General features: G+C 63.9%; 111 protein-coding genes (1 of these 111 only partly in view). 44 read left to right on the top strand and 67 right to left on the bottom strand.

The features are described 5' to 3' along the window. Positions 1-10 precede the first annotated feature (10 nt). A complete protein-coding gene (locus tag BV95_RS02420) occupies positions 11-1,192 on the bottom strand; it encodes a tyrosine-type recombinase/integrase (RefSeq protein ID WP_037446902.1) in 1,182 nt (393 codons plus the stop codon). A 224-nt stretch (positions 1,193-1,416) separates the two neighbouring features. Further along, the gene (locus BV95_RS22600; RefSeq protein ID WP_214442603.1) at positions 1,417-2,814 is read right to left on the bottom strand and encodes an AAA family ATPase; all 1,398 of its coding nucleotides are present in this window, start codon (positions 2,812-2,814) and stop codon (positions 1,417-1,419) included. Positions 2,815-3,300: 486 nt separating this feature from the next. On the opposite strand from BV95_RS22600, the gene BV95_RS23380 reads away from it, so the two are divergent. Beyond that, the gene (locus BV95_RS23380) at positions 3,301-3,603 is read left to right on the top strand and encodes a hypothetical protein (protein ID WP_156028529.1); all 303 of its coding nucleotides are present in this window, start codon (positions 3,301-3,303) and stop codon (positions 3,601-3,603) included. A gap of 72 nt (positions 3,604-3,675) precedes the next feature. On the opposite strand, the gene BV95_RS02410 is transcribed toward BV95_RS23380, so the two are convergent. The 5 genes from BV95_RS02410 to BV95_RS02390 form a co-directional block, all read right to left on the bottom strand. After that, entirely contained in the window at positions 3,676-4,128 is a 453-nt protein-coding gene (locus BV95_RS02410) for a hypothetical protein (RefSeq protein ID WP_156483455.1), read from the bottom strand. Beyond that, the gene (locus BV95_RS02405; protein ID WP_037446896.1) at positions 4,121-4,465 is read right to left on the bottom strand and encodes a hypothetical protein; all 345 of its coding nucleotides are present in this window, start codon (positions 4,463-4,465) and stop codon (positions 4,121-4,123) included. The genes BV95_RS02410 and BV95_RS02405 overlap by 8 nt, the downstream gene beginning before the upstream one ends. Positions 4,466-4,543: 78 nt before the next feature. After that, positions 4,544-4,819 carry a hypothetical protein gene (locus BV95_RS02400; protein ID WP_037446893.1) on the bottom strand — a complete coding sequence of 92 codons (276 nt, stop codon included), beginning with the start codon at positions 4,817-4,819 and terminating at the stop codon, positions 4,544-4,546. Next, positions 4,816-5,466, bottom strand: a complete 651-nt coding sequence (locus BV95_RS02395) for a DUF4230 domain-containing protein (RefSeq protein WP_037446890.1) — start codon at positions 5,464-5,466, stop codon at positions 4,816-4,818. Before BV95_RS02395 ends, BV95_RS02400 begins: the two co-directional genes overlap by 4 nt. Beyond that, positions 5,463-6,221: a hypothetical protein gene (locus BV95_RS02390; RefSeq protein WP_037446887.1), complete on the bottom strand. Its 759-nt coding sequence runs from the start codon at positions 6,219-6,221 to the stop codon at positions 5,463-5,465. Before BV95_RS02390 ends, BV95_RS02395 begins: the two co-directional genes overlap by 4 nt. Before the next feature lie 449 nt (positions 6,222-6,670). On the opposite strand from BV95_RS02390, the gene BV95_RS02385 reads away from it, so the two are divergent. Genes BV95_RS02385 through BV95_RS22900 form a run of 5 tightly spaced genes read left to right on the top strand, consistent with a single transcriptional unit; the run spans position 6,671 to position 10,306 of the window. Further along, positions 6,671-7,357 (top strand): hypothetical protein, encoded by a 687-nt coding sequence (locus BV95_RS02385; RefSeq protein WP_051749588.1) that lies wholly within the window; start codon positions 6,671-6,673, stop codon positions 7,355-7,357. Between the two features lie 48 nt (positions 7,358-7,405). Next, positions 7,406-7,882 (top strand): TIR domain-containing protein, encoded by a 477-nt coding sequence (locus tag BV95_RS22910; RefSeq protein WP_081873248.1) that lies wholly within the window; start codon positions 7,406-7,408, stop codon positions 7,880-7,882. Between the two features lie 8 nt (positions 7,883-7,890). Next, positions 7,891-8,517, top strand: a complete 627-nt coding sequence (locus tag BV95_RS22905) for an Nmad2 family putative nucleotide modification protein (RefSeq protein ID WP_081873247.1) — start codon at positions 7,891-7,893, stop codon at positions 8,515-8,517. Continuing rightward, positions 8,510-9,643, top strand: a complete 1,134-nt coding sequence (locus tag BV95_RS02380) for a hypothetical protein (protein ID WP_037447017.1) — start codon at positions 8,510-8,512, stop codon at positions 9,641-9,643. The genes BV95_RS22905 and BV95_RS02380 overlap by 8 nt, the downstream gene beginning before the upstream one ends. Before the next feature lie 12 nt (positions 9,644-9,655). Continuing rightward, positions 9,656-10,306, top strand: a complete 651-nt coding sequence (locus BV95_RS22900) for a uracil-DNA glycosylase (RefSeq protein WP_081873246.1) — start codon at positions 9,656-9,658, stop codon at positions 10,304-10,306. A gap of 228 nt (positions 10,307-10,534) precedes the next feature. Here BV95_RS22900 and queA read toward each other — a convergent pair whose 3' ends face one another. The 5 genes from queA to BV95_RS02355 all read right to left on the bottom strand — a co-directional run bounded on the left by queA (position 10,535) and on the right by BV95_RS02355 (position 14,265). Beyond that, positions 10,535-11,569, bottom strand: coding sequence for a tRNA preQ1(34) S-adenosylmethionine ribosyltransferase-isomerase QueA (queA, locus tag BV95_RS02375; RefSeq protein ID WP_037446884.1), 1,035 nt, complete (start codon positions 11,567-11,569; stop codon positions 10,535-10,537). A 143-nt stretch (positions 11,570-11,712) separates the two neighbouring features. Further along, on the bottom strand, positions 11,713-12,483 hold the full coding sequence (locus BV95_RS02370) for a peptidylprolyl isomerase (protein ID WP_037446881.1): 771 nt from the start codon (positions 12,481-12,483) through the stop codon (positions 11,713-11,715). Between the two features lie 84 nt (positions 12,484-12,567). Then, positions 12,568-13,080 carry a pantetheine-phosphate adenylyltransferase gene (coaD, locus tag BV95_RS02365; RefSeq protein ID WP_013847258.1) on the bottom strand — a complete coding sequence of 171 codons (513 nt, stop codon included), beginning with the start codon at positions 13,078-13,080 and terminating at the stop codon, positions 12,568-12,570. Positions 13,081-13,084: 4 nt separating this feature from the next. Continuing rightward, the gene (locus tag BV95_RS02360) at positions 13,085-13,993 is read right to left on the bottom strand and encodes a polyprenyl synthetase family protein (RefSeq protein ID WP_037446878.1); all 909 of its coding nucleotides are present in this window, start codon (positions 13,991-13,993) and stop codon (positions 13,085-13,087) included. Between the two features lie 11 nt (positions 13,994-14,004). Beyond that, positions 14,005-14,265: an exodeoxyribonuclease VII small subunit gene (locus BV95_RS02355; protein WP_037446875.1), complete on the bottom strand. Its 261-nt coding sequence runs from the start codon at positions 14,263-14,265 to the stop codon at positions 14,005-14,007. Positions 14,266-14,458: 193 nt separating this feature from the next. Between BV95_RS02355 and BV95_RS02350 the strand changes: the two genes are divergently transcribed. The 3 genes from BV95_RS02350 (at position 14,459) to purT (ending at position 18,621) form a co-directional block, all read left to right on the top strand. Then, positions 14,459-14,839 carry a hypothetical protein gene (locus BV95_RS02350; RefSeq protein ID WP_013847261.1) on the top strand — a complete coding sequence of 127 codons (381 nt, stop codon included), beginning with the start codon at positions 14,459-14,461 and terminating at the stop codon, positions 14,837-14,839. A 361-nt stretch (positions 14,840-15,200) separates the two neighbouring features. After that, a complete protein-coding gene (gene purL / locus BV95_RS02345; protein ID WP_037446872.1) occupies positions 15,201-17,378 on the top strand; it encodes a phosphoribosylformylglycinamidine synthase subunit PurL in 2,178 nt (725 codons plus the stop codon). 73 nt (positions 17,379-17,451) lie between these two features. Then, on the top strand, positions 17,452-18,621 hold the full coding sequence (gene purT / locus BV95_RS02340; protein ID WP_037446869.1) for a formate-dependent phosphoribosylglycinamide formyltransferase: 1,170 nt from the start codon (positions 17,452-17,454) through the stop codon (positions 18,619-18,621). Between the two features lie 79 nt (positions 18,622-18,700). Here purT and BV95_RS02335 read toward each other — a convergent pair whose 3' ends face one another. Then, positions 18,701-19,468 (bottom strand): methyltransferase domain-containing protein, encoded by a 768-nt coding sequence (locus tag BV95_RS02335; protein WP_037446865.1) that lies wholly within the window; start codon positions 19,466-19,468, stop codon positions 18,701-18,703. A gap of 62 nt (positions 19,469-19,530) precedes the next feature. Between BV95_RS02335 and BV95_RS02330 the strand changes: the two genes are divergently transcribed. The 3 genes from BV95_RS02330 (at position 19,531) to bfr (ending at position 21,628) form a co-directional block, all read left to right on the top strand. Continuing rightward, complete coding sequence (locus BV95_RS02330; RefSeq protein ID WP_037446862.1) at positions 19,531-20,775, top strand: DUF418 domain-containing protein; 1,245 nt, start codon at positions 19,531-19,533, stop codon at positions 20,773-20,775. Positions 20,776-20,828: 53 nt separating this feature from the next. Further along, a complete protein-coding gene (locus BV95_RS02325; protein WP_037446859.1) occupies positions 20,829-20,999 on the top strand; it encodes a (2Fe-2S)-binding protein in 171 nt (56 codons plus the stop codon). A 149-nt stretch (positions 21,000-21,148) separates the two neighbouring features. Next, positions 21,149-21,628, top strand: a complete 480-nt coding sequence (gene bfr, locus BV95_RS02320) for a bacterioferritin (protein ID WP_037446857.1) — start codon at positions 21,149-21,151, stop codon at positions 21,626-21,628. Positions 21,629-21,676: 48 nt separating this feature from the next. Here bfr and BV95_RS02315 read toward each other — a convergent pair whose 3' ends face one another. Then, on the bottom strand, positions 21,677-22,084 hold the full coding sequence (locus tag BV95_RS02315) for a (deoxy)nucleoside triphosphate pyrophosphohydrolase (RefSeq protein ID WP_037446853.1): 408 nt from the start codon (positions 22,082-22,084) through the stop codon (positions 21,677-21,679). A 78-nt stretch (positions 22,085-22,162) separates the two neighbouring features. On the opposite strand from BV95_RS02315, the gene BV95_RS02310 reads away from it, so the two are divergent. Continuing rightward, on the top strand, positions 22,163-22,342 hold the full coding sequence (locus BV95_RS02310; protein WP_037446851.1) for a Flp family type IVb pilin: 180 nt from the start codon (positions 22,163-22,165) through the stop codon (positions 22,340-22,342). 138 nt (positions 22,343-22,480) lie between these two features. After that, complete coding sequence (locus BV95_RS02305) at positions 22,481-22,645, top strand: Flp family type IVb pilin (protein ID WP_037446848.1); 165 nt, start codon at positions 22,481-22,483, stop codon at positions 22,643-22,645. Positions 22,646-22,708: 63 nt separating this feature from the next. Here BV95_RS02305 and BV95_RS02300 read toward each other — a convergent pair whose 3' ends face one another. The 5 genes from BV95_RS02300 to BV95_RS02280 form a co-directional block, all read right to left on the bottom strand. Continuing rightward, positions 22,709-24,184: a M48 family metalloprotease gene (locus BV95_RS02300; RefSeq protein ID WP_037446845.1), complete on the bottom strand. Its 1,476-nt coding sequence runs from the start codon at positions 24,182-24,184 to the stop codon at positions 22,709-22,711. 79 nt (positions 24,185-24,263) lie between these two features. Then, positions 24,264-25,208 (bottom strand): acetyl-CoA carboxylase carboxyltransferase subunit alpha, encoded by a 945-nt coding sequence (locus BV95_RS02295; RefSeq protein WP_037446842.1) that lies wholly within the window; start codon positions 25,206-25,208, stop codon positions 24,264-24,266. Between the two features lie 11 nt (positions 25,209-25,219). Further along, positions 25,220-26,137 (bottom strand): tyrosine recombinase, encoded by a 918-nt coding sequence (locus BV95_RS02290; RefSeq protein ID WP_037446841.1) that lies wholly within the window; start codon positions 26,135-26,137, stop codon positions 25,220-25,222. Continuing rightward, the gene (locus BV95_RS02285; RefSeq protein WP_037446838.1) at positions 26,137-27,954 is read right to left on the bottom strand and encodes a hypothetical protein; all 1,818 of its coding nucleotides are present in this window, start codon (positions 27,952-27,954) and stop codon (positions 26,137-26,139) included. The genes BV95_RS02290 and BV95_RS02285 overlap by 1 nt, the downstream gene beginning before the upstream one ends. A 5-nt stretch (positions 27,955-27,959) precedes the next feature. Further along, complete coding sequence (locus BV95_RS02280; protein ID WP_037446835.1) at positions 27,960-28,148, bottom strand: hypothetical protein; 189 nt, start codon at positions 28,146-28,148, stop codon at positions 27,960-27,962. Positions 28,149-28,228: 80 nt separating this feature from the next. Between BV95_RS02280 and BV95_RS02275 the strand changes: the two genes are divergently transcribed. Both BV95_RS02275 and aroB read left to right on the top strand, forming a co-directional pair. Then, the gene (locus tag BV95_RS02275) at positions 28,229-28,777 is read left to right on the top strand and encodes a shikimate kinase (protein WP_013847276.1); all 549 of its coding nucleotides are present in this window, start codon (positions 28,229-28,231) and stop codon (positions 28,775-28,777) included. Continuing rightward, on the top strand, positions 28,768-29,877 hold the full coding sequence (aroB, locus tag BV95_RS02270; RefSeq protein ID WP_037446832.1) for a 3-dehydroquinate synthase: 1,110 nt from the start codon (positions 28,768-28,770) through the stop codon (positions 29,875-29,877). Before BV95_RS02275 ends, aroB begins: the two co-directional genes overlap by 10 nt. A gap of 275 nt (positions 29,878-30,152) precedes the next feature. On the opposite strand, the gene rpmE is transcribed toward aroB, so the two are convergent. The 10 genes from rpmE to pyrH all read right to left on the bottom strand — a co-directional run bounded on the left by rpmE (position 30,153) and on the right by pyrH (position 39,534). After that, entirely contained in the window at positions 30,153-30,377 is a 225-nt protein-coding gene (gene rpmE, locus BV95_RS02265; protein ID WP_013847278.1) for a 50S ribosomal protein L31, read from the bottom strand. A gap of 121 nt (positions 30,378-30,498) precedes the next feature. Continuing rightward, entirely contained in the window at positions 30,499-30,981 is a 483-nt protein-coding gene (gene fabZ, locus BV95_RS02260) for a 3-hydroxyacyl-ACP dehydratase FabZ (protein ID WP_013847279.1), read from the bottom strand. A gap of 7 nt (positions 30,982-30,988) precedes the next feature. Continuing rightward, the gene (locus tag BV95_RS02255; protein WP_037446829.1) at positions 30,989-31,645 is read right to left on the bottom strand and encodes an OmpH/Skp family outer membrane protein; all 657 of its coding nucleotides are present in this window, start codon (positions 31,643-31,645) and stop codon (positions 30,989-30,991) included. Further along, the gene (gene bamA / locus BV95_RS02250; protein ID WP_037446827.1) at positions 31,645-34,299 is read right to left on the bottom strand and encodes an outer membrane protein assembly factor BamA; all 2,655 of its coding nucleotides are present in this window, start codon (positions 34,297-34,299) and stop codon (positions 31,645-31,647) included. The genes BV95_RS02255 and bamA overlap by 1 nt, the downstream gene beginning before the upstream one ends. 92 nt (positions 34,300-34,391) lie before the next feature. After that, the gene (rseP, locus tag BV95_RS02245; RefSeq protein ID WP_037446825.1) at positions 34,392-35,525 is read right to left on the bottom strand and encodes an RIP metalloprotease RseP; all 1,134 of its coding nucleotides are present in this window, start codon (positions 35,523-35,525) and stop codon (positions 34,392-34,394) included. Further along, complete coding sequence (locus BV95_RS02240; RefSeq protein ID WP_037446822.1) at positions 35,522-36,679, bottom strand: 1-deoxy-D-xylulose-5-phosphate reductoisomerase; 1,158 nt, start codon at positions 36,677-36,679, stop codon at positions 35,522-35,524. Before BV95_RS02240 ends, rseP begins: the two co-directional genes overlap by 4 nt. Then, a complete protein-coding gene (locus BV95_RS02235) occupies positions 36,679-37,455 on the bottom strand; it encodes a phosphatidate cytidylyltransferase (RefSeq protein ID WP_037446818.1) in 777 nt (258 codons plus the stop codon). The genes BV95_RS02240 and BV95_RS02235 overlap by 1 nt, the downstream gene beginning before the upstream one ends. A 5-nt stretch (positions 37,456-37,460) precedes the next feature. After that, positions 37,461-38,201, bottom strand: a complete 741-nt coding sequence (locus BV95_RS02230) for an isoprenyl transferase (protein ID WP_037446815.1) — start codon at positions 38,199-38,201, stop codon at positions 37,461-37,463. A gap of 43 nt (positions 38,202-38,244) precedes the next feature. Beyond that, entirely contained in the window at positions 38,245-38,802 is a 558-nt protein-coding gene (gene frr, locus BV95_RS02225; protein ID WP_037446812.1) for a ribosome recycling factor, read from the bottom strand. A 6-nt stretch (positions 38,803-38,808) separates the two neighbouring features. Continuing rightward, positions 38,809-39,534, bottom strand: a complete 726-nt coding sequence (gene pyrH, locus BV95_RS02220; RefSeq protein WP_037446809.1) for a UMP kinase — start codon at positions 39,532-39,534, stop codon at positions 38,809-38,811. 175 nt (positions 39,535-39,709) lie between these two features. On the opposite strand from pyrH, the gene BV95_RS02215 reads away from it, so the two are divergent. Then, positions 39,710-40,675 carry an aldo/keto reductase gene (locus tag BV95_RS02215; protein ID WP_037446807.1) on the top strand — a complete coding sequence of 322 codons (966 nt, stop codon included), beginning with the start codon at positions 39,710-39,712 and terminating at the stop codon, positions 40,673-40,675. Positions 40,676-40,737: 62 nt separating this feature from the next. Here the strand turns inward: BV95_RS02215 and tsf are convergent, their stop codons facing one another. Together tsf and rpsB are read right to left on the bottom strand one after the other, a co-directional pair. Then, entirely contained in the window at positions 40,738-41,664 is a 927-nt protein-coding gene (tsf, locus tag BV95_RS02210) for a translation elongation factor Ts (RefSeq protein WP_037446805.1), read from the bottom strand. 188 nt (positions 41,665-41,852) lie between these two features. Further along, positions 41,853-42,611 carry a 30S ribosomal protein S2 gene (gene rpsB, locus BV95_RS02205; RefSeq protein ID WP_013847289.1) on the bottom strand — a complete coding sequence of 253 codons (759 nt, stop codon included), beginning with the start codon at positions 42,609-42,611 and terminating at the stop codon, positions 41,853-41,855. 77 nt (positions 42,612-42,688) lie between these two features. Between rpsB and BV95_RS24485 the strand changes: the two genes are divergently transcribed. Beyond that, complete coding sequence (locus BV95_RS24485; protein ID WP_234703081.1) at positions 42,689-43,087, top strand: hypothetical protein; 399 nt, start codon at positions 42,689-42,691, stop codon at positions 43,085-43,087. Positions 43,088-43,106: 19 nt separating this feature from the next. Here BV95_RS24485 and BV95_RS02195 read toward each other — a convergent pair whose 3' ends face one another. Together BV95_RS02195 and BV95_RS02190 are read right to left on the bottom strand one after the other, a co-directional pair. Beyond that, positions 43,107-43,886: a CDP-alcohol phosphatidyltransferase family protein gene (locus BV95_RS02195; protein WP_037446800.1), complete on the bottom strand. Its 780-nt coding sequence runs from the start codon at positions 43,884-43,886 to the stop codon at positions 43,107-43,109. Then, complete coding sequence (locus tag BV95_RS02190) at positions 43,886-44,620, bottom strand: phosphatidylserine decarboxylase (RefSeq protein ID WP_037447016.1); 735 nt, start codon at positions 44,618-44,620, stop codon at positions 43,886-43,888. Before BV95_RS02190 ends, BV95_RS02195 begins: the two co-directional genes overlap by 1 nt. A gap of 253 nt (positions 44,621-44,873) precedes the next feature. On the opposite strand from BV95_RS02190, the gene BV95_RS02185 reads away from it, so the two are divergent. Together BV95_RS02185 and BV95_RS02180 are read left to right on the top strand one after the other, a co-directional pair. Further along, the gene (locus tag BV95_RS02185; protein WP_037446796.1) at positions 44,874-46,094 is read left to right on the top strand and encodes an NADP-dependent isocitrate dehydrogenase; all 1,221 of its coding nucleotides are present in this window, start codon (positions 44,874-44,876) and stop codon (positions 46,092-46,094) included. 138 nt (positions 46,095-46,232) lie between these two features. Then, the gene (locus BV95_RS02180) at positions 46,233-47,846 is read left to right on the top strand and encodes a bifunctional GNAT family N-acetyltransferase/carbon-nitrogen hydrolase family protein (protein WP_037446792.1); all 1,614 of its coding nucleotides are present in this window, start codon (positions 46,233-46,235) and stop codon (positions 47,844-47,846) included. 203 nt (positions 47,847-48,049) lie between these two features. Here the strand turns inward: BV95_RS02180 and glmS are convergent, their stop codons facing one another. From glmS to glmU, 3 genes are all read right to left on the bottom strand, one after another. After that, positions 48,050-49,873 carry a glutamine--fructose-6-phosphate transaminase (isomerizing) gene (glmS, locus tag BV95_RS02175; RefSeq protein ID WP_037446789.1) on the bottom strand — a complete coding sequence of 608 codons (1,824 nt, stop codon included), beginning with the start codon at positions 49,871-49,873 and terminating at the stop codon, positions 48,050-48,052. Positions 49,874-49,956: 83 nt separating this feature from the next. Further along, positions 49,957-50,814 carry a metallophosphoesterase gene (locus tag BV95_RS02170; RefSeq protein ID WP_037447013.1) on the bottom strand — a complete coding sequence of 286 codons (858 nt, stop codon included), beginning with the start codon at positions 50,812-50,814 and terminating at the stop codon, positions 49,957-49,959. Further along, on the bottom strand, positions 50,811-52,103 hold the full coding sequence (gene glmU, locus BV95_RS02165; protein ID WP_234703084.1) for a bifunctional UDP-N-acetylglucosamine diphosphorylase/glucosamine-1-phosphate N-acetyltransferase GlmU: 1,293 nt from the start codon (positions 52,101-52,103) through the stop codon (positions 50,811-50,813). Before glmU ends, BV95_RS02170 begins: the two co-directional genes overlap by 4 nt. Positions 52,104-52,252: 149 nt before the next feature. Between glmU and BV95_RS02160 the strand changes: the two genes are divergently transcribed. The 3 genes from BV95_RS02160 to BV95_RS02150 all read left to right on the top strand — a co-directional run bounded on the left by BV95_RS02160 (position 52,253) and on the right by BV95_RS02150 (position 54,994). Then, positions 52,253-52,921 carry an HAD family hydrolase gene (locus BV95_RS02160; protein ID WP_174544430.1) on the top strand — a complete coding sequence of 223 codons (669 nt, stop codon included), beginning with the start codon at positions 52,253-52,255 and terminating at the stop codon, positions 52,919-52,921. Then, entirely contained in the window at positions 52,918-53,679 is a 762-nt protein-coding gene (locus tag BV95_RS02155; protein WP_037446782.1) for an enoyl-CoA hydratase/isomerase family protein, read from the top strand. The genes BV95_RS02160 and BV95_RS02155 overlap by 4 nt, the downstream gene beginning before the upstream one ends. A gap of 193 nt (positions 53,680-53,872) precedes the next feature. After that, positions 53,873-54,994: a GGDEF domain-containing protein gene (locus BV95_RS02150; protein ID WP_234703080.1), complete on the top strand. Its 1,122-nt coding sequence runs from the start codon at positions 53,873-53,875 to the stop codon at positions 54,992-54,994. A 192-nt stretch (positions 54,995-55,186) separates the two neighbouring features. Here BV95_RS02150 and lpdA read toward each other — a convergent pair whose 3' ends face one another. The 8 genes from lpdA to BV95_RS02110 form a co-directional block, all read right to left on the bottom strand. Further along, the gene (lpdA, locus tag BV95_RS02145; RefSeq protein ID WP_037446776.1) at positions 55,187-56,587 is read right to left on the bottom strand and encodes a dihydrolipoyl dehydrogenase; all 1,401 of its coding nucleotides are present in this window, start codon (positions 56,585-56,587) and stop codon (positions 55,187-55,189) included. Positions 56,588-56,701: 114 nt separating this feature from the next. Continuing rightward, complete coding sequence (gene odhB, locus BV95_RS02140; protein WP_037446773.1) at positions 56,702-57,937, bottom strand: 2-oxoglutarate dehydrogenase complex dihydrolipoyllysine-residue succinyltransferase; 1,236 nt, start codon at positions 57,935-57,937, stop codon at positions 56,702-56,704. A gap of 8 nt (positions 57,938-57,945) precedes the next feature. Next, entirely contained in the window at positions 57,946-60,756 is a 2,811-nt protein-coding gene (locus tag BV95_RS02135) for a 2-oxoglutarate dehydrogenase E1 component (RefSeq protein WP_037446770.1), read from the bottom strand. Between the two features lie 85 nt (positions 60,757-60,841). Further along, a complete protein-coding gene (sucD, locus tag BV95_RS02130; protein WP_013847304.1) occupies positions 60,842-61,726 on the bottom strand; it encodes a succinate--CoA ligase subunit alpha in 885 nt (294 codons plus the stop codon). Positions 61,727-61,829: 103 nt separating this feature from the next. After that, positions 61,830-62,792: a malate dehydrogenase gene (gene mdh / locus BV95_RS02125; protein ID WP_037446767.1), complete on the bottom strand. Its 963-nt coding sequence runs from the start codon at positions 62,790-62,792 to the stop codon at positions 61,830-61,832. 323 nt (positions 62,793-63,115) lie between these two features. After that, entirely contained in the window at positions 63,116-64,228 is a 1,113-nt protein-coding gene (gene zapE / locus BV95_RS02120; protein WP_037446765.1) for a cell division protein ZapE, read from the bottom strand. Further along, complete coding sequence (locus BV95_RS02115; RefSeq protein ID WP_051749587.1) at positions 64,225-64,668, bottom strand: PaaI family thioesterase; 444 nt, start codon at positions 64,666-64,668, stop codon at positions 64,225-64,227. The genes zapE and BV95_RS02115 overlap by 4 nt, the downstream gene beginning before the upstream one ends. Before the next feature lie 35 nt (positions 64,669-64,703). Further along, positions 64,704-65,492, bottom strand: coding sequence for a succinate dehydrogenase iron-sulfur subunit (locus BV95_RS02110; RefSeq protein ID WP_037446760.1), 789 nt, complete (start codon positions 65,490-65,492; stop codon positions 64,704-64,706). 165 nt (positions 65,493-65,657) lie between these two features. Here BV95_RS02110 and BV95_RS02105 point away from each other — a divergent pair, with 165 nt between their 5' ends. Genes BV95_RS02105 through BV95_RS02095 form a run of 3 tightly spaced genes read left to right on the top strand, consistent with a single transcriptional unit; the run spans position 65,658 to position 68,329 of the window. Then, positions 65,658-66,779 carry a CDP-glycerol glycerophosphotransferase family protein gene (locus BV95_RS02105; protein ID WP_037446757.1) on the top strand — a complete coding sequence of 374 codons (1,122 nt, stop codon included), beginning with the start codon at positions 65,658-65,660 and terminating at the stop codon, positions 66,777-66,779. A gap of 12 nt (positions 66,780-66,791) precedes the next feature. Next, positions 66,792-67,904, top strand: a complete 1,113-nt coding sequence (locus BV95_RS02100) for a CDP-alcohol phosphatidyltransferase family protein (protein WP_037446754.1) — start codon at positions 66,792-66,794, stop codon at positions 67,902-67,904. Next, on the top strand, positions 67,901-68,329 hold the full coding sequence (locus BV95_RS02095; RefSeq protein ID WP_037446751.1) for an HIT family protein: 429 nt from the start codon (positions 67,901-67,903) through the stop codon (positions 68,327-68,329). The genes BV95_RS02100 and BV95_RS02095 overlap by 4 nt, the downstream gene beginning before the upstream one ends. On the opposite strand, the gene BV95_RS02090 is transcribed toward BV95_RS02095, so the two are convergent. Further along, positions 68,317-69,084, bottom strand: a complete 768-nt coding sequence (locus BV95_RS02090; protein ID WP_037447011.1) for a phosphocholine cytidylyltransferase family protein — start codon at positions 69,082-69,084, stop codon at positions 68,317-68,319. The genes BV95_RS02095 and BV95_RS02090 overlap by 13 nt on opposite strands. A gap of 113 nt (positions 69,085-69,197) precedes the next feature. On the opposite strand from BV95_RS02090, the gene BV95_RS02085 reads away from it, so the two are divergent. Next, entirely contained in the window at positions 69,198-70,523 is a 1,326-nt protein-coding gene (locus BV95_RS02085; RefSeq protein ID WP_037446749.1) for a lipopolysaccharide biosynthesis protein, read from the top strand. On the opposite strand, the gene BV95_RS02080 is transcribed toward BV95_RS02085, so the two are convergent. Together BV95_RS02080 and BV95_RS02075 are read right to left on the bottom strand one after the other, a co-directional pair. Then, positions 70,516-71,619: an NAD(P)/FAD-dependent oxidoreductase gene (locus BV95_RS02080; RefSeq protein WP_037446746.1), complete on the bottom strand. Its 1,104-nt coding sequence runs from the start codon at positions 71,617-71,619 to the stop codon at positions 70,516-70,518. The genes BV95_RS02085 and BV95_RS02080 overlap by 8 nt on opposite strands. Beyond that, positions 71,616-72,611: an alpha/beta fold hydrolase gene (locus BV95_RS02075; RefSeq protein ID WP_081873251.1), complete on the bottom strand. Its 996-nt coding sequence runs from the start codon at positions 72,609-72,611 to the stop codon at positions 71,616-71,618. The genes BV95_RS02080 and BV95_RS02075 overlap by 4 nt, the downstream gene beginning before the upstream one ends. A gap of 42 nt (positions 72,612-72,653) precedes the next feature. Here BV95_RS02075 and BV95_RS02070 point away from each other — a divergent pair, with 42 nt between their 5' ends. The 8 genes from BV95_RS02070 to BV95_RS02035 all read left to right on the top strand — a co-directional run bounded on the left by BV95_RS02070 (position 72,654) and on the right by BV95_RS02035 (position 80,299). Then, the gene (locus BV95_RS02070) at positions 72,654-73,127 is read left to right on the top strand and encodes an A24 family peptidase (protein WP_037447003.1); all 474 of its coding nucleotides are present in this window, start codon (positions 72,654-72,656) and stop codon (positions 73,125-73,127) included. 52 nt (positions 73,128-73,179) lie between these two features. Then, entirely contained in the window at positions 73,180-74,196 is a 1,017-nt protein-coding gene (cpaB, locus tag BV95_RS02065; protein WP_037446743.1) for a Flp pilus assembly protein CpaB, read from the top strand. 1 nt (position 74,197) lies between these two features. After that, positions 74,198-75,697, top strand: a complete 1,500-nt coding sequence (locus tag BV95_RS02060; RefSeq protein WP_037446740.1) for a type II and III secretion system protein family protein — start codon at positions 74,198-74,200, stop codon at positions 75,695-75,697. 17 nt (positions 75,698-75,714) lie between these two features. Then, positions 75,715-76,371 (top strand): CpaD family pilus assembly protein, encoded by a 657-nt coding sequence (locus BV95_RS02055; protein WP_037446737.1) that lies wholly within the window; start codon positions 75,715-75,717, stop codon positions 76,369-76,371. Between the two features lies 1 nt (position 76,372). After that, positions 76,373-77,659, top strand: a complete 1,287-nt coding sequence (locus tag BV95_RS02050; RefSeq protein ID WP_037446734.1) for a pilus assembly protein CpaE — start codon at positions 76,373-76,375, stop codon at positions 77,657-77,659. Positions 77,660-77,730: 71 nt separating this feature from the next. Continuing rightward, on the top strand, positions 77,731-78,729 hold the full coding sequence (locus BV95_RS02045; RefSeq protein ID WP_037446731.1) for a type II secretion system F family protein: 999 nt from the start codon (positions 77,731-77,733) through the stop codon (positions 78,727-78,729). A gap of 13 nt (positions 78,730-78,742) precedes the next feature. Further along, on the top strand, positions 78,743-79,735 hold the full coding sequence (locus BV95_RS02040) for a type II secretion system F family protein (protein ID WP_037446728.1): 993 nt from the start codon (positions 78,743-78,745) through the stop codon (positions 79,733-79,735). A 132-nt stretch (positions 79,736-79,867) separates the two neighbouring features. Continuing rightward, positions 79,868-80,299 carry a DUF2147 domain-containing protein gene (locus tag BV95_RS02035; RefSeq protein ID WP_037446725.1) on the top strand — a complete coding sequence of 144 codons (432 nt, stop codon included), beginning with the start codon at positions 79,868-79,870 and terminating at the stop codon, positions 80,297-80,299. 231 nt (positions 80,300-80,530) lie between these two features. On the opposite strand, the gene BV95_RS02030 is transcribed toward BV95_RS02035, so the two are convergent. The 9 genes from BV95_RS02030 to BV95_RS01990 all read right to left on the bottom strand — a co-directional run bounded on the left by BV95_RS02030 (position 80,531) and on the right by BV95_RS01990 (position 90,443). Beyond that, positions 80,531-81,034: an asparaginase domain-containing protein gene (locus tag BV95_RS02030; protein ID WP_037446722.1), complete on the bottom strand. Its 504-nt coding sequence runs from the start codon at positions 81,032-81,034 to the stop codon at positions 80,531-80,533. Between the two features lie 68 nt (positions 81,035-81,102). Continuing rightward, on the bottom strand, positions 81,103-81,915 hold the full coding sequence (gene proC / locus BV95_RS02025) for a pyrroline-5-carboxylate reductase (RefSeq protein WP_037446719.1): 813 nt from the start codon (positions 81,913-81,915) through the stop codon (positions 81,103-81,105). Positions 81,916-81,925: 10 nt separating this feature from the next. Further along, positions 81,926-82,432, bottom strand: a complete 507-nt coding sequence (locus BV95_RS02020; RefSeq protein WP_037446716.1) for a type III secretion system chaperone family protein — start codon at positions 82,430-82,432, stop codon at positions 81,926-81,928. 70 nt (positions 82,433-82,502) lie between these two features. After that, entirely contained in the window at positions 82,503-82,793 is a 291-nt protein-coding gene (locus BV95_RS02015; RefSeq protein WP_013847327.1) for an accessory factor UbiK family protein, read from the bottom strand. A 45-nt stretch (positions 82,794-82,838) separates the two neighbouring features. Beyond that, entirely contained in the window at positions 82,839-83,387 is a 549-nt protein-coding gene (locus tag BV95_RS02010) for a TspO/MBR family protein (protein WP_037446713.1), read from the bottom strand. Between the two features lie 20 nt (positions 83,388-83,407). Further along, positions 83,408-86,515 (bottom strand): efflux RND transporter permease subunit, encoded by a 3,108-nt coding sequence (locus BV95_RS02005; protein WP_037446710.1) that lies wholly within the window; start codon positions 86,513-86,515, stop codon positions 83,408-83,410. Between the two features lie 12 nt (positions 86,516-86,527). Next, on the bottom strand, positions 86,528-87,586 hold the full coding sequence (locus tag BV95_RS02000; RefSeq protein WP_037446707.1) for an efflux RND transporter periplasmic adaptor subunit: 1,059 nt from the start codon (positions 87,584-87,586) through the stop codon (positions 86,528-86,530). Positions 87,587-87,645: 59 nt separating this feature from the next. Then, the gene (locus tag BV95_RS01995) at positions 87,646-88,410 is read right to left on the bottom strand and encodes a TlyA family RNA methyltransferase (RefSeq protein ID WP_037446704.1); all 765 of its coding nucleotides are present in this window, start codon (positions 88,408-88,410) and stop codon (positions 87,646-87,648) included. After that, positions 88,410-90,443 (bottom strand): protein-disulfide reductase DsbD family protein, encoded by a 2,034-nt coding sequence (locus BV95_RS01990; protein WP_037446701.1) that lies wholly within the window; start codon positions 90,441-90,443, stop codon positions 88,410-88,412. Before BV95_RS01990 ends, BV95_RS01995 begins: the two co-directional genes overlap by 1 nt. Before the next feature lie 76 nt (positions 90,444-90,519). Here BV95_RS01990 and BV95_RS01985 point away from each other — a divergent pair, with 76 nt between their 5' ends. Then, entirely contained in the window at positions 90,520-92,199 is a 1,680-nt protein-coding gene (locus tag BV95_RS01985; RefSeq protein ID WP_037446698.1) for an alkaline phosphatase family protein, read from the top strand. Positions 92,200-92,322: 123 nt separating this feature from the next. Here the strand turns inward: BV95_RS01985 and epsC are convergent, their stop codons facing one another. The 8 genes from epsC to BV95_RS01945 all read right to left on the bottom strand — a co-directional run bounded on the left by epsC (position 92,323) and on the right by BV95_RS01945 (position 100,271). Beyond that, on the bottom strand, positions 92,323-93,327 hold the full coding sequence (gene epsC / locus BV95_RS01980) for a serine O-acetyltransferase EpsC (protein WP_037446695.1): 1,005 nt from the start codon (positions 93,325-93,327) through the stop codon (positions 92,323-92,325). A 91-nt stretch (positions 93,328-93,418) separates the two neighbouring features. Beyond that, positions 93,419-94,741, bottom strand: coding sequence for an ATP-binding protein (locus BV95_RS01975; protein ID WP_037446693.1), 1,323 nt, complete (start codon positions 94,739-94,741; stop codon positions 93,419-93,421). After that, positions 94,738-95,448 (bottom strand): response regulator, encoded by a 711-nt coding sequence (locus BV95_RS01970; RefSeq protein WP_013847336.1) that lies wholly within the window; start codon positions 95,446-95,448, stop codon positions 94,738-94,740. The genes BV95_RS01975 and BV95_RS01970 overlap by 4 nt, the downstream gene beginning before the upstream one ends. Positions 95,449-95,618: 170 nt before the next feature. After that, the gene (locus tag BV95_RS01965) at positions 95,619-96,467 is read right to left on the bottom strand and encodes a TorF family putative porin (RefSeq protein ID WP_037446691.1); all 849 of its coding nucleotides are present in this window, start codon (positions 96,465-96,467) and stop codon (positions 95,619-95,621) included. A gap of 285 nt (positions 96,468-96,752) precedes the next feature. Next, positions 96,753-98,249 (bottom strand): SulP family inorganic anion transporter, encoded by a 1,497-nt coding sequence (locus BV95_RS01960; RefSeq protein WP_037446688.1) that lies wholly within the window; start codon positions 98,247-98,249, stop codon positions 96,753-96,755. Between the two features lie 4 nt (positions 98,250-98,253). Further along, positions 98,254-98,952, bottom strand: a complete 699-nt coding sequence (locus BV95_RS01955) for a carbonic anhydrase (RefSeq protein ID WP_013847339.1) — start codon at positions 98,950-98,952, stop codon at positions 98,254-98,256. A 159-nt stretch (positions 98,953-99,111) separates the two neighbouring features. Beyond that, positions 99,112-99,822, bottom strand: a complete 711-nt coding sequence (locus tag BV95_RS01950; protein WP_037446685.1) for a response regulator transcription factor — start codon at positions 99,820-99,822, stop codon at positions 99,112-99,114. Then, positions 99,819-100,271, bottom strand: a complete 453-nt coding sequence (locus BV95_RS01945) for a hypothetical protein (RefSeq protein ID WP_037446680.1) — start codon at positions 100,269-100,271, stop codon at positions 99,819-99,821. Before BV95_RS01945 ends, BV95_RS01950 begins: the two co-directional genes overlap by 4 nt. Positions 100,272-100,764: 493 nt before the next feature. Between BV95_RS01945 and BV95_RS01940 the strand changes: the two genes are divergently transcribed. The 3 genes from BV95_RS01940 to BV95_RS01930 all read left to right on the top strand — a co-directional run bounded on the left by BV95_RS01940 (position 100,765) and on the right by BV95_RS01930 (position 104,928). Next, positions 100,765-101,859, top strand: coding sequence for a glycosyltransferase family 4 protein (locus BV95_RS01940; RefSeq protein ID WP_037446678.1), 1,095 nt, complete (start codon positions 100,765-100,767; stop codon positions 101,857-101,859). Between the two features lie 14 nt (positions 101,860-101,873). Further along, positions 101,874-104,108 (top strand): amylo-alpha-1,6-glucosidase, encoded by a 2,235-nt coding sequence (locus BV95_RS01935; RefSeq protein WP_037446677.1) that lies wholly within the window; start codon positions 101,874-101,876, stop codon positions 104,106-104,108. A gap of 70 nt (positions 104,109-104,178) precedes the next feature. Further along, entirely contained in the window at positions 104,179-104,928 is a 750-nt protein-coding gene (locus BV95_RS01930) for an SDR family NAD(P)-dependent oxidoreductase (protein ID WP_037446676.1), read from the top strand. Positions 104,929-104,991: 63 nt separating this feature from the next. On the opposite strand, the gene BV95_RS01925 is transcribed toward BV95_RS01930, so the two are convergent. Beyond that, entirely contained in the window at positions 104,992-107,529 is a 2,538-nt protein-coding gene (locus tag BV95_RS01925; RefSeq protein WP_037446674.1) for a TonB-dependent receptor, read from the bottom strand. Positions 107,530-107,756: 227 nt separating this feature from the next. Next, positions 107,757-108,230 (bottom strand): CYTH domain-containing protein, encoded by a 474-nt coding sequence (locus BV95_RS01920; protein WP_037446672.1) that lies wholly within the window; start codon positions 108,228-108,230, stop codon positions 107,757-107,759. A gap of 181 nt (positions 108,231-108,411) precedes the next feature. Here BV95_RS01920 and BV95_RS01915 point away from each other — a divergent pair, with 181 nt between their 5' ends. Both BV95_RS01915 and BV95_RS01910 read left to right on the top strand, forming a co-directional pair. Further along, positions 108,412-108,780 (top strand): YciI family protein, encoded by a 369-nt coding sequence (locus BV95_RS01915; protein WP_037446670.1) that lies wholly within the window; start codon positions 108,412-108,414, stop codon positions 108,778-108,780. Positions 108,781-108,838: 58 nt separating this feature from the next. Further along, on the top strand, positions 108,839-109,735 hold the full coding sequence (locus tag BV95_RS01910; RefSeq protein ID WP_037446668.1) for a DMT family transporter: 897 nt from the start codon (positions 108,839-108,841) through the stop codon (positions 109,733-109,735). 3 nt (positions 109,736-109,738) lie between these two features. Here the strand turns inward: BV95_RS01910 and BV95_RS01905 are convergent, their stop codons facing one another. Then, positions 109,739-110,017, bottom strand: a complete 279-nt coding sequence (locus tag BV95_RS01905; RefSeq protein ID WP_013847349.1) for a chorismate mutase — start codon at positions 110,015-110,017, stop codon at positions 109,739-109,741. Between the two features lie 102 nt (positions 110,018-110,119). On the opposite strand from BV95_RS01905, the gene BV95_RS01900 reads away from it, so the two are divergent. From BV95_RS01900 to hrpB, 3 genes are all read left to right on the top strand, one after another. After that, a complete protein-coding gene (locus BV95_RS01900) occupies positions 110,120-111,148 on the top strand; it encodes a polyprenyl synthetase family protein (RefSeq protein WP_037446999.1) in 1,029 nt (342 codons plus the stop codon). Between the two features lie 92 nt (positions 111,149-111,240). Next, entirely contained in the window at positions 111,241-112,020 is a 780-nt protein-coding gene (locus BV95_RS01895) for a TSUP family transporter (protein ID WP_037446666.1), read from the top strand. A gap of 41 nt (positions 112,021-112,061) precedes the next feature. After that, positions 112,062-112,952: the 5' end (the start) of an ATP-dependent helicase HrpB gene (gene hrpB / locus BV95_RS01890; protein ID WP_037446996.1), read on the top strand. It continues 1,593 nt past the right edge of the window; only the first 891 of its 2,484 coding nucleotides appear in the window; the start codon lies at positions 112,062-112,064; its stop codon lies off the right edge, out of view.

Raw genomic sequence — 112,952 nt, 5'->3', positions numbered from 1 at the left:
GATGTCGCGGTCAGTTCGTTTTTCTGGCCCAATCCGTCCCCATGTGACCGGCCGCCGCGTTGGCCGCCGCCAGCAGCGTCTCATTCGCCAAATGAGCATACCGAGCTGTCGTCTTCGTCTGAGCATGGCCCAGAATCGATCCAACAACGTACAACGACTGGCCGCTGTTCACGAGGTTACTCGCGGCCGAATGGCGGAGGTCGTGCATTCGAACATCTGGAAGACCAGCCGCTTTCCGCGCCTTATCCCAAGCGTGGAAGACAGAGCCATAAGGCTCCAGCGTTGCCGGGTTCGGGATGACATAAGGACAGCCCTCGAACCGAGGCACCTGCGCCAGCACTTCCATGGCTGCGTCCGAAAGCGGGACGTGCCGAGTTTTTCGGGTCTTCGCCCGTTGCATGGGGATGCGCCACGTTTGACGGTCCAGATGGAATTCATCCCATTTGGCGTCCAGGAGTTCACGCTTGCGGCACCCGGTCAGGAGCAGCAAGGCAACAATGTATTTCAACTGCGTGTTCGGGCTGGCCTCCACAGCGTCCTGAAGCCGCCGCGTCTCCTCGGCCGTCAAAAATCGCTCGATCTCGTTGTTGCAGGCTTTCTGTGGCACGCCTTCCAAGGGGTTCCGGTCTGAACCGGGAAGGCCCCATTTCTTGGCCATGCGATACATGTGCCCCAGGATCACCTGCCAACGGTTGACCGTAGCCTGAGCGTAGCCATCGACGCGCACCTTGGCGTCCAGCCATTCAAGGATTTCCACCTGATCCAGTTCCGTCAGGTGCCGCTTCCCGAACTTGGGCAGGACGTGATTGCGCAGATACCGTTCGTCAATGTCATGGCTGCGTTTGTAGGTGCGGGCATATTCAAGGTAGCGCTCTGCCAATTCAGCGATCGTTGGAATGCGCCGCGTCACCGCCCGTTCTTCGGCTGGGTCTTCGCCCATAACGACTCGCGCCTTCGCCTTCTGCGCCAGCTTCCGAGCCTGTTCGCAGGTGATGTCGGAGGCGTAACCCAGCTTGTGCTGTTTCTGCTTCTTGAACTTGTTCTTGTATCGGAGCGCGTAGGTTTTCGTTCCGCTTGGATAGATTTCAACAATGAAGCCCGGAATGGCCGTATCGACCAGCTTCACCATCCTCTCACCGGGCGGGCAGAAGGTGGTCATCACAAGCGTTTGATCGAGCTTGGCTACAGTCATGAGATTTCCTTTCAAAAGTCACGATAGTTCAGGGCCGCCAGACGTCGCCGGGGCCGGATGGGGGTGGAGATGCGGGGCGGTCGGGTCGGGGCTGCTGGCTTTGGCAAAACGGCAAATCACCAATGCCTCGTGGCCGCCCTGCCCCCGACGACAGGTTTCCGCTGCCCGCTGCGCTCGCGAGGAGCACAGAAAGCTGAAAACCTGCCGCCGATGGGGCCACAACATTAGTCGCCGATGCGATAGACTTTCGCGCCGCGCGCCTGCACCGAATAGGTCCACAGGTTGCCTTCGTACCGTTCGATAACTTGGACGGCGGCGCGCCTGCTGATCTTGAGGCGTTCGGCCACGGCTACAGCTAGGAACATCTTTTTATCGATGCCCTCGGTGATGCAGGTGAAGACCATGTCCACTATGGTCTGGTCATCGGCTTCCCGCGCCTTTGCCGTGATGCGCTCCATCTGATCGGCGTCGACCAAGCGGACCGAAGCGAGAAGTTCATCGTAGGATTCAGGGTTGGCTGCGAAGGCGTAAGCCTGTTCAGCACCACCGCCTCGCCTCTTTTTGCTTTCAAATTGAACGATTTTCTCGCCGGTAGCTTCGACATCGACCGCTTCGCTCAGCAAATAGACCGCGTCGCTGTCTTCTATGAGGTCGGTCGTTCCACCATACACCGCTTTGCCATTGGCGTTGGGGTTCTTCCTTGTGTGGGCAAGGCTAAGACAGGTGCCCCCTTTTTGAGTGAACCGACGCACCGAACCGGCGAAGGTAGCGGTCTGCCGTTTATCCATGAGGTCGACGAACTTCTTCACCGTGTCGAGAATCACGACGACGCCCCGGCAACGATCGTCAGCGGCCATTTCATCAAGCTGACCGGCCAGCATATGCGGCTCGAACCCGTTCTCACCGGGAATGAGTGTGTGAATGCCAGCATCATCGAGGAGGCGGGCTTTCTCCGCTATGCCCGTCTCATTATCGTCAGCGTTGATGTAATAGGCGTTGCCAGCCAGGACGCCGCCAGAGCGGACGGCTTCCAGCAACAGCGCCAAGGCGATAAGCGTTTTGCCGCTATTAGGTGCGGCATACCAGACGGTAGCCTGACCGGACATGGCGACCATGCCTAGCAGCGGACGGCTTTTTAGCGCCCGCTCTTCAAACGAAGCGGCAGAACCGAGAACGCTCATGGTAGCCAGAGGAGTGTCCACAAGTTCCATGGCAGGAGGATCAGTATCGTCAGTGGAGCGATCTTCCTGTTCCACAGTCAGGGTGATGACCGCCAGATCAGTTAGCGATCCCCCAAAACGTTCTCGTTCCAGCTTGTCGCCGACAGGCAAAACGATGGTGTCACCCGGAGCAATCGCCTGGACGCCGACAGGAAGGGCGTCCCTCCAGTCGCCGACGCTATCACCATCAGCGAGCCGATAAAATGATCCGGCCGGAAGCCAGAGCATGGGCGCTCCATCTAGAGATTGGAGGAATTTGCCAAGGGCACTCTCCGATCCCGGTCCCGCAGCCCGGAAGCCGATGACGCCATCGGGAACCATCGCGCCCACACGATCACGCGGGTTGGATGCGAAATGGCCCAATGCTGAAGGCTGCGAGTAGTTTTCGAGCCATGTGTCCACGTCGACAGCGGGGGAATGGGACAAGGATTTTAGCGGAAGAAGGGTTAGGCCGAACTCCGCCCAATAGCTTATGTCGCCCGGAGGGGCGGCACTTGATGTTTTCATGTGAGGTCTCCGACTGAGCCGCGAAGGCGTCAGCGTGCTTTATGTTGCGATGATCCCAATGGGCATGATCGGCAGCGCCAGACCGGGTTGATGCAGACGCGATAAACCATTCGCCCTATGGGCTAAGTGAACAGGTTTGATAGATTCTCCGTATCTCAGTGGGTTACGGGCCTTTGCGGACAGGCTGATAAAGCAGTGAAATCGCATATCGGCTGCCACTTGAAATTTGCTGCGGCTAATTCTAAATGCGCTGCTGCCCGGCTTCATCGGCCGGTCTAATCTTCAGGCTTCGCCTTCCACCAGCTTTTGCGCCCCACGGCGATTTGATCCGAATTAAACTAGGATCATCTTAAATATAGCTCTGGAATAAGGCGTAATTTAATGAAACTTGATATAGACGAAGTCGTCAGCGCTTCTGACCTTATTTGGGTAAAGATTGCTGATGGCAATGATCATCAATCCTTTCTGCATCTAGACGCTGTCGAAATCGCAGGTCACATACGCGCGATCATCTCTTTTAATCCGATGACGCAGGGAGAACTTTGCTACTATTTCCGGCGTCGTGGCTTCGGCAATACTCTTATGATTGAGTATATGTTGAACCGATTTTGTCGACGTTCAACCAACTACTATCTCTGGGATCGTGACGAGTTCGGGCGCTTCTTTCCTGCCCGTAACAACTGAATGATCCAAGGCTTGGGGCGGTCGCCATGCCGCCCCATTTTTTGTGACCCACACTGGCAGCTTCCCAGGTTTTCAGCTTCCCGCCCGGCACGCGGCCTGCAAATCTGGAAAACTGGAATTCTGGGCGTCCTCGATCAGCAGCACGATAGCAAAGCCGCTGTTTCCAATGCAAAACACCATCTCGAACCATCCAATGTGGTGATGCATGATGTCCCAGCGCGGGATGAAGGTGGGCGATCCGTAGCGCACTCCCTCATCCTCCAGCGGCGAGAAGCCGACTTCGTGACGCATCATAGCTTCGGTGTCGCCCGCTTCGATTACGAGCAGATGCGTCAGGTCAGCCAGCCCATTATTGAAAATCTGGTGAATGCGCTTGTGCAGCAGTTCCGTGAGATCGGCTCGCAGCGGAAGCTTGAGGGCATGGCGTAGAGAGGCGCGGTCATAGAATGAGAGCATAGTGGACTCCAAAAAGAAGGCGCCCGAAGGACGCCGCTTGCGATTGGTGATGGTGGATGGCTCAGCCAAATTGGCGGCAAAGGGCCAGGAGCGTTGGGTCGATGCCTTCCCGATGGGGGATCAAGATAATGTGGCCGAACCCGTCGTCGGACAGAATGAAGCACAGCTCCCAGCCGTCCTGATGCCGTTCGCAGAACTCGAAGCTTGGAACGAAATCGGGATGCCCGAAGGCGAGGCCGTCAACGATGTTGATCGTGGGATCAGGCTCTATATCTCCCGGCCGATCGCCCGGCTCCACGACGATGAACGTGGCAAGATCGCTGTATTCGCCAAGCTGATCCAGCCGGGCATTCCGCACATCAGCAAGATCGCCGTGATAGGCATCCGCATGGTTGAGGATAATCATAGGTGCGTCCTTTCCGGACAAAGAAAAACCCGCCCGGAACTGGTCCGAACGGGTCAATTTGGTTAATAGGGAAGGATGTCAGTGTTTCAGGGTTATACCCTTTTCAGCGCGGGCATTATTGATCCCGTCGAGTACGATCAGAAACATCTTGTCCTGCGTCTGCTTCCATTTCATCGCCGTGATTTCCTTCAACTCGGGCGGCGGTGCCATAGGTGCCATGCAGGTGTTGGTGATCTTTCGCGCCAACGGTGCGGCAGGCACTTTCTGGCTGTAGTTTTTGGTGATGAGCCGATCGATGCACTCCGTCACGTCCTCGGCCTGTGGAGCCGCAAGCATCATAAGCAAAGCAATCATATTTTTTCCTTTCCTTCAAATGCCGCGATGACCTTCACGTCTGACTGTCCGGCGATGCGGAGTGGAATTTCAAAGTAGGTCTGTATGTTTGTTCGGGCGTTGTTTTTGGCTACGTCAATCAGCCCCTTTCCTTGAGCCTGCTTGATCATCGCCCTTCGTGCGTTCGCGTAGTTGAGCTTGCGCAATTCCTCGACTTCATCTTCGCTGAAGGTGAGAAGGCCCCCATTGATGGTGGTGGCGTTCTCCGGCTGGAAGGCTACGTCACCCATTTCGAGCGGCGGCAGCTTCACCGTCACCAGCTTCGCCTGTTCATCGAACGCGACGTTGGCCATGCTCAGCTTCGAGAGGTCGATGTAGTAGTTTACGACCGCCGGGACTCTGAGCTGCTGCCGCCCTTCGAAGATGATCCAGCGGGAGCGGGTGACTTGCACATCGGCCGCGCCTTTGTACGAGAACACCAACAGCTTGTTGTCCAGGCGCAGGCTTTCAACGGTGGCCGACAGCACCTTTCTCGTGTCCGTGCGGAAAAAGCCCCTGTGGACTACCTCGTTGTCGAGGAGTTCCCTTGGCGCGACCCAGTAGCCCGCGCCGAAAGCACAAAGACACGCAACGCCTCCAGCCGTTAGGGAAATGCCGTTGCCACTCATTCCTCAATCGGCCTTGGTTGAGGATCAGTCTCGAACTCTAGAAAGTCAGGGCCATTGAAATAATACCACCGGCTTTGAAAGCCAGTGTAACCCCCATACCCGTTCTTGGCGTTGACATCACATTGCTTCAGGTAACCATAAATCTTTTTGAAGTACATGTAAGTAACTCTGACCGCGCCAGATAGCTCACCACACCTTACTTTGGCGGAATCATAATCCCGCAGATTGGCCCGAAGGTACGAATCTATCAGTATTTCAGCGGCTTCTTTGGAGGGCTTGGCATATAGCGGCATCTTCTTGATGTATCGGATGGGCGTGGTCCCGATGTGCGGGCAGGAATTCGCATCCACGCTGCTTTGCACCTCATAGACGCCGGGCGTCGTTTCAAAGGTAACAGCGAGCTTGGTCCCGGTTCTGCGCAAGAAGTCAGGTATAGAGTCAGACGCACACATGGCCTTCGCCCATGTCGCAGCCGTCGATTTGGCCTTTTCCGCTGCAACTGCCCGCTCCACACCGGCGGATGGCTGATAACGTATTTCCAGCGAGTGATCGCCAATGACGGCGTCAACCACCTTGACTGTACCGTCGTCACGGCCCCTCACCCGTGATGCGGCTACCTCTAGCGCCTTTTGCACTTCGGGGGGATTGGCAGCGGCTTGGGCGCGGAGACTATCGACAGCCAGACTGATGAAGAGGAAGAGGGCCAGCGCTTTCAGCAATTCGAAGCGCTGCCGCTTTGCAGGTTTGCGTTTCATGTTCGTTTCCCATGCATAGAGGATTGAACCGAACCCGGACGGGCATGGCTGAACAGGCAGCATCGCTATGGCTGTGGATAATTCACTGCTCGCCCCCTCACGCCTGGAGAGCGGCCTTCGGCTTCAACCTCGCGTCGCCCTATGTACCTCTCGGAGCGACGGCCGAAGCCGGATGTTGGAAACCCGCTGAAGCAACGAGCGCATGCGCCTTTATCGGCAGAACCGACTGGACATGCGCGCATGCCACCCGGCCTCCAAAATCTGGCGACCGAGTTGCTTCAAAAGGGGTTTCCACGCCCCACCCTCCGGCTTTCACGGAGGGCAGAGCTTTTCTGGCGGGATTAGAGCAGCTTCGCAATAGGCGTTTGATTTCGCCTGTTCATATAAGATGACGGATTTTGCGCGAGAGGATGCGTGACATACGGCGATGCTGCACATAGAAAATCGCCATGAGCAATACGCCTCCGCCACCTGCGACCGCCTCCTCAACACCTATCCTTTCCATTGTTTGGGACGGCACGGAGCACGCCTTCGTTCTCTCTGCCAGCATTTGGCTGATGACGGTCGGCGCAATAATAATTGTAGCACTTATTGGATGGCGGATTTTTGCGGGCGGGTTCGCGTTCAAAAACTTCGAAATCGATCAGGCGGATTTCGGGATCGGCGATCAAAAATTCACGTTCAAACCCAATATGACTGACAAACAGGTCGCCTATGCAATTTGGGTGGAGTTGAGCACCAGGAAGATTGGCCTGCCCATCGATTTCGAGAATGATGTGATCTCGGAAGTTTATGATTCGTGGTTTGGCTTTTTTACAGTCACCCGCGAACTCGTGAAAGGAATTCCCGCCCAGAAGGTAAGGCGAGATAGCACCCAAAAAATCATTCGGTTGTCGATCGAAGTATTAAATGAAGGGCTTCGTCCACACCTGACGAGATGGCAGGCTCGCTTCCGCCATTGGTACGATCGGGAACTAAGACGGTACGACGAAGAAAATGGCGAGGAAATACTCGATCCTCAGCTCATACAGGCGAAATTCCCCAAATTTGAAGAACTGAAGGCCGATATGGAGAGAGTCAACGGCGCTCTAATAAAGTATCGTGCTCGTATGCACAATTTGGTCTTGAAAGACTGATAAAATTGTCCATATTCTGGAACAGAACGGGAATATGGGGGCGTATCGATGGCCGACCAAACAAAAAATGTTTTCATTAGCCACGTCCATGAGGATGACGCCGGGCTTGGCAAAATCAAAACCCTCCTCGCCAAGAATGGCATGACCATCCGAGATTCTTCAATAAATTCCAGCAATCCTAATAATGCCAAATCAGAGGCGTACATTAAATCAGATATTCTTGCGCCGCAGATAAATTGGGCAGGTACGCTGGTCGTATATGTTTCCCCCGCCACTAAGGATAGCAAGTGGGTTAATTGGGAAATTGAATACGCTCACAAAATGGGAAAACGCATTGTGGGCGTGTGGGAACATGGCACGAAAGATTGCGATCTACCGGAAGCGCTCAATAACTACGCGGACGCTGTCGTTGGCTGGCACGGTAATTCGATAATTGATGCGATCAATGGGCAAGGCGACGTCTGGGAAAAGCCAGATGGCGGTTCATGCGACGTTCGACCCATCACTCGCCACCCTTGCGGCTAATCTAGAACATGGCCCGCTTGTTTTCATACGTAGTACGCTACGATAGCGGTTTTGCACCGAATCCATTTTATGGATATTGCACCCTTGCGACTTGCAAGCCGACAATTAGGAAGGCTGCGGCGATCAATGACTGGATTGTGGGCACCGGGAGCGCAAATAAGGCCCGCAATCGAGGAACCCGCATTGTGCATGCAATGAAGGTTACGGAGACGACTGATTTCCGTTCGTACTGGGGCGATCCTCGTTTCACGCGAAAGCGCCCTTTACGGCGAGGTAGCCGTAAGCAAAGTTGTGGCGATAACATTTACTTTCGTTCCGATGATGACAGTCGGTGGCTGCAGATGGACTCGTTCCACACAAATCCGGATGGCTCACTCAGACCTGAGCACGTGAATCGTGACACCGGGACAGATAGGGTATTGATTAGTAATGATTATTACTATTTTGGTGGCGAAGGCCCCCACATTCCCGCGCAGTTCCGAGATGCTTCGCGATACGATCTGTGCCGGAAGGTCAGGCAACGGAAGCGGCTGGACGATGATGATTGGATTGCCGAGTTCATAGGATGGCTCCGAACCTTTGGTGATCCAGGCTATTATGGCAGACCGCTCGATTGGGTACTCGAAGATGGCTAACCGCAACACCCATTCAACCTTACTTATAGACGAATATCTTCGACAGGTTGCTCCAACCGACAAAATGCCCGAGGATATCGGCCCGGTGCTATTCGGGCTGTTTGGCGAAGTTGGCGGAATAATGACGGCCGCCAAAAAACATCATCGCGAAAAAGAGGTCTTCGTCGGCTATCGGCTGATGGTCGAGGAAGAGTTTGGGGACACGCTATGGTACTTAGCTGCCCTTTGCCGCCGTTTGGAATTGTCGCTGGAGGAATTGCTTAGCGCAGCGATTTCCACCGATGATTACTCCTCCATTCTTGCTGCAAGCGACATGGAAAACGGCACTCTCGCTCGGATTGTGATTCCGCGTCAGGTCATGGCGCTAGATCCAGCCCTCCTCACCTTGGGCGAAGCAGTTTCGCGCCTACTCCGTCTCGCAAGCGATCCAACAAACCCCGAAGCCGTTCTTGTTCCCTTTATCGACTGCTATCTAAAAGCCATTCAGGTGTCGGGCCTATCCTTTGGTGATGTAGCTCGCAGCAATATTACAAAAACAAGAGGTCGGTTCGTTGCCCCCGATACATCCACACTACCGACCTTTGACTCTCAATTTAAGGAAGAGGAGCGTCTTCCAGACAAATTTGAAATCGAGATAACTCAGCGCAAAAGCGGACAATGTTATTTGCGGTTGAATGGAGTTTTCGTAGGCGATCCTTTGACCGATAATATCCACAAATCGGACGATTATAGATTTCATGACGTTTTTCATTTCGCTCATGCGGCCATATTACATTGGTCTCCAGTAATGCGAGCCTTAATTAAACAAAAACGTAAAAGCGACAAGAGAATTGACGAGGCGCAGGATGGAGGACGCGCGATTGTTGTCGAAGAAGGGTTAACCGCTTGGATTTTCTCGCGCGCCAAAGATTTGAATTTCTTGGAAGATCAACAATCCGTTTCTTTTGATATGCTCAAGACCATTGCAGATTTCGTCCGTGGCTATGAAGTTGAACATTGCCCGCTTAATCTTTGGGAACGAGCCATTCTCGACGGGTATGCTGTGTTCCGGCAGGTTCGAGCAAACAAGGGCGGTGTCGTGATCGGGGATCGCATCAAAAGGACAATAGGCTATAGGCCCCTCTGACGAGGGATTTCCATGACGCCGATTCGATTTGTTTCTCAGCTTGGCGCATTGCAGTTTGCAAACGCGTTCAATCCATATTCTGACCGGTGCGCGGTCCATGATTTGACCGATGCGCCGGTACAGCGTGCGGGCCTCCTCACAGAAATTCTGGAAGCGGCAGCGGATGCAGAGCTAGATGCATTATGGGTTGGTCGTGATCTTGGCTTCCGTGGAGGTCGCCGCACAGGCATGGCACTTACCGACGATGTGCATTTTCAGGATCATTTGTCGCGCTGGGGGATCATTCGCTCCAGACCAACAATAGGACAGGCCGTTTCTGAGAGAACAGCCACCATCATTTGGGATTTGCTTCGATCTATTGACACCCCCATTTTCCTGTGGAACGTGTTTCCCCTTCATCCACATGAACAGCAAAACCAATTCACTAATCGGGCGCACAATGCAAAAGAACGAAAAGCGGGAATGGATATTCTAGATCAGCTTATTCGAATGTTGCGGCCAAAACGTCTTGTTGCAGTAGGAAACGATGCAGAGAAGGTGCTGAAGCAACTTTCAAAACCTAGCGACGTCTTGAAAGTCCGTCATCCAAGCTACGGTGGGCAAGCCGAATTTTCTAATAAAATTCGAGAACTATACAGGATTGAAGCAAACACATTACTTTGATCAGGGTATCTGCGAACTTTTTATGAGTGCCGTCGGAAAAAATGCACCCAGCCGTCACCCAGTTTCAAGTCACGTCGTCCGATACCCGCGTGATGTTGGGCGCAGGCACAACAACAAGTCGCGTCGGCTCCAGACATCTCCAAGGCTTTGAACAAGGCACCCACTGAAGCGCTTTCGTGACCGCTCGCATTACGAAGGCTACGTTTCCTACTGAAAATGGCTCTCGCCTTATCCCTCCGGCAGCAGCAGACTAGAGTCCCCGTAACTATAGAATCGATAGCCTTCCTTGATTGCGTGCCTGTACGCTGATTGCATTTTTTCCGTGCCCATCAAGGCACTTACCAGCATGAACAATGTCGATTTGGGCAGGTGGAAATTGGTCATCAGTCCATCCACCGCCCGGAAGCGATAACCGGGCGTGATGAAGATGCGCGTTTCGTCGGCGAAGGGATGGATGACGCCATGCTCGTCCGTTGCGCTTTCCAGCAGGCGCAGGCTGGTGGTGCCGACGGCGATCAGACGCCCTCCCGCCTGGCGCGCCGCGTTCAGCCGGTCCGCCGTCGGCTGGTCGATCCGGCCCCATTCGGCGTGCATGCGGTGGTCGTCCGTATCCTCCGCCTTGACCGGCAGGAAGGTGCCCGCGCCGACATGCAGGGTCAGCGTTTCCGTGCCCACGCCAGCCTTCGCCAGCTCCGCCGTCAGTTCCGGCGTGAAGTGCAGCGCAGCGGTGGGCGCGGCGACCGCGCCATCCTCCCGCGCGAACATGGTCTGATAGTCGCTGCGGTCGCGCTCATCGGTGGGGCGCTTGCTGGCGATATAGGGGGGCAGCGGCATTCGGCCTGCCCGTTCCAGCAGGACTTCCACCGGTTCCTCGCCTTCGAAGCTGAGCGTGACGCCGCCATCCTCGTCCCGCGGCCCGGCGATGGCGGTGACGCCCGCGCCGAAATCTATGCGGTCGCCGTCGCGCACCCGCTTGGCGTTGCGCAGGAAGGCCTGCCACTGGCGCAGGCTGAGGCGTTTGTGGAGGGTCGCGCCGATCCTTGCCTCGCCGCGCATGCCTTCGAGTTGGGCGGGGATCACCTTCGTGTCGTTGAAAACCAGCACGTCGCCGGGGCCCAGCAGGCCGGGCAGGTCGCGGACGATACGGTCCTCGAACGGCGCGTCGCCCGATACCAGCAGCAGCCGGGCCGAATCGCGGGGGGACGCGGGCCGGAGCGCGATGTTTTCGGGCGGGAGGTCGAAATCGAACAGGTCTACGCGCATGGGGCGCCGGTCCTCAGGAGCAGATCTTCATGCTGAACATGTTTCATGGCCACGCATCGCGATTCACCACTCTCGGCTCGATCCGGCGAAATGGATGCTGAAACAAGTTCAGCATGACGAGTTAGGGATAAGGCGCGGCCCTATTACTTCTTTTTCGGCGCAACCGGCTTCTTCGCGGGCGCGAGCTTCTTCACCGGCGGCGCGATGATCGAGGGGGCGGGCGGCGCGGGCGGGGTCGGCAGCGCCGTCACCGGTGGCTTGCCGTCGCTTTCGATCGATGCCTGAAGGATGATCGTCGGGTTGGCGGGCGGTTCGCCCTGCGCGATGGCGTCGACATATTGCATGCCGTCGATCACCCGGCCGAAGACGGTATATTTCTTGTCGAGCTGCATGCGCGGCAGGAAGACGATGAAGAACTGGCTGTTCGCGCTGTCCTCGCTCTGGGCGCGGGCCATGGAGACGGTGCCGCGCAGGTGCGGCATCGGGTTGAATTCCGCCTTCAGGTCCGGAAGCGTCGAGCCGCCGGTGCCGTCGCCCTTCGGATCGCCGCCCTGCGCCATGAAGCCGGGGATGACGCGGTGGAATTTAAGGCCGTTGTAGAAGCCCTGCCGGGTCAGTTCCTTGATCCGTTCGACATGTTGGGGCGCGATGTCGGAGCGCAACTGGATGCGCACGCGGCCGCCGCTGGACAGGTCGAGATCCCAGATATTCTGCGGGTCGGCCGGGACAGTCGCGGGCGGCAGTTTCGATGCGGGGTCGAGGCCGAGCTGCTTGGCCGCCTGCTCGGCGCGGACGGCCGCCTCTTCCTTCTTCATTTCCTCGGCATTGCGTCCGCCCTGGGTCAGGGCGGCGCCGCTCGATGCATAGAGAGCGAAACCGATCGCCACGGTCTTGAGCGCCGACGTGAACCGCATGAACGAAGCTTTCCTCATATTTGCCCCAGGAACGAATGTGCCCCTGATAGCGTGCTCTTGGCGATTGGCAACTGAACGAAGGCTTTACTGGCCCTTCAGACCCAGTTTCGCCACCCTCGCCTCCACCTCGTCGCGCACGGCGGGGCTGACGAATTTATGGATCGGCCCGCCGTAAAGCGCGATTTCCTTGACCAGCCGCGACGCGATGGGTTGCAGCGAGACGTCCGCCATCAGGAATACGGTTTCCACCCGGCCGTTGATCTGCTGGTTCATGCCCGCCATCTGATATTCATATTCGAAGTCGGCGACGGCGCGCAGGCCCCGGATGATGACGCTGGCCCCCTGCGATTCGGCGAAGTCCATCAGCAGCGAGTTGAAGCCGGTGACGACGATTTCCGTGTCGATCCCCGCGCATTCGCGGCGGACCATGTCCAGCCGTTCCTCGTCGGAGAACATGGGCGATTTGCTGATGTTGGTGGTGACGCCGATCACCAGCTTGTCGACCAGTTTCGCGCCGCGCCGGATGATGTCCATATGACCCAGGGTGATCGGGTCGAACGTGCCGGGATAAACCCCCACCCTCTGCTTGCTGCTCATGCCCCTAGCGATCCCTTTCCACGATATAATCCGCGATGGCGCGCAGCAGGTCGGCCTCCGGACCGTGCCCGTGCAGATGCGCCTTGGCCTGTTCCACCAGCAGGCGGGCCTGCTGCCGCGCCCGATCCGTCCCCAGCAGCGAAACGAAGGTTTCCTTGCCCGCCGCCGCATCCTTGCCCAGCGCCTTGCCGGCGAGGTCGGCGTCGCCCTCCACGTCCAGCAGGTCGTCGGCGATCTGGAAAGCGAGGCCGATGTCCCGCGCATAGCCGTGCAGGCGAGTGCGCGCGTCCGGCGGGATGCGCGCCATGATCGCCGCCGCGTCGACGCAAAAGGCGATCAGCGCGCCGGTCTTCAATTGCTGGAGCCGGGTGACGGTGGGCAGGTCGAAACTGGCCTTCTCCGCCTCCAGGTCCATCATCTGGCCGCCCGCCATGCCGCTGGTGCCGCTGGCGACGGCCAGCGCCTTCACCAGTTCGACGCGGACGAAGGGGTCGGGATGGGTTTCCTCATCCGCCAATATCTCGAACGCCAGGTCGTGCAGGCAATCGCCCGCCAGGATCGCCGTCGCTTCGTCGAACGCCTTGTGCACGGTGGGCTTGCCCCGGCGCATGTCGTCGTCGTCCATCGCGGGCAGATCGTCATGCACCAGCGAATAGACATGGATGCATTCGACCGCGACGCCGACCCGCAGCGCCGAATCCCGCGAGATGTTGAACAGGTCGCTGGCCGCCTGCACCAGCAGCGGGCGCAGCCGCTTGCCGCCGCCCATGGCGGCATGGCGCATCGCTTCGTAAAGGCGCCTGCGCGGATCGTCGGGGACCGCCAGCAGCGTGTCGAACAGGCGGTCGACATCCTCCGCGAGGGCGGCGGCACGGCTGGCGACCAGGGTCGAGGCGGAGGCGGGTCCGCTCATGCCCGCGGCTTTCAGTCCGCGCCGAAGGGCTGCGCGCCCGTGACGGCCCCGCCGGCGTCCAAGGTCAGCTTGGCGATGCGCGCCTCCGCCGCCTGGAGCCGTTCCATGCAGCGTTTCCGCAATTCCTCGCCCTGCGAATAAAGCGAGATGGATTCGTCGAGCGGCACGTCGCCGCTTTCCAGCCGCCGGACGATCGATTCGAGAGCGCGCAGCGCGTCCTCGAACGACATTTGCGATGGATCGCCCTGCTCTGTCATGCTGTCTTGCGCCATATCCCTGCATTGGCCGCCCCTGCCCGCCCGGTCAAGCCCACAGTCAAGCTCTTGGCGCAGGCTTATTGGGGCCGTCGCGGCCAATTTCGGCCCTTTCGTCATGAAAACGTCATGACGTCGCGACAGGGGCTGGCGGACTTACGGCAGTTTTGCGTTGACGCTTGGCGTGGCTAGTGCACATAGAAGGACCGCTATGAAATATCATCTCTCCCTGATCTCCGTGGCGGCGCTGGCGCTGCTTTCGGCCTGCAACAATAACGACGCTCCCGAAGTGGTGGGCGGCCCCGCCGATCCCATGGCCGACAAACTGGCCAATGCCGCACCGGTCGAGCTGCCGCCGATGGTGAAGGAAAGCCATCAATATCGGTGCAAGGACAACAGCCTGATCTTCGTCGACTTCATGAGCGACGACAAGACGGCGAACCTGCGCACCGAAAAGGACGGCGCGCCGACCAAGTTGACCGCCGCGGAAGCGGGCAAGCCCTTCGAGGGCGCCGGCTACAAGGTCGAGGGTTCGGGCAAGCAGATCACCGCCACCCTGCCCGGCAAGAGCGCGGTTAGCTGCAAGGGCTGATCCTCTTTACATTTTCCTGCACATCCGGGCCGGTCTTCCCATGCGGAGGCCGGCCCTTTTCTTTATTGGATGTGCGGGGATTTGGTGGAAGATGGCCAATTGCTGCCACTAATCCTCCCTACGCGCAGCGTGGGGAGGGGGACCGTCGGCGCAGCCGATGGTGGAGGGGAAATGGCGTGACCTGCGTATCTTCCCCTCCACCAGCCTGCGGCCGGTCCCCCTCCCCATCTCTCGATGGGGAGGAATAGGATGGGTCCGGTTTCCACCCAAATACGCTCTTGCGCCGAACCGCAGCAACGTTTTCGTCTGTGCGTGCGCGTCAGCATTGTCTATCGGACGCTCCATCGCTAAAGGCGCGCTCATGTCCAGCACCGCATCCCAGATCACGCCCCAGGTCGTCGCCGAACATGGGCTCTCCCCGGAAGAATATGATCGCGTCCTGAACGCGCTTGGGCGGGAGCCGAATCTCACCGAACTCGGCATATTCTCGGTCATGTGGTCGGAGCATTGCTCTTACAAAAGCTCGCGAATCCATCTGAAGAAGCTGCCGACCGAAGGACCGCAGGTCATTTGCGGCCCCGGCGAGAATGCAGGCGTCGTCGACATTGGCGACGGCCAGGCCGCGATCTTCAAGATGGAAAGCCACAACCACCCGTCCTACATCGAACCCTATCAGGGCGCGGCGACGGGCGTGGGCGGCATTTTGCGCGACGTGTTCACCATGGGCGCGCGGCCGGTGGCGAACATGAACGCGCTGCGCTTCGGGCGACCCGATCACCCCAAGATGAAGCATCTCATCAGCGGCGTGGTGCGCGGCATCGGCGGCTACGGCAATTGCGTGGGCGTGCCGACTGTGGGCGGCGAGGTGAATTTCCACCCCGCCTATGACGGCAACATCCTGGTCAACGCGATGACCGTGGGCGTCGCCGAGACGAACAAGATTTTCTACAGCGCCGCGTCGGGCGTGGGCAATCCGATCGTCTATGTCGGCTCCAAGACCGGCCGCGACGGCATTCATGGCGCGACGATGGCATCGGCCGATTTCGGCGAGGATTCGGAGGAGAAGCGGCCGACCGTGCAGGTGGGCGATCCCTTCACCGAAAAGCTGCTGATCGAGGCATGCCTGGAACTCATGGCATCCGACGCCATCGTCGCGATCCAGGATATGGGTGCGGCGGGCCTTACCTCCTCCTCCGTGGAGATGGCGTCGAAGGGCGGCGTCGGCATTCAGCTCGACATGGACAAGGTGCCGCAGCGCGAAACCGGCATGACGGCCTATGAGATGATGCTGTCGGAGTCGCAGGAGCGCATGCTGATGGTGCTCCAGCCGGGCAAGGAGGATTTTGCCGAAGCCATTTTCCGCAAGTGGGAACTGGATTTCGCGGTGATCGGCCATGTGACCGACACGGGCCGCATGGTGCTGGTCCACAAGGGCGAGACGGTGTGCGACATTCCGCTGGCCCCGCTGGCCGACGATGCGCCGCTCTATGACCGTCCGGCGATGGCCAAGGATGAATATAAGATCTGGTCCGGCGTCCAGCCGCTGGGCGAGATTGCCGAGAGCGCCGACATCGGCGCTGATCTCGTCAGGCTGATGGGTTCGCCCGACATCGCCTCGCGCCGTTGGATCTGGGAGCAATATGACCATATGGTCGGCGCCGACACGGTGCAGCGCCCCGGCGGCGACGCGGCGGTGGTGCGCGTCCATGGATCGCAAAAGGGCATCGCGATCAGCACCGACTGCACGCCGCGCTATTGCTATGCCGATCCCTATGAGGGCGGCAAGCAGGCCATCGCGGAATGCTATCGCAATATCAGCGCGGTCGGCGCGACGCCGCTGGCCGTTACCAATTGCCTGAACTTCGCCAATCCGCAGCGGCCGGAGATCATGGCCCAGTTCACCGGCTGCCTGGAGGGCATGGGCGACGCTTGCCGCGCGCTGGATTTCCCCATCGTGTCGGGCAATGTGTCGCTCTACAACGAATCCAAGGCGACTGGCGGAGGGTCCGCGATCCTGCCGACTCCCGCCATCGGCGGCATCGGCCTGCTCAAGGATGTCGACGGGATGGCGACCGTGGCCTTCAAGAATGAGGGCGACGCGATCTGGCTGATCGGCGGCGAAGGGACGCATCTGGGCCAGTCGATCTGGCTGCGCGAAATTGCCGGGCGGGAAGCGGGCAATGCGCCCAAGGTCGATCTGGCGGCGGAGCGCGCCAATGCCGAGGCCGTCCGCACGCTGATCGCGGCGGGCAAGGTCAATGCGGTGCATGATATTTCCGACGGCGGCCTGATCGTGGCGGTCACCGAGATGGCGCTGGCCGGGAAGATCGGGGCGGACCTCAGCATCGCCCTGACGACCGCGAGCGCCTTTGGCGAGGATCAGGGGCGGTACATCGTCGCCGCTGCCCAGGGCGTCGACATTCCGGGCGCCGTGAAGATCGGGACGACGGGCGGCGACAAGGTGGCGGGCGTGGCGCTGGCCGAGTTGCGCGGCGCGCATGAGGGCTTCTTCCCGGCGCTGATGGACGCGGAACTTTAAACAATAAAAACAAGCTGCGCCTGCGCAGGCAGGAACAGCTTGTTTTGCATCGCCTGTCTGAAAGGAAGCCGCCATGGCCTTTACCGCGAAGATTCTTCTCCTCGGTTCGGGCGAACTGGGGCGGGAGTTCGTGATCTCCGCCAAGCGGCTGGGCGCGCAGGTCATCGCCTGCGACAGCTATGCGGGCGCGCCCGCCATGCAGGTGGCAGATGGCCATGAGGTCTTTTCGATGCTGGATGCCGACCTGCTGGCCAAGGCGATCGAGAAACACAAGCCCGATTTCGTCGTGCCGGAGATCGAGGCGATCCGTACCGAGGTGCTGGCCGATTTCGAGGCGCGGGGCGTGACCGTCGTGCCCTCCGCCCGCGCCACCATCATGACGATGAACCGCGACCGCATCCGCGAGGTGGCGGCGGTGGAATTGGGACTGCGCACGTCCCGCTACCGCTATGCCGAGACGCTGGAGGAAGTGCTGGCGGGGGCCGCGCATACCGGCCTGCCCTGCGTCATCAAGCCGGTCATGTCCTCATCCGGCAAGGGTCAGAGCACGGTTCGCGCCGCCGGGGAACTGGAAGCGGCGTGGACCTATGCCGTCGCCAATATGCGCGGCGACCGGAGCCGGGTGATCGTCGAGGAATTCATCGCCTTCGACTATGAGATCACGCTGCTGACGGTGCGCAGCCGGGAGGGCGTCAGCTTCTGCCCGCCGATCGGCCACCGGCAGGAGCGCGGCGATTATCAGGAAAGCTGGCAGCCGACGCCCATGTCTAACGCCGCCCTTTCCGCCGCGCAGGACATGGCGCGCAAGGTGGTCGACAATCTGGGCGGATACGGCATTTTCGGCGTGGAATTCTTCGTGAAGGGGGAGGATGTGATCTTCTCCGAATTGTCGCCGCGGCCGCACGATACCGGCATGGTGACGCTGATTTCGCAGAATTTCAGCGAGTTCGACCTGCATGCCCGCGCCATATTGGGTCTGCCGGTGCCGGAAGTGACGCTGGCCGGGGGCGCGGCTTCGGCGGTGATATTGGCGGATCGGGAAGCGGACGACTTCCGGTTCGAGGGCCTGGCGGAGGCGCTCTCGACGCCCGGCGGGGAAGTCGATTTGCGGCTGTTCGGCAAGCCGACGACCCGGCCCTATCGCAGGATGGGCGTGGCTCTGGCCAAGGCGGAGGATGCGGACAGGGCACGGGCTGTGGCGGCGGAGGCTGCGGGCAAGGTGCGGATTGTTTATGGGGGATGAGGGTGAAGAACCGTCACGCCCCCTCCCGCAAGCGGGAGGGGAATGTCTTGGGATGGCCAGTACTGCCATATCCTCATAATCAGCCAACTCGCGTTACGCGGCCGAACAGCACCTGATAGGCGTCATCCCCGCCGCCTTCCTCGAAACTTGCCATTACCCGGCGCAGATCCCTGGGCGGGAGGGGCTTGCGGCCTTCGCTAGGCACCACCGCGCCGATGCCTTTGAGATGCGCGATCAAGCCCTTCGCGCCGCCGCAGGCCAGGGCATAATCCTCGTCGAAGGCAAAGGCGTCGTCGAAGCGTCCCAGCATCGAGCGCAGCATTTCGAGCGAGGGATAATCGGGAATGCCGGCGCCCACTCCGCTCGCTTCATGCGCCCGACGCCAGCGGGCGAAGCTCCCCTCCCCCATGGTCGAGAAAATGAGGCTGCCGCCCGGCCGCAGCAATCCCGCCAGCCGGGCGATCGCGCTTTCCAGATCGTCGAACCATTGGAAGGCCAGGCTGGAGAGGATCAGGTCGAACCACTCCCCTTCAAAGATCGGCGCTTCGCCGTCCATCGTCATGAAGGTGCCCGCGACCAGCCCGCTCTTCGCTGCATGGGCCAGCATGTCGGGCGACAGGTCCGTCACCACCAATTCCGCGCCGGGCCAGCGCGCCTGGATGTCGCGCGTCAGAAAGCCGGTGCCGCAGCCAATCTCCAATATCCGGCTGACGCCGTCCGGCTTCTGCCGTTGCGCGAGATCGGCCACCAGCGCGGCCGCCAGCCGTTGCGGCCCGGCATGATCGTCATAACGCCCCGCCGCCGCGCCGAACGCGTCGCTTATTCGTTGCTTGCGCCGACCATTCATGGCTAGTCGCATTGACAGAGGCTCGACCTCTTTTCCAGCCTCTTGAAGGACCAACCTGACCGATGACCGCCCCTTCTTCCCGGATTCCCGCCATGGACGTGCTGCGCGGCTGCGCCGTCATGGGAATCCTCTGGATGAACATCGCGGCATTCGCCCTGCCGGAGCAGGCCTATTTCAGTCCGGCGGCGGCGGGGCCGCTCTCGACGGGCGACATCGCCTTCTGGACGGTCAGTTTCCTGTTGGTCGACGGCAAGATGCGGGCGCTCTTCTCCATGCTGTTTGGCGCGTCGATGCTGTTGCTGATCGACCGGGAGGAGATGGCCGGGCGCGACGGGCGGCAGGCGCAGATGATCCGCGCCGCATGGTTGTTCCTCTTCGGCCTGGCCCATTATCTGCTGCTGTGGTGGGGCGACATATTGATGATCTATGCGCTGGTCGGCTTCGCCGCGCTGCTGTTCGTGCGGATGGAGCCGTTGGCGCTCGTCAAATGGGCCTTTTTCTTCTTCCTGGCGCATTTCCTGGTCTGCGCGGGATTCATCGGCACGCTTTACGCCTGGAGCCATGCGGCGGCGGCACCCGACGGAGCGAGCCACGTAAGCGCGGGTTTCGCCAATTTCATCGCCTCGCTTTCCGATCCGGCGCATCCGGCTATCCGGAGCGAATATATGACCTATCGCGGGGGGTATGGCGGCATATTCCTGCATCATGTCGCGCTGTTCGGCGGACAGTGGCTGACGACTTTGCCCTTCGTCCTGTTCGATACGTTGGGGTTCATGCTGCTAGGCATGGCGATGTTGAAGGGCGGATTCCTGACGGGACGCTGGCAGGCGGAGCAATATTGGCGGACCGCGCGGCATTGTTTCCTGATCGGGCTGATCCCGATGGCGGCGCTGGCGGTCTGGATCATTTCCGGGCGGTTCGCGGCGTTGACGACGTTGGGGTCGGCGCTGGCCTGGTCCTTCCCCTTCCGCATTCCGCTGTCCGTGGGTTGGGCGGCCTTGATCCTCTGGTTATTCACGCGGCATCGCGGTGGCGCTTTCATGGCACGGATCGCTGCCGTCGGGCGGCTGGCGCTCAGCAACTATCTGGGCAGCAGTTTTGTCATGTGCGCGATTTTCTATGGCTGGGGGCTGGGGCTGTTCGGGCATGTTCCGCATCGGGCCATGCCGTTGTTCGTCGTGGCGGCGTGGGCGGTCATGCTGGTCTGGTCACCTTTATGGCAAAGGCGATTCGCGATGGGACCGGCGGAATGGCTGTGGCGCAGCCTGGCCCGGCGCCAAACGCAAAAGATTCGCAACAGCGACTGAATATCTATTGCGACCTATTATCATCTGCGCTATCTCCGCCTCAGGAGATTTGCATGGTTGTCTGTGTCTGCAATGCCATTCGTGAAAAGGACCTGAAAGAGGTCGCCCGCGACGGTTGCGCAACCCCTTGCAGCGCCTATGCGCGTCTGGGACGCCGGCCCAAATGCGGCCAGTGCGTGCCCTTCGCGCGCACGATCATCGCGGCCGAGCGCGCCTCCATCTGAAGTCATTGCGAGGCAGGCGCAGTCGGCTGCCGCGAACTTGACGCAATAGCGCAGCGAAAAATGGCGGATTTCTGCGGCTTTCCGGATTAACAAACGAGCGCGAAACGCTTATGGTCCCCGGCACTTCCTTACAGCCGGAGAAGAACGCCATGAAGGGCGACGCCAAGGTCATCGAATATCTGAACGAGGTCCTCAAAAATGAGCTGACCGCGATCAACCAATATTTCCTCCACTATCGCATGCTGAACCATTGGGGCATCGAGAAGCTGGCCAAGTTCGAATATGAAGAATCCATCGACGAGATGAAGCACGCCGACAAGCTGGCGGAGCGCATCCTGTTCCTGGACGGCCTGCCCAATTTCCAGTTGCTCGGCCGCCTGAAGATCGGCGAGACGGTGGAGGAGATATTGAAGGCCGACCTCGAACTGGAATATGAGGCGCTGCCGGTGTTGAAGGATGCGATCGCCTATTGCGAATCGATCCGCGATTATGTGAGCCGCGACCTGTTCCAGCACATATTGGAAAGCGAGGAAGAGCATGTCGACACGCTGGAAACCCAGTTCGAGATGATCGACCGCATGGGCATCCAGAACTACATCCAATTGCAGAGCAAAGCCGCCGAGAAATAAGGGTTCGAGCGGGGCTGGCCCGTCCGGCGCGCCTGCCCCGACGCCTCATCAGATCAGCGAATCGAGCAGGCCGATCAGCGGCAGGTCCGCCGGCGGCATATCCAGCGCGTACATTTGCGCGGGCCTGGCCCATTGGAGCGCGGTCGCGTGCCGCGCTTCGGGGATGCCCTGCCATTTGCGGCAGACATAAAGCAGCAGCAACAGGTGACGGTCGCCCAGCGGCTCGCTCGCGAAGGTCGCGGGGGCGAGGCAGCTTGCGTGGGTGCGGATGCCCAACTCCTCCTCCAACTCGCGGATAAGGGCGGTTTCGGGCGCTTCGCCCGGTTCCACCTTGCCGCCGGGGAATTCCCAGAGATGCGCCATCGGCTTTCCGGGCGGGCGCTGTTGCAGCAGGACGCGGCCATCCGCGTCGACCAGGGCGGCGGCGACCACGAGCAAGGGGAAATTTATCGTCATAACGATCCGGCTTGAGGGGTTTGTTAACTCTGCCGCTTTTACAAGGGCATTTGGGGCTGTGTGTAAATGGGGTGCGGCATGCGGGCGTTGATAAGGAGCCTTTGGCGACTGGCGGCCTGCCAGCGAGGCGCAACGGCGGTGGAATATGGGCTGATCCTTGCTCTTATTTGCCTGGCCGTCATCGGCGCTATTTCCAGCGTGGCCAACAAGACCGTCTCCATGTGGAACAATGTCGCGACCGAAGTTTCGGCGCATTAACCATCAATTTCTGACACCTCTTCTGCTCCATTAAATCTTTATCAACCCCCCCCCTCTACACCGGGTTCAAGCTGACCTTCATTTCAAGCGGGGGCGGCCGGGTAGTTAAACGTGTAACTTGAGGCAAGGAGACTTCCAATGCAGTTCATCCGCAAGATGCTGAAGAATGAAAAAGGCGCGACCGCCATTGAATACGGCCTGATCGCCGCCCTGATCGCAGTTGCCGCCATCGGCGCCATGTCCACTCTGGGCGGCAAGCTGACCAACACCTTTAACAAGGTTTCGAACAGCCTGACCAACTAAGGTTAGCTAGTTAAAAAGGGCGGCGGAAACGATCCCGTCGCCCTTTTTTGCGTCCAGCCATTATCAAGTGACAATCTTCACCCGTTGGCCGGGCCGCAGCACGCTTTGCGCGGTAAGGGCATTGATCGTCAAGAATCGTTCCGTCGCATAATCGGCATAAGCCATGCGCTTGGCGAGCGATTGTACGGTGTCGCCAGCCTTTACGGTGACGACGTCAACGTGGCGCGGCTTGATCGCCGCCGCCTCCTGTGCGGAAAGGCGCTGTACCGACTGGACCATGGCCGAAAAGGGACCGACCCCCTGCCCGGCCGCCGTCAACAGCAGGAAGTGATAGGCCTTCCCGCCTCCGAAATCATAAGCGAAGACGGTCGCGTCGACCTGGCTCGACTGGGTGCTGGCCCGGACCGTGCGCCAGGCTGCGGGAAGCCCGTTGACCGTGGTGCGGCGCACTTCGCCACGCGGGACGCCGCCATTGCCGCCGCCCAATTTGGCGAAAACCGAATCGATATAGGCGGACAGATCGCCGCTATAGCTGGCGGCGCCGAATTGCGCCTGGCCGCCCGACCCTGCTACGGTGACGGCATCCGCGCCATTCTCCATGCCGAACCCTGACGGCGCGGTGAAGCTGAGCCGAAGATCGGGATGGCGGAAGCGGTTGCCCTCTATCACCCCCTGTTTCGGATCGTCGCCATACAGCACGCCATCCAGCGCATTCAGAAACGCGTCCCGGTTGCGCACGGTACTGCTCGAACCGCTGGCGGCAGCGTTGCGGGCGGCGCGTCCCACGCGGGAGGCTGGATCGGGGTGGGTGCTGGCCCATTCCGGCACGGAACGGGAACTGCCCGCGACCCTGGCGTCCAGGCTGCTCTGCGCCGCCAGCGAAGCCAGCATGGTGGAAAGCGCCTTGGGATCGTAACCGCCGGAGGCCAGATAGCGGATGCCCAGATCGTCCGCCTCATATTCCTGACTGCGGGAAAATTTGAGCGTCAGCAACTGGCTGCCCTGGCCGATCCCCTTTTGCAGCAGGCCGGCCAGCCCCGAATCGCCCAGCAGCGCGCCGGTCAGCACTTGCAGCAGCGTGCCGCCAATGGCGTTGCGTTGTGCCGCCTGTTGCCGCCGCTGACCATGCTGGGCCGCTACATGGCCGATTTCATGGCCGAGCACGCCCGCAAGCTCCGCCTCGTCGTTCATCAGCGCCATGAGTTGCCGCGTCACATAGACATAGCCGCCGGGGATGGCGAAGGCGTTGTTCACCGGCGAATTGAGCAGGGTGACGGTGAAGTCCCCCTGCGCATTCGAGAGGCCGGACTGGACCGCGATGCGGCGGCCCACGCCCTCCACATATTTCGCCTGAGGCCCGGCATAGGCGCCGCCAAATTCGTTGAGAAGCTGGGGATGCTGCTTGGCGCCCGCTTCCTTTTCCTGCGGACTGATCGATGAAACCGTGCGAATCGCCCGCTGCTGGCTGAGCGCCGACGGCGCGGCGGCCAGGGCCATCAGGCCCAAGCCAGCATAAGCCAGAGATGTTGTTTGCTTCACGCTACTCTCCTGCCTCCCCTGTTACCATCGCGTAACGACGGATAGCAGGGGCAGGTTCCCCGGAACAGGGGTCAGCCGATCATACGCCGATGGCGAGGAACTTGTCGGCGCGGTCGGTGCGCAGGGCGTCGGCGCTGATGCCGGAGAGCGAATCCAGTTCCTGGCCGATCGCCGTGCCCAGGCTGGCGATCGCCTGCACCGGCTCGCGATGGGCGCCGCCGATCGGCTCCGGCACGATGCGGTCGATGACGCCGAGCGATTTCAGATGCTGTGCCGTGACCTGCATGGCGGTCGCGGCATCGCTGGCCTTTTCCGCCGTGCGCCAGAGGATCGACGCGCAGCCTTCGGGCGAAATCACCGAATAGACGGCATGTTCGAACATCAGCACGCGATTGGCCGCCGCCAGCGCCACCGCGCCGCCGGAGCCGCCCTCGCCCACCACGGCGGCAACCATCGGCACGCCCAGCGCCAGACATTGTTCGGTCGAGCGGGCGATGGCCTCCGCCTGTCCGCGCTCCTCCGCCTGCACGCCGGGGAAAGCGCCCGACGTATCAACCAGCGTCACCACCGGCAGGCCGAAACGGTCGGCCAACTGCATCAGGCGGATCGCCTTGCGATAGCCCTCCGGCTTGGCCATGCCGAAATTGTGGCGGACGCGGCTGGCGGTGTCGTCGCCCTTTTCATGGCCGATCACGACCACGCGCCGGTCGCCCAAGGTCGCGAAGCCGCCGATGATCGCCTGATCGTCCGAAAAGGCGCGGTCCCCGGCCAGCGGCATGAAATTGTCGAACATGCCCGCGACATAATCCTTGAAATGCGGGCGGTCGGGATGGCGGGCAACCTGCGTCTTCTGCCACGGGGACAGTTTCGCATAGGTGTCGACCAGCATTTTCGAAGCGCGTTGCTCCAGCTTGTCGATCTCGCCGCTGATGTCGATATCGCCCGCATTGGCGGTGGCGCGCAGTTCGATGATCCGCGCTTCCAGTTCCGCGATGGGCTTTTCGAATTCGAGAAAACTAACCATGGGGCATGGCGTTAGGGCGGAGAAACGTCGCCGTCAACGCGCCGATGCGTCATGCTGGCCAGCGGATGGCGGCTATTGACCAGTTCGACCAGGCGGCGGCTGTCCACATGGGTATAGATTTGCGTGGTGCCGATGTCGGCATGGCCCAGCATCGATTGCAGGGCGCGCAGGTCCGCTCCGCCCTCCAGCAAATGGGTGGCGAAGGCGTGGCGCAGCACATGGGGGCTGACCCGTTCGGGCGCGATTCCGGCGGCGGCGGCCAGCGCCTTCACCATCTGGTAGAGGCGGATGCGGCTGACATGGCTCTTGCCGGAGGGAAATAGCCAGGGGCAGTCGGCGGGCACATGATGCAGCCAGGCGGCCACTGCGGCGCGGGCGCGGTCGGAAATCGGCACCAGCCGTTCGCGGCCGCCCTTTCCCTTCAGGATCAGGAAGGGCCGGTCGGATGCCAGGGCGCGGCGCGGCAGCGACATCAGTTCCGTCGCGCGCAGGCCGGAACCGTAAAGCAGTTCGATCAGCGCGGAGAGGCGCAGGTCGAGCGGCGAGGGATGGTCGACGGCCAGCTTCCCGGCGATCAGCGTGAAGAGCGAATCGACCTCCTGCGTCGAGAGTATCTTGGGCAGGGAACGGCGAGTCACGGGGCGCGGCAGGGCGGCCGAGGGATTGTCGGCCCGCAGCGCCTCCTCCTCCAGAAAGGCGTAGAAGGCGCGCAGGGCAGCAGATTTGCGCGCCACCGAGGATGCGGCCAGTTCCGCCCATGCCGTCGTCAGTTCGGCAAGGGCGTCCTTGGTCGCGCTGGCGAGGCCGCCGACAATCTCTCCCGCGCCGGTCAGGTCGGCGCGATAGGCCAGCAGCGTGTTGCGGGATGCGCCCCGTTCGGCCGCCATCATCTCCAGAAAACGGTCGATAAGAGCGGCGTCGTCGCCCATCAGAGCCGCGTCATCGCCTCCGCCGCGATCATCCGCGCCTCCGGATCGAGGCCGACGCGATGCAGCGCCGCGACGATATGATAGAGGTGGAAGGCGGGCAGGCGATTCCAGTCGACGGTCTGCATGCCGACGGCGGCCAGCAGCGCGACGCTGCCCTTTTCGCCCCGCCCGGCGGCCGCGTCTATGGCGCGGGACCAGCGGCTGGCGGCATTCAGGTTGAAACCATGATCCTGCGCCAGCGATGCGCCGTCCTGCGCATTGAGCCGGGAAAGGCCCGCCAGCGCGGCGATCAGCATCTGCGTCTTGCGCGGGTCGGCATCGCTGGCGAAGGAGGAAACCCGGCCTGACCCGATTTCCACCACGGAACTGGGCGCGCCGACCGCCAGCAAGGCCCAGAGATCGCCCGCGCCGTCTCCGTCCGCCTGCGCCGCGAGCCGCGACCAGCGGGCGGCGCTGCGGTCATAGCCGGCGGTGAACATGGCAGCGACCAGATTGGCGGCATCGCGGGCGCCGAGTTCCGACACCGGCAGCGCCGCCGCAGCCCGCGCCGTCGCGATCAGGCCGACGAAATCGGGGCGCGCCTCATTCTGCCACAGCGTCCGCATCGCCTGAAGCCGGTCATCCGCCCCTGCGCCCGAATAAGCCGTGCGCAGCGCGTCGATGCGGTCGGCGGCATTGGCGGGCGCATCGCCGTCGGCCTGCAACTGGCTGTAGAAGCCGACCAGCGCCTGATTGGAAAAGACGCCCAGCCGCGCCGCCACTTCCGCGCCGGGCAGGCGGCGCACGGCGGACAAGGCAGGCGCGCGCGCTTCCCAGGCGCGGACATGCGGCCCGACCGTGCCGTAGAGATTGTCGGGAATTTCGACGTTGAGCGCCGTCGCCAGGCCGAAGCGCCAGGCAGTCAGCCGGTCCACCGCGTCCCATTCGATCTTCACCGATCGGCGAGCGTTGAAGCCGGTTCCCACCACCTTTTCCGCCAGACGATAGTCGATGCCGCGCACCACGCCGCGCCGCTGCGCCTGATTGAGCGCGCCGCTGGCCGATCCCTGATCCCCCGACAAGGCCGGGCAGATGGTGCGGGTCATGTCCCAGCCCGGTTCCTTGCTGAACCGCAGCGCCCCCGCCGACAGCGGGCACAGCCCCGCCGGATCGGCCGTGGCGAGATAGGTTTGCATGGCGATGGCGTAGAGGCGCGGCGTGAACTGGTCGGAATCGACGCTCTGCACCAGCAGGCGGGCGCTGTCCGCCTCCCCCATGCGGAGCAGCAGCCAGGCGCGTTCGGCCACCCAGTCGGCGCCGTTGATATCCTTCGGCGTGTCGGTGGCGGACAGCAGGGCGCGGCGCAGCAGGATCGACGCCCAGCGCGAGGTGATCGGCGCGCGCGTCTCCTTCATCAGGGTCGCGAGGAACTGGCCGGATTGCGCGCCGAAGGCATTGGGCGCCAGCCCCAGCCTTTCAGGCGTCAGCGGGCCTATCCTGTCGAGCGAGCGATGCGCATTTTCGGGGAGGTCGTATTTCGCCTTCTGCGCGGCGATTTCTTCCTCGGATAATGCCGCTTCGGCGGCGTTGTCGGCCGCGTCGTCCGACAGGGCGAAGGTTGGCGGCTGGACCGGCACGGCTGTCGCCGGTGCGGCGGGGGCGGCAGGCCCCTGCGCGGGGCGGACGGGCTGGGACGGCGCGGGAGCAGGCGTCGTGGGCGCATCGCCGAAGCCGGGCGGCAACAGGGATTCGGGCGCCTGCTGCGCGACGACCGGCAGCGCCAGCGCCAGCGCGAAGCTGCCCAGCGCCCATTTCGCGTTCACCCGCCGCTGCCGCATGCCGCTTACTGACCCAGCTTTTCGGCGGGAATCACTTTTTCCACGCGCGCCTGCGGCTTTTCGCCGCCGCGTGACCAGAGCAGGGCGATGATCGCGACCAGCACGACGACCGCGATGATGGGAAGGATCGGCAGGGATGCTTTGCGACGGCGTGAGCTGCCTTCAAAACTGCTGTAGGAACGATTGCGCTTCATGAGTCCTGTTCTGGCCGGGCTGAGCATAGGGAAAGTTGCGATTTGCCTTGTCGGCGCGGGGATGTATAGCCCCGCTCGCCATGCAGCGAAACAGCAAATCCGCCGATGCGCATGCGAAGCGCGGCCCCATCGTCCTGGTGGGCATGATGGGCGTCGGCAAATCGACCGTCGGGCGGCGGCTGGCGGCCCGGCTGGGCGTCGGCTTCGTGGATGCGGACGAGGAGATCGAGAAGGCCGCTGGCATGACGATCAGCGAGATGTTCGAACGCTATGGCGAGGCCTATTTCCGCGATGGCGAGCGGCGCGTGATCGCCCGGCTGATGGACGGCGAGCCGCAGGTGATCGCGACCGGCGGCGGCGCCTTCATGCAGGAAGAGACGCGGGCGCTGATCCTGGAACATGCGCTGGCGATCTGGCTGGATGCCGATATCGACACGCTGGTCGACCGGGTATCGCGGCGCGAGGGGCGGCCGCTGTTGAAGGGCAAGGACCCGCGGGTCGTGTTGACCGAACTCGCCGCCATCCGCAATCCGGTTTACGCGCTTTGCCCCATTCATGTGAAAAGCGCCGCCGCGCCGCATGATGTGGCGGTCGACAGCATCATGGAGCAGCTTTCCCAATGGCCATAGTCCGCGTCGCGCTGGATGCGCGCAGTTACGATATCGTGATCGAGCAGGGGGCGCTGGACCGGGCGGGTTCCTGGCTGGCGGGTTATGCGCGAAAAGGGCGGCTGGTGGTCGTGACCGACGCGCATGTCGCGGCCGCGCAACTGCCCCGGCTGGAGGCGAGTTTGCGCGGCGCTGGCGTGGCGGTTGAGCCGGTGATCCTGCCGCCGGGCGAGCAGACCAAAAGCTGGCGTCATCTGGAGGAGCTGCTGGACGCGCTGCTGGCGCTGGAGATCGAGCGCGGCGACCATGTGGTGGCGCTGGGCGGCGGGGTGATCGGGGATCTGGTGGGCTTCGCCGCGTCGATTTTGAAGCGCGGGTGCCATTTCATCCAGGTGCCGACGACCTTGCTGGCACAGGTGGACAGTTCGGTGGGCGGCAAGACCGCGATCAATGCGCGGGCGGGGAAAAATCTGATCGGCAGCTTCTATCAGCCTGCGCTGGTTCTGATCGATCCTTCGACGCTGGATACGCTGCCGGTGCGCGAGACGCGGGCGGGCTATGCCGAAGTGGTGAAATATGGGTTGATCGATGACCCGGATTTCTTCGCCTGGTGCGAGGCGGAGGGAGACAAGCTGCTGGCGGGCGATGCGCAGGCGCGGGAATATGCGATCGAGCGCAGCGTCGCGGCCAAGGCGAAGATCGTCGGGGAGGATGAGCGGGAAACATCCGGGCGGCGGGCTTTGTTGAACCTGGGGCATACTTTCGGTCATGCGTTGGAGGCGGATACGGGCTTTTCCCAGACTTTGCTGCATGGCGAGGGTGTTGGAGCAGGGATGGCGCTGGCCTTCCGCTATTCGGCGCGGCTGGGGCTATGTGCGGTGGAGGATGCGGAGCGGGTGACGGCGCATTTGCGGGCCGTGGGGCTGCCCTATGATCTGGCCAGTGCGCATGTGACGGCGGATGGGGCCGGGCTGATCGCGCATATGTTGCATGACAAGAAGATGGCGGCGGGCACCCTGCCCTTCCTGCTGGCGCGGGGGATCGGGCGGACATTTCTGTCTAAGGATGTGGTGCTGGAGGATGTCGCCGCGTTTCTGGATGAGGATCGGGCGGGGGGTTGATGTTGGGGAATGTCTGTTGAGGGTGGAGAGTGGACCTATCCTATTCCTCCCCATCGATAGATGGGGAGGGGGACCAGCCGAAGGCTGGTGGAGGGGAAAGGGGCACGACCTGCGTATTTCCCCTCCACCATCGGCTGCGCCGACGGTCCCCCTCCCCACGCTTCGCGTAGGGAGGAATTCATGTCCGCTATTGGCACTACTGGCCGCCTTCATCCCGCATAAACAAAAAGGGCGCCTTGAAGGCGCCCTTTCCATATCGTTCCTGAAGGAACCGATTACTTCTTCAGCGTCAGGCCGCCGAAGCGCTTGTTGAAGCGCGCCACCTGGCCGCCCTGCTCAAGCTGGCGGGTGCCGCCGGTCCAGGCCGGGTGCGACTTCGGGTCGATGTCGAGCGCCAGCGTGTCGCCTTCCTTGCCCCAGGTCGAGCGGGTGCGGAAAGTCGAACCGTCGGTCATCTGGACGGTGATGAAGTGGTAATCGGGATGCGTATCGGCCTTCATTGGTCTGCTCCGTCTATGGGCCGGTTTCCGACCGGCCATGGATGCGAAAAATTGCGAAAGTGGGCCGCTACATGGGAATGCCCGCAAAAGCAAGGGGAGAAGCCCCCCTGCCCTTCTACCCTCAATCCTTCGGCGGGTCGGCGATCATCGCGACGAAATTGGCTTCCGCATGCAATTTGCCGTCGATCAGCGCCTTACCGCTGAACTTGCAGACCGCACCGCGCATTTGCACGACATCGACATGCAGGTCGAGCAGGCAGCCCGGCTCCACCGGATTGCGGAACTTCACACCGTCTATGCTCATGAAATAGACGAGCTTGCCGGACCCCGCGAGGTTCAGCGACTGCACCGTCAGCACGCCCGCCGCCTGGGCCATCGCCTCCACGATCAGCACGCCCGGCATGATCGGGCGGCCGGGGAAATGGCCCTGGAAGAAAGGTTCGTTGATCGACACGGCCTTGATCGCGTGGATCGATGTGTTGGGCACAATCGAAACCACGCGGTCAACCAGCAGCATCGGATAACGGTGCGGCAGCGACGCCATGACCCCCCGGATATCGAAGGGGCCGATGGCGCCGGACACGGCGTCAACCTGATCCGTCATCGAGCGATCAGCGCGACGTCGGCTGCTGCGACGGGTTGGCGGGCGCGGCGGCCGGGGCGGCGGCCTGACCCTGGCGGCCCGGCTGCCAGCCGGCCGGCGGGACGATGCCGACGCTGGGCACCAGCGCGTTGAGCTGGGTCACGACCGACTGGGTGATATCGACGGTCGGCTGATAGGAAACGGTCGCGTCGGGCGACAGGATCAGGTCGACCTTGGCCTGGGTCATGGCAGTCTTGAGCGCGTCGGACAGCTTGGCCGAAATCTGCTCTTCGACATAGGCGTTGGCAAGCGCGATCGGCTGACCCAGGCGCTGCAGTTCGGCCTGGCCGTCCTGACCGGCCTTCTGATAGGCTTCATATTGCGCCTGGATCGCCGGGGTCGGCTTGTTGCCGGCCGCCTTCATCGCGGCTTCCAGGGCAGTGCCCTTGGCCTTGAGGTCGGCGTCGATGGCGTTCTTGCGCGCGGTGAAGCTGTCGATCTGCGCCTTGTAGGTGGTCTGGATCTGGGTGCGCGCGGTCGAATAGGCCGAGCTGGTGGCGACGGCGCGTTGCAGGTCGACGACGGCGATGCCGACCTTCGACTGGGCGGCGGCCGGAACGCTGGTCAGCGCCATGGCGGTCATGGGCGCGAGAACCAGCGCCGCAGCCTTGAAAATCGTCTTCATCAGAATTGAGTCCCTACGTTGAAGGTGATGAGTTTGGTGTCGTCCCCTGGTTCCTTGAGCAGGGCCTTGGCGATGTCGATGCGGAACGGGCCGAAGGGCGAGTTCCAGTTGACGCCAAAGCCGACGGACACGCGGGGTTTCAGCGTGTCGCCCAGATATTCTTCCTCAAACGGCCCGATGATCAGCGTGTGCGTGTTCTGCGTCGGGTTCGTGGCGCTGTCGCCAGGGCAGACGCCGTCGCTTGCCGCCTGAACCCGCTGGCCCGTGGCGATGCTGGCGCAAATGCCTGGCGAACGCCGGGTGATCTCAGGATTGCGCAGACCGGCGACAGCCCCCGCATCGAGGAAGACCGACGGACGCAACCCCATTTCGCGAGCGCCCGAACCCAGCGGAATTTCCACCTCGGCCCGTGCCATATAGTACATCCGGCCACCCAGTGCGTCGTCACTGACATTGTTGTTGCCAGGCTGACGCACATAAGCGCCGGTCGAATCCTGGGTCAGATACCAGCGCTTCACGCGGGGGCCGATGCCGCGAATGTTGAAGCCGCGAATTTGCGGTTCGCCCAAGAAGAAGCGGTCGGTCAGGCGGATTGGATCGACCAGAGCGCCGCTCGCATCGCGGCGGTCGCCCTCCAGGCTGTGGATATAGCCGCCCTCACCCGAAATCGAGAAGATGAAGCCGCCACCAAGCGGCCAATATTTGGATGCATTCAGGCGCGTGCGCACATATTTCACGCTGCCGCCCAGACCCGCCAAATCCTGGCTGAGAACGACATTATGGCCCCGCGTCGGACGAATGCGATTGTCGCGGGTGTCGTAGATCAACGAATAGCCCAGCGAGGACGTCGTCCGCTTGCCGATCGCATCGCAAAGATAGCGGCCGGCGAACAACGGATCGCATTGCAGGCCCAGCGGACCCGGACCGTCGGGATCGGAATAATAAGTGTCCTTGTCGAGCGTCACGTCATCCAGATTCAACGTGTAGCGCAGCGCCAGCGACATATATTCGGTGATCGGCACGCCCGCCCGAAGCTGGAAGCCGGTCGTGCTCTGCTCGTATGTCGTGTCGCGGTCGTTATTGTTCAGATAACGGAAGCTGTTGAGGTCGCGCCGGTAGATGTCGCCACCCAGCGCGATATTCTTGTCCATGAAATAAGGCTCGGTAAAGCCCACTTCCACCGACTTGCTGTAAGCCGAATAGTTGACGCTGGTGCGCAGTTCCTGGCCCTTGCCCCGGAAGTTGCGCTGGGTGATGGACGCCGAGACGATGAAGCGTTCAAGGCTGGAGAAACCGGCCGACAGCGACAGTTCGCCGGTCGATTTTTCCTGCACATTGGTTTCCAGGACGATGCGGTCGGGCGCGGAACCCGGCTTCTGTTCGACATCCAGCTTTTCCTGGAAGAAGCCGAGCGAGTTGATGCGGTCCTTCGAACGCTTGACGAGGAAGCTGTTGAACGCGTCCCCTTCCGCCAGACGGAATTCGCGGCGGACCACCTTGTCCTGCGTCAGCGTGTTGCCGTTGATGTCGACCCGTTCGACATAGACGCGGGGCGCGTTGGCGATGCGGAAGTCGATCCCCATCGTCAGCGTGTCCTTGTCGCGCTGGAAGTCCGGCTGGACGTCCGCGAAGGCATAGCCGAACAGGCCCGCCGTCTCGCTCAGCGTGTCGACCGTGTCTTCCACCTGCTTGGCGTTGTACCAGTCGCCCTTCTTCATCGGCAGCATCTTGGTCAGCGAATCGCCCGACAGGTCGCGAATGTCGCTGTTGACCTTCACGTCGCCGAATTTGTAGCGCTGCCCTTCTTCCACCACATAGGTGATGATGAAGTCCTGCTTGTCCGGAGTGAGTTCCGCCACCGCCGAAATCACGCGGAAATCGGCATAGCCCTCCGTCAGGTAGAATTGGCGCAGCTTCTGCTGGTCATAAGCCAGCCGGTCGGGATCGTAGCTGGTGCCGGAGGAGAAGATGCGGAACCAGCGCGACTGCTTCGTCACCATCTGGCCGCGCAGTTCGCCGTCCTTGAACTTCTCATTGCCGATGATGTTGATCTGGCGGACCTTGGATTTCGGCCCTTCGGAGATTTCGAAGACGATGTCGACGCGGTTCTGGTCGAGCTGCACCATCTTCGGCTCGACGGTGGCGGCGAAGCGGCCCTGACGGCGGTACAGTTCGATGATGCGGGCGACGTCTGCGCGCACCTTCGACCTTGTATAGATCTGGCGCGGGGCCAGTTTTATTTCGGGACGTATCTTGTCTTCCTTGAGGCGCTTATTACCTTCAAGGACGATGCGGTTGATGACCGGGTTTTCCTTCACCTCGACGGTCAGCGCGCCATTGTCGTTGCGGATCTGGACGTCGGCGAACAGTTCCGTTTCGTAGAGGTCGCGCAGCGCCTGGTCGAGCGATTCCTGGGTGAAGGGCTGGCCGATGCGCAGCTTGGTGTAGGACAGCACCGTGTCGGGTTCCAGCCGCTGCTGGCCCGTGACGGAGATGTTGCGGATCGTGCCCGCGGGCGCGACGGCAGGAACAGGCGCAGGCGCGGCAGCCGGCGGGGCATCCTGCGCCACCGCAGGAACCGCAGACATGCCCGCGATCATCGTGGTCGCCAACAGGGCCACGACGACCGGGCGCTGCCTGTTGCTGCTCTTCATCGCTGTCACCCGCTCCACCTTCTACAAAAAAGCAACATATTGTTCACGTCGGGAAAAACGGCGTGAAATCGCGTCCTCCTGCCCGATACGGCTCAGCCGATCAAGCCGGACAGACGATCCCAGAGACCGAAAGAGGATAAATCGTTGAACGTTACCAGCATCATCATCGCCAGCAGGACTGCCAGACCCGACCGATAGGCCCATTCCTGGACCTGCGGGCTGACCGGCCGCCGCTGTATCGCCTCCACCCCGTAGAACAGCAGATGGCCGCCATCCAGCATGGGGATTGGCAACAGGTTGATGAACCCCAAGTTAATCGAGATGAGCGCCATGAAGAAGACGAAGCTTTCCATCCCCAGCGTCGCCGCCTGACCCGAAACCTCCGCGATCTTGAGCGGGCCGCCCAGTTCCTTGACCGACCGGCCGCCGCCGACGATCTGGCCCAGCGTTTCCACCATGGTGCGGACGATCTGGCCGGTGCGTTCGATTGCGACGACGGGGGCGCGGACAAGGCTGACCGGTTCGATCACCGGTTCGCCCGGCGCGATGCCGAGGCGGCCGATGCGGAATTTGTTGCCGAAGCCGTCATCCTCCTCGACCGCGCCGACCCTGCCCTGCTTTTCGAACAGCCTGCCCTGGCGGTCGATGACGATGGCGACGGGTTCGCCCGGACGAATCTGCGCGAACAGGCGGATGTCGTCGAAGGTCACCATGTCGCGCCCGTTGAGCGAGACGATGCGGTCGCCCGCGATGATCCCTGCAACAGCCGCCGCGCTGCCCGGCTGCACCTGCCCGGCGACGGCGGGCGTGCGGCTTTCGCCATGGACGAAGGCGAAGGTGGCCAGGATCAGGATGGCGAAGAGGAAATTGATCGCAGGGCCAGCGGCGACGATGGCCGCCCGCTGCCACAGCGGCTTGGCCGGAAAGCTTTCCGCCCGTTCGGCGGCAGGCAGTTCCAGCCAGCGCGGATCGGTCTGGCTGGCGGCGTTCATGTCGCCCTTGAACCGCACATAGCCGCCCAGCGGCAGCGCGCCCAGACGCCAGCGCGTGCCGCGCCTGTCCGTCCATGCCGCGATTTCCGGGCCGAAGCCGATGGAGAAGGCCTCCGCCTTCACGCCGCACCAGCGGCCCACCAGATAATGGCCCAGCTCATGCACGAAGACGAGCGGTCCGATGACTGCGACGAAAGCGAGGACAGTCAGCAGGAAGCCGGGATTCTGGATCAAGCAGTCAATCTTTCCATCACGAGGCCCGCCATATTGCGCGCCTCCGCATCCGCCGCCAGCACATCGTCGATGCGGCGGGGCACAGGCGCGCTATAGCGGTTCAGGACATCCTCTACAATCATGGCGATATCAAGGAAGCCGATGGCCCCTTTAAGGAAGGCGGCGACCGCGACCTCATTGGCGGCGTTCAGGATGGCGGGGGCCGCCCCGCCCTGTTGCGCGGCCTGCCGGGTCAGGCGCAGGGCGGGAAAGCGTTCCTCATCCGGCGCTTCGAAATCCAGGCGTCCGGCGCGGGCCAGGTCCAGCGGCTGGCAGGGCGTGGCGATCCGGTCCGGCCAGGCAAGCGCATGGGCGATGGGGATACGCATGTCGGGCGAGCCGAGCTGCGCCAATGTGGAACGGTCGCGAAATTCGACCATACTGTGGATGATCGATTGGGGATGGACGAGTATCTCTATCCGGTCGAGGCCGACGGGGAAGAGATGGGCCGCCTCGATCAGTTCCAGCCCCTTGTTCATCATCGTCGCGCTGTCGACGCTGATCTTCGCGCCCATCGACCAGTTAGGATGGGCGACCGCCTGCGCCGGGGTGATGCCGCGCATCTCTTCCCGGCTGCGGGTGCGGAAGGGGCCGCCGCTGGCCGTCAGCGTGATCCTTGCCACATCCTCCATGCGGCTGCCCGCAAGGCATTGGAATATGGCGTTATGCTCGCTGTCGACCGGCAGCAGCGTGGCGCCGGACGCCGACACCGCGTCCATCATCAAGGCGCCTGCCGACACCAGCGATTCCTTGTTGGCCAGCGCCACCGTGCCGCCCGCCTTCAGCGCCGCCATGGTCGGGCGCAGGCCCGCGCAGCCGACGATGGCCGCCATGCTCCAGTCCGCGCCCGCCTGCGCCGCGTCGACCAGCGCATCCTCGCCCGCCGCCGCTTCCACGCCGGAACCGCGCAGCGCGTCCTTCAGCGCCTCATAATGGACTTCATTGCCGATGACGGCGATCTGCGCATTGCTCTGGCGCGCGGCGGCGGCAAGGCCAGCCACATCGCTATGCGCGGTGAGCGCGACGACCCGATAGGCGTCGGGATCGCGCTGGATCAGGTCCAGCGTCGACATGCCAACCGACCCGGTCGCGCCAAAGATCGAAACGCTCTTCATCAGGGCAACACCAGGAACATATAGCAGGCGGCCGCCAGCGGCGCCGCCGCAACCACCCCGTCCAGCCGGTCCATCACGCCGCCATGGCCGGGGAGCAGCGTGCCGCTGTCCTTCACCCCGGCGCGGCGCTTCATGGAGCTTTCGAACAGGTCGCCCAGTTGCGCCGCCACCGCCAGCAGGCCGCTGGCCGCCGCAAGCTGAACCGGCAATCCGGCAAAACGATAGAGCAGGAAGCCGACGAGCAGCGCCGCCAGCACACCGCCGCCCAGGCCCGACCATGTCTTGGACGGGCTGACTCGCGGCGCCAGCTTCGGCCCGCCGATGGAGCGCCCGGCGAAATAAGCGCCGATGTCGGTCGCCCAGACCAGCGCCAGCGCCCAGAGCGTGAGCAGCAGGCCGATAGTGTCGGGCGCCTGTCCGCGCAGGAACAGCAGCGCCATCACCGGCACGACGATATAGGGCACGCCCAGCGCCAGCTTCACCGACCGGCTTGTCAGCGCGACGAAGAAAAAGGCCGCCGCCATCAGGCCGAAGGCGAGCCAGGACACGCCCGCCGCCGCCGGGCAGAGAATCGCCAGCGGCACCGACACGGCGAACATGGCCAGCTTGCGGTTTTCCGGGTTGGCGCCGGTCAGGTCGCCCCACTCCCCCTGCATCAGCACGCCCGCCACCGACAGCAAGGTCCAGAAGAGGAAGCCGCCGAAAAACAGCGCGGCCAAAGCCACGAGGATAAGGAGGATGCCGACGATGGCGCGGGTGCGAAGTTCGCTGGACATGCGCGTCACAGCCCGCCGAAACGGCGGTCCCTCAGGCGGAAGGCATCCAGCGCGGCGGCCAGCGCCTGCCCGTCGAAATCCGGCCATAGCATGTCGGTGAAATAAAGCTCGGCATAGGCGGCCTGCCACAGCATGAAATTGCTCAGCCGCTGTTCCCCCGACGTGCGGATCATCAGGTCCAGCGGCGGCAGGTCGGCGGTGTAGAGCGCCGCGTCGACATGCTCGATGCCGATCTCCTCCACCGCGATCTCGCCCGCAGCCACGCGGCGCGCCAGGATTTGCGCCATCCGCACCAGTTCGTCCTGCGCGCCATAGTTGAGCGCGATGGCGATGATCGGGCCGCTATTCCCGGCGGTCCGCGCCACGGCGCCTTCGATCAGGTCGACCAGCGACGGATCGAGTGCCTGATAATTGCCGATGATCCGCAGCCGCACGCCATTGGCGTGGAATTCGTCCAGATCGGACTGGATGAAATGGCGCAGCAGGCCCATCAGATCCGCCACTTCGCTGGCCGGACGCTTCCAGTTTTCGGAGGAAAAGGCGTAGAGCGTCAGGCATTCCAGCCCCAGATCCTGCGCGGCGCGGGCGACGCGGCGCACCGCCTCCACCCCGGCGCGATGCCCGGCGATGCGCGGCAGGAACCGCTTCTTCGCCCAGCGCCCGTTGCCGTCCATGATGATGGCAACGTGACGCGCGCCATGGGCTGGCGCGCCGCTGGTCGGATCGGGCTTGGCTTGGCTGGCCATCAGAGGGCGATGCGTGCTTTGGCCGCGAAAGGAAAGCCCCGGTTCACTGACCGAGAATTTCCTTCTCCTTCGCCGCCGCCGCCGCGTCGATGTCGGCGATGGTGCTGTCGGTCATCTTCTGGACTTCGGTTTCCAGGCGCTTGCGCTCATCCTCGCTGATTTCGCCCTTCTTCTCGTCGGTCTTCAGGCTGTCCATGCCGTCGCGGCGGACGTTGCGGACGGCGACGCGGGCGCCCTCCGCATATTTGCTGGCGAGCTTGGCCAGTTCCTTGCGGCGCTCTTCCGTCAGGTCGGGGATCGGCAGGCGCAGCGTCTGGCCGTCGACGATGGGGTTCAGGCCCAGGCCCGCCGAGCGGATCGCCTTGTCGCAAGGACCGACATTGCTCTTGTCCCACACCTGGACCGACAGCATGCGCGGTTCGGGCGCGGAAACGGTCGCGACCTGGTTAAGCGGCATATGCGCGCCATAGACCTCCACCGTCACCGGATCGAGCAACTGGATATTGGCGCGGCCGGTGCGCAGACCGCTAAGGTCGCCCTTCAGCGATTCGACGGCACCTGCCATGCGGCGTTCCAGCCCGGCCTTGTCATATTGAGCCATTTTGTTTCAGCGCTCCTGATTTTGCACGATCGTCGCCACACCGTCGCCGGCCAGCACCTTGGCCAGATTGCCGGTTTCGCGGATGTTGAACACGACGATGGGAATATTATTTTCGCGGCAAAGGGCAATGGCGCTTGCGTCCATGACCTTCAGATTGTCGTTCAGCACGCGGTCGAAGCTGATCTCTTCATAGCGGACGGCATCGGCCACATTTTTGGGATCGGCATTGTAGATGCCGTCGACGCTCGTGCCCTTGAACAAAGCGTCGCAGTTCATTTCCGCCGCGCGCAGGGCCGCCGTGGTGTCGGTGGTGAAATAGGGGCTGCCGGTGCCTGCCGCGAAGATGACGATCCGGCCCTTTTCCATGTGCCGCACCGCCTTGCGCCTTATATAGGGCTCGCAGACGGAGGCCATGGGGATGGCGGACTGGACGCGGGTGTCGTAGCCCAGCTTTTCCAGCGAATTCTGCACCGCCAGCGCGTTCATGACAGTGGCCAGCATGCCCATATAGTCGGCGCTGGCCCGGTCGAAACCCTTAGCGGCGCCCGCCAGACCCCGGAAGATATTGCCGCCGCCGACGACGACACACAGTTCGAAGCCCGCATCCTTGGCCGCCGCGATCTCGCCCGCGACGCGGTTCACTGTCTCCGGCTCTATGCCGAACTGACCCTGTCCCATCAGCACTTCGCCGGATAATTTTAACAAGATGCGCTTGAAGGCGGGCCGGGTCATGCGGGGCAAGAATCCTTGTAGTTGGCAGGGGAAGCGGCGGGGACATTAGAGGGGCGAAACCGGGATGCCAAGGGGCGTTTGTCGCAGGAGTCGCGCTTGACGCGGCGGGCGAGGCTTGCTCCATCCCTTCCCCATCCTATTTTGGCCTTTCCCCACTGCGGCAAGGAGACGTCCCGTGACAACATTACGCCCACTTGGATCAACAGGTTTGTCCATCGCTCCGCTGGTGCTGGGCGGCAATGTCTTCGGCTGGACCATAGACCGGGAAACCAGTTTCGCGGTGCTGGACGCCTTCGTCGCGGGCGGCGGCACGATGATCGATACCGCCGACGTCTATTCGGTCTTCGCGCCGGGCAACAAAGGCGGAGAATCCGAAACGCTGATCGGGGAATGGATCGCGGCGCGCGGCCGGCGCGACGATGTGCAGATCGCCACCAAGGTCGGCATAGCAATGCCCGACGGTGAGGGCCTGTCCGCCGCCTGGATCGCCCGCTCCATCGACGATTCGCTTCGGCGGCTGCGGACGGATCATATCGACCTTTATTATGCGCATAAGGACGATGAAGCGACGCCGCTGGACGAAACGCTGGCCGCGTTCGACCGGCTGGTGAAGGGGGGCAAGGTCCGCGCCATCGCCGCGTCCAACTATTCCGCCGCCCGGCTGAGCGAGGCGCTGGATATTTCCGCCGCCAATGGGCTGGCGAGCTATGGCGCGCTTCAGCCCGGCTTCAACCTGGTCGACCGCCATGGGTTCGATGCTTCATTGCAGCAGCTTTGCATCGATCGCGGGCTGGGCGTCGTGCCTTATTTCGCGCTCGCCTCCGGCTTTCTGACGGGCAAATATCGGCGGGACGCCGACATTCAGGGGGCGCGCAAGGGCATCGTCGAACGCTATGCCAGCCCGGCGGCCTACGACCTGCTGGATGTGATGGATGCCGTCAGCCAGGAAACCGGCCTTACCCTGGCGCAGATCGCTCTGGCATGGCTTGCCGCCCAGCCCGGCATCACCGCGCCGATCGCCAGCGCGACCAGCGTGGCGCAGACGGAAGAACTGATCGCGGGCGCCAGCGCCAGCCTGAACGCCGACCAGCTTGATCGCCTCACCCACGCAAGCGAAGCCGTGACGCGCGCGAAGGGCTGAAACGCAAAGCGGCGCGGTTCCGGTTGGAACCGCGCCGCAATGCTTTATAGCTTTGAGGATGCTTAGACGCCTGCTGCCGCAGCCACTTCCGCGGCGAAATCGCTCGTTTCCTTCTCGATGCCTTCGCCGAGCTGGAAGCGGATGTAGTTTTTCAACGTGATCGACGCGCCGGCTTCCTTCGCCGCCTTGGCGACGACGTCAGCGACCGGGGTCTTGTTGTCCATCACGAAGAGCTGGCTGAGCAGGGCCTGCTCCTTGGCGAACTTGGCGACCGCGCCGTCGACCATCTTGGCGACGATCTCGGCAGGCTTGCCCGATTCGGCAGCCTTTTCAGCGGCGATGGCGCGTTCGCGCTCCAGCAGGGCGGGATCGATGTCGGCAGCCGACAGAGCCAGCGGGAAGGCGGCGGCGATGTGCATCGCGATCTGCTTGCCCAGCGGCTCCAGGACGTCGGCCGGCGCGTCGCCTTCCAGTGCGACCAGAACGCCGATCTTGCCCAGGCCCGGAGCGGCGGCATTGTGGACGTAGGGAACAACCACGCCCTGGCTCACTTCGACCTGGCCGACGCGGCGCAGGGTCTGGTTCTCGCCGATGGTGGCAATGTTGGCGACCAGCTTCTCGGCGACGGTGCCGCCCGCCGGATAGGCGGCGTTCGACAGCGCGTCGGCATCGGTAACGCCGGTTTCCAGCGCGATGGTCGAAACGGTGCGGACGAAATCCTGGAACTGGTCGTTCTTGGCGACGAAGTCGGTTTCGCTGTTCACTTCGACGGCGACGCCCTTCGTCCCGGCGACGGCAACGCCGACCAGACCTTCAGCGGCGGTGCGGCTGGACTTCTTCTGCGCGGCGGCCAGACCCTTGGCGCGCAGCCAGTCGGTCGCGGCCTCAATGTCGCCATTGGCTTCGGTGAGCGCCTTCTTGCAGTCCATCATGCCCGCGCCCGAACGGTCGCGCAGTTCCTTGACGGCGGCAGCGGTAATTTCGGCCATGTTTCGGCTCCTAAATGTTTCGGATGGTTCAAATATGCGGGAGGGCGCATCTCCGGAAGAGTGCGCCCTACGCCGTCAATCTTTCAGTTCGAAGTCTCCGTTTCCCGTCTCCGTTCGCCCTGAGGGCCGCACCTCTTCAAAAGAAGAAGAGGGCTTCGACAGGCTCAGCCCGAACGGGAAAGGAAATATCAGGCTTCGGCAACGACCTCTTCAGCGGCGGGCTCGTCCAGAGCGCCGAGATCGACGCCCGAAGCCTGCTGCGCGCCACGGTTGCCCTTGGTCGCCGCGGCGGCGATGGCGTCGCAATAGAGGCGGATGGCGCGGCTGGCGTCATCGTTCGCCGGAACCGGGAAGGCGATGCCGTCGGGCGAGACGTTCGAATCGAGGATCGCGACGACCGGGATGCCCAGCGTGTTGGCTTCCTTGATCGCCAGCTCTTCCTTGTTGGCGTCGATCACGAACATGACATCGGGGATGCCGTTCATGTCGCGGATGCCGCCCAGCGACAGTTCCAGCTTCTCGCGCTCGCGAGTCATCTGGAGGACTTCCTTCTTGGTGAAGCCGTGGGTGTCGCCCGACAGCTTCTCTTCCAGGGTCTTCAGGCGCTTGATCGAGCCGGAAATGGTCTTCCAGTTGGTGAGCATGCCGCCCAGCCAGCGATGGTTGACGAAATGCTGGCCCGACTTGCGGGCGGCTTCGGCGATGGGGTCCTGCGCCTGGCGCTTGGTGCCGACGAACAGCACCTTGCCGCCGGCGGCGACGGTCGCGGAGACGAAGTCCAGAGCGCGGCCGAACAGCGGCACGGTCTGCGACAGGTCAAGGATGTGGATGCCGTTGCGCTCGCCGAAGATGTACGGCTTCATGCGCGGGTTCCAGCGGTGGGTCTGGTGGCCGAAATGGGCGCCAGCCTCGATCAATTGGTGCATGGTGACGACAGGAGCCGCCATAATATTTCTCCTTCCGGTTTGACCTCTGGGAATCAGGAACTGGGCGTCACGCCGCAGCACCGGATATGTCGATTCCCATGTGGAATGGGCGCGCCTTTAGCGGGCCGGGAAAAGCAATGCAAGGGGTTGACTCTCCGTTCCGGATGGAACATAAAGAGAACATCGGGAACAAACAGCGGATTTACGCGGTTTGCGCTGGGTATAGTGAACCATGCCGTGAAAATGGCAAGACAGAAAGTGATCTGCTTATGTTCGCACTGGTCGCAGCATTTGTTTTCATCGGATCGTTCCTGCTGGCCGCAGGCACCATCATCGGCATGCTGATGCTCTATCATGGCAAAATAGTGGCGGCGCTGACGTTCGAACCCATCCCGCGGGAGGTGCCGGTCTATCGGCTGCGGATCAGCCGCCGGCGCGCCGCTCCTTCGACGCGACGGGCGGTTCCCGTGCTGGCTGCCGCCGCCCTTGTCGCTTGAGGATTAGACCGCCTGAAGATCAGGCCGCCCCCTCGTCCGCCCGCTGCCGCCGCACCCTGGCATAGGAGAGCATGCCGAAGGGGATGAGGGCGAGATAACAGGCGCACAAGGCCAGCAGCGTCAGCCAGGGATCGGTGATCAGCAGCGCGGCCAGCAATCCGGCGAGCGCAATCGCCTCCAGCCTGATACGCTTGCGCAGGCGCAGCGCCGACCAGCTATAGGTCGCGATGTTGGAGATCATCAGGAAGGCGGTGAAGCCGGCCCAGGGGGCCACCACATACCATGCGCGGAACAGCGGCTCGCCCGTCACCAGCCAGAGGTAGAGCGGCACGAAGGCCAGCCCGGCCCCAGCGGGCGCGGGAACGCCGGTCAGGAAACCGGCCGATTTGTGCGGCTGCACGTCCGCATCGATATTGGCGTTGAACCGCGCCAGCCGCAGCGCGCAGGACAGCGCATGGGCGAGCGCAAAGATCCAGCCGAATTTCGGCATGGCGTGGAGCGACCAGAGATAGAGCACCAATGCGGGCGCAACACCGAAAGCGATGGAGTCCGACAGCGAATCCAGTTCCGCGCCGAAGCGGCTCTCGCCCCGCAGCAGCCGGGCGATGCGGCCGTCCAGTCCGTCCAGCACCCCGGCGATCAGGATGGCGAGCACCGCCCGCTCCCACTCGCCGGAAATGCCGTAGCGCACGCCGGTCAGGCCGAAGCACAGCGCCATCGCCGTCACGGCGTTGGGCGCCACCATCCGCAGGGTGATCCCCCGGCGCAGGCCTCGCGGGATGGCGCGCCGCTGCCGCATTATTGCTGAATTCCCGAAATCACCCGCATGTCGCCCATCTGACCCAGGATCGTCTCGCCCGCGACCGTCCGCTGCCCCAGCACCACGCGGGGCGCGGTTCCGGCGGGCAGATAGACGTCGACCCGGCTGCCGAAGCGGATCAGGCCGATTCGCTGCCCGGCGGCGACCATGTCGCCCGGCTTCACGAAGGGCACGATCCGCCGCGCCACCAGCCCGGCGATCTGGGTGAAGCCGATGCGCACGCCGTCATGGCGCTCGACCAGGATATGCTGGCGCTCATTATCCTCGCTCGCCTTGTCGAGGTCCGCGTTCAGGAACTTGCCGGAGATATAGACGACCGACTTCACCGTACCGCCGATGGGCGTGCGGTTGATGTGCACGTCGAACACGCTCATGAAGATCGACACGCGGATCATCGGCTGGTCGCCCAGCCCGTCCGGCCCCGCCATCTCGCGCGGCGGCGGCACCCGTTGGATCAGCGTCACCAGTCCGTCGGCGGGCGCGACGATGGCGCGTTCGTCCTGCGGCACGGCGCGGACCGGATCGCGGAAGAAGGCCAGCACCCAGATCGTCACCATCACCATCAGCCAGCCGGGAAATTCCCAGCCGACCAGGAACAGCAGCGCGGTGATGGCCGCCGCGATCAGGCCGAATTTGACGCCCTCCGGATGGACGGAGGGGAAGCGCCATTTCACATTGCCGCCCAGCGCGACGGTCAGTTCGTCATTTTCCATGGACATCGTCTTTAGGCACAGTCGGTTGGAGTGACAACGTCCGATGCTGGTGGAAGCGCGATGAAATGATCCTGATCCCAGGACGTGGGCATCCTATCGAGGCATATAGCTGCTCCTGCTTCGCAAGAGCACGAGAGTTGAGGCAAGACTTCCCATTTCCGGTCGAATCCCTGCACACCCCAGTTGAACATTGCCGCCGCTTTGCCTAGTGCGGTCCCAATTCCACCCGAACGAAGAAAGCGGAACAGGCGCTATGGCTAAGATCAAGGTGAAAAACCCCGTCGTGGAGATCGACGGCGACGAAATGACGCGGATCATCTGGCAGTGGATTCGCGAGCGCCTCATTCTCCCTTATCTCGACGTCGACCTGAAATATTATGATCTGGGCGTCGAGAAGCGCGACGAGACCAACGACCAGATCACCATCGATTCCGCCAACGCGATCAAGGAACATGGCGTCGGCGTGAAGTGCGCCACCATCACCCCCGACGAAGCCCGCGTCGAGGAATTCGGCCTGAAGGAAATGTGGAAGTCGCCCAACGGCACGATCCGCAACATCCTGGGCGGCGTGGTGTTCCGCGAACCCATCGTGATCCGCAACGTGCCGCGTCTGGTGCCCGGCTGGACCGACCCGATCGTCATCGGCCGTCACGCATTCGGCGACCAGTATCGCGCCACCGACTTCCTGGTCCCCGGCCCCGGCAAGCTGCGCATGGTGTGGGACGGCGCCAATGGCGAGAAGATCGAGAAGGACGTCTTCAACTTCCCCAGCTCCGGCGTCGCCATGGGCATGTACAATCTGGACGATTCGATCCGCGATTTCGCCCGCGCCAGCATGAACTATGCGCTGGGCCGCGGCTGGCCGCTCTATCTGTCGACCAAGAACACCATCCTCAAGGCCTATGACGGCCGCTTCAAGGATCTGTTCCAGGAAGTGTTCGACGCCGAATTCGCCGACCAGTTCAAGGCTGTCGGCGCCGTCTACGAGCATCGCCTGATCGACGACATGGTCGCGTCCGCCCTGAAGTGGAGCGGCAAGTTCGTCTGGGCGTGCAAAAATTATGACGGCGACGTCCAGTCGGACACCGTGGCGCAGGGCTTCGGCTCGCTGGGCCTCATGACCTCCGTCCTGCTCTCGCCCGACGGCAAGACGGTCGAGGCCGAAGCGGCGCACGGCACCGTCACCCGCCACTATCGCCAGCACCAGCAGGGCAAGCAGACGTCGACCAACCCGATCGCGTCGATCTTCGCCTGGACACAGGGCCTGGCCTATCGCGGCAAGTTCGACGAGACGCCGGAAGTCACCAAGTTCGCCGAAACGCTGGAGAAGGTCTGCATCGAAACCGTCGAGAGCGGCGCGATGACCAAGGATCTGGCCCTGCTGATCGGTCCGGAACAGGCGTGGATGACCACCGAGCAGTTCTTCGAGGCGATCCGCGTGAACCTGGAAGAAGCCATGGGCAAGTGGGCCTGATCCACCCGCCTGCTGGAACTGAACCGGATTTGCGCGGTTCAATACGATAACGGAACGAGGCGGCGCCGCATCCCGGCGCCGCCTTTTTCATATCCGGGCAAGCTGCCGTCCCGATTATATGCAACAGGAGGCGACCAGATGACGACGACGGCCAAGAAACGCCTGGAAGTCCGGGCCGCGGTCCCCGCGGACGTGCGCGGCATTCAGCGGCTGATCGCCCGCGTCTATCCCGGAATGCCCAATTATTCGCTGGCCACGCTGCGCGGCCAGATCAACAATTTCCCGACCGGCTGCTTCGTCGCGCTCTATGACCACAAGATTGTGGGCTATTGCGCGACCATGCGCGTCAGCAAGAGCATGGCCTTTTCCGCGCACGACTGGGAGGAGATCACCGCCAACGGCTTCGGCACGCGGCACAGCGCGGCGGGCGAATGGCTTTACGGCTATGAGATGGCGGTCGATCCCAAGCTGCGCGGGCTGCGGATCGGCCAGCGCCTCTATGATGAGCGCAAGGAACTGGCCGAGGAACTGGACCTGCACGGCATCATCATCGCGGGGCGCATGCCCGGCTATGCCCGCGCCAAGCGGCGCGTCGACGGGCCGGCCGATTATCTGGACAAGGTCGTGCACGGCAAGCTGCGCGACCAGGTGATCAGTTTCCAGCTCAAGAATCAGTTTGAGCCGCTGGGGGTGCTAGAAAATTATCTGCCCGAAGACAGGCAGTCAGACGGCCACGCCGCCCATCTGGTGTGGCGCAATCCCTATGTCGATCCCGACGAAGCGCCCGAAATGCGGGTGCCTCGCGGAGTGGAGAGCGTCCGCCTTGCCACCTGCCAGTTGCAAGCCCGCGCCGTGAAGGATTTCGACGAATTCATCCGCAACATAGAATATTTCGTCGACGTCGCGGCGGATTATCGGTCGGACTTCATCGTCTTTCCCGAATTGTTCACGCTGCCGCTGTTGTCCTACGAGACGAAGAAGCTCTCCCCGGCGGAGGCTATTGACAGGCTGACCGGCTATACGCCGCGCCTGACCAGGGAACTGGAGCGGATGGCGCTGGAATATAATATCAACATCATCGGCGGCTCCCACCCGACGCGGGCCGAGGATGGGGATATCCAGAATATCGCCTATGTCGCGTTGCGCGACGGATCTCTGCACACGCAGGAGAAGATCCACCCGACGCCCAACGAAGCCTTTTGGTGGAACATCAAGGGCGGGGATTCACTGGACGTGATCCAGACCGACTGCGGGCCGATCGGCGTGCTGATCTGCTATGACAGCGAGTTTCCGGAACTGGCGCGGCGGCTGGTGGACCAGGGCGCGCGGATCATCTTCGTGCCCTTCTGCACCGACTCGCGGCTGGGTTATATGCGCGTACGTTATTGCGCGCAGGCCCGGGCCATCGAGAATCAATGCTATGTCGTGATGTCGGGCAATGTCGGCAATCTGCCCAATGTCGACAATATGGACATTCAATATGCGCAGAGCGCGATATTGACGCCCTGCGACCTGCCCTTTGCACGGGACGGGATCGCGGCGGAATCGACGGAGAATGTCGAGACGCTGACCATGGCCGACGTGAACCTGGCGGACCTGAGCTGGGCGCGGGCGGAAGGCACGGTGCGCAACCTGCGCGACCGGCGGTTCGACCTCTATCATATCGACTGGGACAGCAATCCCGACCATAGCCACGCGCCGAGCGGAGGGCCGGTGCCAGCGGGCGGGCATAACGCGCCCGGTGGGGGGTGATTGGGGTGGAGAGCGGACTTTTCTAATCCTCCCCATCGATAGATGGGGAGGGTCGAAGAGGAGGCACGTGACTCTCTTCGACAGCCGAAGGCTGGTGGAGGGGAATGGGGCACGACCTCCGAATTTCCCCTCCACCACTCGCTTCGCGAGCGGTCCCCCTCCCCACGCTGCGCGTAGGGAGGAATTTTAAACGAAAACCCGCTTCACTCGACGGTGACGGACTTGGCGAGGTTTCTTGGCTGGTCGACGTCGGTGCCTTTCGCCACGGCGACGTGATAGGCCAGCAACTGCACCGGCACGGCGTAGACCATCGGGGCGATCAGGGGATGGACCTTGGGCATGGTGATGGTCGCCATGCAACCCTCCCCCGCCGCCTGCACGCCGTCATAGTCGGAAATCAGCACCACCTTGCCGCCGCGCGCCTGCACTTCCTGCATGTTGCTGACGGTCTTTTCGAACAGCGGCCCGCTGGGCGCGAGGACGATCACCGGCACCTTGTCGTCGATCAGGGCGATGGGGCCGTGCTTCATCTCGCCCGCGGCATAACCCTCGGCATGGATATAGCTGATTTCCTTGAGCTTTAGCGCGCCCTCCAGCGCCAGCGGATAGTCCGGACCGCGCCCCAGATAGAGCACGTCCCGCGCTCCCGCGATCAGATGCGCCATCGCCTCGATGGATTCGTCATAGGCCAGCGCGCCGTTGAGCGCGGCAGGCGCTTCGGACAAATGCCGGACCAGTTCCTTCTCCGCCTTCGCGTCCAGCCGCCCCTTGGCCCGCGCCAAGTTCGCCGCGAACGCCGCCAGCACCGCCAACTGGCAGGTGAAGGCCTTGGTCGAGGCCACGCCGATTTCCGGCCCGGCATTGGTGGGCAGCAGCAAGTCCGCCTCCCGTGCCATGGTGCTGGTCGGCACGTTCACGACGGCGGCGATCTTCTGCCCCTCCGCCCTTGCATGGCGTAGCGCCGCCAGCGTGTCGGCGGTCTCGCCCGACTGGCTGATGACGATCATCAGGCCGCCATCTTCCATCACCGGGGCGCGGTAGCGGAACTCGCTGGCCACATCGATGTCGACGGGAACACGGGCGAACTGCTCCACCCAATATTTGGCGACCATCCCGGCATAATAGCTGGTGCCGCAAGCAACGATCGTCACGCGGCGGATCGTGCTCAGGTCGAAATCGGGCACCGGCAGCGACACCCGATCCTCCATCCGCTGGAGGTAGGAGCGCAGAGTCTGCGCCACGACCACCGGCTGCTCGTAAATTTCCTTGAGCATATAGTGGCGGTGATTGCCCTTGGAGATCAGCTCGCCGGTCACGCCGGAAATGGTGACGGGGCGCTCGACGACATTGTTGTCCTTGTCGAAAATCTCCGCGCCGTCGCGGGTGATGACGACCCAGTCGCCCTCCTCCAGATAGGCGATGCGCTGGGTCAGCGGGGCAAGCGCCAGGGCGTCGGACCCGAGATAGGTCTCCCCCTCGCCATAACCCACCACCAACGGCGACCCCAGGCGCGCGCCGATCAGCATGTCGGGGTGGCTGCGGAACAGGATCGCCAGCGCGAAGGCGCCATGCAGGCGGGGCAGCACCTGCGCCACCGCGTCCTTCGGCGACGCTCCCTGCTCCACCAGTTCGCTCACCAGATGGGCGACGACCTCCGTATCGGTCTGGCTGTCGAACACGCGGCCCCGCGCCATCAGTTCCTCGCGCAGCGGCTTGAAATTTTCGATGATGCCGTTGTGGACCAGCGCCACTTCCTTCGTGGCGTGGGGGTGGGCGTTGCTGGTCGTCGGCGCGCCATGGGTGGCCCAGCGGGTATGGGCGATGCCGGTGGTGCCGGGCAGGGGCGCGGATTCCAGTTCCTTCACCAGATTGGCGAGTTTGCCCTCCGCCCGGCGGCGGTCGATCTGCGCGTCATGGACGGTGGCGACGCCCGCGCTGTCATAGCCGCGATATTCGAGGCGCCTGAGGCCCTCGACCAGCCGGTCCGCCACGTCGTCCTTGCCGATGATTCCGATGATGCCGCACATGGATAGTCAGTCCCAAAGCCGTGAAAACTCTACGCTTATGCCGCCTATGCCACGATCATGCGGCGGGTGACAGGGGTAGCGCATCATCGTGGACGAATTGTAACCAGCCAGACATCGGGGGGCGCCAGCAGCCGGATCGGCAGGCCGCTGGTGCCGAGCCCCGCCGACACGACCATAGTCCTGGCCCCATCCCGATAGACCCCGCAGGCATAGCGCGTGCCATAGCGCGAGGGCACATAGACGATGCCCGCAAAGGGCAAGGCCACCTGCCCGCAATGGGTGTGCCCCACCAGCGTCAGCATCGGCCGGTCGGGCAGCAGCGGAAAGGCATCCGGCCCATGGGACAGCATCAGCGGCGCGCCCCCCAGCGCCTGCATCGCGCCCAGCGTCTTGGGAATGTCGGGCCGCCCGGTATAGATGTCGCGCAGTCCGCCGATGGCCAGCGGACCGCGCCGCACCGCCTGATTGTCGAGCAGGCGGATGCCGATCCGGGCGAACAGGCCACCCCATTGGCGGCGGCTGAGCCCCGTATGCTTGCGCGCATCATGATTGCCCAGCACCGCCACCACCCCCAGCGGGGCGCGCAATTCGGCGAAAGGCGCGATGCTTTGCGCCGGATCATAGGTCGCGCCACCCTTGTCATCGCCGATATAGTCGCCGCCCAGCACGATGAGGTCGGGGTGGAGGCCATTCACCAAAGCGACGATCCGCGCCATCCGCTCCGGGCTGTTGTCCGGGCCGGACAAATGGCTGTCGGTCAGCAGTGCCACCGTCACCGGGCGGCCGGGCGCGTCGGCCGGAAAGGGCAGCGCGACGTCCAGCCGCCGCACCACCGGCATCGCCCGCGCATTGGCGAAGAGCCAGACCACCCCGCCCGACACGACCAGAAGGATGAGCAGCAGCGCCGCGAGCCAGCGCCGCCTTCGGAAGAAAGCCGTCACTTGGCGGCTTTGCGCGCCTGCATCCGCGCCCGGAAGCGGGCCGCCCAGCCGGGTTTCGCCTCCTGCTTCGGCCGGACGAGGCATAGCGCGTCAGCCTCTACCGCCTGCGTCACCACGCTGCCCGCCGCGACGATGGCGCCGTCGCCGATCTTCACCGGGGCGACCAGGGCGCTGTTGGAGCCGATGAATGCGCCCGCGCCGATCTCCGTCTTATATTTGAAGAAACCGTCATAATTGCAGGTGATGGTGCCCGCCCCGATATTGGCCCCCGCCCCTATGCTGGCGTCGCCGATATAGGACAGGTGGTTGGCCTTGGCGCCTTCGCCCAGTTCGGCCTTCTTCATTTCGACGAAATTGCCGACCTTGGCCTTGACGCCGATCTTCGCGCCGGGACGCAGGCGGGCATAGGGGCCGATTTCCGCGCCCTGGCCGACGGTCGCGCCCTCCAGATGGGAAAAGGCGTGGATCGTCGCGTCGTCCGCCACGCTAACGCCGGGGCCGAAGACGACATTGGGTTCTATCACCACGTCGCGGCCCAGCACCGTGTCATGCGCGAAGAACACCGTTTCCGGCGCGATCAGCGTCACGCCGTCGCGCATCGCCTCGGCCCGGCGGCGGTCCTGCCAGACGGCCTCCACCCCCGCCAGTTCGGCGCGGCTGTTGACGCCCGCCACTTCCCATGCCTCCGCCTCGATCACCGCGCTCTGCGCGCCGGGCAGCATGACGATGTCGGGCAGATAATATTCGCCCGCCGCATTATTATTGCCGATCTGGTCGAGCAGCACGAACAGGTCGGTGGAGCGCACCGCCATCAGCCCCGAATTGCAGAGCGTCACCGCCCGCTCCTCCGCATTGGCGTCCTTATATTCGACCATCTTTTCGATGACGCCCTGATCGCGGGCGATGATCCGGCCATAGGCGGCGGCATCCTCCGGCCGGAAGCCCAGCACCACGGCGCGCGGTTCATCGCCCCAGTTCAGGCGGTCCAGCATGGCCCGCAGGGTTTCGGTGCGCACCAGCGGCACGTCGCCGTAAAGGATCAATATGTCGCCCGCGAAACCGGCCAGCGCATCATGCGCCTGCGCCACGGCATGGCCCGTGCCGTGCTGCTGTTCCTGCACGGCGATGACGGCGCCGCTGCCCTCCACCGCCTTTTCCACCTGATCGCGACCTGCGCCGACCACGACGACCTGCCGTTCCGGCTGCAATTCCGCCACGCTGGCGAGCAGATGGAGCAGCATCGGCCGCCCCGCTATGGGGTGCAGCACCTTATGCTTGGCGGATTTCATGCGCGTGCCCTGCCCGGCGGCAAGGATGATCACGGCGAGGGGACGGCTGGCGGTCACAGGGGCATCCTTCACAAAAGAGGCCAAGAATCTGAGCGCTCTCTGCCATGTTTGACTTGCCTTTGCCACTGCCCAGGCGGCATGAGCCAGCCATGACGACCATCCCCTTCGATATTGTCGGTTTCGACCTTGACGGCACCCTGCTCGACACCAGCGGCGATCTGGCGGCGGCGGTCAATTACGCCATCGCCACCGACGGCCGCCCGCCCTTTCCGGTGGAGGCGATCCACCCCTTCGTCGGCAAGGGGGCGAAGGTTATGCTCCAGCGGGCGCTGGACGCTTCGGGCGGCTATGACGAGGCGATGCTGGACAGGATGCTGCCGATCCTGCTGGATTATTACGAGCAGAATCTGGCGATCCATTCGCTGCCCTATCCCGGCCTGATCGCGGCGATGGACGCGCTGGAGGCGGCGGGCGTGAAGCTGGCCATCTGCACCAACAAGGCGGAGCGCTTCACCATTCCGCTGCTGCACCAGATCGGCCTGTCGGATCGCTTCGCCAGCGTGGTCGGCGGCGACACGGTGGGCATCGCCAAGCCCGATCCGGCGCCGATCCACGCCATGATTGAGCGCGCAGGGGGCGGGCGGACGATCTTCCTGGGCGACACGATCAACGACATCGCCGGGGCGCGCAATGCGGGCATCCCCAGCATCGCCGTCAGCTTCGGTTTCCTCGACGGGCCGGTGGAGGAGTTGGAGGCGGACGCCGTCATCCACCATTATGACGATCTGCTGCCGCTGCTGGAAGGCTGGCGGGCATGACGCTGCGGCTGGAACGCGACGGCGCGGTCGCCACGCTGCTGATCGACCGGCCCCGGCAGCATAATGCGCTGAGCCAGGAGATGTGGGAGCGGTTTCCCGGTCTGGTTGACGAGGCGATGGCGGACGAGGCGATCCGCGTGCTGATCCTGACCTCCGCGACGCCGGGCCTGTTCTGCGCGGGGGCAGACATCCATGAATTTGCGCGCTGTTCGGGCGAGGAGGAATGGCGCATCGCCAATCAGGCCGCGATCCGCGCCACCCAATATGCCCTGGTCCATGCCGAAAAGCCGGTGATCGCGGCGATAGACGGGGACGCGGTCGGTGGCGGGTGCGGGCTTGCCATCGCCTGCGACCTGCGGATCGCCTCCCCCGCTGCCCGACTGGGCATCACTCCGGCCAAGCTGGGCATCGTCTATTCGCTGTTCGACACCAAATTGCTGGTCGATCTGGTCGGACCGGCGCGGGCCAAGCGCATATTGTTTACCGCCGCGCTCCACAATGCGGAGGACGCGCTGGCCATTGGGCTGATCGACCAGATTTCGCCTGCCCCGCTGAAGGCGGCAATGGAACTGGCTCATGTAATGGCGGCCAATGCCCAGCATTCGATCCGTTCGTCCAAGGTGATCGTCCGTCGCATCCTGGACGGACAGGCCGATGACGACGCCGACACATTGGCCATGTTCCGCGACGCCTTCATCCGGCCCGATTTCCGGGAAGGGGTGCAGGCCTTTCGGGAGAAGCGGCGTCCCCGCTTCTGACGTCACTATCGATTATTTCATCCGAAACGGATCAACAACTCATCCGATCCGGAAAAATTTGTTAAGAATCAGCATCTACCGCCTTCCCCGGCGCGAAACGGGCGCATGATTTTCGACCGACAAAAGGAACAGGCAAAACAGCGTGGGAGAGAATTACGCCTTTTTCCTGCCCGTTATGATGGCCAGTTTCGGCGTGGTTTTCGCTTTCGTCTGGAGCCTGCGCATACGCGCCGCCGGATATTGGAGCGGCGCTTTTTTCAGCGTTGCGGGCGGCTTTGCGGTGCCGGCGGGATTCGCGCTCCTTCCCACGCCCCTTTGGGGTTTCGTGGCGGACCTGCTGTTCGCCAGCGGTTTCCTGCTGTTCAGCCAGGCGCTGCTGGAACGCTGGCGGCCGAACTGGATGCTGTGGGCGCGAGTGGGGATGTGGGCCTTGTCCCTGCTGTTCTGCGCGGCCGCGCTGGTGCTGGACAATCTGCCGCTTGAATTGGCAGCGTCCGATTTCGGCTGCTTCCTGATGATCGGCCTGCCGCTGATCGCGGGCAGGGATCGCCTGGGCAACTGGTCGGACCGCATCCTGTTCAGCGCGGCGGCATTGGTCGCGCTGGACAATCTGATACGCGGCAGCACCGTGCCGCTCACCCTGTCGGGTGGCAGTTTCCTGAACAGCGACTATGCCTTTCTGATGCAGGCGCTGGCCTGCGTCCTTGGCCTGTTCCTGGCGCTGGCGGCGCTCGCGGCGAACATGCTGGACCTGCTGGCCCGCTACCGGCGCGATGCGCTGCACGATCCGCTTTCCGGCCTGCTCAACCGGCGGGGCTTCGACGAGGCCATCGCGCAACGGACGCGCAAGCAGCCGATGCGGGGCAGCCTGATCGTCTGCGACATCGATCATTTCAAGGCGGTCAACGATGCCCATGGCCATGCCCTGGGGGATCGCGTGATCGTCGCATTGGCGCGGATATTGGTGCAGTTCGCGCCCGCCGACGCCGTCACGGCCCGTTTCGGCGGAGAGGAATTCATCCTGTTCCTGCCCGACACCCACGCAGCCAGAGCGGCAGCCATCGCCAACGACATTCGCGAGAGCATCGCGCAGGAGGTCTCTGGCCAGATCGGCCTTGCGCAGCCCCTGACCGCCAGCTTCGGCCTGTCTGCCGTCCAGCCGGGCGATGCCGCGATCCATGAGGCTATCGCGCGGGCGGACGCGGCCCTCTATGAAGCCAAGACGCGGGGCCGCAACCGGGTCTGCGTGCGGCGGGCGCTCGCGGTGCCGGATGCGCCCGCCGTCAGCCCAACGTCCCGCGCCCGGAGCGGATAGGGTTCAGAGCGTGTTCCTGCGAAGGCAGGAACCCAATCCAGACGCCGGAACTGAATTCCCGCCTTCGCAGGATAAGCCGCGCTTCCATCAAGCGGCGCAACCTCCACGCAACGCCCCCGATCATCGATGCCGCCATGAAAAAAGGCCGCCACGAAGGACGGCCTTCTCATTTTCGCACGGAGCGAAAGTCCGTCACATATGGATCGGCTTGCCGGTCACGGCCATGGCCGCTTCCTTGATCGCTTCGCTGTGCGTCGGGTGGGCATGGCAGGTATAGGCGATATCCTCGCTCGAAGCGCCGAATTCCATCGCCTGCGCTGCCTGCGCGATCATCGTGCCCGCTACCGTGGCAATGATCCAGACGCCCAGCACCTTGTCGGTTTCGGCATCGGCGATGATCTTCACAAAGCCGTCCGGCTCATGATTGGTCTTGGCGCGGCTGTTCGCCATCATCGGGAACTTGCCGACCTTGACGGCGCCCTTTTCCTTGGCGGCCTCTTCGGTCAGGCCGACGCCCGCGATTTCCGGCTTGGTATAGACGACCGACGGGATCACGTCATGGTTCACGATGCCGGTCAGGCCCGCGATATTCTCGGCCACGGCGATGCCTTCATCCTCCGCCTTGTGCGCCAGCATCGGGCCGGGAATGACGTCGCCGATGGCCCAGACGCCCGGAACCTTGGTCGCGAAGTCATGGTCGGTTTCGATCTGGCCGCGAGCGTTGAGTTCCAGGCCGATCTTGTCGAGGCCCAACCCTTCCGTGTTTGGACGGCGGCCGATGGACACCAGCACGACGTCGGCCTCGATCTTCTCGGCCGCACCGCCGGCGGCGGGTTCGACGGTCAGGGTCACGCCCTTCTTGCCGACTTCCGCGCCCGTGACCTTCGTGCCGAGCTTGTACTCGAAGCCCTGCTTCTTGAAGATCTTATTCGCTTCCTTGCGGACTTCGCCGTCCATGCCGGGCAGGATCTGGTCGAGAAACTCAACGACAGTGACCTTCGCGCCGACGCGGCGCCACACCGAACCCAGTTCCAGGCCGATGACGCCGCCGCCGACGACCACCAGATGACCCGGCACCTTGTCCAGTTCCAGCGCGCCGGTCGAATCGACGATCCTGCCGCCTTCATTGTCGACCTGAACGCCGGGAAGCGGCGTCACCGACGATCCGGTGGCGATGACGATATTCTTCGCGGTGACGGTCTTGCCCGCGACCTGCACGGTGTTGGCGCCGGTGAAGGTGGCCAGGCCTTTCAGCCAGTCGACCTTGTTCTTCTTGAACAGGAACTCGACGCCGCCGGTCAGGCCCTTCACCGCATCCTTGCGCTGGCCCTGCATGGTGTCGAGGTCCAGGCTCATCTTGTCGATCTTCACGCCCAGCTTGGCGAGCGCGCCGTTCGCGGCTTCCTCATAGAGTTCCGATGCGTGCAGCAGCGCCTTGGACGGGATGCAGCCGACATTGAGGCAGGTACCGCCCAGCGTCTCGCGGCTCTCGGCGCAGGCGGTCTTGAGGCCAAGCTGCGCGGCGCGGATCGCCGCAACATAGCCGCCCGGACCGGCGCCGATCACCAGAACGTCATAATCGAAGTCTGCCATAACAATCTCCGTTCGCCCTGAGCCTGTCGAAGGGCATTGCTTCTTCTTTTGTCCCATATCAGGGACGGGGCTTCGACAGGCTCAGCCCGAACGGGATGGGTTGGCTTGATCTTCTTACAGGTCGATCAGCAGGCGGGTCGGATCCTCGATCGCGTTCTTCACCGCGACGAGGAAGGTCACCGCCTCGCGACCATCGATCAGGCGATGGTCGTAGCTGAGCGCCAGATACATCATCGGGCGGATGACGATCTGGCCGTCGCGGACGACCGGGCGGTCCTCTATGCGGTGGAGACCCAGCACCGCCGACTGCGGCGGATTGATTATCGGGCTGGACAGCAGCGAACCGAAGACGCCGCCATTGGAGATGGTGAAGGTGCCGCCCTTCATATCTTCCATGGTGAGCGCGCCTTCCTTCGCCTTCTTGCCGAAGCTGCCGATGGTCTTTTCGATCTCGGCCACGCTCAGCGATTCGGCGTTGCGGATGACCGGCACGACCAGGCCGTTCGGGGCCGAGACGGCGACCGAAATGTCGGCGAAGTCGTTATAGACGATCTCATCGCCCTCGATCTGCGCGTTGACGCCCGGAATGTCGCGGAGCGCCATGCAGACGGCCTTTGTGAAGAAGCCCATGAAGCCCAGGCGGACGCCATGCTTCTTTTCGAACAGGTCCTTATATTTCGCGCGCGCCTCAATGACGTTGGTCATGTCGACGTCATTATAGGTGGTAAGCAGCGCCGCGTTGTTCTGCGCTTCCTTGAGCCGCTTGGCGACGGTCTGGCGCAGGCGGGTCATCTTGACGCGTTCCTGCGCGCGGCTGGGGCCAGCGGCGGGAGCAGCAGCGGCAGGCGCGGCGACCGGGGCCGAAGCGGCGGCCTTGGCAGTGCCCGCGGCGGCGGCGGCGACGACATCGTCCTTGGTCAGACGGCCATCCTTGCCGGTGCCCTTGATCTTGCTGGGGTCCAGGCCATGTTCCAGCACCAGACGGCGGACGGCGGGCGACAGGGTCAGATTGCCGCCTTCCTCGTCATCGGCCGGGGCCGAAGCGGCGGGCGCCGGAGCGGCTGCTTCCGCCTTGGCGGCGGGCGCGGCGGCAGGGGCAGCCGCAGCGGCCGCGCCCTCGTTCACATAGGCCAGCAGAGCGCCGACCTCGACCGTATCGCCTTCCTTGGCGACGATATCGCCCAGCACGCCAGCGACAGGCGCGGGCACGTCGACCGCGACCTTGTCGGTTTCAAGGGACACGATCGGCTCGTCGGCCTTCACGGCATCGCCGGGCTTCTTCAGCCACTGGCCGACGGTTGCTTCGGTAACGGATTCGCCCAGAGTGGGGACTTTGACTTCGGTAGCCATGAGCTTGTTCAGCCTTTCTTCTGGCGACGGATTTCTTCACGGACGCTGTGACCCAGCGCATCGGCGACGAGAGCGCCCTGTTCGGCGACATGGCGCTTGGCGAGGCCCGTGGCGGGCGACGCCGACGCCTTGCGACCCGCATAGCGGGCACGCATCGGCGCCTTGCCGGCGGCGGCCAGCGCTTCCTCGACATAGGGTTCCACGAAGAACCAGGCGCCGTTGTTGCGCGGTTCTTCCTGACACCAGACGACCTCTTCCAGATTCGTCATGCGCTCGATGCGCTTGGCGAGGGCGTCGGTCGCGAACGGGTAGATCTGTTCGATGCGAACGATCTGCACGTCCGTGTCGCCAGCGGCGTCGCGGGCCTCCATCAGGTCGTAGAAGACCTTGCCGGAGCAGAGCACCAGGCGCTTCGTATCCTTGTCGGCCGACCCGTTGGGGTCGGACAGGATGCGCTTGAAGTGCGTTTCGCCTAGGAAGTCCTCTGCCTTGCTGACCGCCAGCTTGTGGCGCAGCAGCGACTTGGGCGCCATGATGATCAGCGGCTTGCGGAAGGGCCGCAGCATCTGACGGCGCAGAACGTGGAAATAATTGGCCGGTGTCGTGATGTTCGCGACCTGGATATTTCCTTCCGCGCAGAGCTGCAGATAACGCTCCAGACGGGCTGAACTATGTTCCGGACCCTGCCCTTCATAGCCGTGCGGCAGCAGGCAGACGAGGCCGTTGGAACGCAGCCATTTGGTTTCCGACGAAGCGATATACTGGTCGAAGATGATCTGCGCACCGTTGGCGAAGTCGCCGAACTGCGCTTCCCACAGCACGAGGCTCTTGGGGTCCGCCAGCGCGAAGCCATATTCGAAGCCCAGCACGCCATATTCGGAGAGCGGCGAATCCAGCACCTCGAACCGGCCGTGCGGGACGGTGGAGAGCGGGATGTACTTGTTCTCCGTATCCTGGTCGGTCCAGACGGCGTGACGCTGACTGAAGGTGCCGCGCCCGGAGTCCTGACCCGACAGGCGGACGCCATAGCCCTCCGACAGCAGCGAACCGAAGGCCAAAGCCTCGCCGGTCGCCCAGTCGAAATTCTCGCCAGACTTGAACATCTCCGCCTTGGCGTCGATCACGCGCTTCAGCGTCTTGTGGACATTGTGCCCTTCCGGGATCGTCGTCAGCGTCTTGCCCAGGCTGTCGAACAGCTTCTGGCTGACGGCGGACTCCACGCTCTGGCGGGTGGTTTCGGCGTCGGCAGGCTTGTGCAGGCCCGACCAGCGACCTGCGAACCAGTCGGCCTTGTTGGGCTTGTAGCTCTTCGCCGCCTCGAACTCTTCCTCCAGATGATTGACGAAATCGCCCGTCACCTGGTTGACGAAATCGTCGTCGACCACGCCTTCGGCCTTCAAGCGCGCCGAATAGACGTCGCTGACCGGCGGATGCTGGCGGATCTTCGCGTACATTTGCGGCTGGGTGAAGGACGGCTCGTCGCCTTCATTGTGGCCGAAGCGGCGATAGCACCACATGTCGATCACGATGTCGCGATGGAAGGTCTGGCGATATTCCATCGCCAGCTTGCACGCGAAGGTGACCGCTTCCGGATCGTCGCCGTTGATGTGCAGGATCGGCGCCTGAACGCCCTTCGCCACGTCGCTCGGATAGGGCGAGCCGCGCGAGAATTGCGGGCTGGTGGTGAAGCCGATCTGGTTGTTGACGATGAAGTGGATGCAGCCGCCGGTATTGTAGCCCGACACGCCGGAGAAGCCGAGGCATTCCCAGACGATGCCCTGCCCCGCAAAGGCCGCGTCACCGTGGATCAGCACGGGCAGCACCTGCTCATGCTTGGTCAGGTCGTCGCGGAAGGTTTGCTGCGCGCGGACCTTGCCCAGCACCACCGGATCGACGGTTTCGAGGTGCGACGGGTTGGGGACCAGCGACATATGGACCTTGACGCCGTCGAATTCGCGGTCGGTCGAGGTGCCGAGGTGATATTTCACGTCGCCCGAACCGCCGACATCCTCCGGATTGGCGGTGCCGCCGGAAAATTCGTGGAAGATGACGCGGAAGCCCTTGGCCATGACATTGGCCAGCACGTTCAGGCGGCCGCGATGGGCCATGCCGTAGACGATCTCCCGAACGCCCTGCGCGCCGCCATATTTGATGATGGCTTCCAGCGCGGGGATCATGGATTCGCCGCCGTCCAGGCCGAAGCGCTTGGTGCCGACATATTTGCGGCCCAGGAACTTTTCATATTGTTCGGCGTGGATCACCTTGGACAGGATCGCCTTCTTGCCTTCCGGCGTGAAGTGGATTTCCTTGTCCTTGCCTTCCAGACGGTCCTGGAGGAAGCGGCGTTCCTCCACGTCCGAAATATGCATATATTCCAGGCCGACATTGCCGCAATAATTGGCGCGCAGGATCGCCACGATCTCGCGCACGGTGGCATATTGCAGGCCCAGCGTGCCGCCCAGATAGACTTTCTTGTCCAGGTCGGTCAGGCCGTGATATTCCGGCGTCAGATCGGCGGGCAGGTCGCGCTGGGTCAGCCCCAGCGGGTCGAGATTGGCAGCCAGATGACCACGTACGCGATATGTGCGGATCAACATCTGCGCGCGGATTGCATCGTCGGCCGCACTTACGGCATCAGCGTCAGAAACCGCCTTGCCATTGGCCTTGGCGGCGGCCTTCACGGCCACTTGCATCTGCGTGGGGTCCAGCGCCCCGGTCAGGTCGTCGGTGTCGATCGGCGGCCAGTTGGTGCGCGCCCAGCTCGGCCCGCGCTCGGCGTCATCTGCCGGGAGAGGGAAATCCTGATTCTCGTAACCCATTTTTCACGTCCCATCCGTGCCGCGTGCAGTCGCGGAGCGGGGTAACCGATGGCCGGGGTGCAGCCCGGCCATCGCCTTCGGCCGATCAGCCCTTCAGCACTTCCAGCAGGGTCGTGCCCAGTTCGGAGGGGCTGGCGGCGACCTTGATGCCGGCCGCTTCCATCGCGGCGATCTTGCTTTCCGCATCGCCCTTGCCGCCCGACACGATCGCGCCGGCATGGCCCATGCGGCGGCCCGGAGGCGCCGTGCGGCCCGCGATGAAGCCTGCCATCGGCTTCTTGCGGCCCTTCTTGGCTTCGTCGATCAGGAACTGGGCAGCCTGCTCTTCCGCGTCGCCGCCGATTTCGCCGATCATGATGATCGATTCGGTGGCGTCGTCGGCCAGGAACAGTTCCAGCACATCGATGAAGTTGGTGCCGTTGACCGGATCGCCGCCGATTCCGACGGCCGTGGTCTGGCCCAGGCCCGCATTGGTGGTCTGGAACACGGCTTCATAGGTCAGCGTGCCCGAACGCGACACGACGCCGACGCTGCCCTTCGAGAAGATGTTGCCGGGCATGATGCCGATCTTGCATTCGCCGGGGGTCAGCAGGCCGGGGCAGTTCGGGCCGATCAGGCGCGACTTGCTGCCGGAAAGGGAGCGCTTCACCTTCACCATGTCCAGCACCGGAATGCCTTCGGTGATGCAGACGATCAGCGGGATTTCCGCGTCGATGGCTTCCAGGATCGAGTCGGCCGCGAACGGCGGCGGAACGTAGATGACCGATGCGTCGGCGCCGGTCTTCGACTTGGCTTCGGCCACGGTGTCGAACATGGGCAGGCCGATATGGCTGGTGCCGCCCTTGCCCGGCGTGACGCCGCCGACCATCTGCGTGCCATAGGCCAACGCGGTTTCAGTGTGGAAGGTACCGGTGGCACCGGTCATACCCTGGGTGATGACCTTGGTGTTCTTGTTCACCAGAATGGACATGTCAGTCCCTTTATCTTCTGTGGACGTGGCACTTTGGGTCTAAAGTCAGACCGTCCCAGGCTGCGCACTTACCTGGGACGGACTGGTGCAGCTCTTGAAAGGCTCAGGCGAGCGAGGGATCGATGCCCTTGCAGGCTTCCAGCAGTTCCTTGACGGCGTCGACCGACACCTGGAGGTTCGCCTTGGCCTCGTCGTTCAGGTCGATCTCGACGATCTGCTCGACGCCGTCCTTGCCGATGATCACGGGCACGCCGACATAGAGATTGTCGACGCCATATTGGCCGGTCAGGTTAGCGGCGCAGGGCAGCAGGCGCTTCTGGTCGAACAGATAAGCTTCCGCCATGGCGATGCCGCTGGTGGCGGGCGCGTAGAAGGCCGAACCGGTCTTGAGCAGCGCGACAATCTCGCCGCCGCCCGAACGGGTGCGCTGCACGATGGCGTCGATGCGTTCCTTGGTCGAACGGCCCTGCTTGATGAGGTCGGGGATCGGGATGCCCGCGACGGTCGAATATTCGACGACCGGAACCATGGTGTCGCCATGGCCGCCCAGCACGAAGCTGTTCACTTCCTTCACCGACACCTGGAATTCTTCGGCCAGGAAGTGGCTGAAGCGCGCGGAATCGAGGACGCCCGCCATGCCGACGACCTTGTTGTGCGGCAGGCCCGAAAATTCGCGCAGCGCCCACACCATCGCGTCCAGCGGGTTGGTGATGCAGATGACGAAGGCGTTGGGGGCGTTGTTCTTGATGCCCTCACCCACCGACTTCATGACCTTCAGGTTGATGCCCAGCAGGTCGTCGCGGCTCATGCCCGGCTTGCGGGCGACGCCGGCGGTGACGATGATGACGTCGGCATCCTTGATGTCGGCATAGTCGTTGGTGCCGGTGATCTTCGCATCGAAGCCTTCGACCGGGCCACACTGCGACAGGTCGAGCGCCTTGCCCTGCGGCACGCCTTCGACGACGTCGAACAGCACGATGTCGCCCAGACCCTTCAGAGCCGCGAGATGCGCGAGCGTGCCACCGATATTACCAGCGCCAATAAGCGCGATCTTCTTACGGGCCATAATGCAATCATCCTCCAAACCGTGGAAACGGAATTGCCGGGAAACCTGAAACGCCGGAAATCTGAAACGAAAGTGCGCTTAGGCCTATCCGGCCGAGGTTTCAACCGCGCATGAGCCTCAGATTCAAATTATCTTTGCAATTCATTCGCAATTGCATTAATAGCGTATCCGCCTCTGTTGCCCACGCGCTCCTACCCTGGCGCATGGCCCTTCCCCACAGCGGCCACCTTCCGCACACTTCCCTTAGACGGGAGCGTGCGGGCCCTTTTTCCCGATCATATAGTGTCATGGGGTAAACGGATAAGCTCTATCCGGAAGGCGAATTATTTCTCGCCGTGACCCAGCGCCAGATAATCGTCCGACTGCATCTCCATCAGGCGCGACACGGTGCGCTCGAATTCGAACGCGCCGTCGCCTTCGGGATAGAGGCGCGCAGGTTCCGCGTCGGCAGAGGCGAGCAACTTCACCTTATATTCGTAGAGCGCGTCGATCAGCGTCACAAAACGCGCCGCCTCATTGCGGTTTTCCGGCCCCAGCACGGGGATGCCGACGATGATGACGGTGTGATATTTGCGGGCGATAGCCAGATAGTCCGGCGCGCCCCGCGCCTCGACGCAGAGGCGCTTGAAGGAAAAGACGGCGACGCCCTTCAGGCTCTTGGGCACATGCAGCATGCGCCCGCCCTGCACCGCAATCTCCTCGGCCGGAACCTTGGCGCGATCCTCGACCGGATAGTCGGTGAGGCGGAAAAAAGCCTCCGACAGCGCCCTGGTCGCCTCCGGGCCGTTGGGCGCATGCCACAAGGTCGCGTCCCCCAGCCGATCCCTGCGATAATCGGTCGGCCCGTTCAGGGTCATGACGTCCAGCTTCACCTTGATCAGGTCGATGAAGGGCAGAAAAAGCTGGCGGTTGAGGCCATTCTTGTAGAGTTCATCCGGCTCGCGGTTGGAAGTGGTGACGATCGTCACCCGCTTTTCCAGCAGGCCCGTGAACAGCCGCGACATGATGGCGGCGTCGGCCATATTGTTCACGACCATCTCGTCGAAGCAGAGCAACCGCGCCTCTTCCGCCAGCGAATCGACCACCGGGGGAATGGGATCGCCCGTCTCCGACTTGCGCGCTTCGGCAAGGCGCGCATGCACGTCGAGCATGAATTCGTGGAAATGGGCACGCTTTTTCCGCTGGACATGAACCGTGTCGAAGAACAGGTCCATCAGCATCGATTTGCCGCGCCCGACGCCGCCCCACATATAGAGGCCGCGCGGCGGTTCCGGCGCCTTGCGCAGCAATTTCCACAAGGTCGATCCCCGCGGCGGCGCGGCTTCCAGTTCCTGTTGCAGCCGGTCGAGTCGCTCGGCCGCCGCCCGCTGGTCCGGATCGGGCCGCAATTCGCCCGCGGCAACGAGCGCGTCGTAACGGGCGATGACGCTGGTCACTTTTGCGGCTTTTGAGATTCGGGCGCCTTGCGCAGGGTCGCGGTCGACGCCGCGATCAGATTCCCGTCCTGGGAAATGGTGAGGCGAAGGAACATCAGCCGCCCCGTCTCCCGCAACAATTCGATCTCGGCGCGCAGGGCCGGTCCGACCTTTCCGGAACCGCAATATTGCATGCCAAGGTCAACGGTCACCGCCGCCGCCTGTTCCGGCCGCCCCATGGCGGCCAGCGCGGCGAAATAGGCGTGATCGGCGAAACCGGCAAGGAAGCCGCCATGCAGCGCGCCCAGCCGATTGGCGTGCGACGGCAGGCTTTCCAGCATGACCGTCGCCTTGCCCGCCGCATCGCTGCGCGAATAGCTGGTGCCGATCGCCGAATCGAGGAACGTCCCCCGCATCGTGTCGGTCCATGACAGCCAGCCGGCCCAGGGGCCGTCGGCCACAGGGCTGAGATGCCCCGCTTCGCCGCCCACGTCGATCAGAGCTGCCGTTCGACCATCATCTTCTTGGTTTCGGCGATCGCCTTGGCGGGGCTGAGCCCCTTCGGGCAGACGTTCGCGCAGTTCATGATGGTGTGGCAGCGGTAGAGGCGGAAGGGATCTTCCAGCTCGTCCAGACGCTCGCCTGTATATTCGTCGCGGCTGTCGGCCAGCCAGCGATAGGCCTGGAGCAGGATCGCCGGGCCCAGGAACTTGTCGCTGTTCCACCAGTAGCTGGGGCAGGAGGTCGAGCAGCAGGCGCACAGAATGCACTCATAGAGGCCGTCCAGCTTCTCGCGGTCGGCGGGCGACTGGAGCCGTTCCTTGCCGCTGGGCGCCGGGCTGACGGTTTGCAGCCAGGGCTTGATGCTGTTGTACTGGGCGTAGAAGTGGGTGAAGTCGGGGACCAGATCCTTGATCACGTCCATGTGCGGCAGCGGCGTGACGCGCACTTCCTTGCCCGCGCACTCCTCGATGGAGGTGGTGCAGGCCAGGCCATTGCGGCCGTTCATGTTCATCGAGCAGGAGCCGCAAATACCCTCGCGGCAGGACCGGCGGAAGGTCAGCGTCGGATCATATTCATTCTTGATCTTCAGCAGCGCGTCCAGAACCATCGGACCGCAACTGTCCAGATCGATCTCGAACGTGTCGTAGCGGGGATTCTGCCCGGAGTCGGGGTCGTAGCGATAGACCTTGAAGCTCTTGACGTTGGTGGCCCCGTCCGGCGCCTTGTGGGTAACGCCCTTGGCGCTGATCTTGCTGTTCTTGGGCAACGCAAATTCGGCCATTTCGATAAGTCCTGCTATCCCGTTTCCCGCCCCTCAACAATATAGGCACCGGTTAGTCAAGCGGCGGCGTAGCTTTTTGCCGAGCGAACGCGGCGCCAGGTCATCCTTCTGGTCATTCGCAACTGCCCGTGCCAAGAGGTTCGATCTTTCAACGATCGTCCATGCATGCGCATCCTTTTCCTTTTCATCGGCGAGCCGCACCATCTGTTCCATGCCCTGCCGATTGCGGCGGAAATGGCCGCCATGGGCCACTCTCCCGAAATCGCGGTATCGAGCGCGGATCATTTGCCGATCCTGGCGCGGCTGGCGGATATCTATCCCGATTTCCAGCCCCAGGTCAGGATTCTGGGCCGCTCCGGTCCGGCCGCCATCGCCCGCCGGATGAAATTCGGCCGCAATCCTCGTATTCCCACACTGATCGGCGCCCTGCCATATTTGCGGCGCTTCGACGCGATCGTCGTTCCGGAACGGACCACGACAGCCATCCGTCACTTCCTGCCGCGCCGGACGAAACTGATCTTCACCCCTCATGGCGCGGGCGATCGCGCGATCATGCTCGACCCGCGCGACCGCCATTTCGATTTCGTGCTGGTTGCGGGGGAAAAGAGCGAGCGACGATTGCTGGAGGCGGGCACCATTCGTCCCGGCCATTATGCCACCAATGGTTATGTGAAGCTCGACCTGATGCTGCGCATGCAGAAGCAGCGCGGCCGCCTGTTCGACAATGATCGGCCGACAGTCCTGTATGCGCCGCATTTCCGCCGCTCGCTTTCCTCATGGGACAGGTTTGGACCTGGCCTGATCGAATGGTTCCGGCGGCAGGACCGCTACAATCTGGTGGTCGCGCCGCATGTCCGGCTGTTCGCTGAGGCATCTCAAGCGGCGAAGGATGATGTCATGGCCCTGGCGGAGCCGGGCAAGATTCTGATCGATCTCGATTCTGACCGGCTGTTCGACATGAGCTACACCAGCGGTGCCGACATCTATCTGGGCGATGTCAGCAGCCAGGTTTACGAATTTCTAGCCTTTCCTCGGCCTTGCCTGTTCCTCAATGCCAATGGCGTGTCCTGGCGGGACGATCCCGACTATCTGTTCTGGACCTTGGGCGACGTGCTGGATGACCTTGCCTCCTTGCCCGGCGCGCTGGACCGGGCGAGGGAGCGACACGGATTTTACGCCGAAGCGCAACGGAAGCGGGTGGCGGAATCGGTCGGCGGCGATCCCCATGGCGCGGCGAGGCGCGGCGCGGACGCGATTTGCGCTTTCCTTGAAAAGGCCAGACGATAAGAGCAGGCGATCATGAACCAACTCTCCTCCCCGCCAAGCCTGTCGCTGATCGGCGACAATCCCGCCCTGCTCTGGGGCATGACCAATGCCGAACGCCTGCACCGGCTGGCGCGGGCGGAGGGACTGGCCGCGGACGACAGGGCGAGCAGCGCGCGGCTGCACGTCAATCTGGATTATGTCTTCGATCCGGTGTGGTTGCGCCATGTGCTGGCCCATCCCTGCACGGTGGTCGTCGACGGGGATGCGCTGGTCATGGCGCATCTGCCCGCCGGGATCGATCCGACCCCTGACGACATCGCCCGGCATGGCGAGAATTTGACCGTCATCGATTACCGCACCGGACCGCAAATCTATAACCGGCAGTTGCGGAAGCTGGATTGCCCCTTCATCCAGCGCCTGACCCCCGCCACCCGCCGGGAGATCGAGCGGCACAGCTATTTCGGCGCCTATAAGGGTGTGACCGACCTGCTGACGAAATATCTCTGGCCCGAACTGGCGCTGTGGCTGACGCGGCTGGCCGCATCCATCGGGATGACGCCCAATATGGTGACAGCCATCGGCGCAACGCTGTGCGTGGTGGCGACCTATTTGTTTGCGCAGGGGCTGTACTGGACCGGCCTGCTCGCCGGGTTCGTCTTCATGGTGCTGGATACGGTGGACGGGAAGCTCGCCCGATGCACCGTCACATCGTCCAAATGGGGCAACATCGCGGACCATGGGGTCGACCTGATCCATCCGCCCTTCTGGTGGTATTTCTGGGGCGTGGGGCTGTCGGCCTGGGGGCTGGCGCTGTCGACGCAGAGCTTCGCGCTGGTGATGGCGGCGGTGATCGCGGGCTATGTGCTGCAACGGCTTATCGAGGGAATGTTCATCAAGGATTTCGGGATGGACATCCATGTCTGGGAGCGGTTCGATAGCCGGTTCCGACTGATCACGGCGCGGCGCAATCCCAATATGGTGATTCTGTTCGTCGCGTTGCTCATCGGGCGGCCGGATGTCGGACTGATTGCTCTTGCCTGGTGGACCGTCATCTCGCTGGTCGTCCATGCGGTGCGGCTGTTGCAAGCCTATGGCGTTAAGCGCGCCGGACGGCCCATCGTCAGTTGGATGGAGGCGACGGCATGAACGCGACCATCGAGAAATTCGGCTTTCCCGCCACTTTGATAGCGGATTTCGGGCATTGGGTGGTGCTGCTGCGCCCCGCGCAGCCTACTCTGGGGGCGCTGGTGCTGGCGGCCAAATCCGACGCCATGGCCTTTGGCGACCTTCCGGCGGAGGCGCATGCCGAACTGGCGACAGTGACGAAGGCCATCGAAAGCGCGCTTGCTCAGGCAGTGGGCTATGAGAAGATCAATTATCTGATGCTGATGATGGTGGACCCGCATGTCCATTTCCATGTGCTGCCCCGTTATGAGGGCAGCCGCGAACATGCGGGCATCCTGGTCCCCGATGCCGGATGGCCGGGACAGCCTGACCTCGGCAGCGCGGCGAAGCTCTCGCCGGAGCAGATCGCCATGCTGACCGGCTGGCTCAAGCCTTATTTCGCGTAACGGCCCTCGGCCAGCCAGCGGGCAGTGAGCGCCTTCGCCGCCTCGACATCCTGCGGGAAGTCGACTTCCTGCCAGTCCAGTCCCTCGATGGAGACGGTGCCGACGCGGTTGCCCTTGGCGATGATGTCGATGGCGCGCAGATACCAGCGCTCCACGCCTTCGGGCGTGCGCATCATCTGGTCGATCTGGTTTCGGAAGATCGCGGGGCCTTCGCCCCGGAAAGCCAGCATGCCGATGGATTCGGCATTGGTGTCATGCGGCAGCAGCCGCTTGCCGATGGCGTGGAGGCGGCCCGTCTCGTCCCGGTTCACCTTCATGTCGTCATCGTCATAGCCGTCCTGCTTGACGTCCACGGTGACGGTGATGGCGTCCTGCGCCTCCGCGATCAGCTTGCCCACGATCTCGTCCGAGACGATGGTGTCGCCGTTCAGGATGATGAAGTCGCGGTCCATCTCCTCCCGCACGATCCAGCAGGTGCCAAGGTTATCCGCCACCTGGAAGAAGGGATTGAAGACGGTGCGGATGCGCGCGCCAGTGTCGCGATAGAGTTGCAGCGCATGATCCTCCACCCGTTCGGTGCGGAAGCCGGTGACGACGACGATGTCGGTCACGCCATTCGCCACCAGAGCCGCGACCTGCCAACTGATCAGGGTGCGGCCGTTGAAGTCGATCATGCATTTGGGCACGTCGCGGGTCAGCGGCAACAGGCGCGAACCCTGGCCCGCGGAAAGGATGATGGCTTTCGAAATGGTCATGGCCGGGGGCATTAAAGCAAAGACGGGCGGATGGACAGGGTGTGTTGCATCACACCCTGCCCGATCCTAGATAGGCCCGCGCGCCATTGAAGGCGTCGCATCGAAAGGCCGGAATGTCAGGGGACAGCAAGCGCGAATTGGGTAGCGCTCAGGAAGGCTTCGCCCGCATTCTGGCGAATACCGGTTGGCTGCTGGGCGGCAAGGGCGTGGGCGCGGTGTTGAGCCTGGCCTATCTGGCCATCGTCACTCGGACATTGGGCGTAGCGGATTTCGGCCGGTTCGCGCTGGTGCTGAGCGCATCCGGCCTTATCCAGACGCTGGTGAGCTTCGATAGTTGGCAGATCGTCGTGCGCTATGGTCAGCCGCATCTGGCGTCCGGCAATGGCGACGCGCTGAACCGGGTGCTGCGTTTCTGCATCCTGATCGACCTTGGTTCGGCGGTTGCGGGCGGGCTGGTCGCCGGGTTCATCATCCTCGTCTTCGGGCCGTTGATGCAATTGTCGGCCGAAATGGGGTGGCAGGCCTGGATCTTCTGCATGGTGATGATGATCACCATCCGGTCCAGCCCGATGGGCGTGCTGCGGCTGTTCGACCGGTTCGATTCAGGTGCCTTTGCCGAAACGATGATTCCCGTGGGGCGCATGATCGGCGCGGGGCTGGCCTGGATACTGATGCCCGGCATAACCGGCTTCCTGATCGCCTGGGGCGCGGCGGAACTGCTGTGCGCCGTCAGCTATTGGTGGCTGGCGCTGCGCTTGGGGGGCGAGAAGCTGGGGAACTGGCGGGCGGGCAGCGCCTGGGATGCGCGGGCGGAAAATCCGGGCATCGTCAGCTTCCTTACCGCCACCAATTTGCAGACCACCCTTTCCTCCGTGGGGCAGCAGGTGGCCGTGCTGGTGGTGGGCCTGTTCGTCGGTCCGGCCGGGGCGGGGCTTTACCGGCTGGCCAATCAGCTCGCCAATTCGCTGACGAAGATTTCCGGCCTGCTATCGCGCAGCATCTTCGTGGAATTGAGCCGAACCCATTCGAGCCATGGCCATGAGGCGCTGGGCACGCTGTTCCGGCGGACGAACCGGCTGGCGATGATCGCGGGCGCCGCGATCATCGCGCTGATCCTGACCATCGGGCATCCGTTGCTGGGGCTGATCGCGGGCAGGGAATTTCTTCCGGCCTATCCGCTGCTGCTGCTGCTGGGCATCGCGGCCTGCATCGACCTGGTCGGGGTGAGTTACCGCCCGCTGCTGATGGCGACCGACCGGGCAAGCCTGTCGCTGCGCATCACGGTGATTTCCACCGCGCTGCTGCTGGGGATGCAGGCGGCGCTGCTACCCGTCTATGGAACGGTGGGGGCGGCGAGCGCGAACATCATAGCGGCCATCGCGGGCTTTGCGATGATGGGGCTGGCGAGCCGAAAAGCCGTGGGGCGGCACGCTAGCTGAAACGGGCAGGAGAATAAGGCGTCGGGTCGATTTTCGCGACGGCGGGCGGCAAGGCCTCTCCCTTGAGGATAGCGGCCCCCAGCAAAGCGGCGGCGGGGGAGGTCTGGATGCCGAAGCCGCCCTGTCCCGCGAACCAGAAGAAGCCCCGCGTCGCGGAATCGAACCCATAGACCGGCGCCCGGTCGCGAGAGAAGCTGCGCAGACCCGCCCATTTGCGCTCCACCGCCGCAACCGGCCAATCCACCACCGCCTCGAACCGGGTGATCGCCTCCGCCACTGCCAACTCTTCGGGCGCGGCGTCGCACGGGAGCGACGGTTCTTCATCATGAGGAGTCAGCCACACGCGCCCCTCCCCCTCCGGCTTGAAATAAAATTGCGAGCAGATGTCCATGATCAGCGGCAGATCGGCCGAGGGCATGGTGGGCACGCGCAATTGCACCACCGTCCGCCGCAGCGGCGCGATGCCGATGGGTTCCACGCCGCATGCCACGGCGACATCGTCCGCCCAGGCGCCCGCCGCATTGACGATCAGGCCGCAATCGATCACCCCCCCATCCGTTTCGATGCGCCAGCCGCCGTCTCGCGCCTCTGCGCCCCGCAGGGCCGTCGCCAACCGGACCTGCCCGCCCAGCCGTCGGAACCGCCGCAGCCAGGCTTGGTGCAGCGCCGCCACGTCGATGTCGCACACCCCCGGCTCCAGCACGCCCAGCGTCCATTCCGGGCGCAGCCCCGGCACCAGCATTGCCGGATCGACCCCGTGCAAGGCCACCTTGCCGTCAAATTCCTCCAGCAGCCGGTCGCGGGCCGCCGCATCGTCCGGCCGCCCGATATGCAGCGTCCGGCGCGGCGACAGGAAGGAGGACCTGGAAAATTCCGGATCGGGCGACGACAGCATCGGCCCCGACGCGGTGGTCAGCGGCTGGACCGCCAGCCCGCCATAGGTTTCCTCCCAGAAGGAGACCGCCCGCCCGGTGGCGTGGTAACCGGCGTTCGCCTCCATCTCCAGCATCAGCACGCTGGCCTGCTCCGCCAGCACCGCGCCAAGGCTGGCCCCGGCGATCCCGCCGCCGACGATGACGATGTCGGGCCTTGTCATCCAGCGATGATCCGGTTCGGGGCGACTTCATCCAGAAAGCCGTCGATCCGCGACAGCGCGTCCAGCCGCACCAGATCAAGCTCCCGCAGGATTTCATGCGCCGCCTCGCGCCCGTAGACATGCAGGCGCGCACCTGGCACCCGCGCCGCCGTGCGCCTGATCGCCGCAGTCGACACCAGCCGGTCGTTCCGCGCCGCCAAAATCAACAGCGGCACGGACAGCCGCTCCAATCCCGCATGCGTTTCCATCGCGCGGGTCGAATGCAGCGCCTGCGCGACCCATCTCCAACTTGGCGCACCCAACGCCACATCGCGGCTATGATCGCGCCACCAGAGTTCGTCGGCATAGCGGTCCGGATCATGGGTCAGCCGCTTCTGCCGCATGTGCCGCTGGCGTTCCGAATCCTCCTTCTGCGTCCAGGCCTGCTTCCGGTCGAAGCCCAGCGCACACATCGTTCGCGCGATCGCCACCGCCAGCCATCGGGGCAGGGGCGCGCTGTGCACGCCCATCATCGGCGCGACCGTCACGGCGGCATCGGGCGGCGCCATCCCCTCCGCCAGAGCGCGCAGCAGCAGGTGGCCGCCCATGCTGTGCGCGACGATCACGGTCGGCCCATCCCCTTCGGCGCGCCAATCGGCGGTGAAGGCGGTGAGGTCGGCGATCCACTGGCCGAAATCCTCTATATGTCCACAGAGCGGATCGTCGGTCAGCCGCCGCGATCCACCCTGCCCGCGCCAGTCGAAGCTGGTTACGGCCCAGCCCCGGTCGGCCCAATGGCGGATGACTTCGAGATATTTCTCGATCATGTCGCCCCGGCCGCCCAGCACCAGCATCCGCCCGCGCTGGCCGTCGCCCAGCCGATAGCGCCGCAGCGGCCAACCGTCAGGCGCGTTCCAATAGTCCAGCCGCCCGTCCATCGGCCAGGCGCGCCTGTCGAAAATGGGGCGGTCAATTGGGGCAGGAACGGAGCGGGGCGAATCCATCGGCGGCATGGTTACGCTTTGGTAAGCCATCGGGTCTACAGTTTCGAACCCATGATGGGGGATATTTTCAGAATGGCGCTGATCGGCGCCCTGGCACTGCTGCTGATCGTGGCTTCGGTCACCGATCTGCGGTCACGCATCATCTCCAACCGGCTGAACCTGACGGTTGCCGCGCTGGCGCCGCTCTGGTGGCTGGCCTGCGGCCTGCCGCTCTGGCCGGGCATGGCGGTGCAGTTGCTGGTGGCGCTGATCGTGTTCATCGTCTTTGCCGCGCTGTTCGCCCTGGGATGCATGGGCGGCGGCGATGTGAAGCTGCTCGGCGCGCTGGCGCTGTGGTTCCCGTGGCAGGCGACCTTGTCGATGCTGATGCTGATGGCGGTGCTGGGGGGCATCGTCACCATCGTGACCGTCGTGCACCATCGCATGACCCGGCGGCTGGGGCAGCCGCAAATCCCCTATGGCATCGCCATTTCGTTCGCAGCGCTGTGGTTGCTTGGCGAACGATATATTAACCAATTTGCGTGAATAAACGGGGGCTCAGGCGCAACTCGTCTGATTGAGGGAGGCGAATTTCATCATGGATGCCAAGAAGATCGTGCTGCTGGTGGGGGCGCTGATCATAGCGGTCACTACAGCCTTGCTTGCACGCAACATGCTGAGTTCGTCGAGCGCGCCGCAGGCAAGCGCATCGTCCATGCCGGTCGAGGCGGACCAGCCCCATGTGCTGGTCGCGACCAAGGCGTTGCCGGTGGGCACCATATTGGACGCAGAAAGCTTTCGCTTTCAGCCCTGGCCCAAGGAGCTTGTCGAGCAGGCCTATTATCTGAAGGGCCAGTCCGATCCGCAGAAGCTGGTGGGTAGCGTCATCCGCACCGCCATTTCCGCCGGTCAGCCGATGACGCTGGGTTCGGTGATCAAGCCGGGCGAGCGCGGCTTCCTGGCCGCCGCCCTGGGGCCCGGCATGCGCGCCGTGACCGTGCCGGTATCGGCGCAGAATTCGGTTGCGGGCTTTGTCTTTCCGGGCGACCGCGTCGACCTGATGCTGACGCAGAGCGTCAGCGGCGGCGGCGACGGTGAACCTCTGAAGGTATCGGAAACCATCCTGCGCAACCTGCGCGTGCTCGCCACCGACCAGCGCATGGACGCGCTGGGCGACGACGGCAAGCCGGTCGTGCAAACCTATTCCAACGTCACCATTGAAGTGACGCCCAAGATCGCGGAGAAGATCGCGGTGGCACAGACCATCGGCTCGCTCTCGCTTTCGCTGCGTTCGCTGGCCGACAATAGTTCGGAACTGGATGCGGCCATTGCGGGCAGCGATGTCGACCTGTCCGCCGCCAACAATCCCAATGCCGAAAAGAAGCTGCTGGCCAGCCTGGCGGCCCGTCCGGTCGACAAGGGCGGCACTTATTCCACAGGCGCCGACGTCTCGCGCTATCAGCGCAGCAGCGTCCCCGCCAAACCTTTGCAGAGCATGGGCGCTGGGGGTCTGACCATGGGCGTGCCGGTTGGCGGAGCCATTGCCGGCCAGGGGCCAGTGATCCGCGTCGCTCGCGGAACCAGCGTGACCGTCGTTCCGGTCGGGGGGAAGTAAGATGAAGGGGTTCAACATTCACTCCGGCGCGGCCCGGCCGCTGATCAGCCCGGCCATCGCGCTCGGCCTGGCGGTTGCCGCCGCCGCTGCGCCGACCGCCGCGCTCAACGCCGCGCCCGCCTCCATGCAGGACAATGCGATCCTGCTCTCCGTGGGCGGCAGCAAGGTCATCAACCTGCCCGCCAAGATGTCGGACGTGGTGATCGGCGATCCCGACGTGGTCGATGTCCATGTCCGTTCGCAGAACCAGCTTTACCTGATCGCGAAGAAGGCGGGCGAAACCACCGTCTTCGCCACGGCGACCAACGGCAAGGTGCTGTTTTCCGGCACGGTGCGCGTCGGCAACAATCTGACCAGCATCGACGACATGCTGAAGCTGGCGATGCCGAACGCGGAGATCGCGGTCAACAAGATGAACGGCATGGTCCTGCTGACCGGCACCATCGCCGCGCCGGAAGACGCGGCGGAAGCCGAACGGCTGACCCAGGCCTTCGTCGGCAAGGAGGTGACGGTGGTGAGCCGCCTGCGCACCGCGACGCCGCTTCAGGTCAATTTGCAGGTCAAGATCGCCGAAGTCAGCAAGGATGTCGGCCACAAGATCGGCATGAACTGGAAGTCGCAGGATTTGACCGGCGGCAAATGGGCTGGCGGCATCGGCGGCGGCACGCGGGACGCCATTACCTTCAACAGCGGCGGTGGGGGAACGTTCAACTTCACCACGGATGGCGGCTACAGCCTGGCCGGTGTCGCGCGCGTGCTGGGCCTGGACCTTGGCGCCGTGCTGGATTTGGCGGAATCGAGCGGCCTCGCCACCACCCTTGCCCAGCCCAACCTGACCTCCCTGTCGGGTGAAACCGCCAGCTTCCTCGCGGGCGGCGAATATCCCTATACGGTCAGCAACGGCACCCAGGGCAACAGCATCGAGTTCAAGCAATATGGCGTGCAGTTGGCCTTCACGCCGACCGTGCTGGCCGATGGCCGCATCTCGCTGCGTGTTCGTCCGACCGTGTCCAGCCTGGACTTCTCGGTTAGCTCCAGCGTGCCTGCGCTCAGGAGCCGTACGGCTGAAACCACCGTGGAACTGGGTTCGGGTCAGGCCTTCATGATCGCGGGCCTGCTCAACAACGACACCGCCAACAATATCAACAAAGTGCCCGGCATCGGCAACCTGCCGATCCTGGGCAGCCTGTTCAAGTCGCGCAGTTTCCAGCGCCATGAGACCGAACTGGTCATCGTCGTCACCCCCTATCTGGTGAAGCCGATGAACGCGTCCGACGTGCGCCTGCCGACCGACGGCTTCCGCAACGCCAATGAGGGCCAGGGCCTGTTTCTGCAGCAGATGCAGGACGGCGTCAGCGGCGCCCGCTCGCCGATGCCTAGCCGCCTGCCGGGCGGTCCGGCGCCAGCGCCCGGTCCGCAATCGTCGGTCGCCCTGCCGCCCATCGCCGCCCGAGACACTGGCAAGCGTTCGAAAGACGCCGCGCCGGGCTTCAGCTTCTGATCCGAAGGACGAAAGACATGACTTTCCAGTCTCGCAAAAATATCGTCCGCTTCGGCGCTCTCGCCTTGATGGTGCTGCCGCTCGCCGCCTGCCAGACCGATCAGGGCGCCAATCGCGGCGTGCAGTCGATCCATCAGCCGGTCGTCAGCCACACCGCCTTCACCTATGACGTGCAGGCCGGTCCCGATGGCGGCCTGACCCCGTCGGAAGCCCGTCGCCTGGACGATTGGTTCGTCTCCATTGGCCTTGGCTATGGCGACCAGGTCGCCCTTGCCACCGACGCCAGCTATTACGCCCCCGCCCTGCGGGAGGGCATAGCCGATATCGTCGCCCGCCATGGCATGCTGGTGGGCGAAGACAGTTCGGCCGCCGCCGGGTCCGCGCCGCAGGGCGCCGTCCGCCTGATCGTGCGCCGCGCCACCGCGCGCGTGCCGGGCTGTCCCGACTGGTCAGACAAGCCCGAAACCGACCAGCAATTGGGCGCATCCGCCAATTTCGGCTGCGGCGTCAACGGCAACCTGGCCGCCATGATCGCCAATCCGGAGGATCTGGTCCGCGGCCAGACCACCGACAGCGACCTGCGCACCGCCACGTCGAACCGCGCCATCTCCACCTATCGCGAAAAGGCGCCGACCGGTTCCGGCGACCTCAAGACCCTGTCGGGAGGCAATTGACATGAACGCACCCTGGAAGCCCGGCGCATCCGGCCAGCGTGATCCCTTCCATGCCTTCGTCTGCGACGACCACAGCTTCGACCTGTTGCGCGTGGTCGCCGCCGAAATGGGCTGGGCGCCCGAAAAGGTCAGCAAGGGCGGCATGCGCAACGCAGTGCAGAGCCTGTCGATCACCGCCTCGCCCCAGATATTGTTCATCGACATGTCGGAAAGCGGCGATCCGCTGGGCGACATCAACAGCCTGGCCGAAGTGTGCGAACCCGGCACGGTCGTCATCGCGGCGGGCCAGGTCAATGACGTGCGCCTCTATCGCGACCTGCTGGCCAGCGGCATTCAAGATTATCTGCTGAAGCCCTTCGGCGCCGACCAGTTGCGCGACGCGCTGGCGCAGGCGCAAGCGGTATTCTTCGCCCCCCGCGACGCCGGTCCTGAACGCCCGCATATGACGGCCGCGATCATCGGCACGCGCGGCGGCGTGGGCGCATCCAGCATCGCCACCTCGCTCGCCTGGTTGCTGAGCGACAAGAAAAACCGGCCGACCGCCCTACTTGACCTGGACGTCCATTTCGGCACCAACGCGCTGGCGATGGATCTGGAGCCGGGCCGGGGCCTGACCGACGCCATCGAAAATCCCAGCCGCATCGACGGGCTGTTCATCGAACGCGCCATGGTCCGCGCCAGCGACAATCTGGCGATCCTGTCGGCCGAGGCGCCGATCAGCCAGCCGATGCTGACCGACGGCGGCGCATTCTACCAGTTGCTGGAGGAATTCCGCGCCGCCTTCGAATGCAGCGTCATTGACCTGCCGCGCGGCATGCTGATCCAGCATCCGCATCTGATGAGCGACGTGAATGTCGCGGTGGTCGTCACCGAACTGACGCTGGCAGCGGCGCGGGATTCGATCCGCATCCTGTCCTGGCTGAAGACCAACGCGCCGCAATCCCGCGTGCTGGTGGTCGCCAACCGCGTCCATCCGGGATCGCCGGAAATCAGCCGCAAGGATTTCGAACAGTCGATAGAGCGCAAGGTCGACATCCTTATCCCCTTCGACCTCAAGATCGCGGCGCAGGCGGCGAAGCTGGGCAAGACGCTGGCTGAAGCGGCCAAGGGCAGCAAGGTCGGCGCGGCCTGCGCCATGCTGCTCGACAGCGTGCTGGGCGCGGCGGAGGAAGGCGAGGATGCGCAAAGCGGCGCGCCCTCGGCCAGAAAAGGCGATTCCCTGCTCGGCAAGATCACCGATCTCAAGAGCATGATCCCCTCGCGCCGCAAGGACAAGGCTTCGGCCTGATCGGTACGGGTCGCGCCGATGTAAAGTGGCGCGGCTCCCATGACGGAAGCGGATTTGGAACGGGCAGGCATATGAACGGCAATTTGATCCTGATGGCGGTGCTGCTCACGACGATGCTGGGCCTGATCGCCATGGCCTTTGCCGGTCCCTCGCCCGACAAGGCGCGCAAGCGCCGCATGGAGCTGATCCGGGGACGGCACAGCGATTCCGCCGACGCGATCCTGGAAGCGCGCATGCGCAAGGCGATTTCCAACCGCCCCACCGGCACGGAATCGACCATGCTGGTGTCGCTGGTGCCCAATCCGGAAAATCTGGCCAAGCGCATCCGCATGACCGGCAAGAAATGGACGGTCAGCCAATATATGACCTCCTGCGCCGTCATATTCCTGGTGCTGTGCGCCCTGCTGATGCTGCGCGGCTTCGCGCCGCTGTTCGCAGTGATGCTGGGCCTGGCCGCCGGGCTTGGCCTGCCGCACATGTGGGTCAGCCGCCTGATCAACAAGCGCGTGCAGCAGTTCACCGCCAAATTCCCCGATGCGCTGGAACTGCTGACCCGCGGCCTGCGCTCCGGCCTTCCCATCGCGGAAACGCTAGGCGTTGTATCGAGCGAAGTTCCCGGCCCGGTGGGCGAGGAATTCAAGCTGATCACCGAACGCATCAAGATCGGCAAGACCATGGACCAGGCGTTGCAGGAGACCGCCGACCGGCTGGGCACGGCGGAATTCCAGTTCTTCGTGATCAGCTTGGCGATCCAGCGGGAAACTGGCGGCAACCTGGCGGAGACGCTGTCGAATCTGGCCACCGTGCTGCGCCAACGTTCTCAGATGAAGCTCAAGATCCGGGCCATGTCCTCGGAATCGAAGGCGTCGGCCTATATCATCGGCGTGCTGCCGTTCACCGTCTTCGGCCTGATTTGCTACATCAACTATGATTATATGTCGCCCTTCTTCACGCCCGATCCAGTCGGACTGTTCGGCCTTTCGACAATGCAGGTCGTCGGCATCGGCGGCATGATCTGGATGAGCATCGGCGCCTTCATCATGGCGCAGATGATCAACTTCGAAATCTGAGGAAGCCGACAAGATGGAAACCGCTCCCGTCCCCGCCGGCACCCTGTTCGGTCTGACCGCCACGGATTTCGGCACGCTGCTCGCCGCCCTTGCGACGCTCGCGACGCTGTTCGCGCTCTATGCGGTGATGACCGTGCGCGATCCGATGGCGAAGCGCGTCAAGGCGCTGAACGAACGGCGCGAGCAGTTGAAGGCGGGCATCACCGCCTCCACCGCCCGCCGCCGCGCCAAGCTGGTGAAGAAGAACCAGGCGACCGACCAGATGCGGTCGATGCTGTCCAGCCTGAAGGTTTTGCAGGACGACCAGCTCAAGGAAGCGCAGATCAAGCTGGCGCAAGCGGGCATCCGGTCGAAGGACTGGGCGGTCGCTGTGATCTTCGGCCGCATGATCCTGCCGATCGTGATCGGCGGCATGGCGGCTTTGCTGCTCTATGCGGTGGGCATCTTCCCCGAATGGGGCGGGGCAAAGCGCTTCATGGCCTTTGCCGCGGCGCTGCTGCTGTCCTACAAGGCGCCCGACCTCTTCATCGACAACAAGGTCCAGAAGCGTTCCGCCGCAATCCGCAAGGGGCTGCCCGACGCGCTCGACCTGCTGGTGATCTGCGCCGAAGCGGGCCTGACCGTGGACGCCGCCTTCAGCCGCGTGGCCCGCGAACTGGGCAAGGCCTATCCGGAACTGGGCGACGAATTCCACCTGACGGCCATCGAACTCAGCTTCCTGACCGAACGGCGCATGGCGTTCGAGAATCTGGCCACCCGCGTCAAGCTGGACGCGGTCAAGGGCGTGGTGACGACCATGATCCAGACGGAAAAATACGGCACGCCGCTGGCGTCGGCGCTGCGGGTGCTGTCCGCCGAGTTCCGCCATGAACGCATGATGCGCGCCGAGGAAAAGGCCGCTCGGCTGCCCGCGATCATGACCGTGCCGCTGATTCTCTTCATCCTGCCAACGCTGTTCGTCGTCATTCTGGGTCCGGCGGCCTGCTCGATCAGCAAGGCCTTCTAAAAAGTTGAGAGGGGCGAAGGGACGCTGCCGTAGCGTCCCTTCGAAATCCCTGGAAAGCCGTTGATTTTCCGCCTTGGCGAAGCGCCCGGTCCTGCCTTATCTCCTGTCGCGAGACGCAATTTGGAGAGGTCCATGGTCGCCATCCCCCGCATCGCCACCCGCGCCGCGCTGTTCATCCTGCCCCTGTCCGCTGCCCTGCCCGCGCAAGCCGCGCAGTCCATCGCCGGCCGCTGGGCCACGGTGGAGGGCAAGGCCATCGTCCAGATCGCTCCTTGCGGAAAGACGCTGTGCGGACGGATAGAGAAAATCCTGAAACCCACCCCCGGCAGGCCGCAGACCGACATCAAGAATCCGGACCCGACCCAGCGCGCAAAACCGCTGACGGGATTGGCCCTGCTCACCGGGTTCGAGGATGCAGGCGACCTTTGGAAAGGGTCGATCTACGACCCGGAAAGCGGCAAGACCTATAATAGCAAGGTCAGTCGCAATGGCGACGGCACGTTGAAAGTGCAGGGCTGCGTCATGTTCTTCTGCAAGACGCAGACTTGGACGCCGGTACGGTAAGTTAGTGCGGTTGGTGTGAGAGCTGACCTCTCCTATTCCTCCCCATCGAGAGATGGGGAGGGTCGAAGAGAGGCACGTGACTCTCTTCGACGGCCGAAGCGTGGTGGAGGGGAAGGGGGCACGACCTCCGAATTTCCCCTCCACCACTCGCTTCGCGAGCGGTCCCCCTCCCCACGCTTCGCGTAGGGAGGATTTCATGTCACCTGATGGCCAAACCGCTTGAAAGCGAACTCAATCCCCGACCAGGACGAAGGCGCCCTTGGCGCGATCCTTCACCACCCTGTCCGCGCGGAATACTGACCCGCTCATCGTGATGTAGACGCCCGGTTCAGCGACCTGCACGGTCGCGAAGGCCATGCCCAGATTGAAGCTGGCGTCGCTCTCCCCAAAACGCGCCGGGGCCAGCGCGCCGACCAGCACCACCGTTTTGCCCGGAATGGCGGAAAGCAGCTTCGCCGTTTCCGTCATCGTATCGGTGCCATGGGTGATGATGATATGGCTTTCCGGCGCGGCCGAGACGCGGTCGCGGATCAGGGCGCGGTCGGCGTCATCCAGTTCCAGGCTATCCTTGCGCGTCACTTCCTCAATGCGGAAGGGCCGCTTGACGCGGGCGATGTCGAGCAGTTTCGCCATCACCGTCTCCCCGACCTGATAGTCCGATAGCGCATCGAAATAGATTTTATCGATCGTCCCGCCGGTGGTGAGGACAAGAATAGGCGTTTCGGGGGACAGCATCGCAGGACTCCAGGGGAGAAGGCCGTCCCCTTTAGGCGATTTACATGCGGAGGTGAACAGTGGCGGCCCTATTCGCCCCTGGCCATTTCCTCGCCCCGGTCGCGGGCGGCAGCCAGAGTGTCGGTCAGCAGCTTCAGCAGCCGGTCGTCGGCGTCGAGCACGTTCAAACCCTGTCGCGTCATGCCGCCGGGGCTGGCCACGCGGTCGGCCAGGACGGCGGGGCTTTCACTCGCCAGCGCCGCCATGCTGGCCGAGCCGCGCACCGTGGCCAGCGCCATGCGCGCCGCCTGATCGGCGGGCAAGCCCAGTGCTTCGCCAGCGCGGGCGAAAGCGTCGATGAAACGGAACAGAAAGGCCGGGCCGCAGCCGGAAAGCGCCGTGACTTCGTTGAACTGCCCTTCGTCCGCGATCCATTCGGCAAGGCCGAGCGAGGCGATGAACGCCTCCACCGCTTGCCGGGAAGCCGGAGGAACGGCGGCATCGGCATAAAGCGCCGTCACGCCCTCCCCTATGCCCACCGGCAGGTTCGGCATGGCGCGCACGATCTCCCCAGCCGCCGGTAGGGCGGCGCGCAGGTCGGCGAGCGGCGTGCCCGCCAGGATCGAGAGGATGCGCATGTCCGCTACGCACAGCGGCGCAAGCGATGCCGCCACGTCGGCAAGCTGATAGGGCTTCATGCCGAGCAACACGGTCGTTCCGGCTGGCAGTGCAGTCGGATAGTCGGTGATCACGCGAACACCGTCCGCCACCGCCTTGCCGCTGGGACGCAGCACGGTCACGCGTGCCGGATCGATCCCGCAGGCCAGCCAGCGGGCCAGCATCTGCCCCGCCATATTGCCGCAGCCGACAAGGAACAGGTGATCGGGCCAGATATCGGTCATGGGAAAGGCCTCAGGCTTCGCCGCGGGTTTCGATCAGGCTGGCGGAAAGCGCCTCGGCAGGAGTTTTGCCGCCCCAGAGGACGAACTGGAACACGGGATAGAAACGTTCGCATTCGTCGATGGCCGTTTCGACCAATATCTGCGCCTGATCGAGCGTCAGCGTACCCCCTGCCCCCAACAGCGCACCGTGCCGGAACAACACGATGCCGCTGGACGACCAAAGTTCGAAATGGCCGAGCCAAAGCTGTTCGTTGATCAGGCCCAGCGTTTCGTAGATGGCCGGGCGCTTGTCCTCATTCACGCGAATGTCGGGCAGGGCCAGCATCTGCAGCACCTGATCCTCGTCCCGCCAGATGCCACGCAATTCATATTGCGCCCACGAACCCTGCGTGCTGGCGACGATCTCATCCTCGCCGACCTGGTCGTAGCTCCAGCCATGCGCCTCGAAATAGGCGGCCAACATGTCGATCGGCGCGGCTTCTTGGCCGCCATTTTCAAATTCGTCGCTGTCCATCATCTGCGCGCCTTAAAGCATTTCTGCCGCTACAGGAAAGCGGGCAGCGTAGAAAATGCGTGGACAAGTTCGCTTATGCTTCGTCCTTGGGCTTGGCACGGACCGTCTTCTTGACCGGTTCGGGCGCCTTGCCCTCCAGCGCGTCGAGGCGGGCCTTCAGCAATTCCACCTCCTCGCGGGCGGCGGCGGCCAGCGCCTTGACCGCATCGAATTCGTCGCGGCTGACGAAATCCATGCCGCCGATCCACTGCTTGGCCTTTTCGCGGGCGTTGGTTTCGAATTCGCGGCTCATGCCCGCGACCGTTCCGGCCGCGCCGTTCACCAGCTTGGCAAGATCGTCGAAAAAGCGGTTTTCGCTCTGCATGATGCTTCGTCCTTCCGTGCGGCGCCCTTCATCGGGCACCAAAAATCATATCTGGGTCTGGAGCGCGGGTTTGCCAAGGCTTTCCGCGTCCGGATTGAGGCGGCCGATCTCATAGTTGAGGTAGGAGGCGAAGGCCAGCCAGCACAGATAGGGCAACAGCAGAAGTCCCGCGACCCGGCGAACGCGCCAGAAAAGCGCGGTCGTGACGGCGACGAGGACAAACAGGACGACGATCAGGACCAGGGCCTGATCCACCTGATGCGCGCGGAAGAAAAGCGGCGACCAGAGGAGATTGAGGATGAATTGCACGACGAAGGCGCCGATCGCCGCGCCCCTGCCCCTTGCGCCGCGAGCATGGAGGACGATGGCGAAAGCCAGCGCCATCAGGATATAAAGCACGGTCCAGGCAGCGCCGAAGACCCAGCCGGGCGGGATCAGATCGGGCTTGGCCAGAGCATCGAACCAGCGATTGCCATAGCCACTATTGGCGAGCTTGCCCGAAAGAAAGCCAAGGAAAACAATCACGGGCACAGTAACCAGCGCCCAGCGCGCATAGGCAAGACGCAATTGACCCGGAGACGCAATCTCGTTCATCGGCAACGAAGCTCCACCTTTTACTCGGCGGCTTCGGGCGAATCCTTCAAGGCCGAGTCAAGCCGCCGACTGACGGTTTGCGGTGAAACGGTTCGTCCTGCAACCCGCGAATAGAGGATCGGGATCAGGAACAGCGTGATCAGCGTCGCCAGGCTGACGCCGGACACCACCACCACGCCGATGGAATGGCGCGCCGCCGCGCCCGCGCCGCCGCGTATGACCAGCGGCACCGCGCCGATGACCGTGGCGATGGAGGTCATCAGGATCGGGCGCAGGCGGCGAGCGGCCGCCTGGCGGATGGCCGCGCCGATCTCCAGCCCCTCGTCGCGCAACTGGTTGGCGAATTCGACGATCAGGATGCCGTTCTTCGCCGCCAGTCCCACCAGCATGACGATGCCGATCTGGCTATAGAGATTGACCGACCCGCCCGTCAGCGCAAGGCCCAGCACGCCGCCAGCGACCGCCAGCGGAACCGTGGCGATGATGACGCCGGGATGATGGATGAAGCTTTCGAACTGCGCGGCCAGCAGCAGATAGACGATCAATATGGTAAGGCCGAAGACCAGCCAGATCGACCCGCCGGTCTCGCGCAGCGACTGGCTTTCGCCGCGATAGCCGAGCGCCAGCACTTCGGGCGACTGGCGGGCCTGATCCTCCAGGAAGTTCAGCGCCTCGCCCAGCGAATAGCCCGGCGCCAGAGCGGCTGTCAGGGTGATGGCGCGCAGCTTGTTGTAGCGGTTGAGCTGACGTGGTCCGGCGACTTCGCGGACCGTGACGACGGCGGACAGGGGCACCAGCGCGCCAGTGCGGCTGCGCACGTTGATGCGTTCCAGGTCGGCCTGGGTCTGCCGCCCTTCCCGCTCCGCCTGCACCAGCACGCGATATTCCTCGCCCCGGTCGACATAGGTGGTGACGCGGCGGGAACCGAGCAGGGTCTGCAAGGCCTGGCTGATGTCGTTGGCCGATACGCCCAGGTCGCCCGCCCGCTGCTGATCCACCTCGATCCGCATCTGCGGCTTGGTTTCCTTATAGTCGGAATCGAGGTTGATGAGGCCCGGATTGGTCGCGGCGGCGGCCATGATGCGGTCGCGCGCGGCGACCAGCCCCTCATAGGTCGATCCGGCCAGCACCAGATTGACCGGCAGGCCGCGTCCCCGGCCAAGCCCCGAACGCGGCGCGACATTGCCGCGCACGCCCGGCTGGCTGGCGATGATCTTGTTGATCGTGTCGGCAACCTCCGCCGTGGTGACGGTGCGGTCCTCCCACGGACGCAGGAAGGCGATGATGTTGCCGCCGTTGAAATCGTCGCTGGCCCCGAAACCGGCCGGCGCGCGCATGTTCAGCACCTGAAGTATGCCCTTGTCGCGCAGGGGCTGAAGATCGGTTTCGATCCGCTGCATATAGAGTTTCATGCGGTCGAAGCCGGTGCCTTCGGGCGCGGACACCTGCCCGTCGACCACGCCGGTATCCTCCGCCGGGGCGAGTTCAGTTGGCAGCATGGTGAACAGCGCGCCCGCAACCGCCAGGAAGAGCACGACGGGGACGATGGCCATGGCAGGCCGTTTCAGCACGCTGTCCAGCAGGCGCCCATAGGCCATTTCCAGCCGCTGAAACCGGTCGTCCACCCAGCGCGACAGGCGCGACCGTTCGGAATGACGCAGCAGCTTCGAACAGAGCATCGGCGCGAGGCTGAGGGAAATAAAGCCGGAAAAGGCGATGGCGGCGATCATCGCGATGGCGAGTTCGCGGAACAGCAGGCCGGTCTGCCCGGCCAGGAACATCACCGGCACGAACACCGCGCAAACGACCAGAGTCGTCGAGATGATGGCGAAACCCACCTGCCGCGTGCCGAGATAGGCGGCCGCCAGCGGGTCTTCCCCCTGCTCTATGCGGTGATAGACATTTTCCAGCACGACGATGGCGTCATCCACCACCAGCCCGATCGCCAGCACGAAGGCGAGCAGGGTCAGCAGATTGATCGACAGCCCCAGCAGCCACATGACGGCGCAGGTCGCCAGCAGGCAGATCGGCACGGTGATCGACGGAATGATCGTCGCCCGCATCGATCCCAGGAAGAGGAAGATGACCAGCACCACCAGCAGGGCCGCTTCGCCCAGCGTGTCATAGACATTCTCGATGGCGCGGCTGATGAACAGCGATTCGTCCGATCCGATGGTGACCTTCATGCCGGGGGGCAGAGTGGTCCGCAGTTCGGCGATCAGCGCCTTCGCCTTTTCCGCGACCTCCAGCGTGTTCGCGCCCGACTGGCGGATGATGCCGACGCCCACGCCGGTCGCGGCATTGGAGCGGAAGGAGGTGTAGGGATTTTCCGCGCCCTGCTCGATCCGCGCCACATCGCCCAGCTTCACCTGATAACCGTCTGCCCCGCGTCCGACCACCAATTGAGCGAATTGTTCGGGCGTGGAAAAGGCGCGCTCGACGCGCAGCGTCTGGTTCTGGTCCTTGGATTCGAAACGGCCGGCGGGCAGTTCCACATTCTGGGCACGCAGGGCGCTTTCGATGTCGCCGGGCGTGATGCCGAAGGCAGTCAGCTTTTCAGCGTTCAGCCAGATGCGGGTGGAGGGCCGTTCATCGCCGCCGCCGGTGACGCGGGCGACGCCGTCAATAGCCGAAAAGCGGTCCAGCACGTTGCGGTCCAGATAATCGGCGATCTGCGTAGGGGTCCAGCCGTCCCTGGTGAAGACGATGAACAGGATCGCCCGCGCATCGGCGTCGACCTTCCGGATTTCGGGGGCCAGCGCGTCCTCCGGCAAATCCTCCACGATGCCGCTGACGCGATCGCGCACGTCATTGGCGGCGGAATCGATGTCCCGCGACGGGTCGAATTCGATATTGACCGAGGAAACGCCGTCCCGCGAGGTGGAATTGATGTTCTGGATGCCCTGGACGCCCGCGACGCCATCCTCGATGATCTGGGTGATGCGGGTTTCCACGACCGAGGCCGCCGCGCCGGTATAGCTGGTCTCGACCGAGACGATCGGCGGGTCGGTGTCGGGATATTCGCGGATGGACAGGCTGAGATAGCCGACCACCCCGACGATGCAGAGCAACACCGCGACGACCGCCGCGAATACCGGACGGCGAACGGACAGGTCCGAAAGCTGCATGGCTCGCCTCCCTTAACCGGCCGCCCGGCCGACGCTCGCGCTCTTCGCCTCCGGCTTGTCGCCCGGCAGGCGCACCGGCACGCCGTCGGTCAGCTTGACGACGCCGTCGGTGACGACCGTCTGGCCCTGCTTCACGCCGCCCAATATCTCGACCAGGCCGTTCTGGCGGATGCCGGTGTCGACCTTGATCCGCTTGGCCTTCCTGTCCTCCACCACGAACACGAAGCGATCCTCCCCATCGCCCACCACCGCCAGTTCGGGAACGGACAGCGACTGACGCTCCTTCGCGATCACATTGACGGTCAGCAACATGCCGGGCTTCAAGGCACGGTCGGGATTGGGCAGGATCGCCCTGATCCTGACGGCGCGGGTGGCGGGGTCGATCACCGGGTCGATAGTGGCGATGGTGCCGGTGAAGGGCCGGTCGGGCCAGGCGGCGGAAACCGCCTTGATCGCCTGCCCTTCCCGAACCATCGACAGGCGGGTTTCGGGAATGGTGAAGTCCAGCTTGATCCGCGAAATGTCGCTGACCGTGGCAATCGGCGTCCCGGCGGTGACGATGGCGCCGGGCGATACGGTGCGCAGGCTGACCCAGCCGGAGAAGGGAGCGCGGACCACCCGGTCGCCGATGGAGGCGCGGGCCTGCTGCGCGCTGGCGCGGGCGGCATTGGCCAGCGCGACCTGGCTGTCGAGGCTGGCGGCGGTGGCGAAACCACGCGCCTTCAACGCCTGGATGCGGTCCAGTTGCTGCTGGGCCGCGAGCGCCTGCGCCTGGGCGGCGGCGAGTTCGGCCCGCTCCTGCCCCGCCGCCAGGGTCGCGATCACCTGACCCTTGCCGACATAGCCCCCGTCGCTGAAATTGAGGGAGGTGATGCGCTCCGTCACCGGGGCGGACAGCACCACCTGTTCATTGGCGAAGGCGGTGCCGACGGCGTCCAGATTGTCGGTGAAGGTTTCGGACGCGATCGGCGCGGCCTCCACCAAAGCCGGAGGGCGCGCCTTCTTCTCCTTTTGACCGCCACAAGCGGAAAGGGTCAGCGCGATCAGGAGGATGGGCGAAATATTACGCATGGGATCGAGCTAATCGGCCTTTGCAAGCGACTCAGACGGGCATTTGTCGCAGATGGTTACTATAGCGGCGAAACGAACAGGGGGGGATTATCCGCCAAATATGCGGAGAGGAGAAATTCGACATTGCCTTGCGGTCCGGTGATCGGGCTGGCGACGATGCCTTCGACCTGCCATCCCTTCGAAAGCGCCCAGTCCCGCACTTCGCCGCACACGCGTTCATGGATGGCGGGATCGCGCACGACGCCGCCCTTGCCGACTTCCTCCCGCCCCGCCTCGAACTGCGGCTTGATGAGGGCGATCAGGCGGGCGCCGGGGCGGGCGAAGCTCAACGGGCGGTCCAGCACCTTAGCGAGCGAGATGAAGCTGGCGTCGCAGACGATGATGTCCACCGGTTCCGGGATATGATCGGCGGTCAGGATGCGGGCGCTGGTCTGTTCATGGACGATGACGCGGGGATCGGATCGCAGCTTCCACGCAAGCTGGTTGGTACCGCTGTCCACCGCATAGACCCGCGCCGCGCCATGGGTGAGCAGGACGTCGGTGAAGCCGCCGGTCGAACTGCCGACATCGATGGCGACGGCGCCGGTCACGTCGATCTGGAAATACTCCAGCGCATGGGCGAGCTTGATGCCGCCGCGCGACACCCAGGGATGGTCGCGGCCCTTCACCTCCAGTTCGGCGTCGGGGGCGACCTGCTGCCCGGCCTTGTCGATCTTCCGGTCGCCCAGGAAGACGAGACCCGCGAGGATCAGCGCCTGTGCGCGGGCGCGGCTTTCCGCCAGTCCATTGTCGACAAGCAACTGATCGGCGCGAACCTTGGCCATCAGGACACCAATGCCGTCAGGGTGGCGGGGGTCAGAAGCTGGGGCAATGTCCGCGCCTCCTTGCCCGGCGCGTACCAGAGGTAGAGGGGGACGCCGGAACGCCCCTGACCTTCGAGGAAGCGGGTGATGGCGGGGTCCGCGCTGGTCCAGTCGCCCACCATCACCGTGACGCCCGCCTTTTCGAAGGCGGCGCGGGTTTCGTCGCGGTCGATGGCGGCGGCTTCATTCGCCTTGCAGGTGAGGCACCAGTCGGCGGTGAAATAGAGGAAGACCGGCTTCTTTTGGGCGCGCAGGCTGGCAAGGCGAGCTTCGTCGAACGGGATGCCATGGGCCGAAGCCGCAGCAGCAGGCGCATGGGTGGGGAGCAGGCTTGCGGCTCCGGCGAAGAGGATCAACGCCGCACAGACCACCGCCAGTCCACCGCGCTGGCCATGAATCTGCCGACGCCCCAGCCACCAAAGGCCGATTGCAAGAGCCAGCGCCGCGCCGAGGCCGAGCAGGATGGCCGGAACGCCCCTTTGCTGGCCGAGCAGCCACAGCAGGCCGAGCGCGGTCAACGCCATGGGGATGGCAAGGATTTTCTGGAGGCGGCCCATCCAAGCCCCCGGCCGGGGCAAGCGGGTGCGGAGCGCGGGAATATAGGCCAATGCCAGGAAGGGCAGCGCCAGCCCAAGACCAAGCCCCGCGAAGATCGCCAGCGCCACGCCAATCGGCAGGACGAGGGCAGCCCCCATCGCCGCGCCCATGAACGGCCCGGTGCAGGGCGTCGCGACGAAGGCGACCAGCGCGCCGGTCCAGAATGCGCCGGTCGCGCCGCCCTTCCCCGCCAGCCTGTCGCCGCCGCCGAAAGCGCTCAGTTCGAACAATCCGGCAAGGTTGAGCGTGATCGCCGTCACCAGCAGCAGCAACAGCAGGATGATGCGCGAATCCTGCAACTGGAAGGCCCAGCCCACCGCCGCTCCGGCGGCGCGCAGGCCCAGAAGCAGGCCGCCCAGCGCGAGGCAGGTGAGGATGATGCCCAAGCTGTAGGCCAGCGCCTCCCGCCAGAGGGTGCGCTCGTCGCCGCCTGCGCGGGCGAGTTTCATCGCCTTGAGGCCGAGAATGGGAAAGACGCAGGGCATGACGTTGAGCAACAACCCGCCGAGTACCGCGCCGCCCAGCGCGATCAGGACGGTCTGCACCGTGGCGGAGCGGGCGGCGGGGACGTTGCCCGGCCGGGCCGTCAGCAGAAATCCGACATGATCGCCGGTACGCAGCACGGCCTGAACCGGGCCGGATTTCGCCCCCTCCCCTGCTTCGGTTTCGATCAGCAGCCGGTCGCCCTGCCGCGTGACGCTCTGCGGGGCGGCGTAGCGGGTCAGGCCGTCGGCCAGCGCGAAGAGATGGACGTCGCGGGCGCTGGCCGCCGCGGGAAAGGGCACGGACAGGCGCAGGCGGCCATCGGCGACGGCATAGGCTGCCTCGCTGCCCAGCGGGCGCGGCAGGTGGCTTCGCCAGCCGTCGAACTGCGCCCTGCTGCCGGGCAGGATCGCGCCGTCCCCTGCGATCAGATCCAGCGTCAGTTCGGCCCCTTCGGGAACGCAGACCTTGTCGGTGCAGGCCAGCCAGTCGGCGCGGACCCGGATCGGCAGCTTCGTGCCCACGGGCACGTCCGGCGCAACGGTCAGGTTCGCCAGCACCCCATAGGGGCCTTCATAGACATGGTTCATCAGGCCGGAGATCAGCAATGTCTCCGGCACCGGATAGCGGAGCGGGCCGATGGCGACGCCCTTTGGCAGCGTCCATTTGACGGTCATGCCCAGACCCGCGTCACCCGGATTCTGCCAATAGCCGTGCCAGCCCGGCTCCGGCGTCATGGAAAAGGCGATGGCGGCGCTCTTGCCCGGCTGCGGCGCGGCGCTTTCCGCCGTCAATTCCGCCGCGATATGCGGCGCACCCCCGCCGAACGCGCCCTGCGCCTGCGCGTCAGCCCCCGTCCCCGCCGACGCCAAAAGCGAAAGGACCGTCATCAGAAGGACATGAAAAAGCCGCATCGGGTCTCTGTTCCAGTGGACGGAAGCGGGCTAGGTCGCGTTATAACCGCCGTCAAGGCATGAGAAGGTATCCATAATGTTGAAAAATGTCGCGGCTGCCCTGCTTCTCGCCAGTTCCCTGCCGGCCTTGGCCCAAAGCCCGGCGACTCCCCCGGCGGCCCCATCCACGGCGGCAGCCGCTCCCGCCGCTCCGCCCAAACTGATCGTCGCCATCTCCGTCGACCAGTTTTCCGCCGACCTGTTCAGCGAATATCGCCAATATTATACGGGCGGCCTGCGGCGGCTGACGGAGCAGGGCATCGTCTTTCCCCGCGGCTATCAGGCCCATGCCGCGACTGAAACCTGCCCCGGCCACAGCACGATCCTGACCGGCAGCCGCCCGTCGCGCACCGGCATCATCGCCAATAGCTGGTACGATCTGACCGCCGCCCGTGCCGACAAGCTGGTCTATTGCGCGGAGGATGAGACGCAGCCGGGCACGAGCAGCGCCAATTATCAGGCTTCGCCGGTGCATCTGAAGGTGCCGACGCTGGGCGGACGGATGAAGGCCGCCAATCCCGCCACCCGCGTCGTGTCGGTGGCTGGGAAGGATCGCGCCGCCATCATGATGGGCGGATCGACCGCCGATCAGGTCTGGTGGCTGGGCGGGCCGCAGGGCTATGTCAGCTACAAGGGCGTGGCAACGCCGCCGCTGGTGGCCAAGGTCAATGAAGTCATGGCCCAGCGTCTGGCCCAACCGAATCCCGGCTTCGAACTGCCGCCGCAATGCGCGGCCAAGGATTTTCCGGTCAAGGCGGGCAGCCTGACCGTCGGCACCGGCCGCTTTGCGCGGGAGGCGGGCGACTATAAGGCCTTCCGCGTCTCGCCGGAGCAGGACGCGATGACGCTGGCCTTTGCCGCCGCCGCCATCGAGAATATGGCGCTTGGGCGTCAGGCGCAGACAGACATCATTTCCATCGGCCTGTCGGCCACCGACTATATCGGCCACGCCTACGGCACGGAAGGAACGGAAAGCTGTATCCAGGTCGACCGGCTGGACCGCGAACTCGGGGCCTTTTTCGACCGGTTGGACAAGGATGGGCTGGACTATGCGGTGGTGCTGACCGCCGACCATGGCGGCCATGACCTGCCCGAACGCCACCGGCTGAACGCCATGCCGATGGAGCAGCGCGTCGACGCGGCGCTGATGCCCAAGGCGCTGTCCGCCGCCATTGCGCAGAAGACCGGCATTACCGGCAACACGTTGATCTGGGGCGACGGTCCGGCGGGCGATCTTTATTTCGACCGCGGCCTGACTGCTGCTCAGCGGGCCAAGGTGGAGGCGGCGACGCTGGTCCTGCTGCGCGCCCACCCCCAGGTGCAGACCGTCTTCACCAAAGCGGAGATCGCGGCGACCCCCTCCCCCTCCGGCCCGCCGGAAAGCTGGTCGCTGATTCAGGAGGCCCGCGCCAGCTTCGACCCGCAGCGTTCGGGCGACCTGCTGCTGCTGCTGAAACCCCGCGTCATGTCGATTCCCGAAGCGGCGGTGATGGGCTATGTCGCGACCCATGGTTCGCCCTGGGACACGGACCGGCGCGTGCCGATCCTGTTCTGGCGCAAGGGGCTGACGCATTTCGAACAGCCGCTGGGCGTGGAGACGGTCGACATATTGCCGACGCTGGCCGCGCTGATCAAATTGCCGGTGGCGAAGGATCAGATCGACGGACGTTGCCTTGACCTGATTGCGGGCGATGGGGATAGCTGCGCGGCGCAATAAACACCCCGTCATTCCCGCGAAGGCGGGAATCCATCTCCCATAAGATTGGCTTGGTGCAGCGTCAGGAGATGGATTCCCGCTTTCGCGGGAATGACGTGAATTTTAAGAACGAAACGCCTTGCCTCAGATATTCTCCGCGATCCCGTCACGCCCCTCCTCCAACAGCGCGTGGACGCGGTGCGGCGCGGAAACCTCGACCCGGCTCGTCACTTCATAATGCGCTTTGGCCTGACGGACATTGCTGTCCGCGGGCACGCTGTCGGTCAGCCAGACATTGCCGCCGATCACCGACCGGCTGCCGATGATGATGCGCCCCAATATCGTTGCCCCGGCATAGATCACCACATCGTCCTCAATGATCGGATGGCGCGGCAGGGCCTTTTCCAACGCCCCCTTCTCATCCGCCGGGAAACTGCGCGCGCCCAGCGTCACGCCCTGATAGATGCGCACCCGGTCGCCGACGATGGCGGTTTCCCCGATGACCACGCCGGTGCCATGGTCGATGAAGAAGCTGTGGCCGATCTGCGCGCCGGGATGGATGTCGATCCCCGTGCTGCCATGCGCGATTTCGGAAATGATCCGCGCTACCAGCGGCGCGCCCAGCCGGTAGAGCCGGTGCGCCAGCCGATGATGGGTGATTGCCATCATGGAGGGATAGCAGATCAGCACCTCATCCACGCTGCGCGCCGCCGGATCGCCCAGAAAGGCCGCCTCCACATCGCTGTCCAGCAGTTCGCGCAGCGCCGGAAGGTCTTTCGCGAAGGCGCCGATGATGCGGCTCGCTTCCCCATCCACCTGCTCGACCGGATCATCCTTCATCGCATAGAGAAGTTCGAGCCTGATCTGCCCGTACAGGCGGCTCAGCGCCGTCTGCAGCGTCTGGGCGACATAGGCGTCTTCATTATGCACGCGCACGAAACTGGGGCCAAGGCGCAGCGGAAACAGCGCGCCGCACAAAGCCTCCATAATCTTCGTCAGCGTGGCGCGAGACGGAAAACCCTCTGCGCCATATTCGGCATGATGGTCCTGCCCCTGCCGCCAGCGCCGCCGCACCGCGCCCAGTTCGGCCGCAAGCCGGTCGATATCCCAATAACCCTGGGCGATTTCCTTTTCGCCTTCTGCCGTCATATGCGCCTCTTCTCGTACAGGCGCCCGGCATAGCGCGGCATATCGCTCCACGGTAAATGAGTTTTGCTTGGGGGCGGGGAGATTCTCTTTGTCAGCGCCTCCCGGCGTCGGGCGGAAGATACAGGCAGATTTCCGCCCGCAACCCGCCCTCCGGCCGGTTGGCCAGGGTCAGTTGCCCGCCCTCCAGCTCGACCGCCCGCGCCACGATGGCCAGACCCAGGCCCAGCCCGCGCGTGTTGCGCTGCCGCGCCTCGTCCAGGCGGGCAAAGGGCTTCAATACCTCTTCCAGCTTGTCGCGGGGGATGCCAGGGCCGTCGTCGTCGACGCGGATCAGCACTTCCCGCTCCTGCCGCGCAAGCGTGACGCGGGCGCGGCCGCCATAATGCAGGGCGTTTTCGATGAGGTTGATGATGGCCCGCCGCAAGCTGAGCGAACGCACCGCCATTTCCAGATGATCCGGCCCCGCATAGTCGACCAGCCTGCCCTGATCCTGGAAGGCGTCCACCACCGTCGCCACCAGCACCGCCAGATCGGTGCGCACGGGCGGCTCGCCATTTTTCTCGCCCCCCAGGAAGGCGAGCAGCGAATCGATCATCTCCCCCATTTCGGTGAGGTCGTCCTCTATCCCCTCCCGCGCCTCATTTTCGGGAAGATTTTCCAGCCGCAGCCGCAACCGGGCCAGCGGCGTCCGCATGTCGTGACCGACCGCCGCCAGCGTCTCCGTCCGTTCGGTGATCAGGCGGTGGATGCGCGTCTGCATCGCATTGAAGGCGCGGATGAGGTTGCGGACGTCGTTGGAGCCGCTCTCCCGCACCACCACCTCATCGCTCAGCCCGATGCGCTCCGTCGCCCTGGTCAGGTCGCGCAGCGGCGCCAGGGTGCGCCGGATCAAAATACCGCCGCCGATCAGCAGCGCCAGCACCGGGATCAGCGCCAATCCCATGCGGCCGATGGCGAAGGTCCATTTGCCGCCGCTATGCCGCGCCCCGAAATAAAGCCAGCTTCCGTCCGCCAGCCGCAGTCCGCCGTTGATTTCCGACACCGAGCGGCCGGGGGAGGCGAGCCGCAGCCACAGGCCCGACTGTTCCAGCGTCGGTTCCCAGGTGATGATCTGGCGACGCATCCGTTCCAGCCCCGGCGCCAGCGGCGGCGGCGGCGGGGAGGACGGGGTCCAGTGCACGTCGTAGCGGTCGGTGGTCAGTTGCAGCGCCAATGCGTGCCGCTGTTCGGGCGGCTGTTCGATCAGCAGCTTGCGGGCGATGACCAGATGCTCCGCCAGGCGGCGCGCCTCGTCATCCTGAAGCGAGAGATGGTTGGCCCGCTCGTTGAGGAAGATGCCGACCGCAAATTCCAGCGTCAGGGTCAGCAACAGGATCGCGAAGATTTGCCCGACCAGGCTGACATGCCGCCTCAAGCGCGGCTGACCTCCGCGTTGAACATGTAGCCGACGCCGCGGACCGTGGTGATCGGCGCCGAACGATCGTCCGTCGTCAGTTTCCGGCGCAGGCGGCTGACCAGCACGTCGATGCTGCGGTCGCTGCTGTCGCCCATGCGGGTGCGGGACAGTTCGATCAGCCTTTCGCGGGCGATGACGCGCTGCGGGTGGCTGAGGAAGCTGCCGAGCAGGTCGAATTCCGCGCCTGTCAGGTCCACGACCGCACCAGTGGGCGAACGCAGTTCGCGGCGGGGGAAATTGACGACCCAGCCGTCGAAGCGCGCCTCATTCTCGCGATGTTCGTCCGGGCCGCGTTCCACGCCGACGCGGCGCAATATGGCGCGGATGCGGGCGATCAGTTCGCGGGTGCCGAACGGCTTTGGCAGATAATCGTCCGCGCCCAGTTCCAGCCCGACGATGCGATCCGTCTCGCTGCCCTTGGCGCTGATGAAGATGATGGGGACGTCGCTCTTGCGCCGGATCTGGCGGCACAGGTCGATGCCGTTGGTGCCCGGCAGCATGACGTCCAGCACGACCAGATCGACCGGACCCGCATCGAACGCCACCCACATTTCCGGACCGGAGGAGGCCGGACGAACCTGATAGCCATGTTCCTGCAAGGCCCGCGCCGTCAATGTGCGCAGCGGCGGATCGTCTTCGACAAGGATGATGGTCGGCGCGGTCATGAAAATGTCGGCACGGCTAAGGACATGACAGCGGGATAGGGACGGCCGGAGCCAGGGTCAACCGCACGGGCCGCCGGAAAGCTCCGGACGCGACAACAGAAACAATTTGTCACGTCCGGGAAAAAAGCATGCGCCGGGCCTGGCGAACCAGGCCCGGCATCTTCACATTATCAGAAGGCAGCGGTCAGCGAGAAGACGACTTGCCCGCTCGAAATCGACTTGCCCAGGCCCTTGCTGTTTTCCAGCACTTCGAAGGCGCCCACCAGATGGGCGCGGTCGGCCTTGGAGATGTCGGTGTCTACATAAGCAACGCCGACGGTCAGCGGCGTACCCGAAATGGCGGCGTCGGCACCGATCATCCAGTCGAGATATTTGCCAGTCGGCGCGATCGACGTGCCGCGCGGGCCAAGGCCGGGATTGCCGTCCGAATAACCCAGATGCGCCTTCAGCGTGAGAGGCGTGTTGGGGATGGCGCCGCTGACGTCGCCCCAGATGTAGAGGTTGTCGCCCTTAGCGCCCGGATCGAACACGGTGCAGGCCGAATCACTGCAAACCGTGCCCAGCGCTTTCTGCTTCGGCGCATAGGCGACGCCCAGCAGAACCTTGCCCGGACCGAACTCGTGCGACAGCTTCGCATAGGGTTCGGCGAAGTCGGTGGTGTCCGCGCCCGACGGATACATGTACCAGGTCAGACCGACGTCCAGGGTCGTGGCTTCGCCCAGCGAGGCCGCATAGCCCGCGAACAGGTCGAGTTCCATGTTGGAGCCGCCGAACCGGCCCCAGCCGCCCAGGTTCGAACCCCAGGTGCCGGCATAAAGGCCGCTCTCATGGGAAACGGTGACGCCGCCCTGAACGGCCATACCCTTGTCGGACTGCGACACGCCGCGGAAGCGGTAATCGGAAACCAGGCCGACGCTGCCGGAAACGGTGATGGGGCCTGCGGGCTCTTCCTGAGCGAAAGCCGGAGCGCTGGAAAGCAGCGCAAGCGCGGCACAGGCAATCTGATACTTCATGAACATTCCCCTTTTAGGTAAGAATGTTCCTTCCTGCGTCCGCTCCGTCCGAAGATCTTTCGTCCTCGATACCGGCGGATCGGAAGCAGATTATGGGGTCAGGAAGGATTGGGGAAACGGCTTTTTCGCAGATGCAAAAGGGAATGACCGCACTGTGGCGTAGGCAACACGATAATTTTCTTATCTCCTTCCGAATGTTTCTATTATATTTCTATTCCGCAATAGAAAACCGCCGCATCACTGGGAGGTGATGCGGCGGTTCCCATTGTCGCCTGATGAGGGGGTTTAACGTCAGGCGGCGAGATGGCGCATCCGGCCGGTCGCGCCGAACAGTTCGACCTGCCCGCCCGTGCCCCGGCGGCGGTCCACCCATTCGCGGACCATTTCCGCGCAAGTATGGTCGATATGGCTCAACCGCTCGACATTCAGGATGACGAGGCGTCCGGCAGGCACGGATTCCAGCTTGGCCGACAGCTTGGGCAGGCTGAGGAAGGTGGCGGTGCCGTGCAGCGCCACTTCATGCGCGTCGTCGCGGGCTTCCTCATCCATGCCAAGCCGCAGGCGGCGGGCATGGGGCAGAAGCTCGACCAGCGACAGGCCGATGCCGACCAGGACGCCGGTCAACAGGTCGGTCGCCACGACGCAGATCAGCGTCGCCGCCCACACCACGGCCGGGAGCGGGCCGTAGCGGTGGAGGAGATGCTTCACATGGTCGACGCTGACCAGGCGGATGCCGGTAACGACCAATATGCCCGCCAGCGCCGCCATAGGAATTTCCCGCAGCAGCCACGGCAGCAAGGCGACGAAGCCCAATATCCAGACGCCGTGCAGGATGGTCGACAACCGCGTCTTCGCCCCCGCCTGGACGTTGGCCGAACTGCGGACGATGACGCCGGTCATCGGCAAGGCGCCCGCCACGCCGCAGAGCAGGTTGCCCACGCCCTGCGCGCTCAGTTCGCGGTTGTAATTGGTGCGCACGCCATCATGCATACGGTCGACCGCCGCCGCCGACAGCAATGTTTCGGCGCTGGCGATGAAGGCGATGGCGATGGCCGTGGTGATGACCGTCGGGTTCATAAGCTGCTGGAGCAGCCCCTGTTCGGGCAGCGAAATGGCGGCGACGATCGATTCCGGCACGACGACGCGGGCGACCGGCAGGCTGAGGAAAAAGGCGACCAGCGTCGCCAGCACCACGCCGACCAATGCGCCGGGCAACAGCTTCATCGAAGCGGGACGCAGCTTTTCCCAGCCCAGCATGCCGCCGATCGTGACCAGACCCACCGCGAAGGCAGTCGCCGCATCCTGATTGGAAAGACCGAAAATCTGCCCCGGCATGGCTACCAGATTGGCGAGACCGCTGGAGAGCGGCTTGTCGTCGAACAGAACGTGGAACTGCCCCACGACGATCAGCACGCCGATGCCCGCCAACATGCCGTGCACCACGGCAGGCGAGATGGCGCGGAACCAGCCGCCGACGCGCAGCAGGCCCGCGACCACCTGAATCGCGCCCGCCAGGATCAGGATCGGTCCCAGCGCGGACAGCCCCTGTTTCTGCACGATTTCGAAGACGATGACCGCCAGCCCAGCCGCCGGGCCGCTGACCTGAAGCGGCGATCCCGCCAGCAGACCGACGATCAGGCCGCCGATCATCCCAGTGATCAGCCCCTTTTCCGGCGGCACGCCGGAGGCGATGGCAATGCCCATGCACAGCGGCATCGCCACCAGGAAGACGACGATGGAGGCCGTGAAGTCGCGGCTGAACGTGCCGCCGGAAAATGCCTTGAGCATGGGCTTACTCCGCCGCCTGCGCATAGGCGATGTCGGCGGCCAGACGCTTGGCGTGCGGCAGCGCGACCGGCAGCGGCTGGCCTTCGCGCAGCGGCAGGAAGCGGCCGGTCTCTCCATCCAGACCCAGAACCTGACCCGCATGAATGTCGACATACCAGCCGTGCAGCGCGATCTCGCCACGGGCGATGCCGGACGCGACCGAGGGATGGGTGCGCAGATGGGCAAGCTGCACCACGACATTTTCCAGCGCCATGTTGCGCAGCTTGTCCGCGTCGGAAAGATCGTCGGGATAGCTTTCGCGGCAGACCTTTTGCGCGGCGTGGCTGTGGCGCAGCCAGGCGGCGACATTGGGCATCGACGTCAGGTCGGCGTTGGTGGACAGCGCCTTCATTGCGCCGCAATCGCTGTGGCCGCAGACGATGATGTCGCGCACGCCCAGCACCATGACCGCATATTCGACGGTCGATGTGACGCCGCCATTCTGCGTCGCATGGGGCGGAACGATATTGCCCGCGTTGCGGCAGACGAACAGGTCGCCGGGATCGGCCTGCATGATATGTTCGGGCACGATGCGCGAATCCGCGCAGGATATCATCAAGGCCTTGGGGCTTTGCCCTTCGCTGACCAGGCGGTTGTAGAGCGCGCTCTGGTTCGGAAAGACGTGGCTTTCGAAGCTGAAGACGCGACCGATCAGATCGTTCATGTCATTGCATCCTTCTTGTCTGATGGCCGGTCAGGGGGCAGACCGGCCTTGACTATGAAGGATAGGGACGCGGTTTTGCTGCGGCGCAGCAGTTTTGTTAAATAATGTGTCCGGAAAATTTTCCAGTTCGGTCATGCGCTTGACCGGTGTCGCTACAGCCTAACGCCGGTCGACCACGGCGCTGAACATATATCCCCCGCCCCGCACCGTGACGATGGGCGCGGGCCGTCCGCCATGGCTGAGCTTGCGCCGCAGTCGGCTGACCAGCACGTCAACGCTGCGGTCGGAGGACGGCGTGTCGCGCACCCCGGCCAGTTCCATCAGGCGCGACCGGGCGATCACCACCTGCGCATGGTCGAGCAATGCGAGCAGCAGCGAAAATTCAGCCGCGGTCAGGTCGACCTGCACGCCATCGGGATCGAGCACTTCCCGCCGGGAGGAATTGACCACCCAGCCGTCGAAGCGCGCCTCCGCCGGGCGGTGCTGGCCCAATGCGCGTTCGTTGCGGCTGCGGCGCAGCACTGCGCGCAGCCGGGCGGCCAACTCGCGGATGGAATAGGGTTTCGCCATATAATCGTCGGCGCCCAGCTCCAGCCCGACCACCCGGTCGACCTCGCTGCTGTTGGCGCCGACCAGGATGATCGGCACGTCGCTGCGTTCCCGGACGTCGCGACACAAATCCATGCCGTCCGGCCCGCGCAGCGCGGCGTCCAGCACGACCGCGCCCACGGCCATGCTGTCGATCGCATCCCAGATGTCGCTGGCGGAGGCGGCGGAGAGGGCGCGAAACCCGCTCTCCTCCAGCGATTGGCGCACCTCATGGCGCACCTCCTGCTGGGCCTCCGCTATCAATATCAGCGGTGGACTCATCCGCCTGTTACGGCGCCCTTCGCGGACAGTGCGTGGATGCCGTCAAGTTCCCTGACCAGAACGGCGCGGTCCTGCTGCGCGACGGCGACTGCCTCGGCCGAGCGGGCATCCTTATGGCGCGCCACTTCCGCCTCGATCTGGCCGCGGGCAGCGGTGCAGTTGCCGGCGTGGCTGCCCGACAGCGGGGCAAAACGGTGGATCGGCTTGGCGACGGCGGCAACGGCGTGGCCTTGCGCGGCGACGTCGCGGTTCACGACCAGTTCGGCCTGCCAGCGGCACACCGGCACTGACGGGCGGTTGGCGAAACGGGATTCGACTTCGCGCAGGCGGACGGTCGATTCCGTCTCGTAGCTCGCCAGATAGGCGTTGGATGCGTGGGCGATTTCAGCGCTGTGGATCGGGGTAGCGACGGTCAAAGCCGCCGCGCTGGCAGCGAGAATGAGAAACATGGGGGCCTTCTCCTCGATAACCGGAAATGGTCGGTCGGGGTTTAGGCAGGCTGAATGTCTCCGTAATTTGCCGGATGTTACAAATTGTTGCTCAAGCATTTTCCGGATGCGGGATCGGAGCAGCACATGGGCAGCTTGGACAATTCGAAAATGCCGGGAAATGGCCAATAGCGGACATTCTTCTCCCCTCCCGTAGACGGGAGGGGCCGGGGGGTGGGCGCGAGCGAAGCGAGCTTCTGACCTAGCCATTGCCAAACAACGCGGATGTCGCGCCAGCCCACCCGCTAACCCTTCAAACGAGTCACGCGCCTCGTTTGAACGCCTGCGGGAGGGGGAATGACGGCTAACAACCCAATCATGCGCGCTATCCGGCCAATCATCATGCGACTGCAATCGTCATGCAACTTGCGCGGCTTTCACGCTTTTAACGAGGGCGCCCGCCGGCTGGTCGGGGGATCGGTGACGGCGCGACCATCGAGAGGAATGTCCGGCCATGAAAATCGCGCAGATCGCCCCGCTTGCCGAAAGCGTGCCGCCCCGCCTTTATGGCGGCACCGAACGTATCGTTTCCTATCTGACCGAGGAACTGGTCCGCCAGGGCCATGAAGTGACGCTGTTCGCCAGCGGCGATTCGATGACGCGGGCCGAACTGGTCCCGGTGACGGAAATGGCCCTGCGGCTGAACCCCGCCGTGCGCGATCCCATTCCCTATCATATGATGATGCTGGACGCGGTGCGCCGCCGGGCGGACGAGTTCGACGCGCTGCATTTCCACATCGACCTCATTCACATGCCGCTGGTGCAGGATTTCATCGGACGCTGCGTGACCACGCTGCACGGGCGGCTGGACCTGCCGGACCTGCCCGCCTTCTACCGCGCCTTTTCCGATCATAGCCTGGTGTCGATCTCCGACCATCAGCGGCTGCCGATGCCGCCGGTCAACTGGGCCGGGACGATCCATCACGGCCTGCCCGCCAACCTGCTGCCGGGCCGTACCGGCCCCAGCGACGGCTATCTGGCCTTTCTGGGGCGCATTTCCCCCGAAAAGCGACCCGACCGGGCGATCCGCATCGCTGCGAGAACCGGCATGCCGCTGCGCATAGCGGCGAAGATCGACGCGGTGGACCGGCTCTATTGGGAACAGGAGATCGCCCCGCTGGTCGAGCGGTACCCGAATATCGACTATATCGGAGAGATCAACGAAGCGCAGAAGGCCGAATTTCTGGGTCGGGCGGCCGCCCTGCTCTTTCCCATCGACTGGCCGGAACCCTTCGGGCTGGTGATGATAGAGGCCATGGCCTGCGCCACTCCGGTCGTCGCCTTCCGCTGCGGATCGGTGCCGGAAGTGATCGACCATGGCGTGTCGGGTTTCATCGTCGAAAGCGAGGACGAGGCGGTGCAGGCCGTCCGCCGCCTGCACGAACTGGACCGCCGGATGGTGCGCGCCGCCTTTGACGCACGCTTCACGGCGGAACGGATGGCGGCGGATTATGTCCAACTCTATCATGACCTTCCCGGTGCGCGGACCGAAGCCGCCATGCTGCGCAGGCTGCGCGGGAAAGGCGCGGAACTTCAGGTCGTCGGTTAGGAAAGGAGAGGCGCATGACGGCAAGCCAGTTGCAGCCCGAAAATCCCAGCCCTTCGGTCCAGAACGTCAACGCCGGACAGGCCCTGTCGCAGGCGCAGACCCAGTTCTTCATCCCCGCCACGGCGTCCCTGCATGAGCGGCGCCCCCGGACGCTGAAACATGGGGACAGCTTCGCCGTGTTCGACCATAGCGGCGACGCCATCGCCGGACCGGGCAGTCCGGAGGGGCTGTATCACCGCGACACCCGGCACCTTTCCCATCTTTACCTCACCATCAACAACACGCGGCCCATCCTGCTAAGTTCCGGGCTGCGCGACGACAATGCGATGCTGACCTGCGACCTTACCAATCCCGACTTCACGGGAGGGGACGACCGGGTGTCGGTGGAACATGACCTGATCCACCTGCGCCGCACCCGCTTCCTGTGGGAAGGGGCCGTGCATGAGCGGATCACCATCCGCAATTTCGATACGGACATCCGCACGATCACCGTGAATATCGGCTTCGCCGCCGATTTCGCCGACCTGTTCGAGATACGCGGCATGACCCGGCTGCGCCGCGGCGCGATGCGGGAGCCTGTGGTGGGCGCGGACAGGGTGCTGCTGGGCTATGACGGGCGGGACGCCAGGCGGCGGGAAACGCTGCTGCGCTTCGACCCCGTCCCCCAGTCCCTGACCGAGAGCCAGGCCCGTTTCGAAGTGACGGTGCCGCCGGGCGAACGGCGCACCATCTACCTGCTGATATGCTGCCAGCCCAGCGAACAGCCCACGGGCGAACTGTCCAAGCATTTCCTGAAGACCCTTCGGGAATCGATGCAGGCTCTGAAGCTGGCACGGTCGCGCGGGGCGACAGTGCGATCCTCCAACTCACTGTTCAATGAAGTTGCGCGGCGGTCCGTGGCGGACATCACCATGTTGTCGACCGACACCGAATATGGCCCCTATCCCTATGCGGGCATTCCCTGGTTCAGCACGGTGTTCGGGCGCGACGCGATCATCACCGCGCTGGAGACGCTCTGGCTGGACCCGGCGATCAGCCGGGGCGTTCTGGGCTATCTTGCCGCGCATCAGGCGACAGAGTTCAACGCCGCCGCCGATGCAGAGCCGGGCAAGATCCTGCACGAAGTGCGCCATGGCGAAATGGCGGAACTGGGCGAAGTGCCGTTCCGCCATTATTATGGCAGCATCGATTCCACGCCCCTGTTCGTGATGCTGGCGGGGGCCTATCTGGAGCGGACAGGGGACAGCGCCTTCATCGCCTCCATCCTGGCCCACGTCCGGGCGGCGCTGACATGGATAGACGAACATGGCGACCGCGACGGCGACGGCTTCGTCGAATATGGACGGCTAACCGATCAGGGATTGGTCAATCAGGGCTGGAAGGACAGTCATGACTCCGTCTTCCACGCCGACGGCGGCATAGCGCGGGGGCCAATCGCGCTGGCGGAGGTGCAAGCTTATGTCTACGGCGCCTGGCGGGCGGCAGAGGCGATCTTCGTCACGCTGGGCGATCCGGACAAGGCTCTGCACTTTCACGCCCGCGCCGACGATCTGCGGGAACGGTTCGACGCCGCCTTTTTCGACGCCGGGATCGGCACCTATGTGCTGGCGCTGGACGGGGAGAAACGGCCCTGCCGCGTCCGCTCGTCCAATGCGGGGCATGTGCTGTTCACCGGACTCGCGAAGGAAGAGCGGGCCGACATGGTGGTGCGCACGCTGATGGCCCCGGCCTCCTTTTCCGGATGGGGCGTTCGGACCGTGGCCTCGACCGAGGCGCGTTACAATCCGATGAGCTATCATAACGGGTCCATCTGGCCGCACGACAATGCGCTGATCGCGGCTGGCTTCTCCCGCTACGGCTATCGGGCGCAGGCGGCGCAGATATTCGAAGGGCTGTTCGCGGCGGCGACCTATGTCGACCTGATGCGCCTGCCGGAACTTTTCTGCGGCTTCCCCCGGCGGCGGGCGCAGGGGCCGACCTTCTATCCCGTCGCTTGCAGCCCGCAGGCATGGTCGGCCGCCGCGCCGCTGTCGCTGATCCAGTCGAGCCTGGGCCTGGGCTTCGATGTCCGCGGCGCCGAGATTTCGTTGCAGGAACCCACCCTGCCCCGTTTCATAGACCAGCTCACCCTCTATGGACTAAGGGTGGGGGACGCTTCGGTCGACATCGCCTTCGACCGGATGGGCGACAAGGTGGTGGTGAAACCGCTCGACCGGAAGGGCCGGGCGCGAGTCGTGACCATTGCCTGAAAACTGGCGCTTGGCATTGCGGTAAATAGGCTTACATCCCGGCCCATTGGGCTGAAAGGATGGAACGAGCATGGCAGGAACCGCGCTGATTACCGGAGCGACCGCAGGAATCGGCGCGGCGGCGGCCCGGCGTTTCACGGCGGCGGGATGGAAGGTGATCGTCACCGGACGCCGCGCCGAACGGCTGGATGCGCTGGTGTCGGAACTGGGCGCGGACAAGGTGCATGCGGTCAGCTTCGACATGCGCAACGAAGCGGCCATCGACGCGGCGCTGGCCGCCCTGCCCACCGATTTTGCCGATATCGACCTGCTGATCAACAATGCCGGGCTGGCGCTGGGCACCGCGCCCGCGCAACAGGCCGATCTGGACCAATGGCGTCAGATGATCGACACCAACATCACTGGGCTGGTCACGATCACCCAGAAGCTGCTGCCCCGCCTGATCGAGCGGAAGGGCGCGATCATCAACCTGAGTTCGGTCGCGGCGACCTACCCCTACGCGGGCGGCAACGTCTATGGCGGGACCAAGGCGTTCGTCAGCCAATTCTCGCTGGGCCTGAGGTCGGACCTGCACGGCACGGGCGTCCGCGTGACGTCGATCGAGCCGGGCATGGTCGAAACCGAATTCACGCTGGTCCGCACCGGCAGCCAGACGGCTTCCGACGCGCTTTACAATGCCGCCAATCCGATGACGGCGGAGGACATTGCGGAAACCCTGTTCTGGGTCGCCACGCAGCCCGCGCATCTCAACCTCAACCGCATCGAGTTGATGCCGGTCAGCCAGTCCTTCGCGGGGTTTCAGGTCGCTCGCGAAGCCTAATTTCCCGCGCATGAAAAAAGGGGCTGCGGCGCCCGCCGCAGCCCCTTTTCTCTTTTCCGATGATCAGAATTTGATGCTGGCTTCCACGCCGTAGGTGCGCGGCGCGTTGAAGTTGCCGTAATCGCCCAGCACGTTGGCGATGCTGCCCTGCGTCACGTTGCTCGTCGGAGCGCCCGGCAGGCTGTTCGACGGGTCGCGACGGAACACATATTGCTCGTTGAACAGGTTGCGGCCCCAGAGGCTGAGGGTCAGGCTGTGACCATTGCCCGTGCCGATGTCCGCCAGCGAGATGCGGCCATTGAAGATCAGCGAACTGTCATTCTTCGTGGCGAACTGGTCGAAGGCCTGGGTGGCCTGCGAATAATTGCCGTCGAAGTGGAACTTCAGCTTCGTGTCGCCGCCGCCGATCGGCAGGGCATAGTCGATCGACCCGCTCGCGGCGTTGCGCGGCGTGAACACGATGTAGAAGTTCTGATAGACGTCCGTGCGGCGACCCGCAGAGTCCGTGGCGGTGATCAGCACCGGCGGTATCTTCGTATAGGTGTAGGCATAGCTGGCGTTCAGCGTCAGCCCGTCGATCGGCTCGACGGTCAGGTCAGCCTCGATGCCGCGGATCTTGGTGATGCCGGGCGCGTTGATCGTGACCAGATTGTTGAAGCTGCTGCTTCCCACGAACTGGATAGAGCTGATGTCGACCTGGCTGTTCTTGCGGTCCATGATGTAACCGGCCAGGTTGAAGCGGGCACGATTGTTCCAGAAGTCCGACTTCAGACCGACTTCATACGACTTCACGTCTTCAGGATTGAAGGCCTGATAGTTGGACGTGCGCGAGCTGGCGCCGCCTGCGCGATAGCCGGTCGCATATTTGGCGTAGACATGAACGTCGTTGCTGACGTCATAGGCGACGGTCGCCATCGGGTTGAAGCGGTTCCACTTGGCGTCCAGCGGCTTGTAGCCGACGCTGGGAGCGGGCGGCGTCGTGTCATAGTTGACGTTGCGCGAATAGTGCAGGACGCCCTTCTTATCGTCATGCGTGTAGCGGCCGCCCACGGTGATGTGCAGCGCATCGGTGGCGTTCCAGGTAATCTGGCCATAGGCGGCGTAGCTCTTCGACCAGACTTCAGAAGCGCGGTCGATCGAGCAGCCGTTGACCGCCGAGCCGACGAAGGCCGGGGTGGACGCGGTGCAGAAGGGGACGGTGACATAGTTGAAACCTGTGATCGCGCCCGCCGAGTTGCGGACGGCGACCGCGCCCATCGAACTGGGGGTCGCGGCATCGTCACTGACATGTTCGTTGAAGTAGAAGCCGCCCAAGACATAGTCGATGCTGCCCACGGTGCCGACGGCCTGCAATTCCTGGCTGAACTGGCGCTGGCGCAGATCGGCAAGGCTGTAGCGGCTGAAGGTGCAGGGCGAGGCAGTAGTGCAACCGGCGGCGGTGCTCCCGATAGACGGGCTCACCAGCGGCGGACGGTGCGCGCCGCCGCTATTGTCCCACTGGGTCGCGTCGACGCCGCGCCATGCGGTGATGGAGCGCAGCTCGATCTCCGGCGAGACTTCCCACTTCAGCGTGTTGGTGAAGCCGTGAGTCTTGTCGACGCTGACCTGCTGCGGCACGCCGATGTCGGCGACGCCCATGCGCGTGTCGCCGTTGACGACGACGCCGGGCAGCAGCGGCTTGACCGGGCCGCCGGTCAGATCGGTATAGTTGGTACCCGGCAGCTTGCAGTTCGGCTGCGAAGCCTGCGTGCCGTTGACGCAATGATTGGGGTCGAAGTTCAGCAACTGGCTGTAGAAGGGCGTATTTTCGTCCTTCGCCACATCATAGGCGAAGTCGTTGGTGATGGTGCTGGTCGGCTGCCAGCGCACGGCGGCGCGGCCGCCCTTGCGGTTATAATAATTCCAGCCGGCCTGGCCCGCCATCGGGTTTCGGGTGGTGGCGTCCTGATGCTGGATCACGCCGTCCAGCTTGATCGAGAAGCCAGCAATGGAGGGCAGGTTGATATGGGCGTTGGCGGTGCGGCCGCCATAATTGCCCGCGCCCGCTTCGACGCGGCCGCCCCATTCGCCGGTCGGCGCCTTGCTGACGATGCTGAGCGCGCCACCTTCGGTGTTGCGGCCGAACAGCGTGCCCTGCGGGCCCTTCAGCACTTCGACGCGCTCGATGTCGAACAGCGCGGCGTTCAGGCCGTGCTGGCGGCCCATATAGACGCCGTCGACATAGATGCCGACGCCCTGTTCGCGGGCAGGCTGGTTGGCGTCGAGCGGCACGATGCCGCGAATGCCGATGGTGAGGGCCGACTGGCGCGCTTCGAAGGTAGCGATGCGCAGCGACGGGACGGCGCCGTCCGCAAGGTCGTACAGGCTGGCGACGTGGCGATCCTTGAGCGCCTCGGTGCTCATCACCGCCATGGAGATCGGCGTTTCCTGCAGGTTGGTTTCACGCTTGGTCGCGGTGACGACGATGGTGCCCAGACCGGCATCTTCGGCGGCGGCGGTCGTGTCGACAGGCTGCTGATCGGCCGCGGCGCTGGCCAGCGCGGGCGCGGAAACCGACGCCAGCAGCATGCAGCACAGCAAGGAGGCGGAAGAACGAATCATGCGTATAACCCCTTTTCAAATCCATCAAGTGGACGTTTGCGGGGCCGCCATTAGGTTGCGATCAAAACAGTTTTGTTACAGTGATTGTAATAAAAACGTCATATTCTTCGATGAATTCATTTCTCAATGTAAATATCGTTGATTATTTCACTCACAATCCAATTATTCATGCTCTTCGGATGATGGACGAAATAATCGAGACAAAATATTTTTTCTCGAAAAATATATCAGTCCGCCGTTTCGAAGCCTGGCAGGAGGGCGATGGCGGAATTGCGGAAGCGCGGGTCGTTCGTCACCTCACCTCCGACCCAATCGGGCAGGTCGAACCGCTCGTCGACGGAATGCATCTCCACTTCCGCCAATATCAGGCCTTCGACGGCCCCGGCGAAGACATCCACTTCCCAGATCTTGCCGTCATAGGGAACGCGGTAGCGGGTCTTGCCGACCACCCTGTCGGCGCAGAGCCGATCCAGCATTTCCGCCGCGTCCGCCGCTGGAATCGCATATTCGAACTCGTCCCTGACCAAGCCCGTGCGCCCGCTCTTTACGGTGAGCCAAGCTTCGTCGCCCGACAGGCGGACGCGAACGCTGGCATCGCCGTCATGCGCGACATAGCCCTGGCGCAGAATCCGCCCGGCGTCCGCCCCGGCCCGCCATCCGTCGCTAATGACCAGGAACTTCCGTTCGATCTCGACTGCCATGAACGCTCCGGCAAAGGATCGCCAGCGGCCGGCGAACCAACCTAGATTAGCGCATGTCGGATGCGGGCGGGAGTCGCTTCTCACACCGCCATGGACCGGGCCGACGGGCCGCTTGTCGATTGCGCGCGACTCCCCCTACATTCCGATGCGGAAGATGCAGCCAGATCAATGGAGAAAGCCGATGCGCGTAATGGTGCTGGTGAAGGCCACCGTGGACAGCGAACAGGGTTTCGTGCCCACGCCCGAAACGATGGAAGCGATGCAGGCGATGGGCCGGTTTAACGATGAACTGGAGAAGGCGGGCATATTGATCGCCGCCGACGGCCTGACGCCTTCGTCGCGTGGCAAGCGAGTCGTTTTCGACGGCGTGGACCGGACGGTCATCGACGGCCCCTTCGCCCAGACAAGCGAACTGGTGGCGGGCTTCTGGCTCTGGGAAGTCAGGGACATGGATGAGGCGGTCGCATGGGTGAAGCGCTGCCCCAATCCCATGCCAGGACCGAGCGAGATCGAAATCAGGCCGCTATACGACATGGCCGATCTGTCCTGAGTCCCCAAAGGTCAGCGATCACTCGACAGCCGGTCGCCGATGGGTCAAAGGCGCGACCATGGTAGCCGCCCTTGCCTCCCTTCTCTTCGTCCTCATCTGGTCGACCGGCTTCGTCGTCGCCCGCGCCATGGTGCCGCATGCCGCGCCGGACCTGATCCTGGCGGTGCGGCTGACGCTGACGACGCTGCTGCTGAGCGGGGCCGCGCTCCATGTTCGGCAGGCCCTGCCCCGTGGGCGGCGGCTGGCATTGCATCTGACGGCTGGGGCGATGCTGCACGGCGTCTATCTGACGCTCAGTTGGTGGGCGGTGAACAACGGCATGCCCGCGGGGATCATGTCGCTGCTGGGATCGCTGCAACCGCTGATGGTAGCGGTTGCCAGCGTCGCCTTTCTGGGGGACAGGCTGCCGCCGCGCAGTTGGGGCGGGCTGGCGATTGCGATCGTCGGGGTCGGCTGCGTGCTGCTTCCGGCAATCGAGCGGTCGGGCGCGGGATCGATCACCATCTGGCCAGCGGTCGCGGGAATCATGGCCATGCTGGGCATGGCGGGCGGCACATTGATCCAGCGCGGCGCGATCGCTGGAGACGGCATCGCGATTTCGGGCGCGGTGCAGAATGCGGGCGGCGCGCTGATCGCCATCGTGGCGGCATTGTCCGTCGGGGATTATCGCTGGGACGGCGCGCCCATCCTCTGGATTGGCCTTGGCTGGTCGGTGTTGGGGCTGTCAGCGGGCGGCCTGTCCTTGCTGGTGTGGCTGGTGCGGCATCAGGGACCGACGCGCATGTCGATGCTGTTGCTGCTGGTGCCGCCGCTCGCCGCGATAGAGGCGTGGCTGCTGTTCGGGGAGCGGCTGGGACCAGTGCAGCTTGTCGGCTTCGCGCTGGCGCTGGGCGGGGTGATGCTGGGCCGGTCGACGCGGCCAGCGCGCGGGCAGGATATCGCCGAACCGGCCTAACGTTCAGCCTTCCCGCAACCTTTCATGGTGCCGGATCACTTCATCGATGATGAAGCGCAGGAATTTCTCGGTGAAATCGGGGTCCAGATTGGCGTCGGTCGCCAACTGACGCAGGCGCGTGATCTGGCGCTCCTCCCGACCCGGATCGGCGGGGGGCAGATCGTGGGTCGCCTTATGCTCCCCCACCGCCTGGGTGATCTTGAACCGCTCGGCCAGCATGAAGACCAGCGCCGCGTCGATATTGTCGATGCTCTCGCGATAGCGCTTCAAAGTCTCGTCCACTATGTCCTCCGATCAATTGGGAGGCTTTTTGCCGCTTCCGCTCGCGCGCGCAAGCTATTCCCGCTTGCCTTTAGCATTTCCCGCCGCCACATGGCGCTTGTCATGACAGCATCCGCCACCGGCAATGTCCATCCCATCGGCCGCGCCAGCAGCGCGCCTTCGCTCGCCCCCATGATGGCGCTGGTCGCCGAGGGCATGAATCAGGTGAACGCCGTCATCCTGGACCGGATGCAGTCGCGCATTCCGCTGATCCCCGAACTGGCGGGCCATCTAATCGCGGGCGGCGGTAAGCGGATGCGGCCGATGCTGACCCTCGCCTGCGCCGATCTGGTTGGCTATGCAGGATCGCGCCACTACAAGCTGGCCGCCGCGGTCGAGTTCATCCACACCGCGACCCTGCTGCACGACGATGTGGTCGACGGATCGGGCCTGCGCCGGGGCCGCAAGACCGCCAACATCATCTGGGGCAACAGCGCCAGTGTGCTGGTGGGCGATTTTCTCTTCTCCCGCTCCTTCGAACTGATGGTCGAGGCGGAGTCGCTGAAGGTGTTGAAGATCCTCTCCAACGCATCGGCTGTGATCGCGGAGGGCGAAGTCAACCAGCTTACCGCCCAGCGCAAGATCGACACCAGCGAAGAGCAATATCTGGACATTATCGGCGCGAAGACGGCGGCCCTGTTTGCCGCCGCCTGCCGCATTTCCGCCGTCGTGGCCGACCGCGACGAGGCGGAGGAGCAGGCGCTGGACGTGTATGGCCGGAACCTCGGCATCGCCTTCCAGCTCATCGACGACGCCATCGACTATGAGTCGGACGGCGCGACCATGGGCAAGGATGCGGGCGACGATTTCCGCGACGGCAAGGTGACGTTGCCGGTCATTCTGGCCTATGCGCGGGGTTCGGACGAGGAACGCGTCTTCTGGAAGGCCGCAATCGCGGGCAACCGCGTGAGCGACGAGGATCTGGCGCATGCGACCGGCCTGTTGCGCAAGACGGGGGCCATCGCGGATACGCTGGCGCGGGCGCGCCATTATGGCCAGCGGGCCATCGACGCGCTCGGCATGTTCGACAATGGCAAGGCCAAGGCGGCGTTGACCGAAGCGGTCGAGTTCGCCATTGCGCGGGCCTATTGAGGGATAGCGCAAGCCGTTCGTTTAGATTCCGTGTTCCTGCGAAGGCAGGAACACGGTGCTTTCATTCATTCTGCCGAGACCGCTGATCACCCATGATCCCCTCCCCTGAAACCATCGCCTTTCTGATGGCCGCCGCGCTGGTCGCGGGGTGCATCGATGCGATGGCGGGCGGAGGAGGATTGATCGCGCTGCCCGCCCTAATGGCCGCCGGGATTCCGCCCGTGGCAGCGGTCGCGACCAACAAGCTGCAAAGCTCGCTGGGCACGTTTGGCGCATGCGTCGCCTATGCGCGGGCGGGGCATATGGATTTGAAAACCTATCGCTGGCCTATATTCGCGGCGTTCGCAGGATCGGTCGGCGGGGCGTGGCTGGTGCAGAGGGTCGACCCGTCGATATTGGCCGGACTGATGCCCGCGTTGCTGATCGCGCTTGCCGCCTATTTCACCTTCTCGCCCAAGGTCGGCGAAATGAACCGGCACCAGCGGGTCGGCATGCTGTTTCTGAGCCTGCTGATCGGCATCATCGGCTTTTACGACGGCTTTTTCGGGCCGGGCGCGGGGGCTTTCTACACCACCATCTTCATTGCTCTGGGCGGCCTTGGCCTCGTGCGCGCCACGGCGCAGACGAAGGCCGCCAATTTCGCCAGCAACCTCGCCGGACTGCTCACCATGATCGTGGGCGGCCATGTCATCTGGATCGTCGGGCTGGCCATGGCGGTGGGCAGCATCACCGGCGGGCAGATCGGTTCGCGGTTGGCCATGCGCTTCGGCAGCCGGTTGATCCGGCCGCTGCTGATCATCCTATCGCTGGCGCTGACCGCCAAGATGCTGCTGGACCCCAAAAACCCGATCCATAGCCTGCTCTTCGGCTGAATCATTGCGTTGAGGCGCGAATGGCGCGAGAGGAGGCGGCGATGACCGCCCTCCCCATCCATGCCGTAATGCCTGATCTGCTCGCCGCCTTGCGCGAGGGGAGCAATGCCGTGCTGGTGGCCCCGCCGGGCGCGGGCAAGACGACCGCCGTCGGACCCGCCCTGCTGGACCAGCCCTGGTGCACGGGCCAGGTGCTGCTGCTCTCCCCCCGGCGGCTGGCGGCGCGGGCGGCGGCGGAGCGGATCGCCGAACTGATGGGCGAAAATGTCGGCGGCACGGTCGGCTACGCGACCCGGATGGATTCGAAGGTCTCGAAGGCCACGCGATTGCTCGTGCTGACCGAGGGTATTTTCGTACGGCGGATTCAGGACGATCAGGAGCTTTCGGGCGTCTCCGCCATCCTGTTCGACGAAGTGCATGAGCGCAGTCTGGACAGCGATTTCGGCCTGGCCCTGGCCCTCGATGCGCAGGGCGCGCTGCGGCCCGACCTGCGCCTCCTGCCCATGTCCGCGACGCTGGATGGCGCGCGCTTCGCGGCCTTGCTCGATGGCGCGCCCGTCGTGGAGAGCGAAGGCCGCATCCAGCCGCTGGACCTGCGCCATGTCGGACGCGCATCGGAAAAGCGGATCGAGGATGAGATGGCGGCGACCATCCGCCGGGCGCTGAGCGAAGAGGCGGAGGGCGATCTTCTCGCCTTCCTGCCCGGCGTGGCGGAGATCGAGCGGACGGCGGAACGGCTGGAGGGCGCGGGGGTGGAGGTGCACAAGCTGCACGGATCGCTCGACCCGGCAGCGCAACGGGCCGCGATCCGACCTTCGCGGGAGGGACGGCGGAAGGTCATCCTCGCCACCTCCATCGCGGAAACCAGCCTGACCATCGACGGCGTGCGGATCGTGGTGGATAGCGGGCTGGCGCGGCGTCCACGCTATGAC

This window comes from Sphingobium chlorophenolicum, from assembly GCF_000722875.1.
Lineage (GTDB): Bacteria > Pseudomonadota > Alphaproteobacteria > Sphingomonadales > Sphingomonadaceae > Sphingobium > Sphingobium chlorophenolicum.
Note: the sequence above shows the minus strand (reverse complement) of the source record. Positions and strands in the feature narration are given on the sequence as shown.

Bases quoted from the DNA above. Each gene is read 5' to 3' on its own strand.
- BV95_RS02420 (WP_037446902.1), bottom strand. From the start codon at position 1,192: ATGACTGTAGCCAAGCTCGATCAAACGCTTGTGATGACCACCTTCTGC.
- BV95_RS23380 (WP_156028529.1), top strand. From the start codon at position 3,301: ATGAAACTTGATATAGACGAAGTCGTCAGCGCTTCTGACCTTATTTGG.
- BV95_RS02405 (WP_037446896.1), bottom strand. From the start codon at position 4,465: ATGATTATCCTCAACCATGCGGATGCCTATCACGGCGATCTTGCTGAT.
- BV95_RS02400 (WP_037446893.1), bottom strand. From the start codon at position 4,819: ATGATTGCTTTGCTTATGATGCTTGCGGCTCCACAGGCCGAGGACGTG.
- BV95_RS02395 (WP_037446890.1), bottom strand. From the start codon at position 5,466: ATGAGTGGCAACGGCATTTCCCTAACGGCTGGAGGCGTTGCGTGTCTT.
- BV95_RS02390 (WP_037446887.1), bottom strand. From the start codon at position 6,221: ATGAAACGCAAACCTGCAAAGCGGCAGCGCTTCGAATTGCTGAAAGCG.
- BV95_RS02385 (WP_051749588.1), top strand. From the start codon at position 6,671: ATGAGCAATACGCCTCCGCCACCTGCGACCGCCTCCTCAACACCTATC.
- BV95_RS22910 (WP_081873248.1), top strand. From the start codon at position 7,406: ATGGCCGACCAAACAAAAAATGTTTTCATTAGCCACGTCCATGAGGAT.
- BV95_RS22905 (WP_081873247.1), top strand. From the start codon at position 7,891: ATGGCCCGCTTGTTTTCATACGTAGTACGCTACGATAGCGGTTTTGCA.
- BV95_RS02380 (WP_037447017.1), top strand. From the start codon at position 8,510: ATGGCTAACCGCAACACCCATTCAACCTTACTTATAGACGAATATCTT.
- BV95_RS22900 (WP_081873246.1), top strand. From the start codon at position 9,656: ATGACGCCGATTCGATTTGTTTCTCAGCTTGGCGCATTGCAGTTTGCA.
- queA (WP_037446884.1), bottom strand. From the start codon at position 11,569: ATGCGCGTAGACCTGTTCGATTTCGACCTCCCGCCCGAAAACATCGCG.
- BV95_RS02370 (WP_037446881.1), bottom strand. From the start codon at position 12,483: ATGCGGTTCACGTCGGCGCTCAAGACCGTGGCGATCGGTTTCGCTCTC.
- coaD (WP_013847258.1), bottom strand. From the start codon at position 13,080: ATGAGCAGCAAGCAGAGGGTGGGGGTTTATCCCGGCACGTTCGACCCG.
- BV95_RS02360 (WP_037446878.1), bottom strand. From the start codon at position 13,993: ATGAGCGGACCCGCCTCCGCCTCGACCCTGGTCGCCAGCCGTGCCGCC.
- BV95_RS02355 (WP_037446875.1), bottom strand. From the start codon at position 14,265: ATGGCGCAAGACAGCATGACAGAGCAGGGCGATCCATCGCAAATGTCG.
- BV95_RS02350 (WP_013847261.1), top strand. From the start codon at position 14,459: ATGAAATATCATCTCTCCCTGATCTCCGTGGCGGCGCTGGCGCTGCTT.
- purL (WP_037446872.1), top strand. From the start codon at position 15,201: ATGTCCAGCACCGCATCCCAGATCACGCCCCAGGTCGTCGCCGAACAT.
- purT (WP_037446869.1), top strand. From the start codon at position 17,452: ATGGCCTTTACCGCGAAGATTCTTCTCCTCGGTTCGGGCGAACTGGGG.
- BV95_RS02335 (WP_037446865.1), bottom strand. From the start codon at position 19,468: ATGAATGGTCGGCGCAAGCAACGAATAAGCGACGCGTTCGGCGCGGCG.
- BV95_RS02330 (WP_037446862.1), top strand. From the start codon at position 19,531: ATGACCGCCCCTTCTTCCCGGATTCCCGCCATGGACGTGCTGCGCGGC.
- BV95_RS02325 (WP_037446859.1), top strand. From the start codon at position 20,829: ATGGTTGTCTGTGTCTGCAATGCCATTCGTGAAAAGGACCTGAAAGAG.
- bfr (WP_037446857.1), top strand. From the start codon at position 21,149: ATGAAGGGCGACGCCAAGGTCATCGAATATCTGAACGAGGTCCTCAAA.
- BV95_RS02315 (WP_037446853.1), bottom strand. From the start codon at position 22,084: ATGACGATAAATTTCCCCTTGCTCGTGGTCGCCGCCGCCCTGGTCGAC.
- BV95_RS02310 (WP_037446851.1), top strand. From the start codon at position 22,163: ATGCGGGCGTTGATAAGGAGCCTTTGGCGACTGGCGGCCTGCCAGCGA.
- BV95_RS02305 (WP_037446848.1), top strand. From the start codon at position 22,481: ATGCAGTTCATCCGCAAGATGCTGAAGAATGAAAAAGGCGCGACCGCC.
- BV95_RS02295 (WP_037446842.1), bottom strand. From the start codon at position 25,208: ATGGTTAGTTTTCTCGAATTCGAAAAGCCCATCGCGGAACTGGAAGCG.
- BV95_RS02290 (WP_037446841.1), bottom strand. From the start codon at position 26,137: ATGGGCGACGACGCCGCTCTTATCGACCGTTTTCTGGAGATGATGGCG.
- BV95_RS02285 (WP_037446838.1), bottom strand. From the start codon at position 27,954: ATGCGGCAGCGGCGGGTGAACGCGAAATGGGCGCTGGGCAGCTTCGCG.
- BV95_RS02280 (WP_037446835.1), bottom strand. From the start codon at position 28,148: ATGAAGCGCAATCGTTCCTACAGCAGTTTTGAAGGCAGCTCACGCCGT.
- BV95_RS02275 (WP_013847276.1), top strand. From the start codon at position 28,229: ATGCAGCGAAACAGCAAATCCGCCGATGCGCATGCGAAGCGCGGCCCC.
- aroB (WP_037446832.1), top strand. From the start codon at position 28,768: ATGGCCATAGTCCGCGTCGCGCTGGATGCGCGCAGTTACGATATCGTG.
- rpmE (WP_013847278.1), bottom strand. From the start codon at position 30,377: ATGAAGGCCGATACGCATCCCGATTACCACTTCATCACCGTCCAGATG.
- fabZ (WP_013847279.1), bottom strand. From the start codon at position 30,981: ATGACGGATCAGGTTGACGCCGTGTCCGGCGCCATCGGCCCCTTCGAT.
- BV95_RS02255 (WP_037446829.1), bottom strand. From the start codon at position 31,645: ATGAAGACGATTTTCAAGGCTGCGGCGCTGGTTCTCGCGCCCATGACC.
- bamA (WP_037446827.1), bottom strand. From the start codon at position 34,299: ATGAAGAGCAGCAACAGGCAGCGCCCGGTCGTCGTGGCCCTGTTGGCG.
- BV95_RS02240 (WP_037446822.1), bottom strand. From the start codon at position 36,679: ATGAAGAGCGTTTCGATCTTTGGCGCGACCGGGTCGGTTGGCATGTCG.
- BV95_RS02235 (WP_037446818.1), bottom strand. From the start codon at position 37,455: ATGTCCAGCGAACTTCGCACCCGCGCCATCGTCGGCATCCTCCTTATC.
- BV95_RS02230 (WP_037446815.1), bottom strand. From the start codon at position 38,201: ATGGCCAGCCAAGCCAAGCCCGATCCGACCAGCGGCGCGCCAGCCCAT.
- frr (WP_037446812.1), bottom strand. From the start codon at position 38,802: ATGGCTCAATATGACAAGGCCGGGCTGGAACGCCGCATGGCAGGTGCC.
- pyrH (WP_037446809.1), bottom strand. From the start codon at position 39,534: ATGACCCGGCCCGCCTTCAAGCGCATCTTGTTAAAATTATCCGGCGAA.
- tsf (WP_037446805.1), bottom strand. From the start codon at position 41,664: ATGGCCGAAATTACCGCTGCCGCCGTCAAGGAACTGCGCGACCGTTCG.
- rpsB (WP_013847289.1), bottom strand. From the start codon at position 42,611: ATGGCGGCTCCTGTCGTCACCATGCACCAATTGATCGAGGCTGGCGCC.
- BV95_RS24485 (WP_234703081.1), top strand. From the start codon at position 42,689: ATGTGGAATGGGCGCGCCTTTAGCGGGCCGGGAAAAGCAATGCAAGGG.
- BV95_RS02195 (WP_037446800.1), bottom strand. From the start codon at position 43,886: ATGCGGCAGCGGCGCGCCATCCCGCGAGGCCTGCGCCGGGGGATCACC.
- BV95_RS02190 (WP_037447016.1), bottom strand. From the start codon at position 44,620: ATGGAAAATGACGAACTGACCGTCGCGCTGGGCGGCAATGTGAAATGG.
- BV95_RS02185 (WP_037446796.1), top strand. From the start codon at position 44,874: ATGGCTAAGATCAAGGTGAAAAACCCCGTCGTGGAGATCGACGGCGAC.
- BV95_RS02180 (WP_037446792.1), top strand. From the start codon at position 46,233: ATGACGACGACGGCCAAGAAACGCCTGGAAGTCCGGGCCGCGGTCCCC.
- glmS (WP_037446789.1), bottom strand. From the start codon at position 49,873: ATGTGCGGCATCATCGGAATCATCGGCAAGGACGACGTGGCGGACCGG.
- glmU (WP_234703084.1), bottom strand. From the start codon at position 52,103: ATGAAATCCGCCAAGCATAAGGTGCTGCACCCCATAGCGGGGCGGCCG.
- BV95_RS02160 (WP_174544430.1), top strand. From the start codon at position 52,253: ATGACGACCATCCCCTTCGATATTGTCGGTTTCGACCTTGACGGCACC.
- BV95_RS02155 (WP_037446782.1), top strand. From the start codon at position 52,918: ATGACGCTGCGGCTGGAACGCGACGGCGCGGTCGCCACGCTGCTGATC.
- lpdA (WP_037446776.1), bottom strand. From the start codon at position 56,587: ATGGCAGACTTCGATTATGACGTTCTGGTGATCGGCGCCGGTCCGGGC.
- odhB (WP_037446773.1), bottom strand. From the start codon at position 57,937: ATGGCTACCGAAGTCAAAGTCCCCACTCTGGGCGAATCCGTTACCGAA.
- BV95_RS02135 (WP_037446770.1), bottom strand. From the start codon at position 60,756: ATGGGTTACGAGAATCAGGATTTCCCTCTCCCGGCAGATGACGCCGAG.
- sucD (WP_013847304.1), bottom strand. From the start codon at position 61,726: ATGTCCATTCTGGTGAACAAGAACACCAAGGTCATCACCCAGGGTATG.
- mdh (WP_037446767.1), bottom strand. From the start codon at position 62,792: ATGGCCCGTAAGAAGATCGCGCTTATTGGCGCTGGTAATATCGGTGGC.
- BV95_RS02110 (WP_037446760.1), bottom strand. From the start codon at position 65,492: ATGGCCGAATTTGCGTTGCCCAAGAACAGCAAGATCAGCGCCAAGGGC.
- BV95_RS02105 (WP_037446757.1), top strand. From the start codon at position 65,658: ATGCGCATCCTTTTCCTTTTCATCGGCGAGCCGCACCATCTGTTCCAT.
- BV95_RS02100 (WP_037446754.1), top strand. From the start codon at position 66,792: ATGAACCAACTCTCCTCCCCGCCAAGCCTGTCGCTGATCGGCGACAAT.
- BV95_RS02095 (WP_037446751.1), top strand. From the start codon at position 67,901: ATGAACGCGACCATCGAGAAATTCGGCTTTCCCGCCACTTTGATAGCG.
- BV95_RS02090 (WP_037447011.1), bottom strand. From the start codon at position 69,084: ATGACCATTTCGAAAGCCATCATCCTTTCCGCGGGCCAGGGTTCGCGC.
- BV95_RS02085 (WP_037446749.1), top strand. From the start codon at position 69,198: ATGTCAGGGGACAGCAAGCGCGAATTGGGTAGCGCTCAGGAAGGCTTC.
- BV95_RS02080 (WP_037446746.1), bottom strand. From the start codon at position 71,619: ATGACAAGGCCCGACATCGTCATCGTCGGCGGCGGGATCGCCGGGGCC.
- BV95_RS02075 (WP_081873251.1), bottom strand. From the start codon at position 72,611: ATGCCGCCGATGGATTCGCCCCGCTCCGTTCCTGCCCCAATTGACCGC.
- BV95_RS02070 (WP_037447003.1), top strand. From the start codon at position 72,654: ATGATGGGGGATATTTTCAGAATGGCGCTGATCGGCGCCCTGGCACTG.
- cpaB (WP_037446743.1), top strand. From the start codon at position 73,180: ATGGATGCCAAGAAGATCGTGCTGCTGGTGGGGGCGCTGATCATAGCG.
- BV95_RS02060 (WP_037446740.1), top strand. From the start codon at position 74,198: ATGAAGGGGTTCAACATTCACTCCGGCGCGGCCCGGCCGCTGATCAGC.
- BV95_RS02055 (WP_037446737.1), top strand. From the start codon at position 75,715: ATGACTTTCCAGTCTCGCAAAAATATCGTCCGCTTCGGCGCTCTCGCC.
- BV95_RS02050 (WP_037446734.1), top strand. From the start codon at position 76,373: ATGAACGCACCCTGGAAGCCCGGCGCATCCGGCCAGCGTGATCCCTTC.
- BV95_RS02045 (WP_037446731.1), top strand. From the start codon at position 77,731: ATGAACGGCAATTTGATCCTGATGGCGGTGCTGCTCACGACGATGCTG.
- BV95_RS02040 (WP_037446728.1), top strand. From the start codon at position 78,743: ATGGAAACCGCTCCCGTCCCCGCCGGCACCCTGTTCGGTCTGACCGCC.
- BV95_RS02035 (WP_037446725.1), top strand. From the start codon at position 79,868: ATGGTCGCCATCCCCCGCATCGCCACCCGCGCCGCGCTGTTCATCCTG.
- BV95_RS02030 (WP_037446722.1), bottom strand. From the start codon at position 81,034: ATGCTGTCCCCCGAAACGCCTATTCTTGTCCTCACCACCGGCGGGACG.
- proC (WP_037446719.1), bottom strand. From the start codon at position 81,915: ATGACCGATATCTGGCCCGATCACCTGTTCCTTGTCGGCTGCGGCAAT.
- BV95_RS02020 (WP_037446716.1), bottom strand. From the start codon at position 82,432: ATGATGGACAGCGACGAATTTGAAAATGGCGGCCAAGAAGCCGCGCCG.
- BV95_RS02015 (WP_013847327.1), bottom strand. From the start codon at position 82,793: ATGCAGAGCGAAAACCGCTTTTTCGACGATCTTGCCAAGCTGGTGAAC.
- BV95_RS02010 (WP_037446713.1), bottom strand. From the start codon at position 83,387: ATGAACGAGATTGCGTCTCCGGGTCAATTGCGTCTTGCCTATGCGCGC.
- BV95_RS02005 (WP_037446710.1), bottom strand. From the start codon at position 86,515: ATGCAGCTTTCGGACCTGTCCGTTCGCCGTCCGGTATTCGCGGCGGTC.
- BV95_RS02000 (WP_037446707.1), bottom strand. From the start codon at position 87,586: ATGCGTAATATTTCGCCCATCCTCCTGATCGCGCTGACCCTTTCCGCT.
- BV95_RS01995 (WP_037446704.1), bottom strand. From the start codon at position 88,410: ATGGCCAAGGTTCGCGCCGATCAGTTGCTTGTCGACAATGGACTGGCG.
- BV95_RS01990 (WP_037446701.1), bottom strand. From the start codon at position 90,443: ATGCGGCTTTTTCATGTCCTTCTGATGACGGTCCTTTCGCTTTTGGCG.
- BV95_RS01985 (WP_037446698.1), top strand. From the start codon at position 90,520: ATGTTGAAAAATGTCGCGGCTGCCCTGCTTCTCGCCAGTTCCCTGCCG.
- epsC (WP_037446695.1), bottom strand. From the start codon at position 93,327: ATGACGGCAGAAGGCGAAAAGGAAATCGCCCAGGGTTATTGGGATATC.
- BV95_RS01970 (WP_013847336.1), bottom strand. From the start codon at position 95,448: ATGACCGCGCCGACCATCATCCTTGTCGAAGACGATCCGCCGCTGCGC.
- BV95_RS01965 (WP_037446691.1), bottom strand. From the start codon at position 96,467: ATGTTCATGAAGTATCAGATTGCCTGTGCCGCGCTTGCGCTGCTTTCC.
- BV95_RS01960 (WP_037446688.1), bottom strand. From the start codon at position 98,249: ATGCTCAAGGCATTTTCCGGCGGCACGTTCAGCCGCGACTTCACGGCC.
- BV95_RS01955 (WP_013847339.1), bottom strand. From the start codon at position 98,952: ATGAACGATCTGATCGGTCGCGTCTTCAGCTTCGAAAGCCACGTCTTT.
- BV95_RS01950 (WP_037446685.1), bottom strand. From the start codon at position 99,822: ATGAGTCCACCGCTGATATTGATAGCGGAGGCCCAGCAGGAGGTGCGC.
- BV95_RS01945 (WP_037446680.1), bottom strand. From the start codon at position 100,271: ATGTTTCTCATTCTCGCTGCCAGCGCGGCGGCTTTGACCGTCGCTACC.
- BV95_RS01940 (WP_037446678.1), top strand. From the start codon at position 100,765: ATGAAAATCGCGCAGATCGCCCCGCTTGCCGAAAGCGTGCCGCCCCGC.
- BV95_RS01935 (WP_037446677.1), top strand. From the start codon at position 101,874: ATGACGGCAAGCCAGTTGCAGCCCGAAAATCCCAGCCCTTCGGTCCAG.
- BV95_RS01930 (WP_037446676.1), top strand. From the start codon at position 104,179: ATGGCAGGAACCGCGCTGATTACCGGAGCGACCGCAGGAATCGGCGCG.
- BV95_RS01925 (WP_037446674.1), bottom strand. From the start codon at position 107,529: ATGATTCGTTCTTCCGCCTCCTTGCTGTGCTGCATGCTGCTGGCGTCG.
- BV95_RS01920 (WP_037446672.1), bottom strand. From the start codon at position 108,230: ATGGCAGTCGAGATCGAACGGAAGTTCCTGGTCATTAGCGACGGATGG.
- BV95_RS01915 (WP_037446670.1), top strand. From the start codon at position 108,412: ATGCGCGTAATGGTGCTGGTGAAGGCCACCGTGGACAGCGAACAGGGT.
- BV95_RS01910 (WP_037446668.1), top strand. From the start codon at position 108,839: ATGGTAGCCGCCCTTGCCTCCCTTCTCTTCGTCCTCATCTGGTCGACC.
- BV95_RS01900 (WP_037446999.1), top strand. From the start codon at position 110,120: ATGACAGCATCCGCCACCGGCAATGTCCATCCCATCGGCCGCGCCAGC.
- BV95_RS01895 (WP_037446666.1), top strand. From the start codon at position 111,241: ATGATCCCCTCCCCTGAAACCATCGCCTTTCTGATGGCCGCCGCGCTG.